Consider the following 96,327-nt stretch of genomic DNA (forward strand, 5'->3'; position numbering starts at 1 on the left):
AGATTCGTTCGATGACCCACCCGTATCAGCTTCTCAACCGCGCCGGAAGGCCCTGCCTGGTCGGACGTGTCGAAGTCGATGGCCGGGCCATTGCCCATGTCGCCGCCGGGAATTGCACCGCCCTCCCCGCCGCCTCGAATCGGGTCCAGCGCGAACGCTAGAAACCTTTCCCTGCATGGATTCTCAGTGCCGTGGATGAAATAACACCTGACGGCGCCCAGGATGAGGCCGCTCTTGTACCGTCCTCACGACGTGAAATTGCGTGCTATCACTCGTTCCGCAGAATGATCATCGAGCGAGGCGAGGTCGCTGACTCGCAACTCGTACTGGAGCGCCTTCAAGCCGTTCCGAACGGTATCCCTACGGCTCTCGCCCACTGGCGTGCTGCGGATCTGGCGCCCGACCAGCCGCGCGATCCGATGGTCCGCGGAGAGGTTGCGATCGACCAGGCCGACGAGGTCGTCCTCGTACAGGGGCAGATCCGGGTCCATGAGCAGATCGCCCAGGATCCACGAGCGGAGGTAGGCGCGATAGAAGACGTTCCTTCGGCCCGAGAGGTAGCGATCCCGCGGGAGCTTCCCCATCCTGTCCGGGCCGAATCGGCGCACGGCAAGGTCCGGCAGGACCAGGATCGTCAGGTAGGGCCAGATCTCAGGGTTCGACGCCTGGCTGCGGCCGTCCTCTCCGAACCAGTCCGCGAGGAAGGAGCCCACCACGATGTCGAACCGTCGATCACCCTCCCGTCCTCCCATGGGCACTTCCGCGAGCGTGTCGAGAAGCCTGCTCCGAAGCTCTCTCAACCGGTGCTCATCAGCAGGTACGCCTCCGAACTGGTTGAAGCTGGTCCGGGGGTGGAGACCGTCGGCCAGGGGGCGCGGCGATGCGCCGGTGCGGATGAGCTGTTCGAGCTCGGTGAGCGAGGCCACAGCATCCTCCCGGCTGATCTGTGGGTAGATGCGCATCATGGATTCTTCATCTCTCTGCCGAAGGAAAGCGCCTCTCGAGAGCGGGTCACCAGTGAGAGCGGTTCCTCGCGGGCCGCTCGGAGCGCTTCGTTGAGCGGTAGGCCGAGACCCTGAGCAAGGGTGGCGCCGAATGCCGCGAGAGAGACGGGGTCCGATTCAGCCTGGGCCTGCATCCGAGGCAGAGGAACCGCATCGCGCCAGATCGCGAGCTGATACAGGACGGCGAGATGGATATCACTCTGGATCAGGGTGTACATGTCCTCAGCCGCCGTTCCGTCCACGAGTCGGGGACCGAGCTCCGAGTCCGTGTTCACGTAGAGCCGCATGGAGGAGCTCACGCTCCAGTGAGGCTCCGCCTCGGGGCTGATCTCGACTGACCATGGCACATCTCTTCGCCCGGTCTCTGCGAAGGAGATCGCAGTGGTCGGGAAAGCAGCGGTGTCGCTCGCGAGTGCGAGCTTGATGGGGGACGACAGCTGCCAGAGCTTGGCACCCGCGTGGATCGCGGTCGACGGATCCTGACTGCCCGTGCGGCCGGGTCCCACGATCCAGGCGTCCGCGATGAGCTCGACCGCTGCCACCGATCCATCGACCTCGACGAGGGTCTCTGCCTCCCAGATCCCGTCGTGGAGCCGGAATGTGCTGTCCCGTCGCCAGTTCGCCCTGGCAGGCAGGCAGGTCACCAGACCCACGAGCAGGACCGGCTCGTCACGCAGGATGGAGGTCTGCTCCCAGAAGTCGTCCTCCAGGGTCGCGCGAAGGCGCAGGACGATCCGCTGCCCGGTCTCCCAGAGCTCGCTGATCCGCTCGATCTCCGTGGCGGGCTCGATCAGGCTCACGTCCACGTGCACGGCCGATCGCGACGGGGCGAGGAAGGGCCTCGACTCAAGAACGGCCATCGGCGGGCCCTCCGCTCATCGAGATCCTCAGGGCGCGCCGGGGTGCTCCGCTGAACCGCACGTAGGTCATCGCGCCGGTAGGGACGAGGGCCTCGTCTCCATGGTCGGTGGTGCCGGGGCCCCATTCGATGTCGAGCTCCTCGACGGGGATGGGCTCGTGCAGGCCTTCGTCACCGATCAGGCTCGCGGCGAGCGTCACGCATCCGTAGTCCTCCCCTCCTCGCAGGGCGAAGCTGACCTCCTGACGCTGGCGACCGTCCGTGCTGGTGCAGATCAACCTCGGAGCCTCTGCCTCGACGATCCAGGGTGCTGGGCCCGACGAGCGGCGACGGCCGCCCCCGGTCCCCGCCCGGCTCGTGGGGGGCGTCGGAGCCGATATGGGGAGCAGCGCTCCCAGCCGTCGCGACAGTGCCCCGGTGGGCAGCTGGATCCTCTGCGGATCCCGGTCCGCTGAGGGAAGCGCGGCTTCGGGGAAGAACTCATCCCTGATCAGTCTGCTCACCCGAGTTCGGGTGTGGCGGACGATCTTGGCGGACTCGCTGCCGGCACCGTCGCTGACCCAGTTGTCGTGCGCAGGAGGCTCGGCGTCGGCGTATTCAGCGTCGAACTCGTCCGTCGACTTGTAGACAGCGATCCAATCCATCCCGGGCGCCGGCGTGCGATCGACCCAATCCACCGTCGTGACGATCAGCTCTGCCCTGCCCCGCATGAGCGCGATTCTGAGGATCCGTCCATCGGCCGACGCAGGATCCAGGTCGTCCTCCGTCGATGGGGCTTCCATGCTGGGGATGCGCCGGACAAGCGCAAGATGACCGATGACCTTCTGGTACCTGCTCACCTCCAGCACCTTCACGGGGAGCCCGCTGGGTGTCGTCACCGATGAGGACCCTGTCCGACGCATCTCCCTGATCGCGTTGAGCCCAGCGCCCCAGTGCCCCAGCATCCCTGAGGTCTGGGGGTCGAGATCGATCACCCGATCGTGGACTCGCAGCTCGAGCCGCATCGGGGCAGGCATCCCGGGGATCTCGGGAATCATCTTCGGCCAGAGGTTGGCTCGGATCGCGTGGCGGGCACGTCTCGCGAAGTCCTTCTCGACCGCTTCCGGGTCGCTGCTGAGGCGATGCAGCGGATCTGCCTGAGGGTCCTCCGTGTCCTCCTCATCTGTGATGAGGGGATCGAGGATCAGGATGGAGGTCCCGGTCTCGTTCTGCGCGAACCCCACATCGAAGAGCTGCTCCCCGAGCGCGGCGGCCGCCGGTCCGGTCACCGGGAGGATCGAGGTGCCGTCGTCGTCCGATCGGCCCCACCAATGTCTGCCGGTGTACTGGAAGCCACTCCGCTCGTAGGAGCTTCGGAAGGAGGACACGATGAATCGATGCTCCAGATAACCCTCGAGGTTCCGACACCGGGTCCAGTAGATGACGGTCCCGAGCCCGCTGTACGCGAAGGCGGCAGTCTTCCCGAAGCCGTAGGTCCCCCCGGTCGAACCGTCGTTGTGGCTCACGCCGAACTTGAGGATGAGGTCCTGGAATCGGGTGGAGGTTCCTCTGCCGGCCGGAGACAGGTCGGAAGGACCGTCCAGACCGCACGTCCCACGGTCGTAGATCTCGAGCACACGGAAGTTCGAGGTGCGCCGAAGCCCGTCCAGGTCGGTGAGAGGACCTGCGCTGAGGAGCGAGGCGAGGGCCTCGCGGTATTGGTAGGTGGTCCGCCGGAGAGCGATCCCGAAGAGGGGTGCGCTCTCGCCGATCCGAGCGTCCCAGCTGTTCTGCGCCATCTCGCGGATGACAACGGCCAGCCGTGACAGCTCTGACTTCCCGAGCAGTCGATCGCCGCCGGAGGCATCCATGTCCCCCGGGGAGAACCGCTTGGGGAACCAATGGAGAGGTTCGGTCATGGACGGAGGTCAGAGCTCCTCGAGGATCGTAGGGAGATCGAGGGGATCGAGCACGCCCGGGCATGCGTCGAGCCTGAGGGTGTACCGGACGTCATCGACTCCGGACAGCACTGAGCTGTCGATGCGGGAGACGCGGATGCCGGGGAAATCAGGCACGACCTCATGGAGACGTGTCTCCTCGATCGCGAAGCTCCGGTCCATGCTCTCGATCGAGGAGGCATCGTCGCCGAGGGAGCGCTCGAGGTGATCGCGGGGGATGCCTGACAGAACGATGCGGTCGACGAGCTGGGAGAGGGTCGAACCGCTAGCTGACTCGGCCACTCTGAACGCGACGAGATGCAGCCGTCCCGATGCCGGGGGATCGAGCTGGCGGACCCCGTGGATCGTCACGGCCGGTGCCCCGGTCCCCGTGAATGTCTTCACCTCGAGTGCATTGCGCACTGCGAAGTCGTGGCGATTGCTCTCCGGTCCCTTCCACGCGGCGAGTGCGGCCATCGGATCTCGGCGTGCAAGCTGCTCCAGGACGGACAGCTCGCCGAACAGTCCGATGGCCCGTTCCTGATCGAGTTCCCTCCGGGCACGCGCCAGCGCCGCCCGCCACGATCCCAGGACCTCGTTCAGCTCGTCGATGCAGAATCTGCCGGACTCGTCAGCCCGGTCGAGCATCTCGCCGATGAGCGAGAGGAAGGTCCGCCTGAGCCGGGCATCGGTGCACAGGACCTTCAGCCGGACCGCGGTGCCGTCGGTGCCCCTTGTCGTCACCCAATCCGTGCGCAAGGTACGTCCCAAGGGGAGATCGAATCGGTCTCGACCCTCCGGGAGCTCGACGAGCAGACCGATGAGATTGCTGTCGTCCTTGAAGAGGATGGCATCCGATGGTCGCCCTGAGGGGCCGACGAGGACACGCAGCGCCTCGCCGATCTCCACGTGGCTCCCGGTCAGGCGCTGGTAGGCCACTTCGATGCGCAGGAATCCGTTGCTCATGCCGTGTCAACGCGAGAGTAGTCAGGCTCATCGTCGGGCGTGCTGGCGAGCCCCTCGTCGTCAGTGCCGACGTCCTGGAGAGCGGCAGCCCAGTACTCACCGGGGTCCTCGGTCTCGACGCTCGGGAAGACAACCCCTAGCCCGACCAGCGGGCCGCCAGCTCCCATAGATGCACGGGTGGAGGACGAGCTCTCCGGCTGGGAATCACCGTCCACCGCATAGAGGAGCAGCGCTCCGGAGTTCGGACGGATCTCCGATCGAACTCCTCTCATCTGCTTCATGTCGCCCTTCCTCGCGGCCCCGACGATCTCGCGTTCCTCCGTGGAGAGGTCCTCGGTGTCCTGGTCGGCCAAGATCCGGAGATCCAGCAGGTAGTCCTCCGCGGACATCAGTGCGCGGATGTTCACCACATCGCTCCCGTCCGGAAGGTCGACCTTTAGACGGTCCGGCGACCAGTTCTCGGGACTCAGCGGGGCACGGCTGGAGGTGCCGACGGAGAGCCCCCCGGGCAGCTCGACGACGGTGCCTCCTGTCGCCGGCCCGGAGACGAGGACGAGGCTCCACTCGGTATCCGCGCCGTGCTCATGCAGCCAGCGCTCCATCGCGTCGGGCTGGAGCCACCTCTCCGTGGGTGAGACCCAGTACTCCCGGAGAAACTGGACGATGTCTGCGTGGGTAAGGCCAGGAAGGAGCAGCGAGGGGAGCCCGGACGACCCGCGGGACCGCCGCGTCAGAACGGGGCCGCCGTGGCTCTGGACCCGAGCGACCAGCCGACTTGCCGCCTCACGTTGCGTGCCGATGCTCTTCGGCGAGCGATCGAGGTAGATCGTCTGACGACGGGTTCCTCCCAGACCGGCCTTCACGAGATCGGCCGCGCTCATCTTGCCCGCGCTGGTGATCTCGAGCCGCCCGGGATGGCTTCGGACCTTGATCGCGAACTCGCGAGGGGTCTTCCCCTCGCCCTCCATGATGCGGACCTCGTCACGGAGCTGGCTCTCGACGCGTGCCAGGTGGCCGTAGTCGTCCTCGAGCCCCGGGCCCATCCACACACGGACGAGGTCACGGTAGCCAGGACGGAACCCGAACCATCTGCCCATCTGGAGCAGGGTGTCGTAGCTGTTGCTCGAACGGAGGAAGTAGGAGACGACCAGTCCGTCGAGGGTGAGCCCACGGGAGAGCGTGCCGCCACCGACGGCGATGACAGTCTGAGGCTCGCCCTCGGTGTAGACAAGTCGATCCGTGGACTCCCCGTTGTCGATCTTCACGAACGTGGACTGGAGCACGTCCTTCGCCAGGGCCCAGATCTCGTCCCAGGCGGGCATGCGCTCGCCGTCGCGCATGGAGGTCGCCCTGTCGCCCTCCGCATCGAAGACCTTCTTGAAGTTCGGCTCCTGGCTCTCCACGTCGAAGGAGAGCTCCTTGATGAACTGCGAGATCACGTCCTTGGTCAGCCGATGAACCGCGACGAGCTGGGATGTGTGGACGAGCATCGAGGAGTTCCTCGCGCGACCGGATCGGATCTCTCGGATCGCCGTCGCGAGGATGAACCATCGGATCGCCGCCTCCAACGTGGGCGTCATGAGCGGGGAGAAGTCGTCCACGGCCTTTGGCTTGGGGGTGAACACCTCGGCCTCATGCTCGGGGACTTCATGGGAGAGCTCCCGGATGGCCTCATCCTCCGCATCGTCCGCGTCCTGCTTCACGTCGAAGAAGAGCTCGGAGCCCATGTAGAGGTCAGGCTTGGGGAGCACGGTGATGAAGTCATCCGGGTAGAGATCGTGCTCGTCCGAGGGATCGATGAAGACGTTGGCGAAGGGAGTCGCCGTGTAGGCGACGTAGGTCCCGGTGGGAACTGCCTTCCAGATGTCCCGGATCCGCTGGTTGATGGTCGAGACCAGGCCCTTGCGCCCCTGGGTGTTGGGCGTCGCCTGGTCGGACTCATCGTCGATGATCAGCACACCGCGCTTCTTGAGGGTCTCCGGAGGCACGGACTCGAGGAACCTCTGGACGTTCGAGAGCCGCAGCTCGTGCTTCTTGACCACAAGCACTGCGACGTTGGCAGTGCTGTTGAACAGGCCGGGGGAGTTGTCCTTGCCGATGTCGGCGTCGGGGCTCGTGAACCTGTGCCACGCGATGCCCGAGCTGTCTCCCACATCGTCCACGGCGAGGTCGGCCTGAAGCCGAAGCTGCGTCTGGACGCGGAGATTGGAGTACAGGCCGGCGAGGACGATCACGACGCGGTAGCCAGCGTCCACGGCCTTCGCGATCAGGCCGGTGAAGTTGGCGGTCTTCCCCGACTGTACATAGCCGATGACAAGCCCCTTGCGCTTGTCCGCGGGAGCTTTGGGGTTGGCGCAGAGCGAGAGGATCTTCTCGGTGGAGTCGTCGATCGCGTTGATGGCCTTCTGGGGGAGTCCGCTCTTCTCGAGCCTCTCCCGATACTCCGGCCATGCGCCATGGGAGGCGAGGGATCCTCCGTACCACTGTTTCGTCCCACCTGCCCGGCGGAGGGTGCCCTCGAAGATCACGATCTTGTCGATGCCCTCGCGTCGTTCGGTCTCGTACTGCTCGAGCGCGGGCTCGAAGCCGTCGTACATGCGGGAGACGAGTGCTATCACCTCGCGCCTCGCGACGTCCTGGTTCTGATCACCGACGCGGTTCTTCATCAGAGCCTCGAATACGGCTCGCGCATCGTCGAACTGGCCAGGGTTCATCCGGATCTCCCTAATCGTGCCTCCCCGCATATTGCCGGAGTCTCGCTGTGAAGAGTACAGACGCCCGCTGACGATCGAGGCGTGTCCGGAGGACGGGGACCGACCGTGTCGATGATGCTCGACGCGATGTCACCAGGATCCTGGTGCTCCCAATAGCGCTGCACGGTCCAGCCGGCGGCGACAAGTCGCCGTGTCGAATCGAGATCCCTCTCCATGTTGCGCGCGATCTTCGGCCTCCAGTACCCCGCGTTACGTCGGGGCTCCACATAGTGCAGGGGGCAGCCGTGCCAGAAGCACCCGTCGATGAACACCGCGAGCCGCGCCCTCGTGAACACGATGTCGGCGCGTCGGCGACGGTCCGAGTCATCTGCCGGGAAGTCGACGCGGTATCGCAGCCCGGCAGCGTGGATCCGGCGGCGCACGGCGAGCTCGATCGAGGTGTCCCTGCGGCGGTTCGCCCTCATGGTCCTCCGTGCGGCGTCGCTGCTGGGCCTCGGTGCGTCGTTCGACATATCCGAAGGCTAGCGAGTTGATGAGGTCGTTACTCGACATCGTCTGTCGGGGTGCGCTGTGAGTATGCTGCTCATGGGCAGGCCGGGTGTAGGCTGCTGGGGTTCGCGAACGGGTCTTGTGGAGGTGGTAACGGTGGCGCGATACGTCCTCGGTGAGATGTTCAGCGGCCCTGGAGGCATCGCCCTCGGCGCGGAGTTCGCGAATCGACCTCCGGAGATGGTCGGCAGGTCGTCGACCACCGCGCATGGCTGGGCGGTCGAGTACCACTCGGACACCGCCGACACCTATCGGCGGAACATCCCGGGTGCTGATGACTCGACCGTCCACGTGGCCGATGTCCGGGAGTTCGATCTGCGCACGGTCCCGGCATTCGACGCTTTCGCCTTCGGGTTCCCGTGCAACGACTTCAGCACGGTCGGTGAGCATCGCGGGCTCGAGGGTGACTATGGGGCGCTCTACACGTACGGGGTCCATGCATTGGCCTTGCACGCCCCGAAGTGGTTCATCGCTGAGAACGTCTCCGGGCTCTCCAGGGCGAATGGCGGGCAGGCGTTCGCGAAGATCCTGACCGCGCTACGGTGGCCTGGTTCTGCCGCGGTGACGGATCCCGCCTTCGTGTCCCGATATGAGAGCTCGATGGCTGGCATAGACCGAGACCTGGAGTATGACTTGGTCGCGCACCTGTACAAGTTCGAGGAGTACGGCCTTCCGCAGAAGAGGCATCGGATCCTGATCACGGGCATTCGACGAGATATCAGGGATGACCTACCACGAGGATTCCGAGTTCCCGAACCCACCACGGCAGCGCCGTCCATGCAGAAGACTGCACGTCAGGTCCTGGAGCTCGAACCAATCGCACCAGAGGCGTACAACAACACGAGGATCAGGCATCGGCCGTCGGTGGTCGAACGGATCGCGGCCATCGCCCCGGGGCGGAATGCGTTCAACACGGAGTTCAAGGACCCCGCGCTGAAGCTGAACGTCAGGGGTGTGACGCTGAGCAACATCTATCGCCGTCTGGAGCCGGACGCACCTTCGTACACGGTCACCGGATCGGGCGGCGGGGGGACGCACATGTATCACTGGGCCGAACCGCGCGCGCTGACCAACCGGGAGCGTGCCAGGTTGCAGACCTTTCCGGATTCGTTCCGCTTTCTCGGCTCGGAGCCTAGCGTGCGCAGGCAGATCGGCATGGCGGTGCCGCCGGAGGGTGCGAAGGTCGTGGTGGATGCGTTGCTCCGAACACTGGATGGGGTCGCGTATCCATCGGTCGATGCGAGTGTCGACGTCGAGGAGCTCATCGCCTCCTATACGGGCCATCGGGATGGAGAGCTCTGGTGATCGCTGGGCTTCTAAGCCCATCGGCCCGGTCACCTGCCGCTGGCTCCGGATGACGGACCACCAGTCACCTCCGAAGTCAAGGGGTTGTGCGACGACCCGGTGAATCCACCCCTTCTGGGTGAACCTGTTTGCAATCCCGGCGCGGCCGCGGAGCTCCTTCTCGCGGAGTTCGTCGGTGATGGCGCGGGCAGCGGGGCGGGCCGGCCTCTTCTGGAACGAAGGGTTGTTGCTGCAATATTGACGCACTTTGGCGCAAAACGCAGAGGATCGGTTCGAATGCGCCCTCGTTGCTGCATGTCCCTCCCCGCGATGACATTTAATTGCCCCGCCCCTGACCCCACCCGGTCGTAGAGTGACGGAGCCCTCCGCACCCCCTCGTACCAGGAGCCCATCCCCATGCCCTGCACCACCCTGCTCGTCGGCCGCAACGCGAGCGCCGACGGCTCTCCCCTGGTCGCCCGCAACGAGGACTCCGGCAGCGGCACCTTCGACCCGAAGAAGGTCGTGGTGGTGCAGCCGGCCGATCAGCCGCGCACCTACACCTCGGTGATCGGCAAACGCACGATCGAGCTGCCCGGTGATCCCCTGCGGTACACGGCGATCCCGAATGCCCTGCCCGGCGAGGGGATCTGGGGCTGCGCCGGTATCAACGCGGCGAACGTCGCCATGAGCGCCACGGAGACGATCACGAGCAATCCGCGGGTGCTCGGCGCGGATCCGCTGGTTGAGCACGATGCGGCGACGGGGACGCCGGGCGGGTTCGGCGAGGAAGACTTCGTCACCCTCGTGCTGCCCTACATCCGGTCCGCACGAGAGGGTGTCGAGCGGCTGGGGGCGCTGCTTGCCGAGCACGGGACGTACGAGATGAACGGGATCGCGTTCAGCGACGAGCAGGACATCTGGTGGCTCGAGACGGTGGGCGGGCACCACTGGATCGCCCGGCGCGTGCCGGAGGACCACTACGTGACGATGCCGAACCAACTGGGCATCGACTCCTTCGACCTCGACGACGCCGAGGGTGCAGGCGGCAACCATCTCGCGAGCCCAGACCTCCGGGGCTTCCTCATGACCCACCACCTCGACCTCACGCGGCGCAACGGTGAGGACGCGGCGCCGTCGGTGTTCAACCCGCGCCAGGCGTTCGGCTCCCACACCGACGCCGATCACGTCTACAACACGCCTCGTGCTTGGTACATGCAGCGCACCCTCAACCCGGCGGCGGAGGACTGGGACGCAGGCCTGCCCGGCGCGAGCCCCGACTCGGACGACCTTCCGTGGAGCCGCCGGCCCGAGCGCCTGCTCACCGTGGAGGACGTGAAGGACGTGCTCAGCTCCCATTACCAGGGCACCGTCTTCGACCCGTACTCGTCGCACGGCGCCGCGGCGGAGCGTCGAGCGTTCCGGCCCGTCGGCATCAACCGGCACAACGTCCTCGCGATCCTGCAGATCCGCCCGGACCTCCCCGACACCCATCGGGCGCTGCAGTGGGTCGCCTACGCCTCCAACCCGTTCAACACGCTGATCCCGATGTTCACGAACGTCGACGAGGCGCCCGCGTACCTCACGACCACCGAAGCAACCGTCAGCACGGACAGCTTCTACTGGGCCTCCCGCATGATCGCCGCGCTCGCCGACGCGCACTATTCCGAGGTTATCCCCGCGATCGAGCGCTACCAGCAGCGCACCCTCGCCCTCGGCCACGCCACCGTGCACGCCGCGATCGAGGCCGCAGCTTCAGCTGACGGCGCCGCAGTGCCCGGTCTGCTGGCCGAGGCAAACACTGCCGTCGCCGAGCAGATCCGCGCGGCGACCGACGCTCTGCTGGGCGAGGTGCTGTTCGCCGGAAGCAACTGCATGACGAACCGGTTCTCGCGGTCGGACGGGTGAACGCGGTGGCGACGCGTCGGTTCGTCGGCGTCGTCATCGTCCACGGTCTTCCATGGCCGCTGACGCGCGGATCCACGGTTGAGCTCCGCCGTGGAGCAGTCGTTGACGATGCAGACGTAGGCGACTACTGACCGTCAGGGTTCGCCCCGAAGAAGGGAATCTTGCCGTAGGAACTCGTGGGCCAGCCGGGTTGCAGCCGGGAGGGACGTACCGTGCTCGGTTCTCAGCTCCGCACGTAGCGAACGGAACAGACGGTTCGCCGCCAACCTCTCTGATCGGAGTACCGCCGCGTCGTCAGCTGCTCCACACTGGGCTAGATCGGCACGATTCAATCCTCGTTCCGAAGCTCAGGCGACTCCACCGAACCTGGGGCGATTCATCTGACGGCCTCAGTGACCGATGCCGTCAGAGTCCCCCTTGCGCCACCGGACCCCTTGGGGTCGCCCGCACCACGTCGACACCCCCACCTGCCCACCGCTCCGCGCCGCCTCCAACACCCCGTTCATCACCTCGAGCGCGTGCTGCCCCAGCTCCCCGCTCGCCCGGAACCCCTCACCCCGCGCGATCCCAGCCGCCATGTCCTGCAGTCCGATCCCGCGGCCGGCATCCACGTATCCGGCGCTCACCGGCAGCACCTCCCAGTCGGACCCCTCGACCAGCAGCCGCACGTCCCCGTCGAACAGGTTGGGGTCCGGCACGCCGAGGGTCCCCGCGGTGCCGTGCACCTCGATCGGGTGCGCGGTGGTCCCGGCCCCGTCGAACCCCATGACCAGGGTCGACAGCACCCCGGACTCATGCACGAGGATCCCCGTGACGTACGTGTCCACCTCGACGGGGATCACCTCCCCGGCCCGCGGTCCGGTGCCGATGGTGCGGGTGTCCCGGGAGCGCCGCGAGGCGCCGAGCACCGATCGCACCGGCCCCAGCAGGGTCACGAGGGCGTGGACGTAGTACGGGCCCATGTCCAGCAGGGGGCCGCCGCCAGCGCGGTAGTAGAAGTCGGGCTGGGCGTGCCAGCGCTCATGACCGGCCGTGATCATCGTGGCGGTCGCGGCCACGGGCGTGCCGATGCGTCCCGCGTCGATCGCCGCCCGCGCGGTCTGGATGCCGGTGCCCAGCACGGTGTCCGGGGCGCTGCCCACGTGCACGCCCGCCGTGCGCGCGGCCTCGAGCACGGCCCGGCCGTCGGCGTCCGTCACCGCGAAGGGCTTCTCCGCGTACACGTTCTTGCCCGCGGCGATCGCGGCGAGGTCCACCTCGGCGTGGGCGGCGGGGATCGTGAGGTTCAGGACGGTGTCCACGCCAGGATCCGCGAGGAGCTCGTCGACGGTGAGGGCCCGCACGCAGGGCACGCGGTCGGCGACCGCCTGCGCGCGCAGGGGGTCGAGGTCCGCGACGGCCACGAGCTCGACGAGGGGCAGGCGCGGAAGGGTCTCGAGATAGGCGCCGACGATGGTGCCGCAGCCGATGATCCCGAGATGCATCGGCGCCGCGTTCCTCGCGGCCGGGGTGCTCAGCGTGCCGCCCACAGCAGGCCCCTCTCGACGATGGTCCGCACATTCTCGTCCCGCAGCACCTCGGCATCGTGCCCCGGGGTGCACACGAACACGCGCCCGCGGCCCCACTGCCGGGTCCAGATCGCGGGGGAGACCACGGGCCGGTCCCACGGGTCGCCCGCCCGCACCGCCTGGGTGGTGGTCGCCAGCACGTCGCACAGGGCATCGGCCAGCACCCAGTACTGCTCCGTGACCAGCGGGAAGCTCCCGATGCCGCGGGTGATCGGGTGGTCCGCCGCCTCGGGGAGCACGTCGATCGTGTGCGCGGTGTCGCTGTCCCCGGGGCCTCCGGCGGGATCCTGCAGGTCCCGCGGCGGGTGCGCCGCGAACTGCCCGCCCACGAGCTGCAGGTAGGCGGCGCTGTCGCGGTACGCGTCGACGATCCCGCCGTGCCAACCGGCAAGTCCCGTCCCGGCGGCGACCGCCCTCCGCAGGCCCACGACGTCCTCGTCGCGGATGCTCGACATGGTCGCGCACTGCACCACGAGGTCCGTGGCCGCCATGACGTCGGCGTCCGCGTAGACGGCGGGGGAGTCCTCGACGCGCACGGTGAAGCCGTGCTCACGCAGATGGGGGATGAACAGGTCCGTGGTGCCGACCGGGTCGTGACCGGCCCATCCTCCGCGGACGATGACGGCGGTGCGTCCTGGGGACATGTGCGGCCTCCTTGCCGATCCACGATGCAGGGCTTCGAGAAGTCTAGGACGGTCGGCCACGGTGGCCTGTCCCCGGATCGAGGCCCGGTGTCCAGCGGGCCCGGGCCGGGAGCGAGCTCCAAGGTCGGTCCGCGACGGACCCGGGATCGCATCCGAACCCGGGACTGAGGCCCCGCACCGACCGGCGCCGGCCGTGCCACCCTGTCCCCGTGACCACCCTCATCGCCTTCGCCACCCACTCCGGGGCCACCCGAACCCTCGCCGAGCACATCGCCGCGACCCTCACCGCCATGGGCCACCCCGCGACCGCCGTCGACGTGGCCGATGACCCGGATCCCCGCGTCTACGACGCCGCGGTCATCGGCTCCTCCGTCCGCGTCGAGTCCTTCGAGAAGCCCTTCACGCAGTGGGTCACGCGCCACGCCGAGGCGCTCGCCGCACGACCGGTGGCCGTGTTCTCCTGCTCCGGATCGGCCTCGGACCCGGCCAAGGCCGGACGTCAGAAGGCCACCGACGCCTTCCTCGCAGACGCCCCGTTCACACCGGTCGCGGTGCGCAACCTCGCCGGCTGGGTGCTGATGGACCGGATCCCGCTGCACGAGCGGGTGCTGCTGAGGTCCTTGCGCACCCCGGTCGGGGACTTCCGGGATCTCGACGCCGTCGCCGCCTGGGCGCGGGAGATCGCCCCGCTGCTGCGGGGCTGAGGAGTGCGGGGCGTCCGGCGCAGGCCGGACCCCCCGCACGGTGGACCGTCGGCCTCAGGCGGTCTGCGCGAAGAGGTCGAAGAACTCGTCGGCGAGCACCACCTCGACGTCCTCCGGAAGGGAGTCCACCAGGTCGCGCACGTCGGTGGGGGTCCATGACCACGCATTGATGAGCCCGGCGAGGAACAGCGGCGCATCGCCCTCGTGGGCGGCGATCCTGTCGGTGATGGCGGTGTGGTACTCCTCGACGCCGCCCGAGGGGTACAGCGTCCCGATCAGCGGCACGATCGCGCCGGGCTCGGAGATCGACGCCTTCTCGTCGGTCTGGATGATCCCGCGCAGCGGCACATCGTCCCGGTAGTCCTGGAGCACCCAGTCCGGCAGGCGCGGGAACGGCTGCTCGGCCGTCGGCGTGCTGTACGCGTAGATGATGTCGAGGCCCGTGCGCGCCTGGTACGCGCCCGACAGCTCTGTGAAGCGTGCGAACTCGTCCTGGGGCCAGGAGTCACCGTACGTGTAGCCCGCCCCGGAAGGTCCGCACACGAACCCGTCGAGCTCGGTGGCGGTCGCCTGGAAGTGGTGCAGCAGCGCCGGTCCCACGTCCTCGAGGAGCGGCGTGATGGTCCAGTTCATCGGCACGGAGCCGCGGGCCTCGTCGTCCCACAGCTCTCGCATCTGGCGCTGGCAGTACTGGATGTTGTCTCCCTCCCCGAAGGTGAGGGTGACGTACGTGCGCCCCGCCTGCGGGGCACGACCCGTCGGCGCGGCAGGGGAGGCGGCGGTCTCCGCCCGGATGCCTGAGAGCACGGACGCATTGGTGTAGTAGTCGGCCGCGACGACGATCACCCCGTGCTGGCTGCACAGGCCGACGCCGGACCATTCCCCGTCCACGTCATCGGAGAACCATCCCGGATACACCGAGCCCGGCTCCATCCGCGACAGCAGCTCCTCGAACTGGCTTCCGCTGTCACCCGATGGCGGGAGCCATGTGACCAGCGAGTTCGTTGCGATCGCATAGTCGCGGAACGACGTGAAGGGCTCGACCCGCGTGGGGGCGGTGTCGGTCACCGAGACCAGGTACTCGTTCTCGAGCTCGAGGGCGAGGGTCAGCGACGTCGTCCCGGCGGGGACCTCGAACCGATAGATGAAGGTGGCCCCGCCGTCGGCGAAGCGCTTGCCCGCTGCGGTCTGGGAGCCGCCGGCATCGAACAGGTACGGCGCCTCCTCCTCGCCGCCCGGCGTGAAGGCGGGGCCCGCCGCCCCGTCGACCTCGACGGACACATGGTGCAGGGCAGGGCCCCAGCCATCCTTGGGGAAGGCGTCTGCGAGCTGGACGAACACGGTGCCCGCTCCCACGTGGGAGGACAGGTCGACCGTGTAGGTCCCTCGGTTCGAGGAGTCACGTACCGGCTGCTCGGCGCGCAGGACCTCGGTCCATGTCACGCCCTCGACCTCGACGGTGTGGATCGGGGGCAGGCCCACCAGCATCTCGTGCCGGGTCCCGGCCCAGAGCTCGTCGATGGCGTACTCATAGATGGCTGCAGGATCGTCCGCGAAACGGCCGCGCAGGTCCTCGACGATCTTCAGGCCGTGCTGTGCGGCCTGATCCGCGCTCGCGACGACGCAGCCGCGCTGTGCGGCGAGGGTCGTGGCCAGGTTGATGGTGTCCGGAGCATCGATGTCATAGACGATCGCGCCCGCGATGCACCGGCGGTATCGATCCAGCAGCTTCCACGGATCCTTCTCCCGCTGGACGCGGACGGGGAGGTCGTCCACCCAGGTCGCGTCCACCGGGTCGACGATCAGGTAGATCTCCGGTCGGGACCGGTTGACCACACCCTGCAGGGTCACCAGGAGGAGACGGTCGAAGCCGTCGAGATCGGACATGTCGGCGACCCGGATCGACCGCACCCGATCGAGCGTCGGGAAGAGGCGCCCGGGCTCGTGGTGCACGGCTGATCCGGTGCCTGCTCCGCCGTGTGCGCGAGGAGGTGCGGCCACGGCCGGGCTCGCGAGGGTTCCGGCGGCCAGGGCCGTCGTGCCGACGCCGATCCCGCCCAGAAGGGCGGCGCGGCGCGAAAAGGTGGGGGTGCTGTCAGTTGTCATCATTGACTCCTGCATCGGGGTTGAGGCTGTGCACCGTAGCCGTGGCCCGGGGCCAAGGGAAGGCATCGCGTCCGCTTCGGGATCGTTCGCGCAGGAAGTCTGGACGAACGCGTGCCGTGACGTGGCGCGCTGAGGCATCGACACGCTCGTCGCCGGGACGGCGCGGGCCGCGCACTTCCCGCATGCGATCATCACCGCAGCGGCGCATCGACGCCGACGCTCCGCCCGCTCCGCCACCGTGCGGCGCCGCACCCCGAAGGCCTGCCCCATGGTCGAGGACCCCACCGGCGACGTCGCGCCGCCCCGCGAGCACCGCGCGAGCATCTGCATCGCCGCGGCACTGCTCGTCATCGCCCTCTCGCTCGGCACGTTCCTGGCGACCGGTGCATCCTCCTCGGTGTCAGGGGGATGGTTCGCGTACGCCCCGACCGGAGACGTCCCCGTCGAGGACGTGCTCCCGGCGGTCGAGGCGCTCGCGTGGAGGGGCCCTGCGCTCGCCGTCGGCGCGGCGCTCGCCGGTGCGGTCCTGGTGATCGGGATCCGCGCACGCCTGAGGCACCGGCCGGTCCCTCTCACGGTGTTCGCCCTGCTGGCGCTCGCGGCGGTCCCGGCGATCCTGACGGAGACGATCACGGCGTCGCTGCCGGGCTTGGTGTTCATCGGCTGATCGGGCCGAGGCCCGGGCGTGCGAACAGGACGGATGGGCGGCTCCGACCTGATGCGCCGGGATCGCCCCGCCCGTCAGATGTCCCGGAACGTCTCGATCCGCGCCCCCAGCGCGTTCAGCCGCTGCGCGAGGTCCTCGTAGCCGCGGTTGATGACGTACACGTTGCGCAGCACGCTGGTGCCCTTGGCGGCGAGCATCGCCAGCAGGATCACCACGGCCGGGCGCAGCGCCGGCGGGCACACCAGCTCGGCGCCGCTCCAGCGGGTGGGGCCCTCGATGAGCACGCGGTGGGGGTCCATGAGCTGCACGCGCGCGCCGAGCTTGTTGAGCTCGGTGAGGTAGATGGCGCGGTTCTCGTACACCCAGTCGTGCAGTTGCGTCTGGCCCTGCGCGGTCGCCGCGATGACGGCGAAGAACGGCAGGTTGTCGATGTTCAGCCCCGGGAAGGGCATGGGGTGGATCTTGTCGATGGGCGCCGTGAGCTCGCTGGGGTGGGTGGTGATGTCCACCAGGCGGGTGGTGCCGTTGGCCGCGAGGTACTCCTCGGAGCGGTCGTAGGTGAAGCCCATGCCCTCGAGCACCGCAAGCTCGATCTCCATGAACTCGATGGGCACGCGGCGCACCGTGATCGAGGACTTCGTGACGATCGCTGCGGCGATGAGGCTCATCGCCTCGATGGGGTCCTCGCTGGGGGCGTAGTCGACGTCGGTGCGGATGTCCGCGACGCCGTGGACCCGCAGCGTGGTGGTGCCGATGCCCTCGATCCGCACCCCGAGCTTCTCGAGGAAGAAGCACAGGTCCTGGACCATGTAGTTGGGGCTCGCGTTGCGGATCACGGTCTCGCCCTCGACCCGCGCGGCGGCCAGCAGCGCGTTCTCGGTGACGGTGTCCCCGCGCTCGGTCAGGACGATCGGCCGGGTCGGGCCCGTGTTCGGGGTGGCCGTGGCCTGGTAGTGGCCATCGGTGGCCACGACGTCCAGGCCGAAGGGCCGCAGGGCCGTCATGTGCGGCTCGACGGTGCGCGATCCGAGGTCGCAGCCGCCGGCGTAGGGGAGCTGGAAGTGCTCGGCGCGGTGCATGAGCGGGCCCAGGAACATGATGATGCTGCGGGTGCGGCGCGCGGCATCGGCGTCGATCGACGCGAGGTCCAGGTGCTCGGGCACGACGATCTCGAGGTCGCCGTGCTCGCCCAGCCAGCGGGTGCGCACGCCGATCGAGGTGAGCACCTCCAGCAGGCGGTTGACCTCCTCGATGCGGGCCACGCGGCGCAGCACGGTGGTGCCGCGGTTCAGCAGCGAGGCGCACAGCAGCGCGACGCCGGCGTTCTTGGAGGTCTTGACGTCGATGGACCCGCTGAGGGTGGTGGGGCCGTGGACCCGAAGGTGGCTGGGGCTCGACGTGCCGATCTCCACGATCCCGGAGTCCAGTGCGGTGCCGATCCGGGCGAGCATGTCCAGCGTCAGGTTCTGCTGGCCCTTCTCGATGCGGTTGACGGCGCTCTGGCTGGTGGCGAGCTTGTCGGCGAGCTGGTTCTGGGTGAGCCCGGAGTGGAGGCGGGCGTCGCGGATGAGCGTGCCGACGCGCTCGCGGTAGTCCTCGGAAGTCTGCATGCGGGGAAGCGTATCTCATGTATGAGATATCGAGTGCGGCAGTACCGGGCTCGTGGCGGGGGGCACAGAAGCCCCCGTTCACCGCGGGATCTGCTCCATGGCCGCGGGTCATCTGCACCGGCCTTGTCGTGTCGCCGATGCCGCGGCCCACGGCCCACGGCCGGGGGAGAATGCTGATTCCACGGCCCGGAAGGGCCCTCGCTCGTGGCGACGTGCTCGGCGACGGCGCCAGCTCACTCAGGAGGTTCCCATCGCCGAACTGTTCGGGAGCCTCCCGCAGCTCCCTGCCCTCGCCTGGGTGCTCCTCGCCGTGGGCGCGCTCGTGGTCGGCTTCTCGAAGTCGGCGCTCCCGGGATCGACGACGTTCGCGGTGGGACTGTTCGCCCTGGTCCTGCCACCCAAGGAGTCGACGGCCGCGCTCCTGCTGCTGCTGATCGTCGGGGATGCCATGGCCCTGTGGATGTACCGGCGCGAGCCGGATGTGCGCACCCTCGTGCGGCTGATCCCGAGCGTGCTGGTGGGGTTGCTGATCGGGGTCGCGTTCCTGGCGCTCGCGGACGCCGAGGCGGTCCGGGCGGGGATCGGGGCGATCCTGTTGCTGCTCATCGCCATCACGTTGTGGCGCCGGCGGAGGGGACGGGGCGCGACGGCGGGTGCGGGTGCAGGAGCAGACCCCGCGCGAGAAGCCACCCCTGGAACGCTGGCCCGGATCGGGTACGGCTCGCTCGGCGGGTTCACCACCATGGTCGCCAACGCCGGCGGCCCACCGATGTCGCTGTACTTCTACGCGATGCGCATGCCGGTGCTGACGTTCCTGGGCACCAGCGCCTGGTTCTTCGCCGCCGTCAACCTCATCAAGCTCCCATTCTCCATCGGCCTGGGTCTGGTGACCCTGCCCTATGTGCTCATGGACCTGCTGCTGGTCCCGCTGGTGGTGGCGGGGGCGCTGATGGGGCGGAAGGTCGCGCGACAGGTGCCGCAGAAGGTGTTCGAGAAGGCTGTGCTGGTCCTGACGGTGGTGTCGGCGCTGGGGTTGATCGTGGGGGCGTGATGACGCTGGGGGTGCGGCGCACGGCGGTGTGCAGGAAGAAGGGTGTCAGCGAGGGCGCCGGGGGCCGGATGCTGGCCACGGCGCCGGCCGGCGGTTGCCCGCTGCCGTTCGCGGATCGTCGCCGCGACGTGACCTGGTCGGGTGGCCTTCGGCTGCGCTGCGGTGCGGGCATCGCCGGGGCGAGCACTCGACGTCGCCCGGTGACGTCGAGAGTGCACCGGGGTGGTCTCGTCATCACGGGACGACGTCGTGTGTACGGGCCCCTCCGACACGGCCCGCCCTGAGCAGGACTCGGCCGCTCTCCGTGGCCGGATCGAGCATGGTGCGGCGGCGACCCCCGCCGGCCCGGCCCCGGCGCCCCAGGCGCTCACCCCCCCGCACGCACCCCGAATCCCACCCGAGGATCCGCCACGGCCACCGCGAGGGTCGTGTCGCTCTGGCCGTAGTACGCGAACCATCGGCCCTGGAACTTCACGAGCCCCTCGACGAAGGTCACGTTGGAGACCAGGCCGTGGAGGTCCTCGAACGTCTGCGGACGCAGCCACGGCTCCTGCAGCCTGGCCAGCACCTTCGTGGGCTCGGCGGGATCGATCGCGATCTGTCCGCAGCGGTAGTCCACCTCGACGGTGCCGTCGTCCAGCACGGTCCGGGTGGCGCCGTTGGTGAGCATGACCAGCAGCCCGGTGTCGGTGAGGACGGGGGACGTCCCGATCTCGACGAGGTCCGCGTCGAAGGAGCCGGGAGTGGGGGAGTACATCGGCTCGTCGTCGCTCGTGCCGGGGGTCCAGTGGATCAGGTCCTCACTGGTGGCCCAGTAGATCGCGCCCTCGCCGAAGTACATCCACCACAGCCCGTCGATCCGGAAGGGGACGATCACCCCAGCCTTGGACCAGGTGTGGCCGCGGGGGTCGACGGTCTTGAAGGTGTCGAAGTCCTCGAACAGCGGGCCGTGCTTGGTCCAGTCCCGCAGGTCGGTCGAGGTGGCCAGGCACAGCTGCGCCGCCCGGCGGTCCCAGCCGGTGTACGTCAGGTAGTAGGTGCCGTCGATGAACACGATCCGCGGATCCTCGCAGCCGTACCGCTCGTAGTCGTGCTCGGGGGAGAGGATCGGGGCGTCCTCCCGCTCGAAGTGCAGGCCGTCGCGACTGCGGGCGATCCCGATGTGGCTGACGATGTCCTCGGCGTGCGCCCGGTAGAGCAGCACGACCTCGTCGTCGACGACGAGGGCCGCCGGGTTGTAGAGGTTCGCGGACTCCCACGAGTCGCCCTTGGGGCGCAGGATCGGGTTGCCCTCGTACGGGACGAAGGGACCGAGCGGGAAGCGGGCGTCCTCGAAGATCGAGACGGTGGTCATGTGGGGGTTCCTCCTGGTGTGGGGTCCATCGATGCTGTCATGGAGGCCTGCGGGGGGCCCGGCGACGTGAGGTGGTGCGGTCGAGCTGATCGGTGACGGCGCGATGTCGCGCTGCGCTCAGCCCTTGACCCCGGAGCCGATCTCCGAGGGCCGGAAGTACTTCTGGAACAGGCAGAACAGCAGCACGACCGGCAGCGCGAGCGCGCAGGCTCCGGCGAGGATCGCCCCGTTGGGGTTGGCGACCTGCTGCGCGGCGTTGGTGATGTAGTTGGCCAGCGCCACCGCGAGCGGCTGCATCGACGCGTCCTTGGTGACGAGGAACGGCCACAGGAACTCGTTCCACGGACCGATGAAGGTGATGAGCACGACCGTCGCGATCGCCGGACGCACCATCGGGATCGCGATGGACCACAGCACGCGCAGCTCGCCCGCGCCGTCGATCCGGGCGGCCTCGAACAGCTCCTCGGGCAGGGTCAGGAAGAACTGGCGGAAGATGAACACCGCCGCGGTGTTGATGAAGAACGGCAGGATCATTCCGGCGTAGGTGTCGCCGAGTCCGTACGTGCCCGCGACCTGCACGTACAGCGGGATCATGAGCAGCTGGAACGGGATCATCTGCACCAGCAGCATCACCGAGAACAGCACGCGGCGACCGCGGAACCGCAGCCGGGCCAGCGCGTATCCGGCGCACAGGCCGAACACGAGGGTGCCCACGAGGACCCCGGCGGTGTAGACGAGCGAGTTGAAGAGCGTGCGCACCAGGTCCACGCGCTCGTTGATCGTCGTGAAGTTCCCCAGCGTCCAGCCGCCGCTGGGCACCAGGGCGGACGGGGTGGACGTCGGGTTCTCCTGCAGCGCCCCGACGATCATGAAGTAGAACGGGAACAGGAAGCCGATGGCGGCCAGGCCCAGCAGCACGTACAGCAGGACCTTGGTGGATGTGCGGGTCATCGTCACTTCTCCTTCGTCAGACGTGCCGAGGCGAGCGAGAGGACGCCGACGGCGATCACGAGCATCACGCCGATCGCCGAGGCCACGTCCGGGTTCCCCTGCTGGATGCCCTTCTGGTAGATCATCAGCACCGGCGAGGCGGAGGCTCCGTCGGGACCGCCGCCGCTGGTCAGCAGATAGGGCTCGGTGAACAGGTTGGCGCCGGTGATGATCGACAGGACCAGCACGAGGAACGTCGTCGAGCGGAGCCCCGGCACGGTGATGTTCCAGAACCGCTGCAGCACCCCGGCGCCGTCGGTCGAGGCGGACTCGTACAGCTCCTTGGGGACGCTCTGCAGCGCGGCGAGGTACAGCAGGATGTAGAACCCCAGCTGCTTCCACGTCACGTACAGCGCGATGGACGGCATCGCGAGGTGCTCGTTGACCAGCCACGACGGGTTCGGCGCGAGGGGGCCCAGGATGGCGTTGACCAGGCCGCCCTGGCTGAACATCAGCATCCACACGCCGATCAGGGACACGCTCGCGGTGACGTAGGGGACGTAGAACGCCACGCGGAACGCCCCCGCCCATCGCGTCACCGCGTGCAGGGCCGCGGCGAACACCATCGACAGCACCACCGTCAGCGGCACGTTGATGACGAGGAACACCGCGATGTTCCCGAACGACTGCAGGACGCGGGGGTCGGTGAGGGCCGTGCGGTAGTTGGCCAGGCCCACGAAGGGCTGATCCACGCTCACGCCCGGAGCGGTGAAGACGTAGTCGAAGAAGGAGATCCAGACGGCGTAGCCCAGCGGGTAGGCCATCACCACGGCGAGGAACAGCGCATACGGCAGAGCGAGAGGGATCCCGAACGGCTGCGCACCGAGGATCCGCTGCAGGCGAGGCCGACGGTGCCCCTGGGATGCCGGGGTGCGGGTGAGGGTCGTGGAGCTCATGCGGCACCCTCCTGGGTGAGCGTGTCGATCTGCTGGGCGGCGTCCCGCAGGCCGTCGGGGACGGACTTCTTCCCGAAGATCACCGACGCGGAGTACTGGTCGCGGAACCGCTGCCAGATCTCGACGGACGAGGAGATGTACGGGACGTCCCCGACCCGGGAGGCCTGGTGGGCGAAGCTGGTGTAGTCCGGGTGCTCCGCGAAGTACGCGGGGTAGGCCTCCAGCAGGCCGGTGCGCATGGGCATCTGGCCGCTGAGCTGCAGCAGCTGCCCATCGGCCTCCGCGCTCGTGGCGTAGCGGAGGAAGTCCCAGGCGGTGGCGCGGTGGTGGCTCGAGGAGAACATCGCGACGTTCTTGGAGTCCGCGAAGGTGGTGATCTCCTCCGCCGGCAGCCCGGCGGCGGTCGGCACCGGCATGAAGCCGTACTCGATCTGATCGGCGTAGGTCGCGATGGCCCAGGGGCCTGCGAGCTGCATCGCCGTCTGCCCCGTGGCCATGGCGTCGTCCGTGCTCTTCTCCGGCGGTGCCAGCTGCTCGGCGTACAGGGTGCGCCAGAACTCCGCGACGGCGAGCCCGTCGGCGTCGTCGAAGGTCGTCCTGCGGTCCTCGACCAGCGGCGTGCCGCGCGTCTGGGCCAGGTACAGGGGGTAGAAGTCGAACCACGGCTGGTAGAACTCGCTGCTCGGGGCGGGCCACAGCGCCGAGGGCGCGGCTCCGGTGGACACGATCCTCCGGGCGCCGTCGAGGAAGGCGTCGTGGGTGCCCATCCCGGGGGCGTCGGGGTCGATCCCCGCCGCGGCGAAGAGCTCACGGTTGAACATGACCATGACGGGGTTCGACTTCCAGGGCAGCTGGTAGTAGCGCCCGCCGTCGGAATAGGCGCGGGCGCGGTCGCCCCCACGGGTCTCGATGTGGGTCACGGCGTCGGGGAATGTGGAGAGATCCACGAGCCCGCCGGCGCGCACCCAGTCCGGCACGGAGGCCGAGGACGCGTTGAACACGAGGTCGGGGCCGGTGCCGGCCACGATGGCGGCGGTGATCGCCTCCTCGGAGCTCGCCCCGGCGGGGATCTCCTGGACGCTCACGGGCTCGTCGGGATGCTGGGTGGTCCACGCCTCCGCGACCGCCGTGCCCCAGGCGAGCTCCTGCTCGTTGGTGGACAGCCAGATGCGGATCGGGCCGCGTGCGACGGCGGCCCTCTTCGGGTCGACGGCCGTGCGCCCGCAGGCGGTCGCGGCCAGGATGGGGACGGTCGCCGCGGTCGCGGCGAACGCCCGACGGGTGAGGGACATCGTCGTCGCTCCTCCTGTGGGGTGGGTGGTGCTCAGGGCGCGGGGGCACCCTGAGGTGGGGCGATGCTGTCGCGCACGACGACGCGTGTGCACTCGAGCAGGCATGGGGCGGGCGCGGAGCGGTCCTCCGCGGTCGATCCCTCGCGGCCGATCCGGTCGATGAGCATCGCGGTGACGGCCTCACCGCGCGCGCGGGCGTCGGTTGCGACGGTGGTCAGCGCGGGGGAGAGATGGGCGGAGAGCTCGGAGTCGTCGAAACCGGTGATCGAGAGGTCCTCCGGGACGCGCAGCCCGCGGCTGCGCGCCAGGGACAGGCCGGCGATCGCCATGATGTCGTTGGCGTACACGATGGCGCTCGGACGGTCCGGGGCGTCCAGCAGGGCGGCGGTCGCATCGCGGCCGGAGGCGGCCGTGAAGTCTCCCTCGACGACGGCAGAGGCATCGAGCCCGTGGGTATGGAGTGCGGCGACGAAGGCGTCGCGGCGGGCCGCCGCATGGACGTACCCGAGAGGTCCGGAGGCATGGGCGATCCGCCGGTGACCTGACGCGACGAGGCGGTCCACGAGCTCGGTGACCGCGGATGCGTCGTCGGTGTAGGCGACGGGGACGTCCCCAGGCGGCAGAGCTGCGGGCGCCTGGGCCACGAGCATCACCGCGGGCAGCCCGAGCTCCTCGAGCAGGGCGATCCGGCGATCGGCGACCTCGACGTCGAGCAGGATCACGCCGTCGACGCGTCCCGCGGCGAGGCGCTCATACACGGCCGTCTCCGCCTCGACGTCACCGACGATGTGGAGCATCAGGCCCATGTCGGCGCCGGCGAGCACGGACTCCGCGCCGGCGATGAACGAGGGGAAGAATCGGTCGTCGGCGAGGACCTCCGGACGACGCCGGATGACGAGGCCGATCGCTCCGGTGCGCGACGTCGCCAGGGCGCGGGCGCTGTGGCTGGGGTTCCAGCGCAGGGCCTCCGCGGCGTCGAGGATCCGCTGCCGAGTGGCGGGGGCGACGGGGCGCTTGCCGGAGTAGGCGAGGGACACGGTGCCCTTGGAGACCCCCGCGGCGCGCGCGACGTCGCCGATGGTGGTGCGGGGGTTGGGCATCAGGCGTCCTCGGGTGGGATTACAAACCGGTTTGACGTATGTATCAAACCGGTTCGATGGGGTGGATGTCAAGGGGCGGGGTGTCGTTCGGAGTCGGACGAGGGATGCCAGGGAGTCGGAGAGGTGAGGGGCGTCCGCGCTTCGTGCCGGAGTCGACCGGATCGGACGGGGCGATGATCAGTGCGCGCCGGGTGCGACGGCGCCCCGGCGGGACGCGGCGACGCACAGACACCCCGCACCCGGGCTCCCCGGAAGCGGCCGTCACAGGAACTCGGAGACGGGTCGGACCGGCGGTCAGGCCGGCTGCGCCCCGACACATGAAGCCATAAGACTCGCCATGCATACCCATAAGCCGAAACCGTGAAGGACTGTTCCCGTCGTCCCTCCCCGAAAAGGCGGTCCCCATGTCCTCGTCCACGTTCGCACGCCCGAGCCGCCGCGCCCTCGGCGGCTTCCTCGGCCTCTCCGTGATCGGTACGGCGGCGCTCGCCGCGTGCGGCGGGGGCGCCGCCGCCGACACCAGCGTGCTCACGGTCGGATTCCCCGACGACAGCGAGAACTACGACCCCCACCAGCCGCCGCAGACCGTCTCACGGACCGTCGCCCGCCAGATCACCGACGGCCTGGTCGACCAGGACCCGGAGACCGGCGAGATCGTCCCGTGGCTCGCCGAGAGCTGGGAGGTCAGCGAGGACGGCTCCCGCTTCACCTTCCACCTGCGCGAGGGCGTCACCTTCTCCGACGACACCCCTTCACCTCCGCCTCGGTCAAGAACAACTTCGACCGCATCATCAGGATCGGACCGCTGGCGTACATCGGCGCCAGCCACCTCCGCGGCTACCAGAGCACCGAGACGCCGGACGAGCGCACCGCCGTGGTCGTCTTCGACGGCCCCAACGCCCAGTTCCTCCAGGCCGCGACCACCCAGACGCTCGGGTTCCTGGCCGATGCGACGCTCGCGCTGTCTCCCGAGGAGGTCGCGCGGGGCCAGGTCATCGGCACCGGCCCGTACGTGCTGGACGACTACTCGCCCGGGGACTCGATCACGCTGACCCGCCGGGCGGGCTACGCCTGGCCGTCCTCGAACTACTCCAACACCGGCGAGGCCACCTACGAGACCGTCGAGATCTCCTTCATCCCCGATCCCACGACGCTCGCCGGCGCCGTCTCCTCGGGGCAGGTCGACTACGCGTTCCTGCTGGACACGGCCACCCTGCCCGGCGTCAAGGGCTCGGGGGCGACGGTCGTGACGAAGTCCGTGAAGGGCATCGCCAGCCCCCTCGTCCCCTTCATCTACCGCCCGATCTTCCAGGACGAGGCCGTGCGCCGCGCGATCAACAACGCCACGGACCGCCAGGAGATCGTCGACCGGATCTACCAGGGGGCGGGCGCCCCGGCGACCGGGCTGCTGACCGCCGTCACGCCCGGCTCCGCGGACCTGTCCCAGTACCTCGCGTACGATCCGGACGCCGCGATCGCGACCCTCGAGCAGGGCGGGTGGACCACCGTGGGCGACGACGGGATCCGCGCCAAGGGCGATCAGCGGCTGACCATCCAGATCCAGTACTCGGGCTCGGGCACCACCTCCGAGCAGCTGTTCCAGCTCATCAAGACCCAGTGGGCCAAGGTCGGCATCGAGTTCGACCTCAAGCCGGTCACGGAGGCCCAGCTCAGCGAGACGACGCTGTACGACGCCCCCTACGACCTGTCCACCTGGAGCCAGGGACGGGCCGATCCCGATGTGCTGCGCGTCGTCTACTCCTCGTTCTACGAGAACCAGTCCTTCTTCTTCGGCAACGCGATCCCGGAGGTGGACGAGGCGCTGCTGGCGCTGCAGTCGACGACGGACCCCGAGGAGCGTGCGCAGGCCTCGGCGAACGCCCAGCGGATCATCCTCGAGGGCGGGTACTCCTTCCCGCTGACCGATGCGGTCTCCAACAGCGCCGCCGGCAAGAAGCTCGACGGCGTCCACCTCGATGCCGAGAACAAGCCGGTCTTCACCGACTTCGCCCCGAAGGCCTGATCGCACCGTGCTGACCTATGTCCTGCGTCGCCTCGGGCAGGCGCTCGTGGTGCTGTGGGGGGCGATCACCCTCTCCTTCGTGATCATCCAGCTCACGCCCGGCGACCCCGCACGCATCATGATGCAGGCCGTCGGGGGCGACGACGCCGGGGCGGCCGACGCCGAGGGCCTCGCCGCGCTGCGCACCGAGATGGGGCTGGACCAGCCCGTGCTCCTGCAGTACGTCGACTTCGTCCGACGGATCGTCACGCTCGACTGGGGAACCGCCTACTCCCAGCAGCGCCAGCCGGTCGCCGCGGTGATCGGCGACCACATCGGCGCCACCCTCCAGCTGGGCACGGCGAGCCTCGTGGTGATGGTCGTGCTCGGGGTCGCGTGCGCCCTGGGGAGCGTGCTGCTGCCCACTGCGCTCGTGCGGTCGGTGTTCCAGAGCCTCACGGTCGTGGGCATCGCGGTGCCCTCGTTCGTCATGGCGATCATCCTGCTGCAGGTCTTCGCCTTCCGGCTGGGGTGGTTCCCGGCCTTCGGCGTCGACGGATGGCGCTCGCTCGTGCTGCCGTCGCTGACGATCGCCCTGCTCGGGGCCGGGACGCTCTCGCAGGTCTTCGCGCGCAGCATCCGCGAGGTCTCGACCGACGGCTACGTCGAGGTCGCCCAGGCACGTGGCCTCGGCCCCGTGCGCGACCACGTCCTGCGCAATGCGAGCCTGCCCGTCTACACGATCGTCGGGATGCTCGTGGGCGGCATCGTCTCCGGGGCCGCGATCATCGAGACGATCTTCGGCCGCCCGGGCATCGGGCGCCTCTTCGTCGAGGCCGTCGACGCGCGGGACTTCCCGCTGATCCAGGTCCTCATCGTGCTGTCCGGCGGGCTGTACGTCGTCGCGACCCTCGTCGTCGACCTCACCTACCCGCTCATCGACCGCCGCGTCATCTCGCCCGCCGCGCGCACCCGGGCGCGGCGTGCACCCTCACGGAAGGCCTTCGCATGAGCGACATCGCCCGCGAGCTGACCACCTCGGCACCCCTCGCCGGCCCGTCCGATGCCGAGGTGCGCGGGGGCGTCGCCCCCGGCGCCGACGTCCCCGGTGTCGACCCGCGCGCCACTGGGACCGACGGCCCCGACACGTCCGTGGACGAGGCGCCGAGGCGCCCGGTGAGGGACCTTCTCTCGGCCGCCGCACGGCGGCCCGGCGTCGTCGCCTCCCTGCTGTTCCTGGCGCTGCTCGTCGGCTGGGTGCTCGTGCCCGAGGTGTTCGCGCCCACCGATCCGATCGCCGTGGTGGGGGACTCCCTCGCACCGCCCAGCGGGGCGCACTGGTTCGGCACGGACCTCAACGGCCGCGACGTCTACGCGCGCGTGGTCCACGGGGCACGCCTGTCTCTCGTCGCCGGCGTCGTGGCCGTGACGATCAGCCTCGTGGTCGGCGGCCTGCTGGGCATGGCCGCGGGGTTCCTGGGCGGCGTCGTGGACGCCGTCATCTCCCGCGCCACCGAGGTCATCGTGTCGATCCCCGGCCTGCTGCTGTCGCTGGCCCTCATCTCGGTCCTCGGGTTCGGGGTCGAGAAGGTCGCGATCGCCGTCGGGATCGCCGGGATCCCGGGGTTCGTGCGGATCGCCCGCTCGGAGACCCTGCGGATCGTGAACCTCCCCTACATGGACGCGGCGACCGCCAGCGGCACCCGGCGGCTCGTCGGGATCCTCACGCACGTCGTGCCCAATGCCTCCGGCGCGATCGCGGCCGTCGCCGGCATCGATCTCGGAGGTGCGGTCCTCTCGATCGCCGCGCTCAGCTTCCTCGGCTTCGGCGCTGTGCCGCCCACCCCGGAATGGGGCTCGCAGATCAACGAGGGACGCACCTACGTGGCCTCGGCCTGGTGGTGGAGCCTGTTCCCCGCGCTCGTCGCGGGCCTGACCGTCCTCAGCGTCAACCGCATCAGCCGCGGCTTCGGCACCCGGGAGGCACGATGACCAGCACACGCCCCACGAGCTCCACCACGACGGGGTCGGCCGATCCGGGATCGTCCGGCGGCATCCCGGCCCAGCAGCGGACCGGGCGGACCTCCACCCCGGCGTCCGTGAGGCGGACGGGTGCCGTCGAGGACGTGCCGTCCGCGGGCTCGGGCACCGCGCTCCTGGCGGTGCACGACCTGGCGGTGACGTATCGGCGCGGTCGGCGCAGCACCCGGGCGGTCGACGGGATCGGGTTCTCGGTGCGCCCGGGCGAGGCCGTCGCCCTGGTCGGGGAGTCCGGATCGGGCAAGTCGAGCATCGCCCGGGCGCTGCTCGGGATCCTCGGACGCCGCGGAGAGGTGAGCGGCCGCATCGAGCTCGACGGCACCGAGCTGCTGGGTCTGACCGCATCCCGGGCACGCTCGGTGCGGGGCCGCGACGTCGCCTACGTCCCCCAGGACCCCGGCTCCTCGCTGGATCCGGTGCGGCGCGTCATCGATCAGGTCATCGAGCCGCTGCGGATCCACCGGATCGGCGATCCCGCGACCCACCGCGCGCGGGCCGTCGCGGCGCTGGACCAGGCCGGCCTGCCCGGTGAGGAGATCTCCCGGCGCTGGCCCCACGAGCTCTCCGGCGGGCAGCGCCAGCGCGTGCTCATCGCCGCGGCGATCATCGGCGAACCCCGCCTGATCATCGCCGACGAGCCCACGAGCGCGCTCGACGTGACCGTCCAGAAGACGATCCTGGACCGCCTGCAGCTGCTGACCCGGGAGCACGGCACGTCCCTGCTGCTCATCACGCACGATCTCGCCGTCGCGGCCGACCGCACGGACCGGACCATCGCCCTGCGGAGGGGACGGATCGTCGACGAGGGACCGAGCCGGGTGCTGCTGACCGCCCCGACGCATCCCTACACGCGGGCCCTCGTGGACGCGATCCCCGGACGCCACGGCGCTCCCGTGGCCGCGCCGGGCGGTCCCGTCGAGGACGACGGCGCCGCGCCGATCATCGACATCCGGGGCGCGGTCAAGGAGTTCGGCCCCCGGGGAGCCCGCGTGCGCGCCCTCGCGGGTGTGGACCTGCAGGTCCGACCGGGGCGCAGCATCGGCGTCGCGGGGGAGTCCGGCTCCGGCAAGACGACCCTCGCACGGGTCCTGCTGGGCTTCACCGAGGCCGATGCCGGGACGATCGAGGTCGCCGGGCGTCCGGTGCGTCGCGCCGACCGGAGCCTGCGGCGTCGGGCCCAGCCGGTGTTCCAGAACCCGCACTCCTCGTTCGACCCGGCGCGCACCGTCGGCTGGTCGCTCCTCGAACCCGTCCGCGCCCTGACCCGCACCTCGCGGGCCGAGCGCCGGGCGCTGCGGGATCGGCTGCTCACCGACGTGGGGCTGGACCCCCAGCTCGCCGCACGGCGCCCGGACGAGCTCTCGGGAGGCCAGCTGCAGCGGGTCGCGATCGCTCGCGCCCTGAGCGTCGCCCCGGAGGTGCTCGTGTGCGACGAGGCGGTCTCGGCGCTCGACGTGACGGTCCAGGCGCAGATCCTCCGGCTCCTCGCACGGCTCCAGCGCGACCGCGGCCTGACCCTCGTGTTCATCACGCACGACCTGGGAGTGCTCCGGTCCCTGTGCGAGGACGTGCTGGTGATGAAGGGCGGCGAGGTGGTCGAGCGCGGACGCACCGCGGACGTCTTCGCGCGCCCGGAGCACCCGTACACCCGTGCCCTGCTCGCGGCGATCCCGGGGCAGGGTGGGGCGGCCGATGGGGGTGCGGACGACGAGCTGCTGGCGCCGGTCCGGTGAGGCGGCGGGAGCGGGCGTGCTCGTCCGTTGTGGGGGGGTGTGCACTCACCGGCGTCCTGTGCATGCACGGCTGTACCCGTGCAGGGGTGATGGCACAGGGCGCCGGTGAGTGCACGGGCCCCCGAGAGCCGCCCGTTCGGGGCGAGCCCGACGCGCGGGGGCCGAGCAGGAAGGGGCCCCCGGTCATCCCGCCGGCCGGGTGGCGCCGCCGCCCGGGTCACTCCGCCGTCCACGCCTCCCACAGCCGCGCGTACCGCCCACCGGCCCCCACCAGCTCCTCGTGCGTCCCGTGCTCGACGATCCGGCCGTGCTCCATCACGAGGATCGCGTCGGCGCCGACGGCCTGGGAGAGCCGGTGGGCGACGACGAGCGCGGACCGGCCGCGCAGCACACCCTGGGCGGCGCGGTCGAGGTCCTGGGCGCCGGCGCTGCCGGCCTCGGCAGTGGCCTCGTCGAGGACGACCAGGGAGGGGTCTGCCAGCTGGACGCGGGCCAGGGCCAGCATCTGGTCCTGCATGGGCGTGAGGCGGTGCGCGCCGTCCCCGACGGCGGTGGTGACCCCGTCGGGCAGGGCCCGGATCCAGGTATCGGCCCCCACGGCCTCGAGCGCGGCGGCCACCTGGGCATCGCTCGCCTCGGGCCGGGGCACGCGGATGTTTTCGGCGATGGTCCCCGTGAACACGTGGACCTCCTGGCTGACCATCGCGATGCGGCCGCGCAGCTCGCGCTCGGGGATCTCCCGCAGGGCCGTGCCGCCGATCCGCACGTCCCCGATGCTGGGGGCCACGATCCCCGCGGCGATCTGCGCGAGCGTCGACTTCCCGGCGCCGGTGGCGCCGACGACGGCCACCACCTGACCGGGCTCGATCCGCAGGGCGACGTCGGCCAGCACGGTGCGGTCCTCGTCGTAGGCGTGCCCGATCCCGGCCAGGAGCAGGTCGTCGCCGCGGGAGGCCGGGGCCGAGGGAGCCGACGGCCCGGCCCCCGCACCCCCCGTCCCCCCGAGGCGCACCGGCAGCCCCTCGGCCACCTCGATCACGCCGACCATCCGCCCGAGCGAGGCGCCCGCGGACTGCACCTGGTCGAACAGCCCCACCAGCGCGCCGATCGGGTTGAACAGCCGGTGGAACAGCAGCGCCGCCGTCGCCACCGCGCCCGCGGTGACCTGGCCGTACCAAGCAAGGACGAACCCCGTGGTCAGCAGCACCGCGAGCACCACGGCCTCGGCCCGGTTGTTGCGGGAGAACGCCGCGGTGAGGAACCGGAACACCCCGATCGACAGATCGCGCGCGTGCGCCGAGGCGGCGTCGATGCGGCCCAGCTCCGCGGCCTCGGCCTCGAAGGCCGTGAGCGTGTCCTTGCCGCCGATCGCGCCGAGCATCCGCTGGGAGCGCACGCCGAACGCCGCCCGCTCCTCGCGGTAGATCGGCCCGGAGCGCGGCAGGTACCAGCGCAGCGTCAGCCAGTACATCGGGATCGCGATGAGGCCCACGAGCCCAAGGCGCCAGTCGACGGCCGTCATGGCGCCCGCCGAGACCACCACCACGAACGCCGACTGCACGAACATCGGCAGGATCCCGCTGGCCGCCTCGGAGACCTCGCGGGAGTCCTCGGAGACGCGGGAGACGAGGTCGCCGCGGCCGCCCTCCTCGATGACGGAGGAGTCGACGGCCAGCGCAGAGTCCATGACGCGCTCGCGCAGCGTGGCGACCGCGGGCTCCGTGAGCCGGCCCATCCACCACGTGCCCAGCCACGTCGTCACCGCTCCGAGGAGGCCCGCCCCCAGCAGCAGGATCACCCCGGTGAGGACGGGCCGCAGGCTGCTCCCGGGGCGCAGGGTGTCGACGAAGTCGCCCACGACCCAGGGGGCGACGAGTCCGCACAGGGCGGTGACCAGGCCCGCGACGGCGACGAGGACGGCGGTCCCCGCGTGGCGGCGCAGCAGGGGCAGCACCTCGGCGCGGACGCGCCGGGCAGGGGCGACGGGCAGGGTCATCGGGCACCTCCGTCGGTGGGGGAGGGCGCAGGCGGGACGACCACGACCGTGTCGGCGACGGAGCGGAAGGCGGGGGAGCCGGTGAGGACGACGGTGGTGCGACCGTCGCGGACGGTCCGGACTCCGCGGGCGATGGCCCATTCGGTCACCGAGTCGACGGCGCTGGTGGGGTCGTGCAGCACCAGCACCGCGGGATCCGCGTGCAGCGCCCGGGCCAGGGCGATCCGCTGGCGCTGCCCGCCGGAGAGGTTCGATCCGCCCTCGCGGACGGCGTGGGCCAGGCCGTCGCCGACGACCTCGAGGACCTCGTCGGTCGCGGATGCCGCGAGCACGGAGGCGGCCACCGCCTCGTCGCCCGCGCCGTCGTGGCGCATGGTGATGTTGGTGCCGATGCTGCCGTCGAAGAGGTCGGAGGCGTGCGGGGCGCTGACGAAGGCGTGCGCGAGAGGTCGTTCGAGGGCGGGGCGGGGGGTGCCGTCCAGCCGCACGGCCCCGGCGCCGTCCTCGCCCGCGAGCGCCGCGGACAGCAGGCGGGCGTCGGCCGGGTCCTCGGCGTCGATGACGACGAGGTGTCCGGGCGGCACCTGCACGTCCAGCACGCGGTCGCCGTCCAGGGTCAGGCCTCGGATCTCGAGGGCGTGGGCTCGGGCATCCGAGGCGTCGTCGGCGTCCTCGGTCGGCACGGTGACGGGCTCCTGGAGGAACGTCGCGATGCGTCCGGCGGCACCGTGGGAGCGGGCGAACGTCGAGATCGCCATGGTCACCGACGTCATCGGCTCGGCGAAGAAGACGGCGAGGCCGACGGCGGAGACGAGGCCGCCGACGCTGAGGTCGCCCGTCGTCACGCGCCATCCGGCCACGAGCACCACCGCCGCGAGGACCAGGCCGATCGCGAACGCGCCGAGCCCCTCGACCCGCCCGGAGACGTCGGCCGTGCGGATCCCGGCATGCGCGGCACCCTGGCTGGCGGTGCGGTAGCGGGCCGAGGCCCAGCGCTCGCCGCCGATGGCCTTGAGGATCCGCAGGCCGCCCATGGTGTCGCCGGCCACGGCGCTGGCCTCGGCGATCGCGGCCTGCTGCGCGCCGGAGGTGCGGGAGATCAGCCGGGAGGGCCCGGCGATGAGGGCCAGGGTCAGGGGGACGCCGAGGACCACGACGAGAGCGACGAAGGGATCGGTCCACAGCAGGTACACCGAGGCGACGACGAGGCCGATGACGGCCGATCCGCCGAGCGCGAGCTGGCGGAACACCAGCGCGGTGACATCGGCATCCGAGGAGGACAGTGACAGCACCTCGCCGGCCGTACGGCCGCGGAGGGCGCCACGGCCCAGAAGGGCATGCCGCGCGACCTCGACGCGCAGCGCGTGCGCCTCGCGGTGCAGCGCGGTGTTCAGCAGGCGCGATCCGAAGCGGTACCCGTAGGAGAGCACGATGAACAGCGCGAACAGCCCCAGGATCGAGACGACCATCGCGACGGGGTCCAGCGGCACGATGGCACGGTCGATGATGATGCCCAGGGACACCGGCACGGCGGCCTCGCTGACCTGCCACACGGAGATCACGAGGAATCCGGGGATCTCCTGGCGGAGACGTCGGCGCACGGCGCGCCGCAGGACGGCTCCTCCGGTGCGTGGGGGAGCGGCGGGGGTCGAACGGGTCACGGGGGTCCTCACGAGCGGCGGCACGGTCTCCGGCCGGGGCGAGGCCACGGCCAGCCTACGGTGTCGCCGCGCCCCTGACGAGGGGCGATGCCCGACGGTGGACGGTCAGGCGGTCGCGGCGCGGTCCCCGAGCCACGGGTCGAACTCGTCGGCGCGTCCGAGCCAGGGCAGCAGCCCGCGCGTCCATTCCGCGTCGGTGAACAGGCAGTCCGCGAAGGCGGCGCGCACGCGCTCGCGATCGGCCGGATCGTCGCCGGTCACGACGAGGCGGGTGCTCGGGTCCTCCCGGCCCCACGCGGCGACGGTGCCGATGGACACCTGGCCGCCCGCGCCGTCCCACTGGCACACCGAGCCCGGGCGGGTGGGCAGCCAGAACCGTCCGTGGCCGCGGAGGCGGCCGCTGCCCAGGCGCTCGATGTGCTCCATCAGGCGCTCGGGGTGGAAGGGCCGCTCGGAAGAGAGGTCGAGGGTCCACGTGCCGTGGGCGCCGGTGCGCTCGCCGCGGGCGGAGGAGATGGTCTGGGGGTCGACCCGCCGATGCGCGCCGAGGTGGTCGAAGGTCCCGTCGAGCAGGTCGGCCGGGGTCAGCGCCGTGATCGCGTCGACGTGGGTCTGGTCGTCGTGCAGCAGGTGTGCGACGAGCTCGGCGCCGGGCCCTGCGGGATCGCCCTCGAGGACCACGGTGCCGGCGAACTCGAGCTGGGCGGCGAGGGCCTCGCCGACGCTGCGGTCGTCGTCCTGGGTCCAGCGCAGGCCGCGTTCGGCGAGGGTGTCCTCGCCGAGCAGGTCCTCGGGGGCGGCATCGGCGTCCAGCACGGCGACGACCGAGGTCACGGCCAGATCCCGCAGGCGCGGCGCGAGGGCGTTCATGACCGGGTGGGGGTCCGAGCCGATGGGCAGGACCAGCAGGATCGAGTCCCAGCGGGGGTCGCGCGCCAGGGCCTCGAGGACGGGACCGGCCTCCTCGCCCATCGCGCAGGAGATGCAGTCGCACGCGAGGTCGACGGGGCGGTCCTCGACCACGCCGTCGGCGTCCAGGACCAGGCGGCGCAGGCCGCCGGCCTCGAGATCGGTGTCGTAGCGCAGGGCGACCGTGGACGGCGAGTCCAGGAGCACGGAGGCCGTGAGGCTGTCGCGCAGGACGACGTCGATCCCGGCGACGAGGGCGAGAGGTGTGGGCATCGGAACAGCCTTCTTGACGAGAATGATTATCAATACCTAGTGTGCTCTCCCATGTCGACCCGTTGTCAAGTCACCGGAGCCGCGCCGAGCTTCGGCAAGAGCGTCTCCCACTCCCACCGCCGCACCTCCCGGCGCTTCGACCCCAATCTGCAGAAGAAGCGGTACTACGTGCGATCACTGGGTCGCACCGTGACGTTGACGGTGTCCGTGAAGGGCGTCAAGACGATCGACAAGCTCGGGATCGAGGCCGTCGTCGCCCGCATCCGTGCGCGCGGCGAGAAGGTCTGACCCCCTCGGACCCCCGCGCCTCCGCCCCGTGCGGGAGTGCGGACCCTGCCGGCGAGAGCCGGCGTCGCCCCCACCTCGAGCGTCCGCTCGGACGCTCCCACCCTCGACAAGGAGAACCATGGCCACGAAGTCCAAGGATGTGCGCCACCAGATCACCCTCCGCTCCACCGCGGGGACCGGATACCGCTACCAGACCACCAAGAGCCGGAGGAACACGCCCGATCGCCTGGTCGTGCGCAAGTACGACCCGCGCGTGCGGCGCGTCGTCGAGTTCCGAGAGGACCGCTGACATGGCCAAGACCTCGAAGATCATGCGCGACCGGCAGCGACGCGAGACCGTCGCCCGGTTCGCCGAGAAGCGCGCCGAGCTCAAGCGGGCCGTGAAGGACCCGGCGCTCGACGACGACCAGCGCGCGGCCGCGCGGCTCGCGCTGCAGAAGCTGCCGCGGGACGCGAGCCCCGTGCGGCTGCGCAACCGCGACGCCGTCGATGGGCGGCCTCGCGGCTACCTGCGGACGTTCGGCGTCTCGCGGGTGCGCCTGCGGGAGCTCGCGCACCGCGGCGAGCTGCCCGGCGTCACCAAGTCCAGCTGGTGACCTTCCGTCCCTGACGGGGGCGCGCCGCCCGGCGCGCCCCTCCCATCGTCCGATCCCCAGAAGGGACGTGGCTCCCATGAAGCCCGGCATCCACCCCGACTACCACCCCGTCGTCTTCCGCGACCGCAGCGCCGACGTCTCGTTCCTGACGCGGTCGACCCGCACGTCGGAGGCGACCATCCAGTGGGAGGACGGCACCACCTACCCCGTCATCGACGTCGAGGTCTCCTCGGCCTCCCACCCCTTCTACACGGGCAACTCCCGCGTGGTCGACACGGCCGGTCGCGTGGAGAAGTTCCGCCGCCGCTACGGGAAGAAGGACGCGTCGTGAAGGTGCGCAACTCGCTGAGGTCGCTGCTGGCCAAGGACGGCGCACAGCTCGTGCGGCGTCGCGGCCGGCTCTACGTGGTCAACAAGAAGCACCCGCGGTTCAAGGGGCGTCAGCGGGGCTGAGTGCCGAGAGCTCGCGCGATCGGGTGGCTCTGCCCCGCGGGCGTTCCTCGCGACGTGCGCGCGGGTGCCGAGAGGTCTCTCGACTCCCGCGCGCTTTCGGATGCCGTGCTCAGAGCCCTGCGCCGCTGGGGGACACGAGGATCTTCACCGCGGTCTCGTTGCGGTGGATGAGGGTCTCGAAGCCCTCGTCGACCAGGTGCTCGAGCCCGATCTTGCCGGTGATGAACGGCGCGAGGTCCACCTTGCCCTCGTTGACCAGGGCGATCGACTGCGGGTGGTTGTTGACGTAGCCGATGGTGCCGCGCAGGTCGATCTCCTTCATGACCAGCTTGTGCATGTCGAAGTTCGCCTTCTTGCCCCAGATCGAGACGACCACCAGCACGCCCGTGGGGCGCAGCGCATCCATGAGGGTGTCGAGCACGATCTGCACGCTGGTGCACTCGAAGGCGACGTCGGCACCCTTGCCGCCGGTGAGCTCGTGCACCCGGGCGGAGACGTCGACCTCCTTGGGGTTCAGCGCGTGGTCGACCACACCGGCGTCGATCGCCTTCTGGCGGCGCAGCTCCGAGAGCTCGGAGATGATCACCGTGACGCCGAGGGCCTTGAGGACGGCGGAGGTGAGCAGCCCGATGGGGCCCGCTCCGCCGACCAGGGCCACGTCCCCGGCCTTCGCACCGGAGCGCTCGACGGCGTGGTAGCCCACGGTCAGCGGCTCGATGAGGGCGGCCCGGTCCAGGGGGATGGCCTTGTCGATGCGGTGCACCCAGCGGCGGCGCACCGCGATCTGCTCGGCGAGACCGCCGCCGCGCCCGGCGAGACCGATGAAGTTCATGTCCTTGGACAGGTGGTAGTCGTGGGAGTCGGGGCCCACGTCGACCGCGTCGTCGATGATGTACGGCTCGACGACGACGTGGTCGCCCACCTCGAGGTCGTCCACGCCCTCGCCGAGCGCGGCGACGGTGCCGGAGAACTCGTGGCCCAGCGTGATCGGGGCGGACTCCCCGGAGAGGGGATGCGGGGTCTCGGGGGTGGGGCAGAAGATCGGGCCATCGAGGTACTCGTGGAGGTCCGTCCCGCAGATGCCGCACCAGGCGACGTCGATCAGGACCTCCCCGGGGCCGGCGGTGGGGGCATCGATGTCCTCGATGCGGATGTCCTTGTTGCCGTAGTAGCGGGCAGCGCGCATGGTGCTCTCCTCGTCGAGTCGCGTCATCGGGTCACGACGGTCGTACCGGTCGTGTGGTGGCCCCAGCCTACGGATTGGGTCCGACAGCCGACCGGGACCTCGGGGTCGGGCCTGCGACGGATGCCTCGCAGATCTCCCATGGACGCCGATTGACGACGCGGTGCCGCGAGGCGACGATTGTGCCCATGTGTCCCCGTGTCGCTGATGCGAGCTCCTCCGGTCCCGCTCCTCGCCCCCTCGCCGGACTGGTGGCGATCTGCCGTGGCCTGACCGCCGCCGAGGCTCCTGCCGTGGGCGATGCCCTCTACGAGGCGGGCATCCGGGCCGTCGAGGTCCCGCTGAACTCTCCGAACCCCTTCGACTCGATCGAGCTGCTGGCGGGGCGTCTCCCGGACGACTGCATCGTGGGCTCAGGGACCGTCGTGGCCGCCGCCGACGTGGACCGGACCGCCGAGGCCGGCGGCACCGTCGTGCTCGCGCCGAACACCGACGCCGCGGTCATCTCGCGCGCCGCCGCGCTGGGTCTGACCTCGTGCCCGGGCGTCGCGACGGCGTCCGACGTGTTCACCGCCATCCATGCGGGCGCCACGGCGCTCAAGATCTTTCCCGCGGACGTCCTCGGGATCGGCACGATGAAGGCCTGGTCGGCCGTCGTCCCGAAGGGCACCGCGTTCCTGCCGGTCGGCGGCGTGGACGCCGGCACCATCGGCGCCTGGCGCGCCGCGGGTGCCGTGGGCGCCGGCATCGGCAGCGCGCTGTACGCGCCGGGCCGCAAGGCCGATGAGATCGGCCGGATCGCCGCCGTGCTCGTCGCGGCGTGGGGGGCGGCCGCGCCGGAGCAGCGCGGAGCCTGACCCTCGCGAGTCGAGGCCCTCGACGTCGCCGAGGACCTAGCGGCGACGAGGGCTGTGCGCCGGGATCACGTCCGGGAGCGTCCGGAGGTCGGGGGTTCACTCGCGGCGGTGCTGTGGTCTATCTGCGGGTGGGCCCTGGGTCTCGGGTGTCCGCGGGGGCAGCTCGATCTTCTCGTGGTCAGCGGAGGGGTCATCCATGTCGACCCGCCGGGACGCGAAGGACTTCGAATACAGGGCGACGGGTTCACTGGCCACGGTGACGGTCCCGTCGATGTCCTGCCACGGGCCCCCGGCGACGGAGAACTCCCCGGCATATGTCGTGGTCAAGGTGATGTCGTACCAGCCCTGATGCTGATACCGGTGGGTCAGATCGTTCGCGGGATACGGACGCCCGGGCCTCGCGGTATCCAGCGTGGACCCGTCCCCGAAGTCCCAGTGGTAGGACACCGGTGTGGCCCGCACCTGGACCGGTGTTCCCAGCAGCACGGTGTCCAGGGTCTGCTCGGTGGATTCCGCGTAGACGATGAGGTCCATGTTCACCGGGAGATACCCGACGTCCGGGCCCGCATGTGCTCTTGCCGGCTGCACCGGCAGGGACGCGAAGTCCTGTTGGGTCACGGTGATCACCACCGGGGTCCCATCCGCGTTCGCCGGACGCCCTGCGGTGTCGACACATCGGTAGCCCAGGGACTGTGAAGAGTTGTCCCGGGTGTCGGTCCGGGTCCCGGACTGCGCGGCGTACGACTGATCCTCCCGGAGGAACGCCTGAGCGCCGTTGAGAGTCCCGCACCTCAACGTCGACATCGAACAATCATCGGTCCCGTCGGTTCCACCAGGGCACGGATTCGTAGTGTTGTCGATATTCGTCCATGTCGTGCGGAACGGGCTCGATCGAGCCCCTGTCCCTGAACTGTTGATGATCTCGAGCCGTTGTTTGGAGGCGGCTATGGCGGCAGCCTCGAACGACGAATCTGCTGCGTCGGTATTAAGATCCGCGCGAGCGGAGTGCGTAGCCACCTGCGACCAGATCGCGAAGAGTGCAATCGAAGCGAGGACCCGAAGAGCGCGACTACTTGATAGAGAGGCCATCCATCCTCCATCCCTGGTCAGCCCACACCATCCGACCTGAACTTCCATAGGTCCGCGCAGGCGCGATGCTCGGAGCACCAGTGTCCAACTCGAATTCTTGATGCTCCGCGAGATCGAATGCATATGTCACTGTGACACTGGATTCGGACTCGGAAATCGACGAGACTTCGCCAGGGGTGATCGGCGTTTCGCCCCAGAATGCCCTTCTTTCGTGAATCGCTGCGATATCCTGAAAAACCGTGGCGCAGTATCCACAATTCGGCGTGGACAACGATTGAAGCGTCCCAGAGTTACCCGTCCTGTGCGCGTGCACCAGCGAAGCAATGTAAAACTTGAACGCCTGCTTCGCCCCCTCCTCCGTCTGTTGCTCCATCCCCGGGAAGTCCGCAGGATTTGGAGCCGGCACCTCCGGGGCCACGCTCGTCGGCTCCTCCGTCGGCGCAGGGCTCGCGGGGGCCTCCGTGGTGCTCGGCGCGACGCTCGACGGTGCCGCCGTCGGCTCAGTGCCACCCGGATCGCACGCCGCGAGTGCCAGCGTGAGGGTGCCGACGGTGATGGCGACAACTGCACGGCGAGGCGACATCTCGGGCCTTTCGGAAGTGTGCTGGATCACGCTGACAGTACCGGTGCGCGGGGCATGCCGAAAGGGATCCGCGACCGATGTGGATGGGTAGACCGTCCCCGTTCCCTCCCCAACGCCCGCGCGCCCCGGGCGGCATGATGGTCACCGCCGCACCCACCCCCGACGAACAGGAAGCCATGAGCCCCACGGTCCTCGGCATCGACTCCTCCACCCAGGCCACCAAGGCGCTGCTCGTCGACGCCGACACCGGACGAGTCCTCGAGGAGCGTCGCGCCGCGCATCCAGAGGGCACCGAAGTCGATCCCTCCGCATGGGATCGCGCGGTCGACGAGGCCGCCGGCCCCCTGCTGGACCGCGCCGACGGGATCTCCGTCGCAGGTCAGCAGCACGGCATGGTGCTGCTCGACGCGGACGGCGCGGTGGTCCGCCCCGCCCTCCTGTGGAACGACACCCGATCGGCGGCCGAGGCCGAGCAGCTGGTCGCAGAGCTCGGCGGCCCCGCGGCCTGCGCCACACGGATCGGCTCCGTGCTCGTCGCCTCCTTCACCGCCGCCAAGCTCCGCTGGGTCGCTCGCCACGAACCGGAGAGCGCCCGGCGTGCATCGGCCGTCCTGCTCCCGCACGACGCCGTGTCCTTGCGCCTGTCGGCGCCGGGCACCGCCCCCTTCACGGATCGTGGTGACGCCTCCGGCACCGGCTACCTCGATGCCGAGACCTCCACCTGGGACCACGCGCTCCTGACCAGCGCGCTCGGTCATGACGCGCAGCTCCCGCGCCTGCCCGGGCATCCCGCGGCGATCATGGCCGAGACCCGCACGGGCACGCCGATCGCCGTCGGCACGGGGGACAACATGGCGGCCGCGCTCGGTCTGGGCCTCGCGCCCGGTGAGGTCTCCGTCTCCATCGGCACCTCGGGCGTGTGCGCGATGGTCTCCGATGCGCGCTCCGTCGACCCGAGCGGCGCCGTCACCGACTTCGCCGACGCCACCGGCCGCTTCCTCCCGATGACCACCACCCTGAACGCCGCACGGATCCTCGAGGCGGGCCGATCCCTGCTGGGCGTCGACCACCAGGAACTGTCCCGTCTCGCCCTCGCCAGCGTCCCCGGTGCGCACGGCGTGACGCTGCTGCCCTACTTCGACGGGGAGCGTACCCCCAATCGGCCCCGCGCCCGCGCCACCCTGACCGGCCTCACCACCTCCACCACCCGCGAGGACATCGCCCGCGCCTACGTCGAGGGCCTGCTCTGCTCCCTCGCGGACGGGATCGCGGCCCTGGAGGCCGTGCGCGGCGTCCCGGCCGAACGGGTCGTCCTCATCGGTGGCGGCGCACGCAGCGCGGCGGTGCAGGTGCTCGCCCCGGCGCTGCTGGGCCGCGAGGTCACGGTCGCCCCGCCCGCGGAGTACGCCGCCCTCGGTGCAGCCCGCCAGGCCGCCTGGGCGCTGAGCGGTGCGGACGCGCCTCCCGCCTGGGACCGGGAGGCCTCGGAGCCGCTGCGGGCCGATCCGGCCCCCGATGTCCTCCGTGCCTACGCGGAGCTGCGCGAGCGGACCGCGACATGGGCCGTCGACGAGCCGGACGCCACCTCCGACAGGTCGTGAGCGGTCGGGCGACGCCGAGGGAGGGACGTCCGGTGGCCGACTCCTCCGGGATCCGCTCGACCCCTCAGGTCGATCCCGGCCCGCGCATCGCCCGTGGCCGAGGGGACCCGCCCAGAACGCCCCTGCCCAGAACACCCCGCCCGTAGACTCGACCCCGAGCCCGATGCCGCCGACGTCGTCGACATCGCCGTACGCCGCATGCGGCGGATCGGGTGGACCACGATCCCGAGCACGGAGGAATCCCCGGTGACCGCGAACCACGAAGACCGCCGCCAGCCCACCCCGCCCGACCGCAACCTCGCCATGGAGCTCGTCCGCGTCACGGAGGCCGCCGCGATCGCCGGCAGCCGCTGGGTGGGCCACGGCGACAAGAACCGTGCCGACGGCGCCGCCGTCGACGCCATGCGCTCCTTCATGGACACCGTCGCGATGCGCGGCACCGTCGTGATCGGCGAGGGCGAGAAGGACGAGGCGCCGATGCTGTTCAACGGCGAGGAGGTCGGGGACGGCTCCGGCGCCGAGGTCGACGTGGCCGTCGACCCCATCGACGGCACCCGCCTGACCGCGATGGGCTACGACAACGCCCTGTCGGTCTTCGCCGTCGCCGAGCGCGGTTCGATGTTCGACCCCTCTGCCGTGTTCTACATGGACAAGCTCGTGGTCGGCCCCGAGGCGGCCGATGCCGTGGACCTGCGCGAGAGCGTCGAGACGAACGTGCTGGCGGTGGCCCGGGCGCTCGGCAAGCCGGTCGGGGAGGTCACGGTGTGCATCCTGGACCGGCCGCGCCACGCAGGCCTCGTCGAGGAGGTCCGAGCCACGGGAGCGCGGGTCAAGTTCATCATGGACGGGGACGTCGCCGGTGCGATCGCCGCAGCCCGCCCCGGGACCGGGGTCGACATGCTCCTGGGCGTCGGCGGGACGCCGGAGGGGATCGTCACCGCGTGCGCGATCAAGGCCACCGGCGGCGTGATCCAGGGGCGCCTGGCCCCCACCGACGACGCCGAGCGCGAGAAGGCACTGGCTGCGGGCCTGGACCTCGACGCCGTGCTGTCGACCGATCAGCTCGTGACCTCGGACAACTGCTACTTCGCGGCCACCGGCATCACCGACGGCGACCTCCTGCGCGGCGTCCGCTACGACCGCGACCGCATCATCACACAGTCGCTCGTCATGCGCTCGGCCTCGGGCACGGTGCGCATGGTCGAGGCCGAGCACCGTCGTGAGAAGTGGGGCGCGTGGCTGGAGTCCGATTCGCGCGGGTGAGGTGATCGGTCGGCCTCACGGGCCGACTGCGGGGGAGGCGCCGACGACCTGCGGGCCTCGTGGTGCTAGGCGGCATCGCCACGGGTTCACGGCGCGAATCGCGGGATCGCGCTGCCGGGAACGACGTACGGGACGTCCTCACTCAGATAGGCCGATATACGGCCTTGCTGAGTGAGGACGTCCCGTACCTGTCATCCGCGGAACGGAAGCGTGCCCCGGGGCCCACCCGGCCCGCGACGCGCCCGGGGGTCGTCGGCCCGTGGGCGCCCCCGACCCCTCAGGCCGTGACCGGTGGGCTGTCCGGGACCGGGCTGGGCTTGCCGTAGGTGTCCGGCATCTTGTAGCCCGGGAACAGGGCCATCTTCGGCGCGACGAACGCCTGGGCCGTCTCGATGGCCTGCGCCGGAGTCGCCGAGCCGAAGAGCACGGAGCTCTTGGCCCGGTCCAGGGCGTCCCAGATCGCCGCGCCCGTGGGCAGCGGCGGGCGGGAGGTGGACCCGGAGAGCATGTCGCGGAAGATCTCGGCTCCCGGGTTGTACTTGCGCTCCTGGATCGCCTGCAGGTTGGTGGGCAGGTTGCCCAGCAGCGGCTGGATGATCGCCTGCCCCGGATACCCGGCGTGGAACTTGAGGTACTCCCAGATCGTCCGGGTGACCTTCGTGCCCTTGGGGATCACGAGGGACTGTCCGCCCGACCAGGTGTAGATCGGGTCGCCCTCCTTCTTGACGGGGAGGTAGGTCCACTTCAGCGGCAGGTCCGGGGCGTACTTCTCGTTGGCCTGGATCTGCCACGGACCCGTCGTGATGAGGCCCATCCGTCCGGAGAACATGGCCGTCTGAGCAGGCGGCGCGTTGGGCGGCTGGTAGGTCGCCATGAACGTGTCCACCCGGGCGAACGGGAAGTCCCCGGCCCAGTCCTTGTACATCTGGAACACCGAGAGCCATTCCTCGCTGTCCAGCACCACGGTGCTCGTGGCGTTGTCGTAGGCCTCGGCGCCGAAGCCGAATCCCCAGGTGTAGGGCCAGCCCTGCTCGAGCCACGGCGCCCAGCCGAGCTGCTCGTAGTTGCCCTTGGCATCGGTCTTGATGCACGTGGTGGCGACCTCGTGCAGCTCGTCCCAGGTCAGCGTGTGCTGCGTGGGATCGAACATGTCGAGATCGAGCCCTGCCGCGCTGAGCACCTCCTCGTTGTACAGGAGACCGCGCGCGTCGGTGGAGGTGGGCAGTCCGTAGAGCATCCCGTCGTAGGTGAGCTCGTCGACGGCGAACTGGATCCACTGCTTCTTGAACTCCTCGACCGAGACGTCCTCGTACTTCTCGATGAGCTCGTCGAGGGGCTCGATGAGCCCGATCGAGGCGTTCTGCACGGCGTTGAACCGGTCCATCCACCACAGGTCGGGTGCGGTGCCGCCGCGGACGGCGGTGATGATCTGGCTCATGTCCGAGGCGCCGTTGGAGGGCACCTGATTGATGATGACCTCGGCGCCCTTTCCGGCCGGGGTCTTGAGGAAGGCCTCGCGGACCGCCTCGTCCTTGTCCTTGTCGGAGGCCCCCATGCCCCAGTACCGCACGGTGCTGTCTCCCGCCGCGCCGCTGCGGGCGCAGGCCCCGAGCGCGACGGTCGCGGCGGCAGCCCCGCCGGCGCCGAGGAAATGTCGTCTGTCGATCACTTGAAGCCTCCGATGGTGATGCCGCGGATGAAGTACCGCTGGAACACGAAGAACAGCAGCAGCAGCGGGAGGATCACGAGGAACGACGCCGCCATCAGCTGGTTGAACTGCACGTCCTGCGCGTTGACGGAGCGGAACGTCTGCAGGCCGATCGACAGGGTCTGGACCCGCGAGTCCTGCAGGTAGATCAGCGGACCCATGAAGTCGTTCCACGCGCCGACCGCGGCGAAGATCGCCACGGTGGTCAGAGCCGGCTTGGCCGTCGGGAAGGCGAGGCGCCACAGGATCGTCCACTCGCTCGCCCCGTCGACGCGCGCGGCATTGAGCATGTCCTGGGGGATCTGCAGCAGGAACTGCCGCAGCAGGAACACGTAGAACGCGGAGCCGAACGCCGCCGGGATGATCAGCGGGAACAGCGTGTTGACCGCCCCGAGACGCGCCCACATGTCGAACATCGGGATGAGCGTGACCGGGAAGGGCAGGAACAGCGTCGCGATGACGACGTAGAACACCTTGTTGCGTCCCGGCCAGTCGATGCACGCGAAGCCGTAGGCGATGATGAAGTTCGAGAGCACCGACAGGATCACCACGGAGATCGTGATGATCGCCGAGTTCGCGAAGAACTGCAGGAACGGCATGGCCGTGACGGCCTTGACGAAGTTGGAGAAGTCCCAGGACTGCGGGATGAGCGTCGGCGGGAACGTCGCGAGCTCCTCGTTGGACTTCAGCGAGGACGAGATCATCCAGTACAGCGGCAGCAGGAAGAACAGGCTGAGGACGATCATGACGACCCGGGCGATGGCCGTGGAGTACCACGGCCGCTTGGTCCCGTCGGCCCGTCGGTTCAGCTGATCGGCGTCCTCGGCGCGCTTGACCGATCGCTCGGTGATCGCGCTGGTCGAGGTCTTGAGCGTGCTGGTCATCAGTTCGCCTCCACGTCGTAGTTCACGAAGCGACGCGACAGCCAGAAAATCAGCAGCGCGAGGCCGAGGCCGACCAGGAACAGCAGCACCGCGAGGGCGGAGGCGTATCCCAGCTCGGCGAATCCGAAGGCGTTCTTGTAGAGGTACATCATGTAGAACAGGGCGCCCTGGTCGGGGTCGCCGGTGCCGTTGGTGACGATGTACGCCTCGGTGAACACCTGCAGGGCCCCGGACACCCCGGTGATGAGGTTGAACAGCAGCACGGGGGAGAGCAGGGGCAGGGTGATCGCGAAGAACTGGCGCATCGGGCTCGCGCCGTCCACGCGGGCGGCCTCGTAGAGCGTCTTGGGGACGTTGCGGAGCCCGGCGAGGAAGATGAGGGCGGCGTTGCCCGCACCGAACTGCGCCATGAGGATGATCGCGATCTTCACTCCCGTCGGATCCCCCAGGAGGTTCACGTCCTGGCCGCCGAAGATCCCGAGGATCCGGTTGAACACGCCGAACTGCGGGTTCAGGAACACGATGAAGATGAACGACATCGCGAACGCGGGGATGAGCGAGGGGGCGTAGAAGATCGTGCGGTACCAGGCGACCTCACGGACGTTCTGGTTCATCGCCAGGGCCAGCACGAGCGCGACGACGAGCCCGAGCGGCACGGCGATCGCCGCGTAGAAGATGGTGTTGGACGCGGCCTTGGCCACCAGGGGGTCGGTCACCGCGGTGACGTAGTTCTGGATGCCCACCCAGGTGGGGGCCTCCATCCCGGAGTACCGGGTGAAGCTCAGCACCACGGAGTAGGTCACGGGGTAGACGATGAAGACGAGCACGCCCACCATCCACGGCGAGATGAACAGCATCGCCGTGCGGAGGTTGCGCTTCTGGTACCCGGTGATCTTCCGGCGCCGACGGCGGGGACGACCCGCGCCCGGAGCCGCCGGGGCGGCGCTCCGGGTCGCGGTCGACGCGGTCACAGCGTCATCACCCCCTCCAGCTTCCCCGAGGCGCTGGACGCGTACGCCGCGAGGATGATCCCGAGCACCGCGATCCCCTCGACCTCGGTGTGCAGAGGGCGACGGCCGGTGTTCAGGCACGTCACGAAGTCGGCGATCTCGGCGGCGAAGGTGTCGACGGGCTCGTAGGTGGTGACCTGCTCCTCCTGGCCGTGCAGGGCGACCCGCAGGGTCGTGCCGTCCGAGCTCAGCGAGCCCTTCTCGCCGACCACGGAGAACCGCTCGGTGCCGGGCGCGGCGGCGTAGGCCCACGAGGTGACCAGCTGGCCCACGCTGCCGTTGTCGAAGCGCACGAGCACCTGGGCGGAGTCCTCGCCCTCCATGAACGTCAGGCGGTGCGTCGACATCATCGAGAACGCCTCGGTGGGCACGCCGCCCGCGAGGTGCATCAGCAGGTAGGTGGGGTGGTAGCCGGTGTCGATGTACTCGCCGCCGCCGGAGGTCTTGGCGTGGGCGCGCCAGCCCATGTTCTCCGGGTCGAAGTCGTTGTAGAACGAGTCGGTGGTGCGGACCTCGTAGACGGTGCCGAGCGCGCCCTCGTCGAGCAGGCGCTTGGCCTCGGCGACGGCAGGCATGTACAGCTGGTTGTGGGCGCACATGAGCGTGACGCCGGCGGCGGTCACGGCTTCACGCACCTCGCGGGCCTCCTCCGCGGTCAGGCACAGCGGCTTCTCGCACAGGATGTGCTTGCCGGCCTGGGCGGCCGCGACGATGGCCGCACGGTGGAGGTGGTGGGGCAGGCAGATGTCGACGGCGTCGACCTCCGGGTCCTTCACCAGCTCGGTGAAGTCGCTGTAGCCACGGGCGCCGGTCTCCTCGACGCGGGCGGCGAGGGTCTCGGGCTGGGCGTCGGCCACGGCCGTGATGCGGACGGTGTCGCCGGCGGCGCGGTAGCCGGCCAGGTGGGCGTTGGCGATCCCGCCGCCGCCGATGATGCCGATGCGGATGGGTGCGGTGGTCATGCGTTCTCCTCAGGGGTGGTGGTGCGCGCCGCGAGTGCGTTGGCGGCGACGACGAGCGCGGTGAGGTCCACCGCGCGCTGCTGGTTGTCGGTGCTGCGGGACCCGGTGCGGATGTCCTGCACCCAGGCCTCGAAGGGGGTGGGGTCCTCCGCGGGGAGCGTCACGCGCTCGAGGCCGTCGCGGGTGCGGACCACGAGGGCGTCCTCGCCGTCGAGGCCGAAGGAGACCGATGCCTCGGTGCCGTGGACCTCGATGGAGAAGGGGCTGGCGGGGGACACGAAGCCGGTCTCGATGACGCCGATGGCGCCGTCGGAGTCCACGACGGTGACCACGGCGTTGTCCTCGACGCCGCGGCCGGTCATGTCGGTGTAGGTGGCACCGGTGACGGCGAGGGCGTCGCCCAGGATCAGCTGGGTCAGGTAGACGGGGTGCGCACCCAGGTCCGAGAACGCGCCGCCGATCGCTCCGGCCGGGTCGTAGAAGCGGGCCGGCAGCCAGTCGGCGACGGAGCCGTCGTGGGCCAGGCGCACCCGCGAGTAGGTGATGCGACCCAGGCGACCGCTGTCGAGGACCTGCCGCAGGGCCACGGTGTACGCGTGGCTCAGGCGCGGCAAGGACACGACGACGGCGACGTCCTGCTCGCGTGCGGCGTCCAGGAGCTGCTGGGCCTCGGCGACGGTGGGGGCCAGCAGCTTCTCGGTGAAGACGTGCTTGCCCGCGGCGATCGCGGCGCCGATCACGGCGGAGTGGTCGGTGGTGGCGGTCGTGATGGTGACGCCGTCGAGGTCCGGGCGGGCCAGCAGCGCGTCGAGGTCCGGGGCGAACTCGACGCCCAGGGTCGCGGCCAGGTCGGCGCCGCGCTCGGCGTCGTCGTCCCAGACCGCGACGAGCTCGGTCTCGGGGTGGTCCTGGGCGGCTCGGGCATACTCCTCGGCGTGGACGTGCCACGCGCTGAGGGCGGCGATGCGCAGGGGTGGGGTCACAGGGTCTCCTGGAGGTTGTCATCGTCGACGACCATCGGTCCGAGGTCGCGCGACGGTGCGGGACGCGGATGCCGCCGGTTCGGCATCTCGGTGTGAGCGAGGTTACTCATAGCGATAGACTTAATGCAAGGCCCTCCGCTCGGGGCGCCCGTCCGCTCCGTGGATGTCCGTCCCTGCGGCCGGGCGAGGGCGTCGACGGAGGGCTTCTCGACACCGCGGAGCGATGGCGGTCCGTGACATCCGTTTCACCCGGAAGAGGTGGGACCGCTACGGTCCCGGAAGGACGGTCCGCCGCGACCGGCCGCGATGACGACGACGTCCGGAAGGATCCCCATGCGCGGATCGTCGATGCCCGACGTCGGGGACTACAACGAGAAGGTCGTGCTGCAGAACGTCCGGCACCGGCGCGAGGGGATCGCCCAGGTCGAGATCGCCGATCACAGCGGGCTCTCGCGCCAGGCCGTCTCGCTCATCGTGCGGCGCCTGCTCGAGGCCGGGCGGATCGAGGTCGCCGGCACCGAGCCGCTGGCCCGGGGCAAGCCGCGCACCCTGCTGCGCATCGCCCCGCGGTCCCTCGTGGCCGCCGGCGTGCACATCGACCCCGTCGGCATCACCCTCGTCATCCTGGACGTGGCGGGCGAGGTCCTCGCGCGCCGCTCCCTCGCGGCGCCGAGCGAGGACGCGCGCGCCGACATCGGCCGGATCGCGCAGGCCCTGTCCGAGGCGCATGCCGAGGTGTGGTCCGCCGGGCACGGCGGGAACCCGGGACTCGTCGGAGGACTGCTCGGGATCGGCGTCGCGACCCCGGGCGCGATCGACACCGCGCGCGGCCGGATCGTGGACCCGCCCTGGCTGCGGGGGTGGCGCGACGTCCCGGTCGCCGACCTCCTCGCCGATGCCACCGGCCTGCCCGTCGGGCTCGACAAGGACACCACCGCGGCGCTGACCGGCGAGCTGTGGGCGACGCGGCACACCGAGGGCACCCACCTGTACCTCTACGTCGGCTCGGGCGTGGGCTCCGCCCTCGCGGTCGACGGCGTCGTGCATCGGGGCGCCTCCGACCAGGCCGGGGAGATCGGCCACCTGCCGACGGGCATCGACGACACCCTGTGCGGCTGCGGCCGCCCGGGATGCCTGGGCCTGTACACCGACGTCATGGCGCTGGTCGGCGCGGATGCCGCGGCCTCGGGAAGGCCGGGATCCGAGGCGCCGGGCTCGCCGCTGGCGGCGCAGGAGGGCCTCGACGCGCTGATCGTGCGGGCGCGGGACGGGGACGCATCGGCGCGCGGCGTGCTCACCCGCCATGGCCGTGCGCTCGCCATCGCCGTGCGGACCCTCGTCGGCATCCACGACCCGGAGCTCGTGACGATCGGCGGCCCCGCCTGGGGCGCGCTCGAGGAGTTCTCCCTCCCCGAGGTCGAACGACACCTGAGCCCCCCGGGACGCGATGGCGCGGAGCCCGAGCTCAGGAGCTCGGCGCTCGGCGGGGACGTCGGGGCCATCGGCGCCGCGAGCCTCGTGCTGGACCGGGAGCTGTCGCCGCAGCAGGGGGACTGGCGGCGGGTGTGAGGTGGGGTGGCTGGTGGCTGGTGGCTGGTGGTGGGCGGTCGGCGACCCGCCCGGTCTCCCGGCATCGGCTCCCGGTGCCAGGGGAGGCGGCGTCCGCGCCGCTCCCAGGTCGATGCCCGTGGGTCACGGGACGTCCTCGCTCAGCACGGCCCGTATACGGCCGACCTGAGTGGGGACGTCCCGTCGGCGGGGCTCGCGCGTGGATGACTCGCGTCCCGCGGCCGATGCCGCACGGCCCACGCGGTACCGGCAGCGTCCTCGGCGGCACCGGTCGGCCTCCCGACCGATGGCCCCCGGGCCCACGGCCCCGTCACCCCTTGACGGCTCCCTGCTCCACCCCGCGGAAGAAGAACCGCTGGAACACGGCGAAGAACAGGATGATCGGCAGCAGCGCGATGATCGTCCCCGCGGCCACGACGCGCACGTCCTGGCCGAAGTTCGAGTTCAGGTACTGCATGCCCACGGTGAGCGTGTAGTTGTCCGGGTCGGTGAGCACGATCAGCGGCCACAGGAAGTCGTCCCAGCCGCCGATGAACGCGAAGATCGCGACGACGCTGGCCATGCCGCGGACGCTGGGCCAGACGACGTTGCGGATCACCTGCCAGGTGCTCGCGCCGTCGATCGTCGCCGCCTCGATGAGCTCCTGCGGGATCGATCGGCAGGCGGCGGTCATGAGCAGCACGTTGATCGCCCCGACGATCCCGGGCAGGATCACGCCCGCCAGGGAGTCGGTGAGGTCGAGCGCGCGGATCGTGAGGAACTGGCTCATGATCGTGACCTCCCCGGGCAGCAGCAGGGTCGACAGCAGCACGCCCATCGCGATCGCCTTGCCGCGGAAGCGCAGGCAGCCCAGCGCGTAGCCGGCCAGGGTCGCCAGGACGACGTTGCCGATCGCGAGGGTCCCGGCGACGATCAGCGAGTGCCAGGCGTACTGGAGGATCGGGATCGTCGAGGCGACGCGGCCGTAGTTGGCGAAGGTCGGGTCCTCGGGGATCAGCTTGGGCGGGAAGGCGTAGATGTTGTCGCCGGGACCCTTGAGCGAGGTCGACAGCTGCCACACGAACGGGCCGACGGCGATCACGAGGATCAGCGCCAGCAGCAGGTAGCGCACGGCGAGACCCGAGCGGGTCGGCTTGCCGAAGCCGCCGGCCCCGCGCGTGCGCCAGGGGCGGTCGGTGCGGCGCGGTGCGGGCGCCGCCGCGCTCGCCGGGACGCGGTCCTGGTCCTCGACGGTGGTCATCGTGCCGCCTTCCGTGCTCGGCGTCGGCCGGGCGTGCGCCCGGTGCTCTCGCCGCGGTTGTTGAGGTAGGCCACCAGCAGCAGCGGGCCGATGGTGATGAAGAACAGCAGCACGCTGATCGCCGAGGAGTAGCCGAGGCGCCCCTGCAGCCCGGTGCCGATCTGCTGGACCAGCATGACGATGCTCATCGCCTCGCCCCCCGGACCGCCGGTGCCGTTGGACAGCACGTACAGCTCGGTGAACACCCGGATCGCACTCACCGTGATCAACGCGCTGACCAGGAACATCGCCCCTCGGACGCCCGGCACCGTGACCGACCAGAAGCGTCGTACGGCGCCGGCGCCGTCCATCGCGGCGGCCTCGTGGAGCTCCTTGCCCACGTTCCCGAGCGCGGCGAGGTAGACGACCATGTAGTAGCCCAGGCCCTTCCACACCGTCAGCAGCACGGCCGTGGCCACGAGGCCCCAGCGGCTGGCGAGGAAGGGGATCGGCCCGTCGATCGCGCCGACGGCCTGCAGCGCCTCGTTGACGACGCCGCGGGAGTCGAACAGCCACGACCAGATCAGGCCGACGACCACGACCGACGCGATGACGGGGAAGTAGAACGTGGTGCGGAACGCCGAGATGAAGGGGATCTGCTTCTCCACCAGCAGCGCCAGCAGCAGGGGCAGCAGGGTCAGGAGGGGCACGCACGCGAGCGCGTAGACGAGGCTCGTGACGACGGCGTTCCAGAACCTGTCGTCCTGGAGGATCGCGCCGTAGTTGTCGAGGCCGATGAACTGCCCGCCGGTCAGGGGGCGCGCGTCGGTGAACGACAGGATGATCGTGTTGATGAAGGGCCACAGGGCGAACGCCGTGACCCAGATCAGGGCGGGGGCCACGAGTACCCAGGGAACCCAGGTCCGGTAGCTGCGCATGTGTTCCTGCTCTCCGCGGTGACGGCCCGGGCTGCGGGGCCCGGGCCGTCATCGCCGTGGTCGGTCGCTCAGCTGTCGAGGTTGTCGTTGCCGTACTTCACGGCGGCGTCCAGGGCGTCCTGGGCGCTGATCTCGCCCTTGAGGGCGCGCGACAGCTGCTGGGTGAGGTTGGTCTTCATGTCCTCGGTCCACAGCACGTTGGTGATGTCCTCGGCGGTCTTCATCGAGGTCGCGGCGATCTCCGAGCCCTTCTTGAGCAGCGCGTTGTCACCGGTGTCCGCGAACTGCGTGGGATCGGCCGATGCCTTCTGCGTGCCCGGGAGGAACCCCTGGGCGAGCTTGGCGAAGGCGATCTGGTTGGCGTCGTCGGTGAGGAACTTCGCCAGCGCCACGGCGGTCGCGGCGTTCTTGGACGACCCCGAGACGCTCACGCCCTGCACGAACAGCGGCGGCGTGCCGAAGCGGGGCGTGGGCACGGTGCCCTCGACGAGACCGGGGGCGTCGGTGGCCAGGTCGGTCGCGAAGGTCGAGGTGGCGGTGGTCCACAGCACCTTGTCCTGCGTGTAGAGCGTGGTGTTGCCCGCGTAGTCGTTGCTGAGGACCTCGGGCGGCATGGCGCCGGCGGCGTAGAGCTCGGCGTACTTCTGGACCACCGCGACGTTCTCGGCGGTGTTGAAGTCGAACGTCTTGTCGGTGCTGGTGATCACGATCTCGGGCATCGAGGAGACGACGGGGTTCTTCCCGCCGTCCTGGTGCACCTTCGTGGCCAGAGTGAACAGCTCGTCCAGGCTCGTGGGCAGGGAGGACTCGTCGACACCGAAGGCGCCGAGCTCGGCCAGGTTCCACCAGTTCATGTCGGTGCCCAGGTACCAGGGCAGGCCGAACGAGCCGTCGATGCCGTCGAACTGGTAGGCCTTGAGCCCGCCCTCGACGTACACCGAGGCCAGGTCCGGGTCGACCTTGCCCAGGTCCAGCAGGAACTTGCCGGTGGCCAGCGGGTACGCCATGTCGGGGGGCAGGTTGATGACGTCGGGCAGCGAGTCGGAGTTGGCCTGGGAGAGCACCTTGTCCTGGTAGCCGTCGCCGGGCTGGTCCACCCACTTCACGGTGGTGCCGGGGTACTTGGCCTCGAAGTCCTTGACGAGCTTCTCGAAATACGGGGTGAACTTCTCGTTCTTGAGCGACCAGGTCTGGAAGCTGACCTCGCCCTCGACCTTGCCCTCGGTGGCCTGCTTCTCGGCGTCCTCCGAGGAGGCGCCGCCTCCGCCGAGACCGCAGCCCGCGAGCGCGAGGCCGCCGATCCCGGCTCCTGCGACGAGGACGGAGCGTCGTGTGGTGTGCATGGGGTTTACCTCTCCATCGAAGTGAAACGCGAGTGGCTCAGGGCCACGGGGTCGACGACGACCCGCACCTACTAAAGCGCTAAATCATGATCGGACGAGTCGGGCGCGGTGTCAATACGACCGGCCGGGTGGTCGGAGGCCTTGGGGTCGCGGGGCCTTGGGGTCGGGGGTCGCACGGTGCCCGGGGCTTCGTCGTGCGCTGCGGACCTCCGCCGCGGGGCTTCATGGGGCTCGCGGACTCGTGGACTCGTGGTCGCGGCGGGTCGCGGGACGTCCTGGCTCAGGAAGGCCCGTATGCGGCCGTGCGGAGTGAGGACGTCCCGTTGGCGGTGCTCGCTCGTGTTCGGGCAGGCGGAGTCGGGTGTGAGTGCATGGCTCCAGCACAGGTCATGCGGGCCTCCACGAACCGATGGCGAAGGCGGGGGAGCCCCGGATCTGCCGTGCGGAACGGGACGTCCTGGCTCAGGAATGCCCATATACGGCCGTGCTGAGTGAGGACGTCCCGTCAGCGGTGCTCACCGCCCCGCGCCGGACGCGGGCACGGTCGGACCGGGGCCGACGGGGGGCGTGAGTAGGGCGGGCCCGGCCCGACGAGGGGCGTGAGTAGGGCGGGCCCGGCCCGACGAGGGGCATGAGAAGGGCGGGCCCGGGGCCGAGCGCGGGTGTCCCCGGCCCGGCCCCGGGCGTCAGAAGCGGGCGCGCACCGTCGCGATCTCGAAGGGGCCGAGGTCCAGCTCGAGCTCCTCGCCGGCGGCCTTGGCCGAGCGGTGCGCGAGCGGCACGCCCTCGGCGAAGGGGCGCTCGAGGAGGTCGACGACCTCGAGCTCGCGGGCACCCGGCACGCGGACGACGGCCCGGTCGCGGCGGCCTGCTCCCTCGTACAGGCGCACCACGAGGTCCTCGGAGCGGTCCTCGGCGAGCTTGACGGTCTGGATCCGGGCGCGCCCCTCGGTCACCTGCGCGACGGGCGCGAGGTCCTCGGTGCGACGCACGGAGCGCTCGACGTGGTGGAGGGACTCGCCCAGGTCGATCGCGTCGTCGACGGAGGCGTCGGGGCGGATCGCGTACCGCAGGGTGTACTCGCCCTCCTCGGCCGCCGGGTCGGGGAACTCGGCCGCACGGATCACGGTCGCGCGGACCACCGTGGTCGTCCCGCCGTCGTCGGCCCGCAGCACGCGGCGCACATCGTGCCCGTAGCTCGCGTCGTTGGCCAGCGCCACCCCGAAGTCGGGCTCGGCCGTCCGCACCCAGCGGTGCGCGCAGGTCTCGAAGCGCCCGGCATCGGCCAGGGTGTTGACGGGGATCGGCCGATCGATGTGCCCGAACTGGATCTCGCTGCTCATCACGGCGGCGCGCACGTCGAGCGGGAAGGCCAGCTTGAGGACCTTCTTGCGCTCGTGCCAGTCGAGGTGCAGGTCGATGCCGAGCGACGTCGCGCCCGGCACCACCGAGTAGGTGAGCTCGATCCGCGAGCCCGCGCCCACGCTCGGCGCCGCCTCGTAGGGGCGGTCGTCGAACTCGGCGGGACGCGTGCGGTAGGCGACCCGCACCCGGACGGTGCCATCCTCGGCGGTCGTCACCTCGGGAGCGCTCTCGGCCTCGAGGTCACGACGGGTGCGACGGTAGAACTCGTCGATGTCCCACGAGTCCCAGGCGTTCGGCGTGTCGCGGTGCAGCTGCAGGAGGGCCCCCGCGGCGCCCGGGGCGATGGCCTCGCGGCCCTCGGCGCCGGCGCGCAGGGAGCGCAGCAGCCCCTGGTCGTCGATCACGAGGTGCAGGTGCTCCGTGTCGATCGTGACGGTGCGGGGAGCCTCGGTGACGCGCGGGGCGCCGGCCGCGACGGCATCACCGGACGCCGTCCCGCCTACCGCGACGCTTCCGCCGGACGTCGTCCCATCGGCCGCGTCGGTAGCACCGGACGTCGTCCCATCGGCCGACGCGACGCCCCCACGGGCCGTCCCGCCCCCGAGCGCCGCGACGCCGTCGCGCACGGTCGAGCCGGCGTTGAGCACGCGCGCCTGGCCGTCCTCCTGGTCGAGGGCGCCGAGCGCGCGGGCCACGAGCTCCTCGCCGCGGCTCTGCACGCTCTCGTAGGAGTGCTCGGCCTCGCGGTGGACCCAGGCGATCGCCGAGCCCGGCAGGATGTCGTGGAACTGCAGCAGCAGCACCGTGTCCCATAGGCGGTCGATCTCCGCGTAGGGGTACTCGAAGCCCGGCACCAGGCGCGCGGCGGTCGCGCTCCACAGCTCGACGTCGTGCAGCAGCGCCTCGGCACGACGGTTGCCCTGCTTGCCGCGGATCTGCGAGGAGTAGGTGCCGCGGTGCAGCTCGAGGTACAGCTCGCCGTTCCAGACGGGGGCGTCGGCGTAGTCCTCCTGGGCCCGCTCGAAGAAGTCGCGCGGGGTGGACCACTCGACGCGAGGGGCGCCCTCGAGGTCCGCGAAGCGCTTCTGGGCCGCGATCATCTCGCGGGTGGGGCCGCCGCCGCCGTCGCCCCAGCCGGTGGGGGTCAGGCCGATGTGGCTCGCGCCCTTGTCCTTGAAGTTCGCCTCGACGTGCGCGAGCTCGGCGCCGGTGAGCTGGCCGTTGTACGTGTCGGCCGGCGGGAAGTGCGTGAACTGGGTGGTGCCGTCCAGGCCCTCCCACGAGAACGTGTGGTGCGGGAACGTCGAGTACTGGTTCCAGGACACCTTCTGCGTCAGGAAGAACTCGTTGCCCGCGAGGGCGCAGATCTGCGGGAGCGCAGCGGAGTACCCGAAGGAGTCGGGCAGCCAGGTCTCGGTGGTCTCGACCCCGAGCTCGTCGAGGAAGAACTTCTTGCCGTGGATGAACTGGCGGGCCATGGCCTCCGAGCCCGGCATGTTCGTGTCGGACTCGACCCACATGCCGCCGACGGGGATGAAGCGTCCCGCGGCGACGTGGTGGGCGATGCGGGCGAACAGCTCGGGGTGGTCGTCGCGGATCCACTGGTACTGCTGGGCCGAGGAGCACGAGAAGGTCAGCGAGTCGTCGTGCTCGAGCAGCCAGCAGACGTTGGAGAAGGTGCGGGCGCACTTGCGGCGGGTCTCGCGCAGCGGCCACAGCCACGCCGAGTCGATGTGCGCGTGCCCGGTGGCCACGACGGTCAGCGCCGAGGCGTTGGCCGGCTTGTCCAGGGCCGGGCGCAGCGCGCGGCGGGCGTCGGGGGCGGTCGCGTGGAGGTCGTCCGGATCGGCCTCGTCGAGGGCCTCGCCGAGCGCGCGCAGGATGTCCGCGCGGCGCGGGGAGGTCAGAGGCAGCGTCCTCATGAGGCCGTCGAGGGCCACGAGGTCCTGCTCCAGCTCCCAGATGCTGCGCGAGCGCCATGCCAGACGCAGCCGGGTGAGGTCGTAGATCGGGTCCTGGCCTGCGGTGGCCTTGTCGCCGAGCGTCGTGGGTGCGAACGTCCAGGAGCCCGCGACGTCGGGGTTGGCGGCGCACTCGATGTAGAGGTCGATGGGCTCGCCCGGGGTGACGGTGAGGTACTGGTTGTACGGGTTGATCGCCTTGATCGTCTCGCCGTCGGGCGTCCAGATCAGGGCCTCGGCCTGGAAGCCGGGCATGTTCGTGAACGACAGGTCCAGCTGCAGCTCGACGTCGCGGGTGTCGTCGGCGACCCAGGTGGCGGGGATCTCGCCGGTGACGTGCAGCCACAGGGTCGACCAGGGGCGGCCCCAGCGGTCGCCCTCGGCGATGGGCCGGAAGGTCTGGGTGCGGGCCTCGGCGAAGGGCACCGGCTCGTCCGGCACCTCCCAGGCCTCGATGGTGATCGGTGCCGTCGCGAGGTGGCGGCGGGCGGGGACGGTCTCGCGCAGGAAGCGCTCGACGCGCCCCTCGCTCGTGGTGCGGGTGTCGTGCATGGTGGCTCCTTCGATGCGTCGTTGCGGTGGGGGAGTGCGAGGTGGTGCGGGTGGTCGTGCGTCGGGTCGAGTGTGTGAAGTGCGGCGGGCCGGGGCCGATGCCGAGTACGGCGGATCGAGGGGGCCGGTGTCGAGTGCGGTGGGTCGGGCCCGGTCAGCCGGGTGTCGGCTCGAGGCGGGCGGGGCCGGTGGTCAGAGCCGCGTCGATCCAGGTGCGGAACACCTCGCCGCGGGGTGCGAGGACCGAACGGTCGCTGCCGTCGAGCGCGATCCGCGGGACACGGATCTGACCGGGCTCCGCCCCGGACGGCGCGGACCTGGACGCCGATCGAACCGACTCCGAGCCCCCGGACGCCGACCGATCCGACACCGCGGACCCGGACCCCGACGGGACAGATCCCGAAGCCGCGGACGACGATACCCGCGGGCCGACGGTCGCGGGGTTCTCGGGATCGGTCGCGCCCTCCCGGAGCTCCGCCGCGATCCGGGCGACGGCCTCGCCGATCGGCTTGACGCGTCCGGCCTCGTCGAACAGCCCCAGGGTGTACTCGACCTCCGGGAAGTCGGCCAGGGAGCGGGCGACGTCGTGCGAGCACCACCAGGTGGCGGCCTCGACCCGGGGGTGGGCCAGGGCCGCGCGCAGCGAGGCGTCGGCGAACTGCGCGGCGTCCTCGGGACGGACCCACGGGGTGGGGGCGCCGATCTCCTGCAGCCAGATCCGGCGCGCGGAGGGGACGTCGAGCAGGCGGTGCCAGAGGTCCGCGACCTCGATCAGGTAGCGGCCGAAGAGGGCGAGCCCCGGGTCGTGGGCGCCGAGGCGCTGCGCGGCGCCGGTGAACACCCAGGAGTGCACCGTGGTCGAGGCGCCCAGCTCGACGGCCGACGCCGGGGTGAACGGATGCTCGTCGGTGAACCAGACGGCGTCGTCGAAGCTGTGGTGGTGGCGGCCGTCGGGCCACAAGCCCTCGACCGTGCGCAGCAGGTCCGCGGTCCAGGCGGTCGCCTGCGCGGGGCTGAGCTGCTCGCGATCGGGGTGGTCGGGGCGTGCGAACTGGCCGATCTCGTTGCCCAGCGTCATGCCCGTGACGTGCGGGCGCTGGGCGAGCTCGGTGCCCAGGACGCGCGCGAGGGTGTGCTGGGCGGCCACGACGTCGGGGTCGGTGAAGATGTTGCGGCGGTGCCAGGTGCTCACCCAGGCGGGCAGGAAGTCGAAGCTCGAGAGGTGCCCCTGCAGGAGGTCGACGGAGACGTCGAGGCCCTGCTCGCCCGCGAGGTCCGCGACGGTCAGGACGTCCTGCACCGACTGCGGCGGGATGAGGGTGCGGTTGGGCTGCAGCAGCGGCCACAGGGGGAAGATCCTCACGTGGTCCAGGCCGAGCCCAGCGATCTGGGTGAGGTCCTCGCGGATCTCGCCGGGATCGAGGTGCTGCCAGGCATGGAACCATCCGCGGCGCGGGGTGTAGTTGACCCCGATCCTCGCAGCGTTCATCGGTCACCGTCCTCGGAGATCGTGCTCGGTCGTCTGTCGTGGTGCGCTCGGTCGGGCGGCGTCCGGGTGCCGATGCGAGCGGGTCCCGGGGTGCTTCGGTGCGTCCCGGGCTCGCCACCGCAGGGGTCGACGCGCCATGACTTAAGCGATTTAGCCAGCGTATCATCGGGGAATGCGTCGCCCCACGATCTCCGATATCGCGCGCGAATGCGGCGTCTCCGCCACTGCCGTGTCCTTCGCGCTGAACGGTCGGACCGGGGTGTCCGACGCACGGCGGGCCCAGATCCTCGCCAAGGCCGAGGAGCTCGGCTGGACCCCCAGCGCGGCGGCCCGGGCGCTGTCGACCTCGCACGTCGGCGCCATCGGCCTGATCATCACCGCCCCGCCGACCACCGTCTCCCGCGACGGCTTCTACATGCACCTCGTCGCGGGCATCGAGAAGGGCCTGACCGGCAGCCCCGACGCCCTCGTGCTCAAGGTGGTCGGCTCGCTCGAGGAGGAGCTGGCCGCCCTGCGCACCTGGCGCGCCGAGAGCCGGGTCGATGCGGTCCTGCTGGTCAACCCGCACGTCGAGGACCCGCGGCCCGCGCTGCTGGCCCGGATCGGCCTGCCCGCCGTGTTCCTCGGGGACACCCGCGAGCACCCCGGCACCTCCTGCGTGGCCGTCGACGACCACGAGACCATGGACCACCTGCTGCGCGACGTCGCAGACCAGGGCGTGCGGTCGATGGCCTGGGTGCACACCGTCAGCCCCTTCCTCCACGGCCGGGAGCGCCTGCGCGCCCTCGAGGGCGCCGCGCGGCATGGCATCGAGGCCGTGCAGGTCCTGCCCGTGGCCGAGGACGACGAGGATGCGGCGGCCGCGACCCTCGACGGCTACGTCGAGCAGCTCGTGCGCGCGGGCCTGCCGGACCTGATCCTGTGCGAGGACGAGCTCATCACCCTCACCGTGCTCGGCGCCCTGGACCGCCGCGGGCTGAGCGTGCCCGGGGACGTCGCGCTCGCCTCGTGGGAGAGCGCCCCGGGCCTGCGGCTGCGGCCGCCGGCCATCGCGTCGATCGAGCGCGATCCGATGGTGATGGGCGCCGCCGGCGTCGAGCTGGTCCGCGAGACCGCCCGTACCGGCCGCCCCGCCGTGCGGGTGCTCCCGTCGCCCCGCCTGGTGGTGCGCGCCTCGCTCGGGGGCGTCCGCGAGGGATACTCGATCGCGTGAGCGCCCACCGCACGGCCCTTCCCGCCCGCGTCGAGCGACGCAACGCCGTCTTCCAGCACTGGGAGTCGCTGCTGACCAACCGCACCCAGCGCACCCGCAGCCGCGAGCTGATCGTCCAGGGCGTCCGCCCGATCACGCAGGCCCTCGAGCATGGCGTGCCCGTCACGGCGCTGCTGAGCGATGGTCGGGACCGCCGCTCGCGCTGGGCCCAGGACGTGCTGGACCAGCACGGAGGCCCCGTCGTGCGGGTCGCCCCCGAGCTGCTGGCCGAGCTCGGCGAGCGTGAGGACGGCGCCCCCGAGCTGCTGGCCCTCGTGGAGCTGCCGGCCGATGACCTCTCCCGGATCCCACGCGACGGCGCGCCCGTCGTGGTCGTGTTCGACCGTCCCGCGGGCCCCGGCAACATCGGCTCCCTCGCCCGTTCGGTGGACGCGCTGGGCGGCAGCGGCCTCGTGACCACGGGACACAGCGCCGATGCGTGGGACCCCGCCTCGGTGCGGGCAAGCACCGGCTCGGTCTTCGCCGTGCCGGTGGTGCGCCAGGACTCTGTCCGCGAGGTGCTGTCCTGGGCGCGCAGCGCGGAGCACGGGGGAGCGCCGTTCACCGTGATCGGCACCGACGAGCACGGCGACGTGACGCTGCCCGGCGCCCCGATCGAGGGCCCGGTGCTGTTCGTGATCGGCAGCGAGCGCACCGGCATGAGCGCCGCGTGGCGCGAGGGCTGCGACGTCGTGGCGAGCATCCCGATGGCCGGCTCCGCCTCCTCGCTGAACGCCGCCGCGGCGGGATCCATCGTGCTGTACGAGGCGCTGCGGCGCCGGGAGGAGGCGTCATGAACGCGTCGGAGAGCGCCGTGGGTGCAGGGGCGCCGGGCCCGGAGCAGCACGGGAGCGCGGACGCTCCGGGCGGTGGCGGGGACGGCGCCGCGTGTGCGGCGGACGCCGTCGGACGGTCGGAGGGCAGTGCGGGGGCGTCGTCCCCGTCGACCACCGGCCCGCTGGGGACCGTCACGGCCCTCCTGCCGCGGGGCGCGCTCATCCTGGTCTCCCTCGCGGCCGCCTGGATCGTCATCAGCGGGATGCAGGAGCTGGCAGCGCTGATCGTCCCGATCTTCCTGGCCCTGAACCTCATGATCGCCGTGCACCCGCTGGGCCGGGCCCTCAGCCGCCTGGGACTGCCGCGGATCGTCGGCTCCCTGGTGAGCATGGTCGTCGTGCTCATCGCCCTCGTCGCGTTCTTCGCGGCGATCGGCTGGGCGGTGGCGCAGCTGGTGGCTGAGCTGCCGTCCTACGGCCCGCAGTTCAATGCGCTCCTGGGCTCCGCGTTCGATCTGCTGGGACGCGTCGGCGTGAGCCAGAGCCAGATCGACAACTGGCTCTCGACCTTCAACTTCTCGAGCCTCTTCGGCGTCTTCAACCAGGCCGTGAGCTCGGTCGGAGCGGTGGGGGCGCTGCTTGCGGCGACCGTCGCGACCATCGTGTTCTTCGGCCTCGACGCGGCCGGGCTGCCCGATCGCCTCGCGGTGGTGGCACGTCAGCACCCCCGCGTGCACGTCGCCCTCGACGAGTTCGCCGGCAGCGTCCGCACCTACTGGGTGGTCACCACGCTGTTCGGCGCCGTCGTCTCGGTGATCGACGGCCTGGCGCTGTGGGCGCTGGGTGTGCCGCTGCCCGCGGTGTGGGCCGTGCTGCTGTTCCTGTGCAACTACATCCCCAACATCGGCTTCATCTTCGCGATGATCCCGCCGACCCTCATGGCGCTGCTGGACGAGGGGCCCGTCACCGCGCTGCTGGTGGTCCTCATCTGCTCCGCGGTCGCGATGCTCATCCAAGGTCTGGTCCAGCCGCGCGTCACGGGCCGCGCGGTGGGCGTCAGCGCGAGCATCTCCTTCCTGTCGGTGCTGTTCTGGTCCTGGGTGCTCGGGGCCGCCGGCGCCCTGCTCTCGGTGCCGATGACGCTGCTGTTCAAGGAGCTCCTGGTCGATGCCGACCCGCGGGCACGCTGGCTCAACGCCTTCTTGGCCGATGACCCCGCGGCCGCCGAGGAGTCGCCGCACGAGCGGGCCGCGAAGGATCCGACCGCGACGTGAGGGCGCTGCCGTGAGCACCCCGACCCCCGATCCGCCGGCACCGGCGCGCTCGCCCTACGAACGCGCGCTCGGCGCACGCCGCACGGAGCTCGATCCGCGCCTGACCACCTACTTCTCCTCCCTCGGACCGGACGAGGAGGGCGCGGGACGCGGCGTCTTCACGACGTTCGGCTCGCCTCGGGTGCGGCTGCGCGAGGAGGCGGGGTGCTGCGGCGCGACCCAGCGGGTCTCGCTCACGATCGATCTGCCGTTGCTGGGGCGCCTGCACGCCTACACCGGCACCTTCACCTACGAGATCGAGCAGGAGACGCCATGACCGCCGAGGACGCCATGAACGCCACGGACGCCATGACCGCCGAGGATTCCAGGAACGGCCGCGTGGTCATCGGCGGGGCGGGCGGCTTCATGGGCCGTCACCTCCAGGAGCGTTACCGCGCGCAGGGCCGGGAGGTGCGCACCATCGGCCGCGGCGCAGCGGACCTGAGCTGGGACGATCCCGAGGGGATCGCGCGCGCCGTCGACGGCGCCGACCTCGTGATCGGGCTCGCGGGCAAGAGCGTCGACTGCCGCTACACGCCGACGAACCGGGCCGAGATCGTCCGCTCGCGGGTCGGGACCACCGCGGCCCTGGCCCGTGCGATCCAGCGCACCGAGCATCCGCCGGCCCTGTGGGTGAACTCCTCGACCGCGACGATCTACCGCCACGCCATGGACCGCCCCCAGACGGAGTCCACGGGGGAGCTGGGCACGGGGTTCTCGGTGGACGTGGCGCGGGCCTGGGAGACCGAGCTGACGCGGGTCCCGTTGCCGGCCACGCGCCGGGTGGCGCTGCGCTCGGCGATCGTGCTGGGTGACGGCGGGGTGCTCGCCGTGCTCCGCACGCTCGCCCGGCGCGGTCTGGGCGGGGCGAACTGGGGCGGCACCTGGCCGGTGACGCCCGCCCGGGTCGAGGCCGGCACCGCGCACGTGCCGGGCTCCCGGCGCGGCGCGCAGCGCTTCAGCTGGGTGCACCTCGATGACGTCGCCCGGATCCTCGATCACCTCGAAGGCGCCGAGGACCTGTCCGGGCCCGTCAACGCCGCGGCCCCCGGTCCCCGCACCAATGCCGAGCTCATGCGGCTCGTGCGCCGGGTGACCGGGGCACGCATCGGGCCCCCGATGCCCCGCTGGGTCTCGGAGCTGGGGGCGATGATGCTCCGCACGGAGACCGAGCTGATCCTCAAGAGCCGATGGGTGCTCCCGGAGAAGCTCACCGCGAGCGGCTTCGTGTTCGAGCACCCGGAGCTCGAGGGAGCCCTGCGCGCGAGCCTGCCGCGCTGACGGGGCGGGGATCTCAGGCGTCCGCCGGGATCCTCCCGCTCATGTCGTGGGCGGCCTTGCGGTGCTCGCGGATCGCCGCGAACAGTCCCAGAAGCAGGGCCAGCACCAGCCAGCCCAGCAGCCAGGCGATGTCGTTCGCGGGATCCACCCAGCCGCCGCCGATCGTCCCGCGGAAGGCGTCGATCGAGTGGGTCATCGGCAGGAACGGATGGATGACCTGGAAGAACCCGGGGATGGTCTGCACCGGATAGGTGCCTCCCGCGCCGGAGACCTGCAGGGCCACCAGCACCAGCGCCACGAACTTGCCCACGGGCCCGAACATCGCCCCGAACCCGTGGTTCAGCGCCACGAACACGAAGCTGGTCAGGGCCGCCATCGCGATGAACTGGGCCGTGTGCACGGCGGTCACGTCGATCCAGAAGTGCATGATGAGCAGCGCGATCGCCGTCTGCACGAGCCCGAGCAGCTGGGCCGGCAGCAGCCCGCCGGCCAGCAGCGCGAAGGGTCCGGTGCCGCGCCGGATCGCCGCCTGGGACAGCGGCGGCATCATGAGGAAGATCGCCATGCCGCCCACCCACAGGCCGATCGACAGGAACAGCGGCGCGAGGCCCTTGCCGAAGCGGCCCAGATCGTGGTCCCGCACGAAGTCGAGGCCCACCGGGTTCGAGGCCGTGCTCGCGAGGTGGTCGCGCTGGGCGTCGTCGTACGAGGGCACCTTCTGGCTGCCATCCTCGAGGCCCTCGGCCAGCTGGGTCGAGCCGTCCTGCAGCTGGGCCGCGCCGTCGTCGAGCTGGACGCTGCCGTCGTGGAGCTGCTGGGCACCGGAGTGCAGCTGCGTGGCACCGGAGTTCAGCTGCTCGGCGCCGCTCTCGGCGGAGTTCGCGCCGTCGGCGAGCTCGTCGGCGCCCTGGCTGACCTGCTGGGCCCCGGAGGCGACCGAGTCGGAGCCGCTCGCCGCCTGGGAGACGCCGCCGGTGTACTGCCGCACACCCTGGTCGAGGGTCCCGGCGCCCGAGGCGATCTGCCCGTTGGCGGTCGCGAGGTCCTGGGCGCCGGAGTCGACCTGCTGGGCGCCGGAGTTCAGGGTGTGGACGGCCGATGCCGCCTGCTGGGCCTCGTCGAACACGGTGGGCAGGGCCTGGACGGCGGTCGATGCCTGGCCGTGCAGGGCGTCGATGCGCTTCTGGACGGCCTCCTTCTGCGTGGCCGGGTCCTGGGCCGCCCCCTGGGCCTTCGAGATGCCGTCCGCGACGGACCGGGTCTGGTCCGCGAAGGTGCGGGTGGGCGTCTTGAGGTCGGTGACCGTCTTGGCGATCGCGACGGTGGTGTCCTTGAGGCCGGGCTGCCCGGCCGCGTGGTCGCCGTTGAGGAGCGTGGAGACGCCGTCGGCGTCGGTCTTCATCTGCGAGGAGCCGTCCGCGACGGTCTGGGCCTGCTGGGAGGCCGGAGCGAGGTTGTCGTCGACGGTCTTGGTGTCCGAGGCGACGGTTTCCGCCTGGTGCCGGAGGGACGGGGAGTTCCCGGAGGTCTCCTGGAGCTTGGCGCAGAAGTCCGCGTCGGCGCCGGATTCGACGCATGAGTCGGACAGGTCGTCCACCGCCGAGGTGTACCCCTGGACGGAGTCGGCCGGGGCGGACGCGTCGCGCTCCGTGCCGGGGCCGCGCAGGGCCTCCGCATCGGTGGCGGCGTCGTGGGCAGAGGTGGTCGTGTCGTCGACCGTCGTCTTCAGCGTCCCGGCGTCCGACGCGACCGTGTCCGCGCTCGTGGCCACGTCCTTGGCCTGATCGGCGCCGGTGGAGGTGCGGTCGGCGAGGTCGGTGGCCTGCGTGGAGGCGGTGTCCACGGAGTTCGCCACGGTATCGGCGTCGTCCGCGAGGGTGTTGGCGGTCTGCGCGGGGTCGGTGAGGGCGTTGTTGACCCGGGTGGCGACGTCCGCGAGCGTGTCGACGTCGGTCTGCAGGTCCTTCGAGGCCTGGTCGACGCTGCCCTGGGTGATCCCGAGCTGCTGCACACGGGCCTGGGCGGCACTCACCCGGTCGTCGAGCTGCTGGGTGCCCGCGGCGAGCTGCTGGGTCCCGTCGGCCAGGGTCCGCGACCCCTGTGCGGCCTGGGCGGAGCCGTCCGCGAGCTGGTCGCTGCCGGCGCGCAGCGTGGATCCGTTGGCGTCCAGGGTGTGCAGACCGGAGCTCAGCGAGTTCGCGCCGGTGGCCAGGGTGCGCCCGCCGATCGCGAGGGTGTCGGCCCCGGTGGAGAGCTGACGCAGGCCGATCACGAGGTCGTAGGAGCCGGACTCGAGCTGCCCCGCGCCGTCGGCGAGCTGGGCGGTGCCGGTCACAGCCTGGGAGGTGCCGTCGTGCAGCTTTGTGGCCCCGTCCTCCAGCTTCGCGGCGCCATCGGCGGCATCGACCAGCTGGTCGTGCACCGTGGTGAAGCCGATGTAGACGTTGTCGAGGTACTGGTCCAGGACGTTGGCGGAGAGGGATTCCTTCAGGGCCGTCCCGACGGACTTGGTGAAGTTGCCGCTGACGTAGTTGACCGTGTCGTTGGTGCGGATCGTGAGCAGGCCGGGCGTGGCGGCCAGCGGGTCGGTGCCGCCGAGGGAGGAGACGTCGGCCGAGAACGTGCGGGGCACCTCGACGACCGCGCCGTAGGTGCCGTCGGCCAGGCCCTTGTCGGCGGTGGCCTGGTCGGTCTCGACGAAGCGGTAGACCGTGCTCTTGTCGATCTTCAGGAGGCTCGCGGTGAAGTCGCGCCCCACCTGGAACTGGTGGGTGGTGCCGTCGACCGAGGTCACGGTCGCGCCCTCGTCGGCGTCGACGACCGCGGCGGTGACCTCGTCGAGGTGCCCGCTGGGGTCGTTGAAGGACCAGGTCATGTTGCCCGCGTAGACGATCGGCACGAGCGCGAGGCCCGTGCAGAACAGCAGCGCGATGCGCTGCTTCCACTCCCCGGGGATCACCCCGGAGGCGGCGCTCCCGACGGAGCGCAGGCCGCGGCCGGTCGCGCCGACGGCGGAGGAGAGGGCGTGGCCGATACCGGTCAGGAGGGACGTCAGGGCACGGAGCAGCCGAAAGGGGAATGCCATGCGGCAAAGATACGCCCATGTATTCGATGCGCTAGTGCATCGAGTTGTGGTGTGGCGGACCTGACGCCCGCCCCGCCCGCCCCGCACGCTCCACCCGTGGCGGGCGGGCCCGGCGTCGTCCGGATCAGGTCAGCAGCACGTGCAACCAGGGCTGGCGGCCCGTGGCCAGGGCGTGCACCGCCTCGAGGATCGCGGCGACCGCCGCCACGGAGAGCAGGGCGACGAGGGTGCGCACGATCGCTGTGCGCCACCGGGTCAGCGCCGACTGGTACGCGGCGACCGCCCGCTCGCGCAGGGGCGTCAGCGCGAGGATCAGCAGCACGAACAGGGGGCCCTGGTAGAGGAGGTTCCATGCCACGAGGAGCGCGATCCGCTCCGGGAGCGACCCGACTTGGGAGGCCAGGCCCACCGAGAGCACGAACGGGGGATCGGCGAGGGAGGTGATCGCCAGCAGGGCTCCGGCGATCGCCATCGCCCGCACCGAGACGCCCCGGGCCTTCGGGACGCTGGGGGGTTTGCGGGCCGAGAGGCCCTGCTGGACCGCGACGGCCGCCAGTGCGACCCCCACGAGCAGCTGGGCGATCGACCAGAACCCCGGTCGGGACAGCAGCGGTCCCAGCAGGTGCTCCGCGAACAGCAGCACGGGATGCAGCACGAGGATCTCGACGACGATCAGCGCGAGGTAGGCGCCGGTCAGGCTCAGGAGCGCCCGGGTGCGGGCTCCGTGGGCCAGGGCGCCGGCGGCGATGAGGCCGCCGAAGGGGTCGATGCCGACCACGGCGAGCCCGAGGAAGGTGAGGATCTCGGTGGGTGCCATGCGGACAGTGAACACCGTGGTGCACGGAACGACCTGCTCGGGCTGCCGCGCTCGAAAGTTCGGGTACCCTAAAACCCATGGTCCCCGAAGCTTCCTCCGCACGGGCCGACGCCTCGACCGCCCCTGCCGCTCCCTCCGGAACGGCGTCGCCCGATGCTGCGCCACCCGTCCCGCCCGCGGGCGCCCCCGCCCGCCGCCAGCGCACGGGTTGGCGCCTGCTGGGCCCCGCCTTCGTCGCCGCCGTCGCCTACGTCGACCCCGGCAACGTCGCCGCGAACCTCACCGCCGGCGCCCAGTACGGCTATCTGCTGCTGTGGGTGCTGGTGCTGTCCAATGCGATGGCCGTGCTGGTCCAGTACCTCTCGGCGAAGCTCGGCGTGGTCACCGGGACCAGCCTGGCCGAGCAGGTCGGTGCGGGCGGCGGACGCCTGCGCCGCCTCCTGTACTGGGCGCAGGCGGAGCTGGTGGTCGCCGCGACCGACGTCGCCGAGGTCATCGGCGGTGCCCTCGCGCTCCAGATCCTCTTCGACCTGCCGCTCGTGCTCGGCGGCCTCATCGTCGGCGCCGTCTCGATGTTCCTGCTGGCCCTGCGCGGGCGCGACGGACGCCGCCGCTTCGAGGTCGTGATCCTCGGGATGCTGCTGATCATCGCCGTGGGCTTCGCCGCGGGGCTGCTCGTGCACCCGCCGGATCCCGGGCAGATGCTCGGCGGGCTGGTGCCGCGCTTCGAGGGCGCCCCCACCGTGCTGCTGGCGGCCTCCATGCTGGGCGCGACCGTCATGCCCCACGCGATCTACCTGCACTCCGGGCTGGTCCGCGACACGCACGGCGGGGGCGGCACCCCCGAGCGGATCCGGTTGCTGCTGCGTGCCACCCGCTGGGACGTCGCGCTGTCCCTGCTGCTGGCCGGCAGCATCAACATCGCGATGCTCGTCCTCGCGGCGCAGTCGCTGCGCGGCGTGCCGGGCACGGACACGATCCCCGGCGCCCAGGCCGCGATCGCCGCCGCGAACGGCCCCGTGATCGCCACCCTGTTCGGCATCGGCCTGCTGGCCTCGGGACTCGCCTCGACCTCGGTGGGCGCGCACGCCGGCGCCGCCGTCATGGCCGATCTCCTGCACCGTCGCGTCCCGCTGCTGGTGCGCCGCCTCGTGACACTCGCCCCGGCGATCGTGATCCTCGCCCTCGGGGTCGACGCGACCTGGGCGCTCGTGGCCAGCCAGGTGGTCCTCAGCCTCGGCATTCCCTTCGCCTTCATCCCGCTCGTGGTCATCACGGGCAGGCGCCGCCTGCTGGGGGCGTTCACCAACCTGCCGCTCACCCGGATCCTCGCCTGGACGGCCGCGGGGCTGATCGTGGCGCTGAACATCGCCCTGGTGGTGCTCACGGTGTCGGGAGCATGAGAGGGTCACAGGCGTGAGCGACGAGGCGGCGACCGTGGACCCCGACGTCCTCACCCCCGTGGCCCAGGACTACCTCAAGGTGATCTGGTCCGGCACCGAGTGGGGCGGCCCGCCGCTGGGGACGGGCGAGCTCGCGACGCGGTTCGGCACCAGCCCCGCCACCGTCACCGAGACGGTCCGGCGCCTGGCCGGACAGGGCCTCGTGGAGTACGTCCCCTATCGGCCCGTGCGGCTCACCGCGACGGGCGCCGCGTGCGCCATCGCGATGGTCCGGCGTCACCGGATCCTCGAGACCTACCTCGTCGAGGAGCTCGGATACGGATGGGACGAGGTCCACGAGGAGGCCGAGCGCCTCGAACACGCCGCCACCCCCCGGCTCATCGACCGCATCGACGCCCGCCTGGGGCATCCGCGCACGGACCCCCACGGCGACCCGATCCCGTGCGCCGACGGCACGACGACCCTGCCCCCGGATACCGGCCTCCTCGCCGACGTGCGGCAACCGGGCCCGTGGGAGGTCCTGCGGATCTCCGACGCCGATCCGGCCCTGCTGGACGACGCCACGGAGCTGCGCCTGGTCCCGGGGCACGTGGTCGAGGTCGCCCTCGACGGCGTGGATGCGGGCGGAACGCCTCCCGACGCGCCCGACGCGTCCCCCGCCGTCATCGCCCCGGACGGGACGCGCACCGTCGTGCCGCCGGAGCTGGCGGCGGCCGTCCGTGGACGCGGCGTCGCCTCCCGGGCGGCCCCGGACCCCCGAGCATCCCTGGAGCTCCGAGCACCCCGGGAACCCTGAGCACTGATCCGTTCGCATCGTCCGATGCGCCACGTGGGACCCCCGTACGCCCGCCGTGCCGCGGCACGGCGGCTACGCTGGGCGGCGACCCGGGCCCGGCGCGCCCCGGGGGCCGAGCTCCCGTCGCGTGCACCACGGACCCGAACGACCACCCCCCAGTCGATGTGTGAGGCGCTGTCTTGGGCGAACTGTCCCTTCCCTTCGAGATCATCTCCCTGTGCGTGCTGGTCGCGATCCTCGTCGCCGACCTCGTGCTCGTGAGCCGACGACCCCACGTGCCCTCCGCCAAGGAGTGCGCGCTGTGGATCGGGTTCTACGTGACGCTCGCCCTCGTCTTCGCGGGGGTGATCTGGGGGATCGGCGGCCCGCAGCCCGCCGTGGAGTTCGTCGCCGGCTGGCTGACCGAGTACTCGCTCTCGGTGGACAACCTCTTCGTGTTCATCCTGATCATGAGCAGGTTCGCGGTACCGCGGAAGTATCAGCAGGAAGTGCTGATGGTGGGCATCATCATCGCGCTGATCGCCCGCGCCGCCTTCATCATGGTCGGCGCCGTCGCCATCGAGCACCTCTCGTGGATCTTCTACCTCTTCGGCGTGTTCCTCCTCTACACGGCCTTCAAGCAGGTCAAGGGCGAGGACGACGACGACTCCGAGAACGGCCTGCAGCGTGCCCTGCGCCGGGTCATCCCCGTCACCGAGGAGTACGACGGCAACAAGCTGCGCACCCGCATCGACGGCAAGCGGATGTTCACGCCGATGCTGCTGGTGTTCGTGACCATCGGCCTGACCGACGTCATGTTCGCGATCGACTCGATCCCCGCGATCTTCGGGATCACCCAGAGCCCGTTCATCGTGTTCACGGCGAACCTCTTCGCGCTGATGGGTCTTCGCCAGCTGTACTTCCTGCTCGGCGGGCTCATGGATCGCCTCGTCTACCTGCACTTCGGGATCGCGGCGATCCTCGCGTTCATCGGCGTCAAGCTCATCTTCCACGCGATGCACGAGTCGCCGCTGTGGCCCGCGGACTCGGCCTTCGGGCACTTCGTGCACGACTACGTGCCCGAGATCGGGACGATCGCCTCGCTGTGCGTGATCATCGGCGCGATGGCCATCGCGACCATCGCCTCGCTGCTGTCCGGCAAGCGCCCGGCACCGGCGCAGGACGGGAACGGCGGCCGGGTCGGCACCCCGCACGCGCACGACGGCTCCGAGGACGGCGGCGCCGCCGCGTCCCCGGTCGCCGGAGCCGAGCGCACCGTCGGTGGCGACAGCGATGCCTCCGGCGGCGATCACGACCCGTACGGGCCCACCCGCTCCTGAGCGGTCCGCGCTGCGGGGTCGTCGCCGCAGGTCAGCTCGGAAGGTCGACGACCCAGGGCTCGCGCGGCGTCCGCGCCGGGTCCCAGCGTTCGAGCACGTCCCGGGCGGTGCGGCACCCCGGGATTCCCAGGGAGTCGCCGATCCTCCCGACGACGTCCTCCGCCGTCTCCCCGCGTGCGATCCGGTCGCGGAGTGTCACCGCGCCATCGCGCTTGGCCAGCCGCGCGCCCGTCGGGGACACGGCCAGCGGCACGTGGGCGAAGCCGACCATCGGCGCTCCCAGCAGGTGCCCCAGATAGGCCTGGCGGGGCGCGGAGCTCAGCAGGTCGTCGGCCCGCACCACCTGGTCGACGCCCGCGGCGGCATCGTCCACGACCACCGCGAGGTTGTACGCGACCACGCCGTCGCCTCGCCGCAGCACGAGGTCGTCGACCGTTCCCGTGACCTCGCCCGCGAACAGGTCCTCGACCTGCCACGTCGCGACCTCGGCCCGGAGCCTCAGCGCGGGCTCGCGGTGCAGGGCGTGCATGCGCTCACGACCCGCCTCCCGCTGGGCGGCGGTCAGGTCCCGGCAGGTGCCCGGATAGGCGCCGGGCGGGGCGTGGGGTGCCGACGGCGCCTCGAGGATCTCCCGGCGGGTGCAGAAGCACTCGTAGACCAGGCCCCGTGCGGTGAGCGCCGCGATCGCCGCCTCGTGGGCGGCGCCGCGCGTGGACTGCAGCACGACGGGGCCGTCCTCGTCGATCCCGAGCGCGGCGAGATCCTCGAGCTGGCGCTCGGCGGCACCGGCCCGCACACGGTCCAGGTCCTCGATCCGGAGGTGGAAGGCGCGCTCGGTGCGCCGGGCCAGGGCCCAGGCGAGGATCGCCGTGCGCAGGTTGCCCAGGTGCAGGTCGCCGCTGGGGGAGGGGGCGTAGCGTCCCGCGCCGGCGGGGTTCGGGGTGTCGGCGATCATCGGGAGTCCTCTCCGGGTGCGGGCTGCGTTCCCGAGGGGACCTCACGTCCGGTCGCCGTCGCGCGGGGGTGCGCCTGCGCGGCATCTCCGGTCCCCGGCGCGCGGGGGTGCGCCTGCTCGGCATCGAGGCCCGGCGACCGTGTGCCGAGGTGCCGGGTGAGCAGGGCGAGGTGCGGATGCGCCCGCGGCCGCCGGGGTGCGGGGACGAAGCCGAGGGCCCGTGCCAGGCGCAGCGAGGGCGTGTTGCCCGGATCGGTGACGACGACGGCCTCCCGGCCCGCGAGATGCAGGTCCGCCTCCGCCAGGAGCGCGGCGAGCGCCTCGCGGGCGATGCCGCGCCCCCACGCCTCGGGGTGCAGGCGGTAGTAGACGGAGACGACCTCGTGCCCGTCGAGGTCCAGCGTGGTGAGCCCGCAGACGCCGAGCAGCAGCGGTGACGGAGGCAGTGGTCCCGGTCCCGCCGCCGACGCGGGAGCGGTGCCGCCCGGTTCCCCGGCCCGAGCGCGGATCCCCGCGTACCCGAACCCCTGCCGCGCCCGGGCGGCCGTCCAGCTCTCCAGGACCGCCACCATCGCGGCCCGCGAGGTCACCGGCTCCGTGGAGTCCAGCGCGAAGGTGCGGGGGTCCGCGTGCAGGGCGTGCAGGGCGTCGAGGTCGGAGGAGTCGAGGACGCTCAGCTCGAGCCGTGCGGTCCGCAGCGGTCGCCCGGGACCCGGGAGCGGCGCGGCGGACATGCGCCCCAGTCTAGGAACTCCCCAGGACGCAGAACGGCCGCCCGACCCCGAGGGGTCGGACGGCCGTCGCCGACTGTGCCGATCAGGTCAGCTGTCGCTGCGGTGGTTGCCGCGCTTGGGGTCGGCGGGGTTCTCGTCGGGGTTCAGCACCGGGTCGATGACCTTGCCGGTCTCGGCCTCACCCTCGGCGCGGTGCGTGCCCGCGGCGTCGGCGCCCTCGGCGTGGTCGACCTTGACGTCGTGCGGCGTCGTGTCGGAGGTGCGATCCGGCGTCTTGGCGCCGAGGGACTGCGCGACGTCGCCGGCCTCGGCGCCGCCCACGGAGTCGGAGACCTCGGTGGAGTCGGTGTCGGTGGCACCCGCGGAGGGGTAGTGGGCGCGGGCGAAGTCCGCGGGCGGGGCCCACGGGTCCTCGACGGGGCGCGAGCGCTTCCACACGACATACCCGGCGGCGGCACCGGCGCTGGCCAGGGCGATGAGGAGCAGCACCTTGCCGGCGCGCCCCTTCTTCTTGACGGGCTTGGTGTACGCGGCCTTGATGTCGGCCTGGCCCTTGTCGAGCTCCTTGCGGGCGGCGTCGACGGCGGCGTCGACGGCGGCGGTGACGGCGGTGGCCACGACGGCGTTGGTGGCGCCGGCGGTGCGACGGGCGCGGGGGAGGTAGTCGTCCTGGATCTCGTGGCGCAGCTTCTCGGCGCGGGGGCCGAGCTTGTCGGCGAGGTCGGAGAGCTTCTCACCCTGGGTGTGGACGGCGTCCTGCACCTGCGGGAGGTACTGGTCGACGAGGTCCGAGGCCTTCGCCTTGGCCTCCTTGGCGCCCTCGGTCACGGCGGGCACGACGGTGTCGGAGAACTTGGAGATGCCGTCCTGCGCCGCGCTCTGCGCGGAGCCGCTGAGCTTCTCGACGCGCGAGGTCGCCGTGCGGGCCGCCTTCTTCGCGGCGCGCTTGTTCTTCCTGCTGAACCCCATGGGGAACCCCTTTCGGTCGAGGTCGCCGGGTCGCGGCGATGTGTTCGGAGCGGGACACACTCCAGCGAGGCGCCCCGTACCGGACCACCATAGCGTGACGCGCCCCACGCCGTCCCAGGCGATGTGCAGGGACCGCGGGGCCCGGTCGTGGGAGGATGCCGACATGTTCGCAACTCTGCACACCAATGCCGGTGACATCCGCCTGGAGCTGTTCCCCGAGCACGCTCCCAAGACCGTCGAGAACTTCGTGGGCCTGGCCAAGGGCACCAAGGAGTTCACGGACCCCGAGACCGGGAAGCCCGTGACCCGTCCCTTCTACGACGGTGTCGTCTTCCACCGCGTGATCGGCGGCTTCATGCTCCAGGGCGGCGATCCCCTGGGCACCGGGACCGGCGGTCCCGGCTACACCTTCGACGACGAGATCTCCGAGAAGAACTTCAACGAGCCCTACGTGCTGGCCATGGCCAACGCGGGCAAGCGCCCCAACGCGATCACCGGGCGCCCCTCGGGCACCAACGGTTCACAGTTCTTCATCACCGTGGGCCCCACCCCGCACCTGCAGGGCAAGCACACCGTGTTCGGCGAGGTCGCCGACGACGCCTCCAAGGCCGTCGTCGACAAGATCGGCGCCACGCCCACCGACCTGCGCGACCGTCCCCTCGAGGACGTCGTCATCGAGTCGGTCACCATCGAGGACTGACACCTCCCGCACGTCCCGACGGGGGCACCCACCGCACGGTGGGTGCCCTCGTCCGCGTCGGCGCCCGGCATCGGCCCGCCACCAGGCGCATCGTGTAGGAATGACGCATGACCCGCCCGACCTACGGCTACGGAGCCGACGACCCCCGCCCCGAGGATCCCCGGGACCCGACCACGGGCCAGGACTCCTCGCTGCCGAGCTTCGGCGGCGAGCAGGGGGGACGACGGACGCCCGGGACCCGTCCCAGCTTCGGCCTCCCGGCCGGATCGACCGGGGACACCGGGGCGGATCGCGACGATGCCGGCGCCGGCTCCGTACCCGGCGAGGAGGACGGCCGATGGGGGTCCGGAGTCGCCTCGAGTGCCGATCCGTACGGCGACGGCGGGTCCGGCCTCGGCCGAGGCGCCGAGGGGTCCGGCCAGCCGCGCACCGGCTACGGCCACGTCCCGGACGCCGCGGACGGCTACGGCCAGGTCCCCGCCCACCCCGGGCACGAGGCCCCGCGCTCCGAGGAGCCGCCCGTGTGCCCGCGGCACCCGGACCGTGTCAGCTACGTGCGCTGCCAGCGCTGCCATCGGCCGGCGTGCCCGGAGTGCCAGCGCCCGGCGGCCGTCGGGATCCTGTGCGTCGACTGCGCCCGCGAGCTCGAGGGCGCCCGTCGGCAGAGCGCCCCCCGCACCCTCATGGGCGGCATCACCGCCGAGGGCCGTCCCATCGTGACGATCGCGCTCATCGCGATCTGCGCCGTGCTGTACCTCGGGCAGACGGTGGCCCCGCAGGTGGTCGAGCAGCTCCTCATCTTCGCCCCGTTCCGGGCGCTTGCCATGCCGTGGACCTTCCTCACGGCGGGCTTCCTGCACGGCTCGATCCTGCACATCCTGCTGAACATGTACGCGCTGTGGACGGTGGGCCCCTATCTCGAACGCTCCATGGGTCGTGCGCGCTTCCTGGCGGTGTACCTGATCTCGATCCTGGGCGGCAACGTGGCCGTGCTGCTGCTGACCGATCCGCTGTCCCAGGCGTGGCTCGGTGGCACACTCGGCGCCTCCGGCGGGATCTTCGGGCTGTTCGGCAGCCTGTTCGTCGTCAACCGCCGCATCGGGGCGCAGTCGACCCAGGTGCTCGTGCTGATCGGCCTGAACCTCGTGATCACCTTCATGATCCCGTTCATCTCGTGGCAGGGGCACCTGGGGGGCCTGGTGCTGGGCACGGCCACGACCGCGGCGCTGTTCGCCCTGCGCCCCAAGGCCACCCCGGGCGCGGACCGCGTGGCGCTCGCCCGCCGGAGCGCGTCCGTGCACGCCCTCATCATCGCGGGAGCGTTCGTGCTCTGCCTCGTGCTCATCGCGATACGGGTCGCGACGCTCCCGGCCGGGGTGCCGCTGCCGCTGCCGTTCTGATGCGCTGCGAGTCCGATCCGTCGTCGTCCTGAGCCGGTGCCGGCCTGATCCGTCGCGGCGCTGTTCTGCTGCCGGTCAGATCCGTCGCCGCCCTGAGTCGTCGCCGACCTGATCGGAAGCTGTTCTGAGCCGCGGACGTCCGGCATGTTCGGCGCGCGGGGCCCCTGGCGTCCCCGGTCGTAGGGCGAGTTACAGCCATGTGATTATCCCCAGCTGTGGGTAACGGTGGGGATAACCATCGGGCCGATGGGGACGCCCGGGCCCGAGCTGTGGAAAACCCCGCCCTCGATGGGGACCCACGCCAGCGTGACGGGGCCGACGGCGCCGCTGGGGCAGTGCCGGCGGCGCGGAGCGCTCCGTCCCGGGGCTCGACGTGACCTGCGCCCGCGGCCCGGCCCACGCCCCGTCCCGACTCGGGACGTGATACCGCGTCATAATGCCCACCTGCGATTTCACCGTCGGACACGAGAGCCGTGAGCGCGCAAGGCGAGATGTGCGGGAGCGTCGGCGTGTCGTCCCCATCGGCGTGGTGCGCGCGGACGGGCCGACGCCCGCACCTGCGGAATCACATGTCTGTCATTCGTCCCCAGTGGTGGAAAACCTTGTGGAACACCAGTGTGAGGGAGTCGCGTCGAGCCCCGTGAGCGACCCGGGATCGGCACCCGGAGCGTTGCGGATGCACACGGCACGGGTGGGTCGGACGCCACCGGGATCCACGACGCAGGCCCCTCGTGCGCGGCATCGACGCCCACGACGCAGGCCTCGCTCGGACACCACCGACGCTCGCGGCGTCGGCCTCGCGTGGGCACCACCGATGCCCACGGCGCAGGCCCGTCTCCGGCGCCGTGCCACACTGCGGGCGTGACCCCCAGACCCACCCCCGCCGACCTCGCCGCGGCGCGCGACCGGACCGTCGAGGACCTGCTCCCCGATCCGCTGCGGCTGCTGGTCGTGGGCATCAACCCCGGCCTGTGGACCGGTGCCACCGGCGCCCACTTCGCCCACCCCGGCAACCGCTTCTACCCGGCGCTGGCCGCCGCGGGCATCACGCCCACCCGTATCGATCCCTCGGCCGGCTACGCGCCCGGGGACCTCGAGACCCTGCGCCGGATCGGCCTGGGGATCACGAACCTCGCGCGGCGCACGACTGCCCGCGCCGATGAGCTGAGCCGCGAGGAGCTGCGCGAGGGCGCCGGTCGCCTCGTGGGCACCGTGCTGGAGCACCGCCCCGCGGCGGTCGCGGTCGCCGGGGTCACCGCCTACCGGACGGCCTTCTCGGCCCGCGCCGCCCGCACCGGCAGGCAGGACGCCTGGCCCGAGGTCGCACGGGGGATCGCCGGCGACCTGGGGGAGCGCGAACGGGCGGCCCTCGAGGCGACCCCGCTGTTCGTCGTGCCCAATCCGAGCGGCCTCAACGCCCACGAGACGGTGGATTCCCTCGCCGTCGCGTATCGTGCAGCGGCCGATGCCGCCGGGATGCGACACTTCTGACCTGGATGTATATGCAGAACCAGCCAAGCGGCAACGTGACCGATATTGGACGTGTGTGACACTGCGTCATCTACTGGGTCCTCATCGCGGCTCGGACGAGCCGGGGAGGAGGAGCAGTGACGCAGGAGTCCTCGACGTACGTCGTGATCGGTGCGGGCCTCGCGGGCGCCGCGACGGCCTGGCGCCTCGCAGCCGAGGGGCACGAGGTCACCGTCCTCGAGCGCGCCGACCCCGCCAATCCCGACGGCAGCTCCCACGGCTCCGCCCGGATCTTCCGCTACGCCTATCCCGACCGCCTCTACGCCGAGCTGGTCGTCCGGGCCCGCCCGCTCTGGGAGCAGATCGAGCGCGAGACCGGGACCGCCCTGCTCAGCACCACCGGGGCCCTCGACACCGGTGCCCAGCGCGGGACCCGTCTGCTGGCCGACGTGCTCACGGCGGTCGGGGTCGAGCACGAGCTGCTGAGCGCACGCGAGGCCGCCGCCCGCTTCCCGATGATGACCTTCGACTCCGAGGCGCTGTGGCACCCCCAGGCGGGCGTGCTCGACGCCGAGAACGGCGTCCGCGCGATGCTCGACCTGGCCCGCCGCCACGGCGCCCGCCTCGAGACCGACTGGGAGCTGGCCGATGCCTCCCGCACGGCCGCGGGCTTCACCCTCACCTCGACCACCGGGGCCCGCGTCGATGCGGGCCACCTCATCGTGTGCGCCGGAGGCTGGCTGCCCGACCTCGTCGACGTGCTGCCGCTGTCGGCCCGGGCTCGCGTGTCCATGCCCGAGCTCACGGTGCGCCAGGAGCAGGTCTTCCACTTCCCGTACCGGCCCGACGTCGCCCCCGCCGAGGCGTGGCCGACCTTCATCCACAAGTCCCCGGCGATTCAGGCCTACGGTCTGCCCGGCGGGCGCGACGCGGGCTTCGCCGGGCAGAAGGTCGCCGAGTTCAACGGCGGGCACCGCATCGCCTCGGCCCGTGCCCAGGACCATCGGATCGATCCGCGCAGCCGTGAGCGCGTGGCCTCGTTCGTACGCGCGACCCTCCCCGGGGTCGAGCCCGAGCCCTACGCCGAGACGACGTGCCTGTTCACGAGCACCCCCACCGAGGACTTCATCCTCGACACCCAGGACGCGGTCACCGTCGTCTCCCCGTGCTCGGGGCACGGCGCCAAGGTCGCGCCGGTGATCGGCGGGCTCGCCGCGGGACTGGCCACCGGCACCGGCACCGTCCCCGACGCCTTCCGCGTCTTCCCCGCCGTCCTCCGTGGCGCCTTCTGCTGAGCGGACGGCGGAGCGCCCATGACCCCCACCCCCGGATCTGCCGCGGACGGTGCCGACCTGACGTCGCGGCCCATCGACCTGCGATCGGGGCCCCGGTCATGAGCGGACCGGTCGACGTCGTCGTCATCGGCCTCGGGGCCGCCGGAGCCTTCGCGGCCCGTGAGCTCGCCGCGCGCGGCCTGCGCGTCGTGGGACTCGAACGCCACGCCCTGCTGCACGATCGCGGGGCGTACGCGGGGGAGTCGCGGCTGTTCCGCGCCGCCTACCACGAGGGCACGGAGTACCTGCCGATGCTGCTGGACTCCCGGAGGCTCTGGCTCGCGGCGCAGACCGCGGGTCGGCGCGAGCTGTTCGCGGAGACCGGCGCGCTGTCGATCGGAGCCCCCGACGCCCCTTCCATGTGCAACGTCCTGGACTCCCTCGAGGTGGCCGAGGTGCCCCACCTGACGCTCGATCCCGGGCAGCTGAGGATCCGGTACCCCCAGCACGGGGACATCACCGACGAGATCGGCGTGCTCGACCGGCTCGGCGGGACGCTGCGCCCCGAGTCCGCGGTCGCCGAGATCCAACGCCAGGCCCGGATCGCCGGCGCCGAGCTGCGACCCGACCATGAGGTCCTCGCGCTCGACGAGAGCGAACGCGACGTCGCGGTCCACACCTCCGCGGGCGTCCTGCGGGCCTCCCGGGTGATCGTCACCGCCGGCGTCCGGACGGCGGGTCTCGTCCCGACGCTCGCGTCCGTGCTGCGGATCGTCCCGCTCGCGCTGACCTGGTTCGCCCCCGCCGATCCCGCGGACTTCGCCCCGGAGGTGTTCCCCGCCTTCATCCGCGACCGCGGCACCGAGCACGTGTTCGGGGTGCCCTCCCTCGACGGCGCCCTGGTCAAGGCGGGGTGGGCGGCGTCCGACGACCCGATCCCCACCCCGGAGGACCTGCCCGCGCGGCTGGATGTCCGGCGCCTCGCCGAGGTCGCCGCGAGCGTCGTCGCGTTCCTGCCCGCCCTCGCGGCCGGGATCGCCCGGCAGTCCCTGCACATGGACGTCTACACCCCCGACAAGCGGCCCCTGCTGGGCACGGTCTCGCCACGCACCGTCGTGGCCACCGGCTTCTCCGGGCACGGCTTCAAGCTCTCGCCCGCCCTCGGGGTCGCCGCCGCCGCGCTCGCCGCCGACGAGGAGCCCCCGTACGACCTCGCGCCGTTCGCCCCGGGACGCTTCGGATGAGTCCGGACCTGAGCCTGCGCGAGCTGCGCTACTTCGTGACCGTCTACCAGGAGCGCAGCTTCTCGGCGGCCGCGCGCACCCTGTTCATGACGCAGCCGCCGCTCAGCCAGGCGATCGCCTCCCTCGAGCGCTCCCTCGGCGTGACCCTCTTCGAGCGCTCCACCCGCGCCCTGACCCCCACGCCCGCCGCCGACGCCCTGTGGCCCGAGGCCGTCGACCTCCTGCGCCGCGCCGCCGAGGCCCCCGCGCGCCTGCACAGCGCACGCGCCACGGACAGCGGACGCCCCACCGTGCGGATCGGCGCGATCAGCTCGACGTTCACCACGTTCCTCGCGCACTTCCTCCCGGCCCTGGACGCCGTGCACCCCTCGGTCACCGACATGGCCTCCTCCGATGCGATGGCCGCCCTCGCCGCGGGGAGGCTCGACCTCGCGCTGACCCGGGAATCGGCCGGTCACGGACCGGAGGAGCTGCGCCTGGTCGACGAGCGCTTCTTCGTGGCCGTCCCCCACGGCCACCGCCTCGCCGGACGCGCCGGCTGCACCGCCGGGGAGCTGCGCGACGAGCCCGTGATCGCCTTCGACCGATCGATGGCGCCCCTGGCCTTCGACGCGATCGCCGCCTGCTTCCGCCTGGCCGACGTCCCCCTGCGCCCCGCCACCCACATCCGGTCCGAGCAGGCCGCGATCGGCCTGGTCCGCGCCGGGCTCGGCATCTCCGTCGTCCCCGAGATGCTCACGCACTCGACCTGGGACGGCATCGACTTCCTGGAGCTGCGGGACAGCCCGGTGACCGCGCCGCTGTGGGCGAGCGTGGCCCCCGGTGACCCGTACGGCCTGCTGCCGATGGTCCGCAGGGCGTCGGCGACCACCCTGACCGCACTCGGGATCCCGGCGCCCGACGCCGTCGAGCCCCCCGCCCCGAGGGAGTGACGCATGGACTACACGCCATGGACCCTGCTCGTCGACATCGGCCTGATCGGCCTGCTCCTGGCCGTCGGCACCCTCTTGCGGGCCGTCGTCCGGCCCCTGCAGACCCTCATGATCCCCGCTTCCGTGCTCGCGGGGGTGCTGGGCCTGCTGCTGGGACCCCACGTGCTGGACGTGCTGCCGTTCTCGGACCAGCTGGGCACCTACTCCTCGGTGCTCATCGTCGTGGTGTTCACGTGCCTGGCCATGACCGACGACTTCGACCTCCGCAAGATCGGCCGCCCCATCGCCTCCTTCGCCGGGTACGGGGTGCTCATGTACGCCGTGCAGGTGGCCGTGGGCATGGCCCTGGTGCTGCTCGTGCTGCACCCCCTGCTGGGGACCCCCGAGGCCTTCGGGGCGCTGCTGTTCGCCGGCTGGGCGGGCGGCTTCGGCAGCGCCGCGGCGATGGGCCAGGTGTTCGGGGCCGCCGGGCAGAGCGAGATCCAGTCCCTGGCCTTCACCTCGGCGACCGCGGGTCTGCTCGTCGGCGTCGTCGGCGGGATCATCCAGGCCAGGATCGGGGCGATGCGGGGGCACGCGAAGGAGTTCGCGGGGCTGCGGACCATCCCGCGCGAGCTGCGCACCGGGGTGCTCCCGCACGACCAGCACCGGCCGGCCATCGGCACGCACACCTTCTCCGGCGCGAGCGTCGAGTCCCTCGGCTTCCAGACCGGGCTCGTCGCCGCGATCGCGGCCGGCGCCTACGGGATCAGCCAGGCGCTGGCCCTCCTCTGGCCCGGCATCGCCTTCCCCGTGTTCTCGCTCGGGTTCCTCCTGGGGCTGCTCGTGCGCGGCCTGTTCCGCTCCGCCCGGGCCACCCGGTTCGTGGACCCGGAGTCGCTGCGATCCGTCTCGGGGACCGCGACCGACCTGCTGGTGGTCTGCGGGATCGCCTCGATCGTGCCGACGCTGGTCAGCGGGTACCTGCTCGAGCTCGCGATCCTCTTCGCCGTGGGCCTGGTCGTGTGCCTGGTGCTGGGCCTGGTCGTCGCGCCGCGCAGCATGGAGGGCGCCTGGTTCGAGAAGCAGCTGTTCACGTGGGGCTGGGCCACCGGCGCGGTGTCCACGGGGATCGCCCTGCTGCGGATCGTGGACCCGCGGATGAAGTCGCGCACCCTCGAGGACTTCGCGATCGCGTACATCCCGGTGCTGCCCGTCGAGATCGCCGCCGTGACGTTCGTGCCCGCGCTCGTGCTCGCCGGGGCGGCGTGGGGAGCGGTCGGGATCTGGGGCGCGATCGCCGTCCTCGCGGCCGGGTTCCTCGTCGTGCTGGCGCGGATCCGCAGGGCCGGGGACGGCGGGACAGGTGCCGAGGGGTCCGGGGTGCGCGACGGGGTGTGAGGTCGTGTCGACGGCCGGGTCGTGCTGAGCGGTCAGTGCTCGGCGCCGCCGGTGGCCGCGAGGTCCGTCGTGACCTCGAGCGCCGCGGTGGCCATGGCCGCGATCGCCGTGCCGGCGCTCTCGGCGGTCAGCACCGCGGCCGAGGGGACATGCACGAACCCGCCCCGGGTGCCCCCGAGAGTGGGCGCCGCCGCGAGCGCGTCCATGAGCAGGTAGAACACGTCGTTGCAGACGTAGGTGCCCGCGGTCTGCGACACCTCGGCCGGGATGCCGAGAGCCCGTGCCGCCTCGACCATCGCCTTGATGGGCAGCGAGGAGAAGCGGCCCGCGGGGGCTCCCTCGACGCACGGCACGTCGATCGGGGAGGTGCCGGCGTTGTCGGGGATCCGCGCGTCGCGCACGTTGATCGCGACGCGCTCGACGCCGATCCGGGAACGCCCTCCCGCGAGGCCGCACGCCAGGACGAGCCGCGGGGGATCGGTCTCGATCGCGTCGACGAGCAGGCGGCCCGCGCGCTCGAACTCGACGGGCAGCAGCAGGGTGCGCGCCGTGATCCCGCGCTCGCCGAGGATCCGCGCGGCGGTCTTCGCGGCGTCCCAGGACTCGTTGGCCGCGGCGCCGCCGAAGGGTTCGAAGCCGGAGAGGAGGACGTCGGTGGCGGGGCCACCGGCGCTGGGGCCCTCGGTGGTGGGGGAGGCGGTCGTGGCCTTCCCCCATGTCGAAGGAGTGGCCGTCGGGTTCGGGATGTCCGGGGTCTCAGGCATCGGTCGGCGCCGCCGATCCGGTGCGGACCTGCCAGCGGCCGTCCCGCAGCACCCAGCCCCGTGTATACCGCAGCGTCCCGGCGATCGGGACCCCGTGGTCGGTGAGCTCGACGTCCACGACCGAGACCGACTGGGCGGTGCCGCCGCCCGCGCCCTCGACGACGTTGCGCTCGTGCTCCTGGACCTGCGAGAACGCGGTGGTGCCCGTGCGGTGGGCATCGAGGTCGGCACCCTTGGTCAGGACCGTGCCGTCCGGTGTGGTGAACACCAGGTCGTCGGCCAGGAGCAGGTCGAGCGCCTCGACGTCGCCCGCGAGCATCGCGGCGTGCACCGCGCCGAGGGCGTCGTCGACGGAGCGGCCGAGGGCATCACGCGGGGACATGGGGTCAGCGTAGTGATCGGGGCGGGCGCTGGGAATGCGTTCCCCGCACGATGCCGCACTAGGCTGACGCGATGGATCTCGAGGAGCTGTTCGCGCCGTTCACCCTGCGGATCGCGGCAGGCCCCCTGTCCCTGCGGGTGCTCCGTGACGAGGACTTCGGGGAGTACGCGGCGCTGCTGCGTCGGCCGGTCTTCGAGGACGAGGGTGCCGACCACGTCTTCCCCTGGTACGCCGTCGAGCCCGAGGAGCGCGTGCGCAATGCCGTGCAGTTCCAGTGGCGCCAGCGCGCCGGTGTCTCGCCGACCTCGTGGAGCCTGCCCCTGGGGGTGTTCGCCGACGGAGCGCTCGTGGGCACCCAGGACATCGCTGCCGAGGACTTCACGCTGCGCCGCACCGTGACCTCCGGGTCCTGGCTCACGCAGGCCGTCCACGGGCGCGGCTGGGGGCGCCTCATGCGCCAGGCCATGCTCGTGCTGGCCTTCGACCACCTCGGGGCGCTGCGCGCGGAGTCCGAGGCGGTGCTGGGCAACGAGAGGTCGCTCGGCGTCTCGCGGACCAGCGGCTACGTCCTCAACGGCACCCGCGTGCTGCTCGAGGACGAACGGATCAAGACCCTCCAGAAGGTGCTCGTGACCCCGGAGACCTTCCGACGACCCGAGGTGGAGGTCGAGGTCAGCGGGCTCACGCCCGCGCTGCGGGCGCTGCTCGGGGCCGATGGCTGATGACTGAGGGTGATGGGCTGGGGTCTGGGTCTGGGTCTGGGTCCGAGGATGCGGGGCCGGGGCCGGGGCGGGGTGTGGACGTGAGGGTCGATGCGCGGCGAGTCGGCGACGACGACCCGGGAGGTGGACATCGCATCGCGGCCGGCGACGACGACCTGGGCGATGAACGTGGCATCGGGGCCGGCGACGACGAACAGGGCGGTCGACGTGGCATCGACGCGAGCGAGGACGCCCCGGGCCGTCGACATGTCTCCGAGGCCCGAGAGCATCGGTCGATCCACGACGCCATCGTCATCGGCGCAGGCCAGGCGGGTCTCGCGGCCTCCGCGCACCTCGCCCGCCGCGGCATCGAGCACCTGGTCCTCGACGCCGACGACGCCCCGGGCGGTGCCTGGCGCCACCGCTGGGACGACCTCACCATGCGCGACGTCCACGGCGTGGCCGACCTCCCCGGCGAGCGCGCCCCCGCCCGCAGCGACGAGCGCGCCAATCAGGCCGTGCCCGCCTACTTCGCCGACTACGAGCGGCGCCGCGCCGTCCCCGTGCTGCGGCCCGTGCCGGTCGACCGCGTCGAGTCCGAGGGGGAGCTGCTGGTCGTGCGCTCGGGCGAGCGCGCCTGGCACACCCGCACGCTGGTCAACGCCACCGGGACCTGGAGCCACCCCTTCATCCCCACGGTGCCGGGTGCCGCGGATTTCCGCGGCGAGCAGTTCCACACGGCGACCTTCCCGGGCCTCGAGCACCTGCGGGGGCGGCGCGCGCTGGTGGTCGGCGGCGGGGCATCGGCCGTGCAGTTCCTGGGCATGCTCGCCCCCGTCACCGACACCCTGTGGGTCACCCGTCGACCGCCGGTGTGGATGAACGGCGGCGAGTTCGACGGCCTGAGGGCGGTCACCGAGGTCGAGGAGCGCGTCGTCGCCGGTCTCGCACCGCGCAGCGTCGTCTCCGTGACCGGCCTGGCGCTGCGCCCGCAGGAGCAGGCTGCGGCGCGGACCGGGATCTACGAGCGGCGGCTGCCGATGTTCTCGCGGATCGAGGCCGAGGGGGTGCGGTGGGACAGCGGCCGGTTCGAGGCCGTCGACGTGATCCTCTGGGCCACGGGCTTCCGGCCCGCCCTGCGCCACCTCGCCCCGCTGCACCTGCGGGCGCCCGGCGGCGGCATCGCCCTGCGGCGCATCGACGGCAACGTCCAGGGTGCGACGACCGCGGTGGCCGATCACCGCGTGCAGCTGGTGGGGTACGGCCCGTCGGCGAGCACGATCGGCGCCGGGCACGCGGCGCGGCAGGCTGCGCTGGCCGTGGAGCGGGTGGTGGCGCGGGGGCGGTGAGGGCGGGGCAGGTGCGCGGGCGTGGTTCGGGGGGCTTCGGGCCGGGTGGCGGGACGTCCTCGTTCAGCAGTCCCGTATATGGGCCGTGCTGAACGAGGACGTCCCGTCACCGACCGATATCGCTCAGGGCCGCAGCCCCCGGAGGTAGATCCCCACCATCCAGCCGACCTGATCCGGGATGACCGCGGCCATCGGGGTCGGGGACGGGCGCGTGATGAGGGCCAGGCCGGCGAAGAAGCGCTCGACGGTGACGGCTGGGTCCACCAGGCCCGCGGCACGGGCGTGCCCCAGCGCCGCCCCGAGGGCCGCGACGGCCTCGTCGCGGATCGGCTCGACCCGCTCGCGCAGCGAGGGCGACGCCTGCACGCGCGGCGCCAGACCGTAGGCGAGAGCGCCCGGTCGCAGGTCCGCAAGGTCGCGCACCAGGGACGTCCAAGCGCGGTCCGGATCGAGCTCCCACACATCGTCCTGCGCCTGAGCGATAGCCGTGACCTGGGTGAACGCCTCGTCGAGCAGTCCGACCAGGAGGTCCTGGGGGGTCGCGAAATGGCGGTACAGCGTCGCGATCCCCACGCCCGCGGCCTGCGCCACGGCCCGCATCGGCACCTCGTCGCCCCGCTCGGCGAACAGCGCCCAGGCCGCCCCGATGATGGCGCGACGGTTGGCCGCCGCATCGGCTCTCACGTGATGCCCCCCACGGTCTGATCGGTCGTCCACGTCTTGTCCGAGCATATATGGAACGTTACGATCCGTTTGTAAGTGGAACGAGATGCTCCGTTCAGTGCGGGCGTTCGAGACGAGGAGTCCCCATGACCACCACCGCAGACGTCGAGGTGCTCGACGACCAGCACCAGCCCGAGGCGCCGAGGACGGAACGGCCCGCGGCGCTCAAGCTCGTGACGGTCGTGCTCGGCCTGGCCGCCGCCGTGTCGCTGATGGTCCTGGCCTTCCTCGCGCCCGCGATCAACTCCGGGCCGAAAGACCTGCCGCTGGCGATCAGCGGTCCCGCCCAGGCCACGGACCAGATCAGGGCGAGCGTCGAGAAGGCCGAGCCCGGCGCGTTCGCGACCACCGGCTACGACGACCTCGCCGCCGTCGAGACCGCCGTGCACGACCGCGAGGCCGTGGGCGGCATCAGCGTCGGTGCCGACGGCGCCATCACGATCGTCACCGCGGGCGGGGCGGGCACCCCGTACTCCGCGATGCTCACGCAGCTCGGCGCCGGCCTCCAACAGAGCGGAGCGCAGGTGACGGTCCGGGACATCGCCCCCCCTGACCCAGGACGACCCGAACGGCACCGGCCTCAGCGCCCTCGCCATGCCGCTCGCCTTCGGCGGCATGATCTCGGCCGTCCTGCTCTCGCGCACCTTCAGGCATCGCCCCGTGATGCGCGTGATCGGATCGGCGGTCGCGTCGATCGTCGTCGGCTTCGCCGTCGTCGCGATCCTCCAGTTCGGCTTCGGGTCCGTGGACGGCGATTACGTGACGACGGCGCTGGCGCTGTCGCTGGGCACCGCCGCGATCTCCCTGTTCGTCCTCGGGATGGAATCGCTGCTCGGCTTCGCGGGCCTCGGGATCGGCGGGGTCCTCATGATGTTCGTCGGCAACCCGCTGTCGGGCATGGCCACCGGGTGGCAGTGGTTGCCCGCACCGTGGGGCTTCATCGGCCAGCTCCTGCCGATCGGCTCTGCCGGCACCCTGATCCGCTCGACCGCGTTCTTCGACGGGCACGGCGCAGGGATGCCGATCCTGGTGCTGAGCTGCTGGATCGTCCTGGGCATCGCGCTCGCGGCCTTCGCCGCGATGCGGCGCCGGGGGAAGCACGCGACGGTCGTCGCCTGAGCCTCGGGTGGCGAGTCGGGTGGGTGTGGCGGGTCGGTCGATCGGGCCGAACGGTCGCGTCGGGCCGGTCGGACACTTCGGGTCGGTCGCGTCGCGCCGTGGGGCCACCTCGGGTCGATCGGGCGGGCCGACCGTGCGCGCCGGGCCGCGTCGCTCGGCAGTGACGAGACGTCCTCGTTCAGCTGGGCCCATATACGGGCTTGCTGAGTGAGGACGTCCCGTCGTCCGGGCGCGGGGCCCGTCGCGGCGACGGCAAGGCACGATGCCGCGCCCGCGTGGAGGTCCGGTGGCGGTCCTGGGGCGAGGTGGCGATCCCGACGTGTCCGGGGAGGTGCCCGGGCTACGTTCCCGGGGTGACCCCATCACCCTCCTCGTCGTCCCTCGTCCCACGCGCGCTGGTCGTCGTGGCCATCGCGATCGCCCTCGGCGCCGCCTCGTTCCTGGTCAACGTCACCACCGCGGCCCAGTCGTCCGGCCAGGCCGATGCGCTCCTGGCCGCACGGCTGACCGCGTCGCGGCTGCTGAACGCCGGGACGGTGTGGGCCGGCCTGCCCGTGCTCGCGGGATTCCTGGTCCGGCGTTCCCTCGTCGCAGCCGTCGCCGGGGTGGTGGCCCCGCTGCTCGCGCTCGCCGTGCACTACGCGCTGGCCGCGACCACCGGGTGGGTGCCGGGACTGTCCTGGACCCAGAACACGGAGTGGTTCGCGGCCGCGCTCCTCGGCGGTGCGCCGCTCGGGCTCGTGGGGGCGCTGGCTCATCGGCGCGACGTGGTGGGGGCGGTCGCGGCCCTGGTCGTCCCGGCAGGCGCGGTGCTCGAGCCGTTGGTGCGGGGCAGCTTCACGGTGCCCGCTGTGCTGCCGTGGACCAGCAGGCTCGCCTCCGGGGTGAGCGGGGCGGTGCTGCTGATGGGTGGGCTCATCGGCGTCGCGGCGGTCATCGGAACGCGATTGCCGCCGCGTCGCGGGGTGAGGGCAGGCATCGATCCGGGATGGTCTAGCTGACCGTGCGTCGACGTGCCATGGATGCCGGATCGATGGCCCCGCCTTCTCCAAGGTCGATGCGAAGACCCCCACGCCTCCGCAGCATCCCGGAGGAGTCGGGGTCCCCGTGCCGCGCGCGGCCCGAGCGTGCCACCGGCATTCCCGGCACGCTCACCCCTCCCGGATGGTCATCCGTGCGATCCGGTCCCCGTCGACCTCGAAATCGAAGCGGGAGCGGCCGTTGGCGTGCTGCGAGCGCCAGTCGCCCACGACGGTGACGGTGCCGCCGTCGGTCGAGACCTCGTCGACCGTGAGCGTGCCGCGGGCGCCGATGAACTCGGTGTCGCTCCACCCCTTGATCGCGTCGCGACCGGTGAAGACGCGGCCCCAGTCGTCGACGGCGCCGTCGGTGCCGAAGGCATCGAGGACGGCCTGCTCGTCGTGACGGCTCACGGCCTCGAGGAACGAGGCCACAGGCTCGGGGATGCTCTGCCGGGTCATGATCGGCTCCTTCTCAGCGGGTGGTGTAGCCGCCGTTGGCGAAGATGGTCTGTCCGGTGATCCACCAGCCGTCGGTGGCGAGGAAGCGGACGATGGGTGCGACGTCCTCGATCTGCGTGAGCTGGTCGCCCATCGCCTGGGACGCGTGGAAGGCGACGCGCTCCGGCGTCTCCTGACCATAGAAGAAGGGTGTGTCCATCGGGCCCGGACCCACGGCGGTCACGGAGATCCCACGCCCGGCGAACTCCTTGGCGGCGGCGCGCGTGAAGTGCTCGACGGGGGCCTTGCCGCCCGCGTACGTCGAGTAGCCGTCGGTGAAGGCGGCCAGCAGCGAGGTGACGATGGTGATGATCTTGCCGCCGTCGGCCAGGTGCTTGCCGGCCTCCTGGATGAAGAAGTACGCAGCCTTGGCGTTGATGTCGAACATCGCGTCGTACTCGTCCTCGGTGGTCTCCGCGATGGGCTTGCGCAGCACCTTGCCCGCGGTGTTCACGGCGACGTCGAGGGTGCCGAGCGCGGACTCGGCGTCGGCGAACAGCCGGGTGACGTTCGCGGGGACGGTGAGGTCCCCCTGCAGGATCACGCCCCGGGTGCCGGCGGACTCGACGGCCGCGAGGGTCTCCTCGGCCTCGGGGCGTGAGGACGCGGAGTTGTAGTGGATCCCGACGTTCGCGCCGGCCTCGGCGGCCTGGCGGGCGATGAGACCGCCCAGGTTCTTCGCGCCCCCGGCGATCAGGACGTTCTTGCCCGTGAGGGTGTGCTCGCTCATGGATGCTCCTCTATGTCGACGATATGTAACGCCATAGCGACGATACGCCGAGTACTGTAGCAGGGTGACAGAGACCCCGGGAACCGATACGAGGCAGCGCCTGCTCTCGGCCGCCGCCGATCTCATCGCCGCGAGCCCCGGCGAGGACTTCTCCCTGCGCGCCGTGTGCTCCGCGGTGGGCGTCAAGATGCCGACGCTCTATCACTTCTTCGGCTCCAAGCAGGGTCTGATCGACGCCGTGGTCGAGCGCGGCTTCGAGCTCTACGTGGGGGAGAAGGCGTCCCACGGGTCCAGCGGCGACCCGATCCAGGACCTGCGTCGCGGGTGGGACGCGCACGTCGCGTTCGGGCTGGCCAACCCGGGCTTCTACACGCTCATGTACGGGACCGTGCAGCCTGGGCACGTGCCCGCCGCGCAGGAGGGTCCCAGCGCGATGCTCCGTGAGCTGACCGACGAGGCGCAGAGCCAGGGACGCCTGGTGGTCCCCTCCGCGCAGGCGGCGGCGCACGTGCTCTCGACCAACATCGGCGTGACCCTGCGCCAGATCATCCTGGGGGTCGAGGACCGGGCGCTCTCGGATGCGGTGCGCGAGGGGGTGCTGGCCGCGATCACGGGGACCGGGCCCTCGTCGGATGGAGTGCGTGCCGGCGAAGCAGGGCGCGATGCCGGGGAGCGCGGCGGCGTGAACGGCGCGGACGTCGCGGCCATCCACCGCACGCTCGAGCGCGCGGCGGCGCACCCGGGGGTGCTGGGGGTCGCGGAGACGGCGCTGCTCACGCAGTGGCTGCGCAGGCTCGCGGGTCTCGTGTGAGGGATGGCCGGGTTGGCATGGCACGGGTGCCGCCGGTGGTGCCGGGTGATAGGCGGGCCGGGTCGGAGTGGCGGGACGTCCTCACTCAGATAGGGCGTGTACGGGCCCGACCTGAGTGAGGACGTCCTCCCGAGTGAGGACGTCCCGCCGCCTCGGCTGGTTGCCCGCACATTCCGCGTGCGGCCCGCCGGCCGCATGCGGTGCCTGCCCCGCCGCCCCGCCGCACCCCGCGCCACCTCTCTCTCCGGTGAGTGCCACGACGTCTCCTCGACCTGCGGACCTGCCCGGTGGCCTGGTCCGTAACGCACCTCCGGCCTCGTCACCTCTGGATGGTCGCCACGATCCGTTCCAGCATCCCGGTGAGGTTCCCGCCATCATCCGGACCCAGCGAGGCCAGGAACGGGGCCAGCTCCTCGTCGACCTGGTGGGCGAGCATGGCCGCGAAGCGCTGCCCCTCGGCGGTGAGCGTCACGGTGAAGCCCCGTCGGTCCTCGGGCGCGGGCTCCCGGACGACGAGGTCGCGGCGCTCGGCGCGGGCGATGAGCCCGGACACGCTCGAACGGTCGGTGCCGAGCATCGCGGCGAGCTCGGCCATCCGCAGCCGGCGGTCGGTGAGGATCCCGAGCATCCGCACCTGGGTCAGGGACATGTCCTGGGCGGCGGCGATCCGGCCGATCCTGCCGATGACCTCGAACGACAGGGTCACGATCGCGTCGCGGAGTGCGGGGGAGTCGGAGCTGGTCGAGGGCGAGACGGATCCGTGGTCCGTGCGAGGAGCCGCCTGGACACGTGGCTTCCGTGCGCCGACGTCACCGCCGCGGTCTGTTCGGATGCCGGGACCGTGCTCGCCCTCAGGGACCTCCGTCCCGTTCTCGCCGCCCCCGCCGCGCACGTCCTCGGGAGCTCCAGATCTGCGTGCGGCGCCCGCTTCGCGAGCCCCCTCCGCCCCGTTGGCGCCCGGAATCGTTGACATAGTTGGTGACCCCCACTAGTTTGGTTCGTGGCACCAACTATATCGGAGTCGGCCACCGCTGCCGGCCACCGCTCGACCACCAGGAGTCGCCATGCACGCCGCCGTCGTCACGTCCTTCGGAGAAGCTCCCCGCTGCCAGGAGTTCCCCGACCCCCGGCCCGCCCCCGAGCAGATCGTCGTCGACGTCCTCGCCTCCGCGATCCATCCCCGGGTCCGCTCGCAGGCGGCCGGTTCGCACTACACGAGCAGCGACGAGCTGCCGCTCATCCCCGGGGTCGACGGCGTGGGCCGCGACGCCGAGGGGAACCTGCGCTACTTCGTCCTGCACGACACGACCCGCGGCGCCATGGCCGAGCGCGTCGCCATCGACCCGCGGCGCAGCATCGTGCTGCCCGAGACCGCGGATCCAGCACTGATCGCCGCCGCGATGAACCCCGCCATGTCGTCCTGGGTGGCGCTGCGCCGCCGCGCGGGCATCGCCCCCGGGGGCCCGCGTGCTGATGCTCGGGGCCACCGGCAGCGCCGGACGCCTGGCCGTGCAGATCGCCCGCCACCTCGACGCCTCCTTCGTCGCCGGCGCCGGGCGCGACCCCGGCCGCCTGGCCCAGCTGCCGGAGCTCGGCGCCGACCTCGTCATCGACCTCGCCGCGACCGACGGGTCCCCTGCCCGACTGCTCGCCGAGGCGGGGTCCGATGCCGACATCGTCCTGGACTACCTCTGGGGCGAGCCCACCGCGGCGGCGCTGCGCGCGATCATCCCGGCACGCACCGACGACGACCGCCTTCTGACGTGGGTCGAGATCGGGTCCGTCGCGGGGCCGGAGTCCCCGATCCCGTCGGCGGCGCTGCGCGCGAGCACCCTGCGCATCATCGGCAGCGGCCAGGGCTCCGTGCCGGCCTCCGACATCGTGGCCGAGCTGCCGGGCCTCGTCGAGGAGATCACCGGCGGCGGCTACGACCTGCCGGTGCGCACGGTGCCCTTGTCCAGGGTGGCGACGGCGTGGGCGGACTCCCTGGACTCCCCGGACAGATTCGTGCTGGTGCCGTGACGCGACCCCGTGGCTCTGGCCTCCGCGCGCGTGTCCGATGCGCGCTGTGGCCGGCTGGGCGGTGCGACCATGGAGCGGACGCCTCTGCCGCCCCACCCCCGCACAGGAGCACCCATGTCCCTGAACGACACCCAGCGCGCGACCACCCGCGGCGAGCTCGCCGCCAATCTGCGGATCGCGGGCACCACCCCCGCGGACCTCGCGGCGGCCCTCGACCTCCCGATCCGGGAGGTCCACGCCGCGCTCGACGTGTCCGACGGCGCGGACCCCGCCGTCGTCTGGGCAGTTCGGGACCGTATCGAGCGCCTCGTCGCGGAGCGCGGCGGGACGCCGGAGCCCTACACGCACCTGTCCGAGGGGATGCGGGCCTCGGCGCGGCGGTGGTTCGGCGTCGGCGACGAGCGCTGACGCCCGGCCGGGCTCAGGCCGAGGTGCCGACCTCGGCCCGGCCGTCCGTCGGGGAGAGCCGGCCCGCGGCGATCGCGGCGGCGCGATCCGCGCCCCCGGTCCATCCTGCGGCCTCCCGCCGGGCCACCTCGGCCTTGACCAGCGGGATCACGTTCTCCCCGAACTCGCGGGCATCCTCGACGAGGTCCTCGTAGCCGCGGACCCCGAAGATCTCGAAGCCCAGGTCCACGTAGTCCAGCAGCGCCTTGGCCACGGTCTCGTACGAGCCGACCAGAGCCGTCGAGGACCCGGCGCCCCAGCCCACCTTCGCGGGCGCCGTCCACAGGGCGCGGTCCTGCACGTCCCCGCGCGCGGCCGCGGCCAGCAGCCGCTGGGAGCCGGCGTTCTCCGGGGCCCCCGCCTGGTCCTGCCGTTGCCGCTGGCCGGGGATCTGTCGCTGCTCGGCGCGAGCACGAAGGCCCGACAGGATCCGCTCGGCGCGCTCCCACGCCTCGGCATCGGTGGGGGCGATGATCGGCCTGAAGGCGATCTGCCAGCGCAGCGGGCTCGTGCGTCCCTGCCGGGCGGCCTCGTCGAGGATGTCCTTCTGCTGCCGGCGGGTGTCGGCCAGCGGCTCGCCGAACAGCGTGTAGATGTCGCCGAGGGCGGCGCCGGAACGCCAGGCGGCGGGAGAGGACCCGGCGAAGGAGACGGTGGGGCGCACCTCGCGCAGCGGACGGATCTCCGAGCGGTAGCCCTCGAAGGCGTAGTAGGTGCCCGCGTGGTCGAACGCCTCGTCGTCGGCCCAGGCCCGCAGCAGGATCTGCAGGTACTCGTGGGTGCGGGCGTAGCGCTCGTCCTTGCTGAGGTGGTCGCCCTCGCGGGCCTGCTCGGCCTGGGCGCCGCCGGTGATGAGGTGGACGGTCAGGCGGCCGTCGCTGATGTGGTCGAGGGTCAGGAACTGCTTGGCCGCCACCGTCGGGTACGACGTGTTGGGGCGGTGCGCGAGCCGCAGCCGGATGCTCGAGGTGTGGTCGGCCGCGAAGGTCGCCGCCGTGATCGGGTCCGGGGATTCCGAGCCGTAGGCGAACAGCACGTGCTCGAACCCGGCGTCCTCGTGGGCCCGCACCACCCGGCGCAGGTGCTCGCGGTCGAACACCTCCGTGGTGCGGGGGTGCAGGTCGGTCTGGTCGTTGGGGGCGCCCATGCCGAGGAACTCGACGCTCATGGCGGTGTCCTTTCGTCGGGAGGTGTCCGGGGGGGGGAAAGTGTGCGGACGACGGGTCAGCGGCGCAGGATCCGGCCCGCGAGCCAGTTGCCCAGGAGCTGTCCGGCCTGGACGATCACGATGATGATCGCGACGGTCACCCACGTGGCCTGCGGGTTGAACTGCTGGTAGCCGTAGAGGATGGCGAAGTTGCCCAGGCCGCCGCCGCCGATGTACCCGGCCATCGCGGACATGTCGACCACGGCGATGAACATGAAGGTGTAGCCCAGGATCAGAGGGGCCAGGGCCTCGGGGATCACCACGGTGAACAGCACGCTGATCCGGCGGGCGCCGCTGGCCCGCGCGGCCTCGACCACGCCGGGATCCACGGCCACCAGGTTCTGCTCGACCACGCGACCGATCACCACGGCCGCCATGATCGTGATCGGGACGATCGCCGCCCCGGTGCCCAGCGTCGTCCCGGCGATCGCCCGCGTCACGGGGGCGACGGCTGTCAGGAAGATGATGAACGGGATCGGGCGGACGATGTTGATGATGAAGTTCGCGGTGAAGAAGGTCGGGGCGTTGGCGAAGAGGTTCCCGGGGCGGGTCGCGTACAGCAGCGCACCGATCGCGAGCCCGACCACCCCCGAGATGGACAGGGCGATGGCCACCATGTAGACGGTCTCGCCCACCGACCGCAGCAGCACCGGCGTCAGGGTCTCCCACTGGTTCATGAGGCGTCCTTCTGCAAGGAGATGCGGTCGGGGTCGGCGGGCGCGCTCGGTGCCGCGGCCTTGCGTGCGGTCGGGTCGGGGGATCCGGAGAGGTGCTGAACCTCGGTGCGGGCTCCGATTTCGGCGACGATCTGCGCGAGCGTCTCGGGGTCGGCGTGCACCCGGTAGGTGAGGGTCCCGATCTGGCGCCCCACCACCTCGGTGACGCCGCCGTAGACGACGGCGTGGCGGGCGTGGTGCCGGTGCAGGACGTCGCCGACCTCCTCGCTCGTGAACTCGTTGATCTCGATGCTCAGGAGGTCACCGCCGCCCGCGGCCAGGTCGGTCAGGACCTCGCCGGTGGGCACGCCGTGGGTGACCGCGGAGACGAAACGCTTGGTGAGCTCGGCGCGCGGATGGGCGAAGACCCGGAAGGTGTCGCCGCTGTCGACGACCTTGCCGTCCTCCATCACGACGACCTGGTCGCACAGCTCGTGGACGATCGAGATCTGGTGGGTGATGACGACGATGGTGATGCCGAGGCTGCGGTTGATGTGCCGCAGGAGGGCGAGGACCTCGGCGGTGGTCTGGGGGTCCAGGGCGCTCGTGGCCTCGTCGGCCAGCAGGATCTCCGGATCGGTGGCGATCGCGCGGGCGATCCCGACCCGCTGCTTCTGGCCCCCGGAGAGCCGGCGCGGGTACTGCCCGGCCTTGTCGGTGATCCCGACGAACTCGAGGAGCTCGTCGACCCGGGCCTCGCGCTTCTCCTTGGGCCAGCCGGCGACCTTGAGGGGGTACTCGACGTTGGCGCGGACGGTGCGCGAGGTGAACAGGTTGAACTGCTGGAAGATCATGCCGACGCGGGCACGGAGACCACGCAGTGCGCTCTCCGAGGCGGTGCCGACGCTCAGGCCGAGGACCTCGACGGTCCCGGACGTGGGCAGCTCGAGGCCGTTCAGGAGGCGGACCAGCGTCGACTTGCCGGCACCGGAGTAGCCGATGATGCCGACGATCGAGCCCTTCTCGATGTCGACCGAGACGTCGTCCACGGCGGTCGTGGCAGGGGTGTTGCGGGTTCCGGGGAACGTCTTGACGACGTTTCGC

General features: G+C 71.4%; 85 protein-coding genes and 1 pseudogene. 40 read left to right on the forward strand and 46 right to left on the reverse strand.

What is annotated here, in order from left to right; genetic code table 11:
- Positions 1–245: 245 nt before the first annotated feature.
- Genes ACT3TZ_RS10420 through ACT3TZ_RS10445 form a run of 6 tightly spaced genes read right to left on the reverse strand, consistent with a single transcriptional unit; the run spans position 246 to position 7,971 of the window.
- Positions 246–965 carry a hypothetical protein gene (locus tag ACT3TZ_RS10420; protein ID WP_444583352.1) on the reverse strand — a complete coding sequence of 240 codons (720 nt, stop codon included), beginning with the start codon at positions 963–965 and terminating at the stop codon, positions 246–248.
- Positions 962–1,804 (reverse strand): hypothetical protein, encoded by an 843-nt coding sequence (locus ACT3TZ_RS10425; RefSeq protein ID WP_444583353.1) that lies wholly within the window; start codon positions 1,802–1,804, stop codon positions 962–964. The genes ACT3TZ_RS10420 and ACT3TZ_RS10425 overlap by 4 nt, the downstream gene beginning before the upstream one ends.
- Before the next feature lie 46 nt (positions 1,805–1,850).
- A complete protein-coding gene (locus tag ACT3TZ_RS10430; RefSeq protein ID WP_444583354.1) occupies positions 1,851–3,761 on the reverse strand; it encodes a hypothetical protein in 1,911 nt (636 codons plus the stop codon).
- Between the two features lie 9 nt (positions 3,762–3,770).
- Positions 3,771–4,688 carry a PD-(D/E)XK motif protein gene (locus ACT3TZ_RS10435; RefSeq protein WP_444583355.1) on the reverse strand — a complete coding sequence of 306 codons (918 nt, stop codon included), beginning with the start codon at positions 4,686–4,688 and terminating at the stop codon, positions 3,771–3,773.
- Positions 4,689–4,741: 53 nt separating this feature from the next.
- Positions 4,742–7,489, reverse strand: coding sequence for a Z1 domain-containing protein (locus ACT3TZ_RS10440; RefSeq protein ID WP_444583356.1), 2,748 nt, complete (start codon positions 7,487–7,489; stop codon positions 4,742–4,744).
- A complete protein-coding gene (locus ACT3TZ_RS10445; RefSeq protein ID WP_444583357.1) occupies positions 7,456–7,971 on the reverse strand; it encodes a very short patch repair endonuclease in 516 nt (171 codons plus the stop codon). Before ACT3TZ_RS10445 ends, ACT3TZ_RS10440 begins: the two co-directional genes overlap by 34 nt.
- Before the next feature lie 133 nt (positions 7,972–8,104).
- Between ACT3TZ_RS10445 and ACT3TZ_RS10450 the strand changes: the two genes are divergently transcribed.
- Together ACT3TZ_RS10450 and ACT3TZ_RS10455 are read left to right on the forward strand one after the other, a co-directional pair.
- A complete protein-coding gene (locus ACT3TZ_RS10450) occupies positions 8,105–9,313 on the forward strand; it encodes a DNA cytosine methyltransferase (protein WP_444583358.1) in 1,209 nt (402 codons plus the stop codon).
- A 396-nt stretch (positions 9,314–9,709) separates the two neighbouring features.
- Positions 9,710–11,200 (forward strand): C69 family dipeptidase, encoded by a 1,491-nt coding sequence (locus tag ACT3TZ_RS10455; RefSeq protein ID WP_444583359.1) that lies wholly within the window; start codon positions 9,710–9,712, stop codon positions 11,198–11,200.
- Between the two features lie 389 nt (positions 11,201–11,589).
- Here ACT3TZ_RS10455 and ACT3TZ_RS10460 read toward each other — a convergent pair whose 3' ends face one another.
- Together ACT3TZ_RS10460 and ACT3TZ_RS10465 are read right to left on the reverse strand one after the other, a co-directional pair.
- Entirely contained in the window at positions 11,590–12,684 is a 1,095-nt protein-coding gene (locus ACT3TZ_RS10460; protein WP_444583360.1) for a Gfo/Idh/MocA family protein, read from the reverse strand.
- A 29-nt stretch (positions 12,685–12,713) separates the two neighbouring features.
- Entirely contained in the window at positions 12,714–13,412 is a 699-nt protein-coding gene (locus ACT3TZ_RS10465; protein ID WP_444583361.1) for a ThuA domain-containing protein, read from the reverse strand.
- A gap of 209 nt (positions 13,413–13,621) precedes the next feature.
- On the opposite strand from ACT3TZ_RS10465, the gene ACT3TZ_RS10470 reads away from it, so the two are divergent.
- Positions 13,622–14,116 carry a flavodoxin domain-containing protein gene (locus tag ACT3TZ_RS10470; protein WP_444583362.1) on the forward strand — a complete coding sequence of 165 codons (495 nt, stop codon included), beginning with the start codon at positions 13,622–13,624 and terminating at the stop codon, positions 14,114–14,116.
- Positions 14,117–14,170: 54 nt separating this feature from the next.
- Here the strand turns inward: ACT3TZ_RS10470 and ACT3TZ_RS10475 are convergent, their stop codons facing one another.
- Positions 14,171–16,222, reverse strand: coding sequence for a GxGYxYP domain-containing protein (locus ACT3TZ_RS10475; RefSeq protein WP_444583363.1), 2,052 nt, complete (start codon positions 16,220–16,222; stop codon positions 14,171–14,173).
- 268 nt (positions 16,223–16,490) lie between these two features.
- Between ACT3TZ_RS10475 and ACT3TZ_RS10480 the strand changes: the two genes are divergently transcribed.
- Positions 16,491–16,889, forward strand: coding sequence for a hypothetical protein (locus tag ACT3TZ_RS10480; RefSeq protein WP_444583364.1), 399 nt, complete (start codon positions 16,491–16,493; stop codon positions 16,887–16,889).
- A 74-nt stretch (positions 16,890–16,963) separates the two neighbouring features.
- Here ACT3TZ_RS10480 and ACT3TZ_RS10485 read toward each other — a convergent pair whose 3' ends face one another.
- Entirely contained in the window at positions 16,964–18,499 is a 1,536-nt protein-coding gene (locus ACT3TZ_RS10485; protein WP_444583365.1) for a UDP-N-acetylglucosamine 1-carboxyvinyltransferase, read from the reverse strand.
- A 298-nt stretch (positions 18,500–18,797) separates the two neighbouring features.
- Between ACT3TZ_RS10485 and ACT3TZ_RS10490 the strand changes: the two genes are divergently transcribed.
- On the forward strand, positions 18,798–19,550 hold the full coding sequence (locus tag ACT3TZ_RS10490) for a sulfite exporter TauE/SafE family protein (RefSeq protein WP_444583366.1): 753 nt from the start codon (positions 18,798–18,800) through the stop codon (positions 19,548–19,550).
- Between the two features lie 367 nt (positions 19,551–19,917).
- On the opposite strand, the gene ACT3TZ_RS10495 is transcribed toward ACT3TZ_RS10490, so the two are convergent.
- The 5 genes from ACT3TZ_RS10495 to ACT3TZ_RS10515 all read right to left on the reverse strand — a co-directional run bounded on the left by ACT3TZ_RS10495 (position 19,918) and on the right by ACT3TZ_RS10515 (position 25,182).
- The gene (locus tag ACT3TZ_RS10495; protein WP_444583367.1) at positions 19,918–20,904 is read right to left on the reverse strand and encodes a glycoside hydrolase family 130 protein; all 987 of its coding nucleotides are present in this window, start codon (positions 20,902–20,904) and stop codon (positions 19,918–19,920) included.
- Positions 20,905–21,021: 117 nt separating this feature from the next.
- Positions 21,022–21,855, reverse strand: a complete 834-nt coding sequence (locus ACT3TZ_RS10500) for a carbohydrate ABC transporter permease (RefSeq protein ID WP_444583368.1) — start codon at positions 21,853–21,855, stop codon at positions 21,022–21,024.
- Between the two features lie 2 nt (positions 21,856–21,857).
- The gene (locus ACT3TZ_RS10505; RefSeq protein WP_444583369.1) at positions 21,858–22,790 is read right to left on the reverse strand and encodes a carbohydrate ABC transporter permease; all 933 of its coding nucleotides are present in this window, start codon (positions 22,788–22,790) and stop codon (positions 21,858–21,860) included.
- Positions 22,787–24,082 (reverse strand): extracellular solute-binding protein, encoded by a 1,296-nt coding sequence (locus ACT3TZ_RS10510; protein WP_444583370.1) that lies wholly within the window; start codon positions 24,080–24,082, stop codon positions 22,787–22,789. The genes ACT3TZ_RS10505 and ACT3TZ_RS10510 overlap by 4 nt, the downstream gene beginning before the upstream one ends.
- Positions 24,083–24,114: 32 nt before the next feature.
- On the reverse strand, positions 24,115–25,182 hold the full coding sequence (locus ACT3TZ_RS10515; RefSeq protein WP_444583371.1) for a LacI family DNA-binding transcriptional regulator: 1,068 nt from the start codon (positions 25,180–25,182) through the stop codon (positions 24,115–24,117).
- A gap of 404 nt (positions 25,183–25,586) precedes the next feature.
- On the opposite strand from ACT3TZ_RS10515, the pseudogene ACT3TZ_RS10520 reads away from it, so the two are divergent.
- From ACT3TZ_RS10520 to ACT3TZ_RS10535, 4 genes and pseudogenes are all read left to right on the forward strand, one after another.
- A pseudogene (locus tag ACT3TZ_RS10520) lies at positions 25,587–27,205 on the forward strand (ABC transporter substrate-binding protein).
- A gap of 7 nt (positions 27,206–27,212) precedes the next feature.
- Positions 27,213–28,196, forward strand: coding sequence for an ABC transporter permease (locus ACT3TZ_RS10525; RefSeq protein WP_444583372.1), 984 nt, complete (start codon positions 27,213–27,215; stop codon positions 28,194–28,196).
- Entirely contained in the window at positions 28,193–29,176 is a 984-nt protein-coding gene (locus ACT3TZ_RS10530) for an ABC transporter permease (RefSeq protein WP_444583373.1), read from the forward strand. The genes ACT3TZ_RS10525 and ACT3TZ_RS10530 overlap by 4 nt, the downstream gene beginning before the upstream one ends.
- Positions 29,173–30,957 (forward strand): dipeptide ABC transporter ATP-binding protein, encoded by a 1,785-nt coding sequence (locus ACT3TZ_RS10535; protein ID WP_444583374.1) that lies wholly within the window; start codon positions 29,173–29,175, stop codon positions 30,955–30,957. The genes ACT3TZ_RS10530 and ACT3TZ_RS10535 overlap by 4 nt, the downstream gene beginning before the upstream one ends.
- A gap of 217 nt (positions 30,958–31,174) precedes the next feature.
- Here ACT3TZ_RS10535 and ACT3TZ_RS10540 read toward each other — a convergent pair whose 3' ends face one another.
- The 3 genes from ACT3TZ_RS10540 to ACT3TZ_RS10550 all read right to left on the reverse strand — a co-directional run bounded on the left by ACT3TZ_RS10540 (position 31,175) and on the right by ACT3TZ_RS10550 (position 35,796).
- Complete coding sequence (locus tag ACT3TZ_RS10540) at positions 31,175–32,953, reverse strand: ABC transporter ATP-binding protein (RefSeq protein WP_444583375.1); 1,779 nt, start codon at positions 32,951–32,953, stop codon at positions 31,175–31,177.
- Positions 32,950–34,614 carry an ABC transporter transmembrane domain-containing protein gene (locus tag ACT3TZ_RS10545; protein ID WP_444583376.1) on the reverse strand — a complete coding sequence of 555 codons (1,665 nt, stop codon included), beginning with the start codon at positions 34,612–34,614 and terminating at the stop codon, positions 32,950–32,952. The genes ACT3TZ_RS10540 and ACT3TZ_RS10545 overlap by 4 nt, the downstream gene beginning before the upstream one ends.
- A 105-nt stretch (positions 34,615–34,719) precedes the next feature.
- A complete protein-coding gene (locus ACT3TZ_RS10550) occupies positions 34,720–35,796 on the reverse strand; it encodes a CobW family GTP-binding protein (protein ID WP_444583377.1) in 1,077 nt (358 codons plus the stop codon).
- 51 nt (positions 35,797–35,847) lie between these two features.
- On the opposite strand from ACT3TZ_RS10550, the gene rpmB reads away from it, so the two are divergent.
- From rpmB to ACT3TZ_RS10575, 5 genes are all read left to right on the forward strand, one after another.
- Positions 35,848–36,084 carry a 50S ribosomal protein L28 gene (rpmB, locus tag ACT3TZ_RS10555; protein WP_444583378.1) on the forward strand — a complete coding sequence of 79 codons (237 nt, stop codon included), beginning with the start codon at positions 35,848–35,850 and terminating at the stop codon, positions 36,082–36,084.
- Between the two features lie 118 nt (positions 36,085–36,202).
- The gene (rpmG, locus tag ACT3TZ_RS10560; RefSeq protein WP_444583379.1) at positions 36,203–36,373 is read left to right on the forward strand and encodes a 50S ribosomal protein L33; all 171 of its coding nucleotides are present in this window, start codon (positions 36,203–36,205) and stop codon (positions 36,371–36,373) included.
- Between the two features lies 1 nt (position 36,374).
- The gene (gene rpsN, locus ACT3TZ_RS10565) at positions 36,375–36,680 is read left to right on the forward strand and encodes a 30S ribosomal protein S14 (RefSeq protein WP_444583380.1); all 306 of its coding nucleotides are present in this window, start codon (positions 36,375–36,377) and stop codon (positions 36,678–36,680) included.
- 76 nt (positions 36,681–36,756) lie between these two features.
- Complete coding sequence (locus ACT3TZ_RS10570; RefSeq protein ID WP_444583381.1) at positions 36,757–37,011, forward strand: type B 50S ribosomal protein L31; 255 nt, start codon at positions 36,757–36,759, stop codon at positions 37,009–37,011.
- Entirely contained in the window at positions 37,008–37,133 is a 126-nt protein-coding gene (locus ACT3TZ_RS10575) for a ribosomal protein bL36 (RefSeq protein WP_444583382.1), read from the forward strand. Before ACT3TZ_RS10570 ends, ACT3TZ_RS10575 begins: the two co-directional genes overlap by 4 nt.
- A gap of 109 nt (positions 37,134–37,242) precedes the next feature.
- On the opposite strand, the gene ACT3TZ_RS10580 is transcribed toward ACT3TZ_RS10575, so the two are convergent.
- Complete coding sequence (locus tag ACT3TZ_RS10580) at positions 37,243–38,319, reverse strand: 2,3-butanediol dehydrogenase (protein WP_444583383.1); 1,077 nt, start codon at positions 38,317–38,319, stop codon at positions 37,243–37,245.
- A gap of 185 nt (positions 38,320–38,504) precedes the next feature.
- Here ACT3TZ_RS10580 and ACT3TZ_RS10585 point away from each other — a divergent pair, with 185 nt between their 5' ends.
- Positions 38,505–39,173: a 2-dehydro-3-deoxy-6-phosphogalactonate aldolase gene (locus ACT3TZ_RS10585; RefSeq protein ID WP_444583384.1), complete on the forward strand. Its 669-nt coding sequence runs from the start codon at positions 38,505–38,507 to the stop codon at positions 39,171–39,173.
- A gap of 96 nt (positions 39,174–39,269) precedes the next feature.
- Here the strand turns inward: ACT3TZ_RS10585 and ACT3TZ_RS10590 are convergent, their stop codons facing one another.
- Together ACT3TZ_RS10590 and ACT3TZ_RS10595 are read right to left on the reverse strand one after the other, a co-directional pair.
- Complete coding sequence (locus ACT3TZ_RS10590) at positions 39,270–39,791, reverse strand: PKD domain-containing protein (RefSeq protein WP_444583385.1); 522 nt, start codon at positions 39,789–39,791, stop codon at positions 39,270–39,272.
- A 451-nt stretch (positions 39,792–40,242) separates the two neighbouring features.
- Positions 40,243–40,845 (reverse strand): DUF6318 family protein, encoded by a 603-nt coding sequence (locus tag ACT3TZ_RS10595; RefSeq protein ID WP_444583433.1) that lies wholly within the window; start codon positions 40,843–40,845, stop codon positions 40,243–40,245.
- A gap of 176 nt (positions 40,846–41,021) precedes the next feature.
- Here ACT3TZ_RS10595 and xylB point away from each other — a divergent pair, with 176 nt between their 5' ends.
- Together xylB and glpX are read left to right on the forward strand one after the other, a co-directional pair.
- On the forward strand, positions 41,022–42,446 hold the full coding sequence (xylB, locus tag ACT3TZ_RS10600; RefSeq protein ID WP_444583386.1) for a xylulokinase: 1,425 nt from the start codon (positions 41,022–41,024) through the stop codon (positions 42,444–42,446).
- A gap of 303 nt (positions 42,447–42,749) precedes the next feature.
- Positions 42,750–43,709 carry a class II fructose-bisphosphatase gene (gene glpX / locus ACT3TZ_RS10605; protein ID WP_444583434.1) on the forward strand — a complete coding sequence of 320 codons (960 nt, stop codon included), beginning with the start codon at positions 42,750–42,752 and terminating at the stop codon, positions 43,707–43,709.
- A 277-nt stretch (positions 43,710–43,986) separates the two neighbouring features.
- On the opposite strand, the gene ACT3TZ_RS10610 is transcribed toward glpX, so the two are convergent.
- Genes ACT3TZ_RS10610 through ACT3TZ_RS10630 form a run of 5 tightly spaced genes read right to left on the reverse strand, consistent with a single transcriptional unit; the run spans position 43,987 to position 49,256 of the window.
- Entirely contained in the window at positions 43,987–45,378 is a 1,392-nt protein-coding gene (locus ACT3TZ_RS10610) for a twin-arginine translocation signal domain-containing protein (RefSeq protein ID WP_444583387.1), read from the reverse strand.
- Positions 45,375–46,301, reverse strand: coding sequence for a carbohydrate ABC transporter permease (locus ACT3TZ_RS10615; protein ID WP_444583388.1), 927 nt, complete (start codon positions 46,299–46,301; stop codon positions 45,375–45,377). Before ACT3TZ_RS10615 ends, ACT3TZ_RS10610 begins: the two co-directional genes overlap by 4 nt.
- Positions 46,301–47,272 (reverse strand): carbohydrate ABC transporter permease, encoded by a 972-nt coding sequence (locus ACT3TZ_RS10620; protein WP_444583389.1) that lies wholly within the window; start codon positions 47,270–47,272, stop codon positions 46,301–46,303. Before ACT3TZ_RS10620 ends, ACT3TZ_RS10615 begins: the two co-directional genes overlap by 1 nt.
- On the reverse strand, positions 47,269–48,273 hold the full coding sequence (locus ACT3TZ_RS10625) for a Gfo/Idh/MocA family protein (protein ID WP_444583390.1): 1,005 nt from the start codon (positions 48,271–48,273) through the stop codon (positions 47,269–47,271). Before ACT3TZ_RS10625 ends, ACT3TZ_RS10620 begins: the two co-directional genes overlap by 4 nt.
- Positions 48,270–49,256, reverse strand: a complete 987-nt coding sequence (locus ACT3TZ_RS10630) for a Gfo/Idh/MocA family protein (RefSeq protein WP_444583391.1) — start codon at positions 49,254–49,256, stop codon at positions 48,270–48,272. The genes ACT3TZ_RS10625 and ACT3TZ_RS10630 overlap by 4 nt, the downstream gene beginning before the upstream one ends.
- Before the next feature lie 333 nt (positions 49,257–49,589).
- Here ACT3TZ_RS10630 and ACT3TZ_RS10635 point away from each other — a divergent pair, with 333 nt between their 5' ends.
- Positions 49,590–50,825 (forward strand): ROK family transcriptional regulator, encoded by a 1,236-nt coding sequence (locus ACT3TZ_RS10635; RefSeq protein ID WP_444583392.1) that lies wholly within the window; start codon positions 49,590–49,592, stop codon positions 50,823–50,825.
- Between the two features lie 310 nt (positions 50,826–51,135).
- Here the strand turns inward: ACT3TZ_RS10635 and ACT3TZ_RS10640 are convergent, their stop codons facing one another.
- From ACT3TZ_RS10640 to ACT3TZ_RS10660, 5 genes are all read right to left on the reverse strand, one after another.
- On the reverse strand, positions 51,136–52,065 hold the full coding sequence (locus ACT3TZ_RS10640) for a carbohydrate ABC transporter permease (protein ID WP_444583393.1): 930 nt from the start codon (positions 52,063–52,065) through the stop codon (positions 51,136–51,138).
- Complete coding sequence (locus ACT3TZ_RS10645) at positions 52,062–52,982, reverse strand: carbohydrate ABC transporter permease (protein ID WP_444583394.1); 921 nt, start codon at positions 52,980–52,982, stop codon at positions 52,062–52,064. Before ACT3TZ_RS10645 ends, ACT3TZ_RS10640 begins: the two co-directional genes overlap by 4 nt.
- 68 nt (positions 52,983–53,050) lie before the next feature.
- Positions 53,051–54,325, reverse strand: coding sequence for an ABC transporter substrate-binding protein (locus tag ACT3TZ_RS10650; protein WP_444583395.1), 1,275 nt, complete (start codon positions 54,323–54,325; stop codon positions 53,051–53,053).
- 686 nt (positions 54,326–55,011) lie between these two features.
- The gene (locus ACT3TZ_RS10655) at positions 55,012–58,203 is read right to left on the reverse strand and encodes an alpha-mannosidase (RefSeq protein WP_444583396.1); all 3,192 of its coding nucleotides are present in this window, start codon (positions 58,201–58,203) and stop codon (positions 55,012–55,014) included.
- Between the two features lie 154 nt (positions 58,204–58,357).
- Positions 58,358–59,692: a glycoside hydrolase 5 family protein gene (locus tag ACT3TZ_RS10660; protein ID WP_444583397.1), complete on the reverse strand. Its 1,335-nt coding sequence runs from the start codon at positions 59,690–59,692 to the stop codon at positions 58,358–58,360.
- Positions 59,693–59,864: 172 nt separating this feature from the next.
- Here ACT3TZ_RS10660 and ACT3TZ_RS10665 point away from each other — a divergent pair, with 172 nt between their 5' ends.
- The 5 genes from ACT3TZ_RS10665 to ACT3TZ_RS10685 are packed head-to-tail and all read left to right on the forward strand — an operon-like array spanning position 59,865 to position 64,314.
- Positions 59,865–60,905 carry a LacI family DNA-binding transcriptional regulator gene (locus ACT3TZ_RS10665; protein ID WP_444583398.1) on the forward strand — a complete coding sequence of 347 codons (1,041 nt, stop codon included), beginning with the start codon at positions 59,865–59,867 and terminating at the stop codon, positions 60,903–60,905.
- On the forward strand, positions 60,902–61,741 hold the full coding sequence (locus tag ACT3TZ_RS10670) for a TrmH family RNA methyltransferase (protein WP_444583399.1): 840 nt from the start codon (positions 60,902–60,904) through the stop codon (positions 61,739–61,741). Before ACT3TZ_RS10665 ends, ACT3TZ_RS10670 begins: the two co-directional genes overlap by 4 nt.
- The gene (locus tag ACT3TZ_RS10675) at positions 61,738–62,994 is read left to right on the forward strand and encodes an AI-2E family transporter (RefSeq protein WP_444583400.1); all 1,257 of its coding nucleotides are present in this window, start codon (positions 61,738–61,740) and stop codon (positions 62,992–62,994) included. Before ACT3TZ_RS10670 ends, ACT3TZ_RS10675 begins: the two co-directional genes overlap by 4 nt.
- A gap of 10 nt (positions 62,995–63,004) precedes the next feature.
- Positions 63,005–63,310, forward strand: coding sequence for a hypothetical protein (locus ACT3TZ_RS10680; protein ID WP_444583401.1), 306 nt, complete (start codon positions 63,005–63,007; stop codon positions 63,308–63,310).
- Positions 63,307–64,314, forward strand: a complete 1,008-nt coding sequence (locus ACT3TZ_RS10685; RefSeq protein WP_444583402.1) for an epimerase — start codon at positions 63,307–63,309, stop codon at positions 64,312–64,314. The genes ACT3TZ_RS10680 and ACT3TZ_RS10685 overlap by 4 nt, the downstream gene beginning before the upstream one ends.
- A 13-nt stretch (positions 64,315–64,327) precedes the next feature.
- On the opposite strand, the gene ACT3TZ_RS10690 is transcribed toward ACT3TZ_RS10685, so the two are convergent.
- On the reverse strand, positions 64,328–67,399 hold the full coding sequence (locus tag ACT3TZ_RS10690; RefSeq protein WP_444583403.1) for a YhgE/Pip family protein: 3,072 nt from the start codon (positions 67,397–67,399) through the stop codon (positions 64,328–64,330).
- A gap of 124 nt (positions 67,400–67,523) precedes the next feature.
- Positions 67,524–68,216 carry a hypothetical protein gene (locus ACT3TZ_RS10695; protein WP_444583404.1) on the reverse strand — a complete coding sequence of 231 codons (693 nt, stop codon included), beginning with the start codon at positions 68,214–68,216 and terminating at the stop codon, positions 67,524–67,526.
- A gap of 77 nt (positions 68,217–68,293) precedes the next feature.
- Here ACT3TZ_RS10695 and ACT3TZ_RS10700 point away from each other — a divergent pair, with 77 nt between their 5' ends.
- From ACT3TZ_RS10700 to ACT3TZ_RS10710, 3 genes are all read left to right on the forward strand, one after another.
- A complete protein-coding gene (locus tag ACT3TZ_RS10700; RefSeq protein WP_444583405.1) occupies positions 68,294–69,619 on the forward strand; it encodes an Nramp family divalent metal transporter in 1,326 nt (441 codons plus the stop codon).
- 13 nt (positions 69,620–69,632) lie between these two features.
- Positions 69,633–70,415 carry a metal-dependent transcriptional regulator gene (locus ACT3TZ_RS10705; protein WP_444583406.1) on the forward strand — a complete coding sequence of 261 codons (783 nt, stop codon included), beginning with the start codon at positions 69,633–69,635 and terminating at the stop codon, positions 70,413–70,415.
- A gap of 179 nt (positions 70,416–70,594) precedes the next feature.
- Entirely contained in the window at positions 70,595–71,734 is a 1,140-nt protein-coding gene (locus ACT3TZ_RS10710) for a TerC family protein (protein WP_444583407.1), read from the forward strand.
- A gap of 31 nt (positions 71,735–71,765) precedes the next feature.
- Here the strand turns inward: ACT3TZ_RS10710 and gluQRS are convergent, their stop codons facing one another.
- The 3 genes from gluQRS to ACT3TZ_RS10725 all read right to left on the reverse strand — a co-directional run bounded on the left by gluQRS (position 71,766) and on the right by ACT3TZ_RS10725 (position 74,392).
- Positions 71,766–72,689, reverse strand: coding sequence for a tRNA glutamyl-Q(34) synthetase GluQRS (gene gluQRS / locus ACT3TZ_RS10715; RefSeq protein ID WP_444583408.1), 924 nt, complete (start codon positions 72,687–72,689; stop codon positions 71,766–71,768).
- Complete coding sequence (locus ACT3TZ_RS10720) at positions 72,686–73,423, reverse strand: GNAT family N-acetyltransferase (RefSeq protein ID WP_444583409.1); 738 nt, start codon at positions 73,421–73,423, stop codon at positions 72,686–72,688. Before ACT3TZ_RS10720 ends, gluQRS begins: the two co-directional genes overlap by 4 nt.
- Positions 73,424–73,510: 87 nt before the next feature.
- A complete protein-coding gene (locus ACT3TZ_RS10725; protein WP_444583410.1) occupies positions 73,511–74,392 on the reverse strand; it encodes a hypothetical protein in 882 nt (293 codons plus the stop codon).
- 163 nt (positions 74,393–74,555) lie between these two features.
- Between ACT3TZ_RS10725 and ACT3TZ_RS10730 the strand changes: the two genes are divergently transcribed.
- The 7 genes from ACT3TZ_RS10730 (at position 74,556) to ACT3TZ_RS10760 (ending at position 82,792) form a co-directional block, all read left to right on the forward strand.
- Positions 74,556–75,092 carry a peptidylprolyl isomerase gene (locus ACT3TZ_RS10730; RefSeq protein ID WP_444583411.1) on the forward strand — a complete coding sequence of 179 codons (537 nt, stop codon included), beginning with the start codon at positions 74,556–74,558 and terminating at the stop codon, positions 75,090–75,092.
- 107 nt (positions 75,093–75,199) lie between these two features.
- The gene (locus ACT3TZ_RS10735; RefSeq protein WP_444583412.1) at positions 75,200–76,492 is read left to right on the forward strand and encodes a rhomboid family intramembrane serine protease; all 1,293 of its coding nucleotides are present in this window, start codon (positions 75,200–75,202) and stop codon (positions 76,490–76,492) included.
- Positions 76,493–77,353: 861 nt separating this feature from the next.
- On the forward strand, positions 77,354–77,983 hold the full coding sequence (locus tag ACT3TZ_RS10740; protein WP_444583413.1) for a mismatch-specific DNA-glycosylase: 630 nt from the start codon (positions 77,354–77,356) through the stop codon (positions 77,981–77,983).
- A 116-nt stretch (positions 77,984–78,099) separates the two neighbouring features.
- Complete coding sequence (locus ACT3TZ_RS10745; RefSeq protein WP_444583414.1) at positions 78,100–79,257, forward strand: FAD-dependent oxidoreductase; 1,158 nt, start codon at positions 78,100–78,102, stop codon at positions 79,255–79,257.
- A 98-nt stretch (positions 79,258–79,355) separates the two neighbouring features.
- Positions 79,356–80,480 (forward strand): N-methyl-L-tryptophan oxidase, encoded by a 1,125-nt coding sequence (solA, locus tag ACT3TZ_RS10750; protein ID WP_444583415.1) that lies wholly within the window; start codon positions 79,356–79,358, stop codon positions 80,478–80,480.
- Positions 80,477–81,412: a LysR family transcriptional regulator gene (locus ACT3TZ_RS10755; RefSeq protein ID WP_444583416.1), complete on the forward strand. Its 936-nt coding sequence runs from the start codon at positions 80,477–80,479 to the stop codon at positions 81,410–81,412. The genes solA and ACT3TZ_RS10755 overlap by 4 nt, the downstream gene beginning before the upstream one ends.
- Before the next feature lie 3 nt (positions 81,413–81,415).
- Complete coding sequence (locus ACT3TZ_RS10760) at positions 81,416–82,792, forward strand: sodium/glutamate symporter (protein ID WP_444583417.1); 1,377 nt, start codon at positions 81,416–81,418, stop codon at positions 82,790–82,792.
- Between the two features lie 32 nt (positions 82,793–82,824).
- Here ACT3TZ_RS10760 and ACT3TZ_RS10765 read toward each other — a convergent pair whose 3' ends face one another.
- Both ACT3TZ_RS10765 and ACT3TZ_RS10770 read right to left on the reverse strand, forming a co-directional pair.
- Entirely contained in the window at positions 82,825–83,556 is a 732-nt protein-coding gene (locus tag ACT3TZ_RS10765) for a pyroglutamyl-peptidase I family protein (protein ID WP_444583418.1), read from the reverse strand.
- Positions 83,549–83,938 (reverse strand): nuclear transport factor 2 family protein, encoded by a 390-nt coding sequence (locus ACT3TZ_RS10770; RefSeq protein WP_444583419.1) that lies wholly within the window; start codon positions 83,936–83,938, stop codon positions 83,549–83,551. The genes ACT3TZ_RS10765 and ACT3TZ_RS10770 overlap by 8 nt, the downstream gene beginning before the upstream one ends.
- 71 nt (positions 83,939–84,009) lie before the next feature.
- Between ACT3TZ_RS10770 and ACT3TZ_RS10775 the strand changes: the two genes are divergently transcribed.
- Together ACT3TZ_RS10775 and ACT3TZ_RS10780 are read left to right on the forward strand one after the other, a co-directional pair.
- Positions 84,010–84,660, forward strand: a complete 651-nt coding sequence (locus ACT3TZ_RS10775) for a GNAT family N-acetyltransferase (RefSeq protein ID WP_444583420.1) — start codon at positions 84,010–84,012, stop codon at positions 84,658–84,660.
- A 275-nt stretch (positions 84,661–84,935) separates the two neighbouring features.
- Positions 84,936–85,988 carry a flavin-containing monooxygenase gene (locus ACT3TZ_RS10780; protein ID WP_444583435.1) on the forward strand — a complete coding sequence of 351 codons (1,053 nt, stop codon included), beginning with the start codon at positions 84,936–84,938 and terminating at the stop codon, positions 85,986–85,988.
- 123 nt (positions 85,989–86,111) lie between these two features.
- On the opposite strand, the gene ACT3TZ_RS10785 is transcribed toward ACT3TZ_RS10780, so the two are convergent.
- Entirely contained in the window at positions 86,112–86,672 is a 561-nt protein-coding gene (locus ACT3TZ_RS10785; protein WP_444583421.1) for a TetR/AcrR family transcriptional regulator, read from the reverse strand.
- The gene (locus ACT3TZ_RS10790; protein ID WP_444583422.1) at positions 86,669–87,328 is read right to left on the reverse strand and encodes a hypothetical protein; all 660 of its coding nucleotides are present in this window, start codon (positions 87,326–87,328) and stop codon (positions 86,669–86,671) included. Before ACT3TZ_RS10790 ends, ACT3TZ_RS10785 begins: the two co-directional genes overlap by 4 nt.
- On the opposite strand from ACT3TZ_RS10790, the gene ACT3TZ_RS10795 reads away from it, so the two are divergent.
- Positions 87,327–87,830 (forward strand): hypothetical protein, encoded by a 504-nt coding sequence (locus ACT3TZ_RS10795; protein WP_444583423.1) that lies wholly within the window; start codon positions 87,327–87,329, stop codon positions 87,828–87,830. The genes ACT3TZ_RS10790 and ACT3TZ_RS10795 overlap by 2 nt on opposite strands.
- A gap of 353 nt (positions 87,831–88,183) precedes the next feature.
- On the forward strand, positions 88,184–88,831 hold the full coding sequence (locus ACT3TZ_RS10800) for a hypothetical protein (protein ID WP_444583424.1): 648 nt from the start codon (positions 88,184–88,186) through the stop codon (positions 88,829–88,831).
- A gap of 150 nt (positions 88,832–88,981) precedes the next feature.
- On the opposite strand, the gene ACT3TZ_RS10805 is transcribed toward ACT3TZ_RS10800, so the two are convergent.
- Positions 88,982–89,311: a nuclear transport factor 2 family protein gene (locus ACT3TZ_RS10805; protein WP_444583425.1), complete on the reverse strand. Its 330-nt coding sequence runs from the start codon at positions 89,309–89,311 to the stop codon at positions 88,982–88,984.
- A 13-nt stretch (positions 89,312–89,324) separates the two neighbouring features.
- Positions 89,325–90,080: an SDR family oxidoreductase gene (locus ACT3TZ_RS10810; RefSeq protein ID WP_444583426.1), complete on the reverse strand. Its 756-nt coding sequence runs from the start codon at positions 90,078–90,080 to the stop codon at positions 89,325–89,327.
- A gap of 64 nt (positions 90,081–90,144) precedes the next feature.
- Here ACT3TZ_RS10810 and ACT3TZ_RS10815 point away from each other — a divergent pair, with 64 nt between their 5' ends.
- Positions 90,145–90,891: a TetR/AcrR family transcriptional regulator gene (locus ACT3TZ_RS10815; protein ID WP_444583427.1), complete on the forward strand. Its 747-nt coding sequence runs from the start codon at positions 90,145–90,147 to the stop codon at positions 90,889–90,891.
- A 319-nt stretch (positions 90,892–91,210) separates the two neighbouring features.
- Here ACT3TZ_RS10815 and ACT3TZ_RS10820 read toward each other — a convergent pair whose 3' ends face one another.
- Positions 91,211–91,597 carry a MarR family winged helix-turn-helix transcriptional regulator gene (locus ACT3TZ_RS10820; protein WP_444583428.1) on the reverse strand — a complete coding sequence of 129 codons (387 nt, stop codon included), beginning with the start codon at positions 91,595–91,597 and terminating at the stop codon, positions 91,211–91,213.
- Positions 91,598–92,364: 767 nt separating this feature from the next.
- Here ACT3TZ_RS10820 and ACT3TZ_RS10825 point away from each other — a divergent pair.
- Together ACT3TZ_RS10825 and ACT3TZ_RS10830 are read left to right on the forward strand one after the other, a co-directional pair.
- A complete protein-coding gene (locus ACT3TZ_RS10825; protein WP_444583436.1) occupies positions 92,365–92,913 on the forward strand; it encodes a zinc-binding dehydrogenase in 549 nt (182 codons plus the stop codon).
- Positions 92,914–93,027: 114 nt separating this feature from the next.
- Positions 93,028–93,321, forward strand: a complete 294-nt coding sequence (locus ACT3TZ_RS10830; RefSeq protein ID WP_444583429.1) for a DUF2316 family protein — start codon at positions 93,028–93,030, stop codon at positions 93,319–93,321.
- Between the two features lie 13 nt (positions 93,322–93,334).
- Here the strand turns inward: ACT3TZ_RS10830 and ACT3TZ_RS10835 are convergent, their stop codons facing one another.
- The 3 genes from ACT3TZ_RS10835 to ACT3TZ_RS10845 all read right to left on the reverse strand — a co-directional run.
- A complete protein-coding gene (locus ACT3TZ_RS10835) occupies positions 93,335–94,528 on the reverse strand; it encodes an LLM class flavin-dependent oxidoreductase (RefSeq protein ID WP_444583430.1) in 1,194 nt (397 codons plus the stop codon).
- Between the two features lie 56 nt (positions 94,529–94,584).
- A complete protein-coding gene (locus ACT3TZ_RS10840) occupies positions 94,585–95,244 on the reverse strand; it encodes a methionine ABC transporter permease (protein ID WP_444583431.1) in 660 nt (219 codons plus the stop codon).
- Positions 95,241–96,327: methionine ABC transporter ATP-binding protein (locus ACT3TZ_RS10845; protein ID WP_444583432.1), on the reverse strand; the 1,087-nt coding region annotated here is incomplete at its 5' end. The genes ACT3TZ_RS10840 and ACT3TZ_RS10845, both read right to left, overlap by 4 nt.

Origin of the sequence: Brachybacterium sp. AOP25-B2-12, from assembly GCF_052378625.1 — a bacterium.
Classification (GTDB): domain Bacteria; phylum Actinomycetota; class Actinomycetes; order Actinomycetales; family Dermabacteraceae; genus Brachybacterium.

Excerpts from the sequence above, each read along its gene's own strand:
- ACT3TZ_RS10775 (WP_444583420.1), top strand. The coding sequence starts at position 84,010 with ATGGATCTCGAGGAGCTGTTCGCGCCGTTCACCCTGCGGATCGCGGCA.
- ACT3TZ_RS10485 (WP_444583365.1), bottom strand. The coding sequence starts at position 18,499 with ATGCAGACTTCCGAGGACTACCGCGAGCGCGTCGGCACGCTCATCCGC.
- glpX (WP_444583434.1), top strand. The coding sequence starts at position 42,750 with ATGGAGCTCGTCCGCGTCACGGAGGCCGCCGCGATCGCCGGCAGCCGC.
- rpmB (WP_444583378.1), top strand. The coding sequence starts at position 35,848 with ATGTCGACCCGTTGTCAAGTCACCGGAGCCGCGCCGAGCTTCGGCAAG.
- gluQRS (WP_444583408.1), bottom strand. The coding sequence starts at position 72,689 with ATGATCGCCGACACCCCGAACCCCGCCGGCGCGGGACGCTACGCCCCC.
- ACT3TZ_RS10730 (WP_444583411.1), top strand. The coding sequence starts at position 74,556 with ATGTTCGCAACTCTGCACACCAATGCCGGTGACATCCGCCTGGAGCTG.
- ACT3TZ_RS10615 (WP_444583388.1), bottom strand. The coding sequence starts at position 46,301 with ATGACCAGCACGCTCAAGACCTCGACCAGCGCGATCACCGAGCGATCG.
- ACT3TZ_RS10810 (WP_444583426.1), bottom strand. The coding sequence starts at position 90,080 with ATGAGCGAGCACACCCTCACGGGCAAGAACGTCCTGATCGCCGGGGGC.
- ACT3TZ_RS10465 (WP_444583361.1), bottom strand. The coding sequence starts at position 13,412 with ATGTCCCCAGGACGCACCGCCGTCATCGTCCGCGGAGGATGGGCCGGT.
- ACT3TZ_RS10475 (WP_444583363.1), bottom strand. The coding sequence starts at position 16,222 with ATGACAACTGACAGCACCCCCACCTTTTCGCGCCGCGCCGCCCTTCTG.
- ACT3TZ_RS10805 (WP_444583425.1), bottom strand. The coding sequence starts at position 89,311 with ATGACCCGGCAGAGCATCCCCGAGCCTGTGGCCTCGTTCCTCGAGGCC.
- ACT3TZ_RS10830 (WP_444583429.1), top strand. The coding sequence starts at position 93,028 with ATGTCCCTGAACGACACCCAGCGCGCGACCACCCGCGGCGAGCTCGCC.
- ACT3TZ_RS10445 (WP_444583357.1), bottom strand. The coding sequence starts at position 7,971 with ATGTCGAACGACGCACCGAGGCCCAGCAGCGACGCCGCACGGAGGACC.
- ACT3TZ_RS10530 (WP_444583373.1), top strand. The coding sequence starts at position 28,193 with ATGAGCGACATCGCCCGCGAGCTGACCACCTCGGCACCCCTCGCCGGC.
- ACT3TZ_RS10635 (WP_444583392.1), top strand. The coding sequence starts at position 49,590 with ATGCGCGGATCGTCGATGCCCGACGTCGGGGACTACAACGAGAAGGTC.
- ACT3TZ_RS10795 (WP_444583423.1), top strand. The coding sequence starts at position 87,327 with ATGATCTCGGCCGTCCTGCTCTCGCGCACCTTCAGGCATCGCCCCGTG.
- ACT3TZ_RS10675 (WP_444583400.1), top strand. The coding sequence starts at position 61,738 with ATGAACGCGTCGGAGAGCGCCGTGGGTGCAGGGGCGCCGGGCCCGGAG.
- ACT3TZ_RS10720 (WP_444583409.1), bottom strand. The coding sequence starts at position 73,423 with ATGTCCGCCGCGCCGCTCCCGGGTCCCGGGCGACCGCTGCGGACCGCA.
- ACT3TZ_RS10725 (WP_444583410.1), bottom strand. The coding sequence starts at position 74,392 with ATGGGGTTCAGCAGGAAGAACAAGCGCGCCGCGAAGAAGGCGGCCCGC.
- ACT3TZ_RS10835 (WP_444583430.1), bottom strand. The coding sequence starts at position 94,528 with ATGAGCGTCGAGTTCCTCGGCATGGGCGCCCCCAACGACCAGACCGAC.
- rpsN (WP_444583380.1), top strand. The coding sequence starts at position 36,375 with ATGGCCAAGACCTCGAAGATCATGCGCGACCGGCAGCGACGCGAGACC.
- solA (WP_444583415.1), top strand. The coding sequence starts at position 79,356 with ATGAGCGGACCGGTCGACGTCGTCGTCATCGGCCTCGGGGCCGCCGGA.
- ACT3TZ_RS10535 (WP_444583374.1), top strand. The coding sequence starts at position 29,173 with ATGACCAGCACACGCCCCACGAGCTCCACCACGACGGGGTCGGCCGAT.
- ACT3TZ_RS10735 (WP_444583412.1), top strand. The coding sequence starts at position 75,200 with ATGACCCGCCCGACCTACGGCTACGGAGCCGACGACCCCCGCCCCGAG.
- ACT3TZ_RS10655 (WP_444583396.1), bottom strand. The coding sequence starts at position 58,203 with ATGCACGACACCCGCACCACGAGCGAGGGGCGCGTCGAGCGCTTCCTG.
- ACT3TZ_RS10495 (WP_444583367.1), bottom strand. The coding sequence starts at position 20,904 with ATGACCACCGTCTCGATCTTCGAGGACGCCCGCTTCCCGCTCGGTCCC.
- ACT3TZ_RS10455 (WP_444583359.1), top strand. The coding sequence starts at position 9,710 with ATGCCCTGCACCACCCTGCTCGTCGGCCGCAACGCGAGCGCCGACGGC.
- ACT3TZ_RS10420 (WP_444583352.1), bottom strand. The coding sequence starts at position 965 with ATGATGCGCATCTACCCACAGATCAGCCGGGAGGATGCTGTGGCCTCG.
- ACT3TZ_RS10760 (WP_444583417.1), top strand. The coding sequence starts at position 81,416 with ATGGACTACACGCCATGGACCCTGCTCGTCGACATCGGCCTGATCGGC.
- ACT3TZ_RS10430 (WP_444583354.1), bottom strand. The coding sequence starts at position 3,761 with ATGACCGAACCTCTCCATTGGTTCCCCAAGCGGTTCTCCCCGGGGGAC.
- ACT3TZ_RS10755 (WP_444583416.1), top strand. The coding sequence starts at position 80,477 with ATGAGTCCGGACCTGAGCCTGCGCGAGCTGCGCTACTTCGTGACCGTC.
- ACT3TZ_RS10825 (WP_444583436.1), top strand. The coding sequence starts at position 92,365 with ATGCTCGGGGCCACCGGCAGCGCCGGACGCCTGGCCGTGCAGATCGCC.
- ACT3TZ_RS10510 (WP_444583370.1), bottom strand. The coding sequence starts at position 24,082 with ATGTCCCTCACCCGTCGGGCGTTCGCCGCGACCGCGGCGACCGTCCCC.
- ACT3TZ_RS10570 (WP_444583381.1), top strand. The coding sequence starts at position 36,757 with ATGAAGCCCGGCATCCACCCCGACTACCACCCCGTCGTCTTCCGCGAC.
- ACT3TZ_RS10580 (WP_444583383.1), bottom strand. The coding sequence starts at position 38,319 with ATGCGCGCTGCCCGCTACTACGGCAACAAGGACATCCGCATCGAGGAC.
- ACT3TZ_RS10515 (WP_444583371.1), bottom strand. The coding sequence starts at position 25,182 with ATGCCCAACCCCCGCACCACCATCGGCGACGTCGCGCGCGCCGCGGGG.
- rpmG (WP_444583379.1), top strand. The coding sequence starts at position 36,203 with ATGGCCACGAAGTCCAAGGATGTGCGCCACCAGATCACCCTCCGCTCC.
- ACT3TZ_RS10660 (WP_444583397.1), bottom strand. The coding sequence starts at position 59,692 with ATGAACGCTGCGAGGATCGGGGTCAACTACACCCCGCGCCGCGGATGG.
- ACT3TZ_RS10440 (WP_444583356.1), bottom strand. The coding sequence starts at position 7,489 with ATGCGGGGAGGCACGATTAGGGAGATCCGGATGAACCCTGGCCAGTTC.
- ACT3TZ_RS10625 (WP_444583390.1), bottom strand. The coding sequence starts at position 48,273 with ATGACCACCGCACCCATCCGCATCGGCATCATCGGCGGCGGCGGGATC.
- ACT3TZ_RS10645 (WP_444583394.1), bottom strand. The coding sequence starts at position 52,982 with ATGCGCAGCTACCGGACCTGGGTTCCCTGGGTACTCGTGGCCCCCGCC.
- ACT3TZ_RS10650 (WP_444583395.1), bottom strand. The coding sequence starts at position 54,325 with ATGCACACCACACGACGCTCCGTCCTCGTCGCAGGAGCCGGGATCGGC.
- ACT3TZ_RS10685 (WP_444583402.1), top strand. The coding sequence starts at position 63,307 with ATGACCGCCGAGGACGCCATGAACGCCACGGACGCCATGACCGCCGAG.
- ACT3TZ_RS10770 (WP_444583419.1), bottom strand. The coding sequence starts at position 83,938 with ATGTCCCCGCGTGATGCCCTCGGCCGCTCCGTCGACGACGCCCTCGGC.
- ACT3TZ_RS10640 (WP_444583393.1), bottom strand. The coding sequence starts at position 52,065 with ATGACCACCGTCGAGGACCAGGACCGCGTCCCGGCGAGCGCGGCGGCG.
- ACT3TZ_RS10500 (WP_444583368.1), bottom strand. The coding sequence starts at position 21,855 with ATGACCCGCACATCCACCAAGGTCCTGCTGTACGTGCTGCTGGGCCTG.
- ACT3TZ_RS10595 (WP_444583433.1), bottom strand. The coding sequence starts at position 40,845 with ATGTCGCCTCGCCGTGCAGTTGTCGCCATCACCGTCGGCACCCTCACG.
- ACT3TZ_RS10460 (WP_444583360.1), bottom strand. The coding sequence starts at position 12,684 with ATGCATCTCGGGATCATCGGCTGCGGCACCATCGTCGGCGCCTATCTC.
- ACT3TZ_RS10505 (WP_444583369.1), bottom strand. The coding sequence starts at position 22,790 with ATGAGCTCCACGACCCTCACCCGCACCCCGGCATCCCAGGGGCACCGT.
- ACT3TZ_RS10690 (WP_444583403.1), bottom strand. The coding sequence starts at position 67,399 with ATGGCATTCCCCTTTCGGCTGCTCCGTGCCCTGACGTCCCTCCTGACC.
- ACT3TZ_RS10790 (WP_444583422.1), bottom strand. The coding sequence starts at position 87,328 with ATGCCGCCGAAGGCGAGCGGCATGGCGAGGGCGCTGAGGCCGGTGCCG.
- ACT3TZ_RS10700 (WP_444583405.1), top strand. The coding sequence starts at position 68,294 with ATGGTCCCCGAAGCTTCCTCCGCACGGGCCGACGCCTCGACCGCCCCT.
- ACT3TZ_RS10480 (WP_444583364.1), top strand. The coding sequence starts at position 16,491 with ATGGTCGAGGACCCCACCGGCGACGTCGCGCCGCCCCGCGAGCACCGC.
- ACT3TZ_RS10540 (WP_444583375.1), bottom strand. The coding sequence starts at position 32,953 with ATGACCCTGCCCGTCGCCCCTGCCCGGCGCGTCCGCGCCGAGGTGCTG.
- xylB (WP_444583386.1), top strand. The coding sequence starts at position 41,022 with ATGAGCCCCACGGTCCTCGGCATCGACTCCTCCACCCAGGCCACCAAG.
- ACT3TZ_RS10765 (WP_444583418.1), bottom strand. The coding sequence starts at position 83,556 with ATGCCTGAGACCCCGGACATCCCGAACCCGACGGCCACTCCTTCGACA.
- ACT3TZ_RS10550 (WP_444583377.1), bottom strand. The coding sequence starts at position 35,796 with ATGCCCACACCTCTCGCCCTCGTCGCCGGGATCGACGTCGTCCTGCGC.
- ACT3TZ_RS10585 (WP_444583384.1), top strand. The coding sequence starts at position 38,505 with ATGTGTCCCCGTGTCGCTGATGCGAGCTCCTCCGGTCCCGCTCCTCGC.
- ACT3TZ_RS10695 (WP_444583404.1), bottom strand. The coding sequence starts at position 68,216 with ATGGCACCCACCGAGATCCTCACCTTCCTCGGGCTCGCCGTGGTCGGC.
- ACT3TZ_RS10665 (WP_444583398.1), top strand. The coding sequence starts at position 59,865 with ATGCGTCGCCCCACGATCTCCGATATCGCGCGCGAATGCGGCGTCTCC.
- ACT3TZ_RS10840 (WP_444583431.1), bottom strand. The coding sequence starts at position 95,244 with ATGAACCAGTGGGAGACCCTGACGCCGGTGCTGCTGCGGTCGGTGGGC.